This window comes from Nocardia sp. NPDC055002 (assembly GCF_053608825.1).
In genome coordinates this window covers 112,776-225,422 of record NZ_JBSGWE010000005.1, presented here as the reverse complement: position 1 = coordinate 225,422, position 112,647 = coordinate 112,776, and the positions used below count along the sequence as shown (strand labels likewise).

116 protein-coding genes (1 of these 116 cut by a window edge) are annotated in these 112,647 nt (G+C 67.8%); 56 read left to right on the top strand and 60 right to left on the bottom strand.

The window, feature by feature from the left end; genetic code table 11:
• Positions 1–74: 74 nt before the first annotated feature.
• Together ACWF99_RS22250 and ACWF99_RS22245 are read left to right on the top strand one after the other, a co-directional pair.
• A complete protein-coding gene (locus tag ACWF99_RS22250) occupies positions 75–1,217 on the top strand; it encodes an alpha/beta hydrolase family protein (protein WP_452537273.1) in 1,143 nt (380 codons plus the stop codon).
• Positions 1,218–1,294: 77 nt separating this feature from the next.
• Complete coding sequence (locus ACWF99_RS22245) at positions 1,295–1,585, top strand: hypothetical protein (RefSeq protein ID WP_452537272.1); 291 nt, start codon at positions 1,295–1,297, stop codon at positions 1,583–1,585.
• Between the two features lie 40 nt (positions 1,586–1,625).
• Here the strand turns inward: ACWF99_RS22245 and puuE are convergent, their stop codons facing one another.
• The 5 genes from puuE to ACWF99_RS22220 are packed head-to-tail and all read right to left on the bottom strand — an operon-like array spanning position 1,626 to position 8,929.
• Complete coding sequence (gene puuE / locus ACWF99_RS22240) at positions 1,626–2,540, bottom strand: allantoinase PuuE (RefSeq protein ID WP_378655607.1); 915 nt, start codon at positions 2,538–2,540, stop codon at positions 1,626–1,628.
• Positions 2,537–3,514 carry an allantoicase gene (gene alc, locus ACWF99_RS22235; protein WP_452537271.1) on the bottom strand — a complete coding sequence of 326 codons (978 nt, stop codon included), beginning with the start codon at positions 3,512–3,514 and terminating at the stop codon, positions 2,537–2,539. Before alc ends, puuE begins: the two co-directional genes overlap by 4 nt.
• Positions 3,515–3,573: 59 nt before the next feature.
• Positions 3,574–4,797: a DUF6986 family protein gene (locus ACWF99_RS22230; protein ID WP_452537270.1), complete on the bottom strand. Its 1,224-nt coding sequence runs from the start codon at positions 4,795–4,797 to the stop codon at positions 3,574–3,576.
• Entirely contained in the window at positions 4,794–7,985 is a 3,192-nt protein-coding gene (locus tag ACWF99_RS22225) for a molybdopterin-dependent oxidoreductase (RefSeq protein ID WP_452537269.1), read from the bottom strand. Before ACWF99_RS22225 ends, ACWF99_RS22230 begins: the two co-directional genes overlap by 4 nt.
• Positions 7,982–8,929 (bottom strand): NADP-dependent oxidoreductase, encoded by a 948-nt coding sequence (locus tag ACWF99_RS22220; protein WP_452537268.1) that lies wholly within the window; start codon positions 8,927–8,929, stop codon positions 7,982–7,984. Before ACWF99_RS22220 ends, ACWF99_RS22225 begins: the two co-directional genes overlap by 4 nt.
• 101 nt (positions 8,930–9,030) lie before the next feature.
• Between ACWF99_RS22220 and ACWF99_RS22215 the strand changes: the two genes are divergently transcribed.
• Complete coding sequence (locus ACWF99_RS22215; RefSeq protein WP_378633974.1) at positions 9,031–9,429, top strand: winged helix-turn-helix transcriptional regulator; 399 nt, start codon at positions 9,031–9,033, stop codon at positions 9,427–9,429.
• A gap of 2 nt (positions 9,430–9,431) precedes the next feature.
• Here ACWF99_RS22215 and ACWF99_RS22210 read toward each other — a convergent pair whose 3' ends face one another.
• The 5 genes from ACWF99_RS22210 to uraD form a co-directional block, all read right to left on the bottom strand.
• Positions 9,432–10,283: an FAD binding domain-containing protein gene (locus tag ACWF99_RS22210; RefSeq protein ID WP_452537267.1), complete on the bottom strand. Its 852-nt coding sequence runs from the start codon at positions 10,281–10,283 to the stop codon at positions 9,432–9,434.
• A gap of 181 nt (positions 10,284–10,464) precedes the next feature.
• Positions 10,465–11,835 carry an 8-oxoguanine deaminase gene (locus ACWF99_RS22205; protein ID WP_452537266.1) on the bottom strand — a complete coding sequence of 457 codons (1,371 nt, stop codon included), beginning with the start codon at positions 11,833–11,835 and terminating at the stop codon, positions 10,465–10,467.
• Complete coding sequence (gene pucL / locus ACWF99_RS22200; protein ID WP_378633968.1) at positions 11,823–12,728, bottom strand: factor-independent urate hydroxylase; 906 nt, start codon at positions 12,726–12,728, stop codon at positions 11,823–11,825. The genes ACWF99_RS22205 and pucL overlap by 13 nt, the downstream gene beginning before the upstream one ends.
• 1 nt (position 12,729) lies before the next feature.
• On the bottom strand, positions 12,730–13,047 hold the full coding sequence (uraH, locus tag ACWF99_RS22195; RefSeq protein ID WP_378633965.1) for a hydroxyisourate hydrolase: 318 nt from the start codon (positions 13,045–13,047) through the stop codon (positions 12,730–12,732).
• Complete coding sequence (gene uraD, locus ACWF99_RS22190) at positions 13,044–13,535, bottom strand: 2-oxo-4-hydroxy-4-carboxy-5-ureidoimidazoline decarboxylase (protein WP_452537265.1); 492 nt, start codon at positions 13,533–13,535, stop codon at positions 13,044–13,046. The genes uraH and uraD overlap by 4 nt, the downstream gene beginning before the upstream one ends.
• 126 nt (positions 13,536–13,661) lie before the next feature.
• Between uraD and ACWF99_RS22185 the strand changes: the two genes are divergently transcribed.
• Together ACWF99_RS22185 and ACWF99_RS22180 are read left to right on the top strand one after the other, a co-directional pair.
• Positions 13,662–14,258 (top strand): nucleotidyltransferase family protein, encoded by a 597-nt coding sequence (locus ACWF99_RS22185; protein WP_452537264.1) that lies wholly within the window; start codon positions 13,662–13,664, stop codon positions 14,256–14,258.
• 15 nt (positions 14,259–14,273) lie between these two features.
• Entirely contained in the window at positions 14,274–15,293 is a 1,020-nt protein-coding gene (locus ACWF99_RS22180) for an XdhC family protein (protein ID WP_378633956.1), read from the top strand.
• 42 nt (positions 15,294–15,335) lie between these two features.
• On the opposite strand, the gene ACWF99_RS22175 is transcribed toward ACWF99_RS22180, so the two are convergent.
• From ACWF99_RS22175 to ACWF99_RS22160, 4 genes are read right to left on the bottom strand one after another with little or no spacing between them, the layout of a single operon-like run.
• Positions 15,336–16,400, bottom strand: a complete 1,065-nt coding sequence (locus tag ACWF99_RS22175; RefSeq protein ID WP_378633953.1) for an ABC transporter substrate-binding protein — start codon at positions 16,398–16,400, stop codon at positions 15,336–15,338.
• 60 nt (positions 16,401–16,460) lie between these two features.
• Positions 16,461–17,261: an ABC transporter permease gene (locus ACWF99_RS22170; protein ID WP_452537263.1), complete on the bottom strand. Its 801-nt coding sequence runs from the start codon at positions 17,259–17,261 to the stop codon at positions 16,461–16,463.
• A complete protein-coding gene (locus ACWF99_RS22165; protein ID WP_452537262.1) occupies positions 17,258–18,043 on the bottom strand; it encodes an ABC transporter permease in 786 nt (261 codons plus the stop codon). Before ACWF99_RS22165 ends, ACWF99_RS22170 begins: the two co-directional genes overlap by 4 nt.
• Positions 18,040–18,834, bottom strand: coding sequence for an ABC transporter ATP-binding protein (locus ACWF99_RS22160; RefSeq protein ID WP_378633946.1), 795 nt, complete (start codon positions 18,832–18,834; stop codon positions 18,040–18,042). Before ACWF99_RS22160 ends, ACWF99_RS22165 begins: the two co-directional genes overlap by 4 nt.
• Before the next feature lie 245 nt (positions 18,835–19,079).
• On the opposite strand from ACWF99_RS22160, the gene ACWF99_RS22155 reads away from it, so the two are divergent.
• Positions 19,080–20,096 (top strand): alpha/beta hydrolase, encoded by a 1,017-nt coding sequence (locus ACWF99_RS22155; protein ID WP_378633943.1) that lies wholly within the window; start codon positions 19,080–19,082, stop codon positions 20,094–20,096.
• 62 nt (positions 20,097–20,158) lie between these two features.
• Here ACWF99_RS22155 and ACWF99_RS22150 read toward each other — a convergent pair whose 3' ends face one another.
• The 5 genes from ACWF99_RS22150 to ACWF99_RS22130 all read right to left on the bottom strand — a co-directional run bounded on the left by ACWF99_RS22150 (position 20,159) and on the right by ACWF99_RS22130 (position 24,375).
• Positions 20,159–20,785: a TetR/AcrR family transcriptional regulator gene (locus ACWF99_RS22150; protein ID WP_358186529.1), complete on the bottom strand. Its 627-nt coding sequence runs from the start codon at positions 20,783–20,785 to the stop codon at positions 20,159–20,161.
• Between the two features lie 146 nt (positions 20,786–20,931).
• Positions 20,932–21,297, bottom strand: coding sequence for a DUF3349 domain-containing protein (locus ACWF99_RS22145; protein ID WP_378633940.1), 366 nt, complete (start codon positions 21,295–21,297; stop codon positions 20,932–20,934).
• 11 nt (positions 21,298–21,308) lie between these two features.
• Complete coding sequence (locus ACWF99_RS22140; RefSeq protein WP_452537261.1) at positions 21,309–21,590, bottom strand: hypothetical protein; 282 nt, start codon at positions 21,588–21,590, stop codon at positions 21,309–21,311.
• Positions 21,591–21,602: 12 nt separating this feature from the next.
• The gene (locus tag ACWF99_RS22135; RefSeq protein WP_378633936.1) at positions 21,603–22,787 is read right to left on the bottom strand and encodes an inorganic phosphate transporter; all 1,185 of its coding nucleotides are present in this window, start codon (positions 22,785–22,787) and stop codon (positions 21,603–21,605) included.
• A gap of 73 nt (positions 22,788–22,860) precedes the next feature.
• Positions 22,861–24,375 (bottom strand): ATP-dependent DNA ligase, encoded by a 1,515-nt coding sequence (locus tag ACWF99_RS22130; RefSeq protein WP_452537260.1) that lies wholly within the window; start codon positions 24,373–24,375, stop codon positions 22,861–22,863.
• A 94-nt stretch (positions 24,376–24,469) separates the two neighbouring features.
• On the opposite strand from ACWF99_RS22130, the gene ramB reads away from it, so the two are divergent.
• The gene (gene ramB / locus ACWF99_RS22125) at positions 24,470–25,876 is read left to right on the top strand and encodes an acetate metabolism transcriptional regulator RamB (RefSeq protein ID WP_358108625.1); all 1,407 of its coding nucleotides are present in this window, start codon (positions 24,470–24,472) and stop codon (positions 25,874–25,876) included.
• Positions 25,877–25,880: 4 nt separating this feature from the next.
• Here ramB and ACWF99_RS22120 read toward each other — a convergent pair whose 3' ends face one another.
• Positions 25,881–27,710, bottom strand: a complete 1,830-nt coding sequence (locus tag ACWF99_RS22120; protein ID WP_452537259.1) for an acyl-CoA dehydrogenase — start codon at positions 27,708–27,710, stop codon at positions 25,881–25,883.
• 341 nt (positions 27,711–28,051) lie between these two features.
• Here ACWF99_RS22120 and urtA point away from each other — a divergent pair, with 341 nt between their 5' ends.
• From urtA to ACWF99_RS22090, 6 genes are all read left to right on the top strand, one after another.
• Entirely contained in the window at positions 28,052–29,302 is a 1,251-nt protein-coding gene (urtA, locus tag ACWF99_RS22115; RefSeq protein WP_056814694.1) for an urea ABC transporter substrate-binding protein, read from the top strand.
• Between the two features lie 76 nt (positions 29,303–29,378).
• Entirely contained in the window at positions 29,379–30,263 is an 885-nt protein-coding gene (gene urtB / locus ACWF99_RS22110; RefSeq protein ID WP_266293973.1) for an urea ABC transporter permease subunit UrtB, read from the top strand.
• Positions 30,260–31,390 carry an urea ABC transporter permease subunit UrtC gene (gene urtC, locus ACWF99_RS22105; protein ID WP_378633927.1) on the top strand — a complete coding sequence of 377 codons (1,131 nt, stop codon included), beginning with the start codon at positions 30,260–30,262 and terminating at the stop codon, positions 31,388–31,390. The genes urtB and urtC overlap by 4 nt, the downstream gene beginning before the upstream one ends.
• A complete protein-coding gene (gene urtD, locus ACWF99_RS22100) occupies positions 31,387–32,190 on the top strand; it encodes an urea ABC transporter ATP-binding protein UrtD (protein ID WP_378633925.1) in 804 nt (267 codons plus the stop codon). The genes urtC and urtD overlap by 4 nt, the downstream gene beginning before the upstream one ends.
• The gene (gene urtE / locus ACWF99_RS22095; protein ID WP_056814706.1) at positions 32,183–32,875 is read left to right on the top strand and encodes an urea ABC transporter ATP-binding subunit UrtE; all 693 of its coding nucleotides are present in this window, start codon (positions 32,183–32,185) and stop codon (positions 32,873–32,875) included. The genes urtD and urtE overlap by 8 nt, the downstream gene beginning before the upstream one ends.
• A gap of 14 nt (positions 32,876–32,889) precedes the next feature.
• Complete coding sequence (locus ACWF99_RS22090) at positions 32,890–33,639, top strand: GntR family transcriptional regulator (protein WP_378655663.1); 750 nt, start codon at positions 32,890–32,892, stop codon at positions 33,637–33,639.
• On the opposite strand, the gene ACWF99_RS22085 is transcribed toward ACWF99_RS22090, so the two are convergent.
• Positions 33,640–34,521 (bottom strand): NERD domain-containing protein, encoded by an 882-nt coding sequence (locus ACWF99_RS22085; RefSeq protein WP_378655665.1) that lies wholly within the window; start codon positions 34,519–34,521, stop codon positions 33,640–33,642.
• Between the two features lie 202 nt (positions 34,522–34,723).
• Here ACWF99_RS22085 and ACWF99_RS22080 point away from each other — a divergent pair, with 202 nt between their 5' ends.
• Both ACWF99_RS22080 and ACWF99_RS22075 read left to right on the top strand, forming a co-directional pair.
• A complete protein-coding gene (locus tag ACWF99_RS22080) occupies positions 34,724–35,269 on the top strand; it encodes a carboxymuconolactone decarboxylase family protein (protein WP_452537258.1) in 546 nt (181 codons plus the stop codon).
• A gap of 91 nt (positions 35,270–35,360) precedes the next feature.
• Positions 35,361–35,738, top strand: coding sequence for a VOC family protein (locus ACWF99_RS22075; protein WP_452537257.1), 378 nt, complete (start codon positions 35,361–35,363; stop codon positions 35,736–35,738).
• Here ACWF99_RS22075 and ACWF99_RS22070 read toward each other — a convergent pair whose 3' ends face one another.
• Together ACWF99_RS22070 and ACWF99_RS22065 are read right to left on the bottom strand one after the other, a co-directional pair.
• Positions 35,739–36,062 carry a DoxX family protein gene (locus ACWF99_RS22070; protein WP_378634482.1) on the bottom strand — a complete coding sequence of 108 codons (324 nt, stop codon included), beginning with the start codon at positions 36,060–36,062 and terminating at the stop codon, positions 35,739–35,741.
• Positions 36,063–36,231: 169 nt separating this feature from the next.
• Positions 36,232–37,071 carry an NmrA family NAD(P)-binding protein gene (locus ACWF99_RS22065; protein WP_452537256.1) on the bottom strand — a complete coding sequence of 280 codons (840 nt, stop codon included), beginning with the start codon at positions 37,069–37,071 and terminating at the stop codon, positions 36,232–36,234.
• 85 nt (positions 37,072–37,156) lie between these two features.
• On the opposite strand from ACWF99_RS22065, the gene ACWF99_RS22060 reads away from it, so the two are divergent.
• Positions 37,157–37,561 (top strand): winged helix-turn-helix transcriptional regulator, encoded by a 405-nt coding sequence (locus ACWF99_RS22060; RefSeq protein WP_378655669.1) that lies wholly within the window; start codon positions 37,157–37,159, stop codon positions 37,559–37,561.
• Positions 37,562–37,566: 5 nt separating this feature from the next.
• On the opposite strand, the gene ACWF99_RS22055 is transcribed toward ACWF99_RS22060, so the two are convergent.
• From ACWF99_RS22055 to ACWF99_RS22040, 4 genes are all read right to left on the bottom strand, one after another.
• Positions 37,567–38,262: a polysaccharide deacetylase family protein gene (locus ACWF99_RS22055; RefSeq protein ID WP_452537255.1), complete on the bottom strand. Its 696-nt coding sequence runs from the start codon at positions 38,260–38,262 to the stop codon at positions 37,567–37,569.
• Positions 38,263–38,314: 52 nt separating this feature from the next.
• Positions 38,315–38,809 (bottom strand): L,D-transpeptidase, encoded by a 495-nt coding sequence (locus ACWF99_RS22050; RefSeq protein ID WP_378633903.1) that lies wholly within the window; start codon positions 38,807–38,809, stop codon positions 38,315–38,317.
• A 286-nt stretch (positions 38,810–39,095) separates the two neighbouring features.
• Positions 39,096–40,499: a dihydrolipoyl dehydrogenase gene (gene lpdA, locus ACWF99_RS22045; protein WP_378633901.1), complete on the bottom strand. Its 1,404-nt coding sequence runs from the start codon at positions 40,497–40,499 to the stop codon at positions 39,096–39,098.
• A gap of 80 nt (positions 40,500–40,579) precedes the next feature.
• Complete coding sequence (locus tag ACWF99_RS22040; RefSeq protein ID WP_452537254.1) at positions 40,580–41,053, bottom strand: MarR family winged helix-turn-helix transcriptional regulator; 474 nt, start codon at positions 41,051–41,053, stop codon at positions 40,580–40,582.
• An 89-nt stretch (positions 41,054–41,142) separates the two neighbouring features.
• On the opposite strand from ACWF99_RS22040, the gene ACWF99_RS22035 reads away from it, so the two are divergent.
• Both ACWF99_RS22035 and ACWF99_RS22030 read left to right on the top strand, forming a co-directional pair.
• Positions 41,143–41,472: a rhodanese-like domain-containing protein gene (locus ACWF99_RS22035; RefSeq protein ID WP_378633897.1), complete on the top strand. Its 330-nt coding sequence runs from the start codon at positions 41,143–41,145 to the stop codon at positions 41,470–41,472.
• A 52-nt stretch (positions 41,473–41,524) separates the two neighbouring features.
• Entirely contained in the window at positions 41,525–42,556 is a 1,032-nt protein-coding gene (locus ACWF99_RS22030) for an AraC family transcriptional regulator ligand-binding domain-containing protein (RefSeq protein WP_452537253.1), read from the top strand.
• On the opposite strand, the gene ACWF99_RS22025 is transcribed toward ACWF99_RS22030, so the two are convergent.
• Entirely contained in the window at positions 42,553–43,455 is a 903-nt protein-coding gene (locus ACWF99_RS22025; RefSeq protein WP_452537252.1) for a LysR family transcriptional regulator, read from the bottom strand. The two genes, ACWF99_RS22030 and ACWF99_RS22025, sit on opposite strands and share 4 nt — an antisense overlap.
• A gap of 121 nt (positions 43,456–43,576) precedes the next feature.
• Between ACWF99_RS22025 and ACWF99_RS22020 the strand changes: the two genes are divergently transcribed.
• The 3 genes from ACWF99_RS22020 (at position 43,577) to ACWF99_RS22010 (ending at position 47,243) form a co-directional block, all read left to right on the top strand.
• A complete protein-coding gene (locus tag ACWF99_RS22020; RefSeq protein WP_452537251.1) occupies positions 43,577–45,343 on the top strand; it encodes an adenine deaminase C-terminal domain-containing protein in 1,767 nt (588 codons plus the stop codon).
• 31 nt (positions 45,344–45,374) lie between these two features.
• Positions 45,375–46,079 (top strand): YczE/YyaS/YitT family protein, encoded by a 705-nt coding sequence (locus ACWF99_RS22015; protein WP_378633889.1) that lies wholly within the window; start codon positions 45,375–45,377, stop codon positions 46,077–46,079.
• A 135-nt stretch (positions 46,080–46,214) separates the two neighbouring features.
• Entirely contained in the window at positions 46,215–47,243 is a 1,029-nt protein-coding gene (locus ACWF99_RS22010) for an NADP-dependent oxidoreductase (RefSeq protein ID WP_452537250.1), read from the top strand.
• An 81-nt stretch (positions 47,244–47,324) separates the two neighbouring features.
• Here ACWF99_RS22010 and ACWF99_RS22005 read toward each other — a convergent pair whose 3' ends face one another.
• Positions 47,325–48,299: a dipeptidase gene (locus ACWF99_RS22005; protein ID WP_452537249.1), complete on the bottom strand. Its 975-nt coding sequence runs from the start codon at positions 48,297–48,299 to the stop codon at positions 47,325–47,327.
• Positions 48,300–48,438: 139 nt separating this feature from the next.
• Between ACWF99_RS22005 and ACWF99_RS22000 the strand changes: the two genes are divergently transcribed.
• Positions 48,439–48,969 carry an AMIN-like domain-containing (lipo)protein gene (locus ACWF99_RS22000; RefSeq protein ID WP_452537248.1) on the top strand — a complete coding sequence of 177 codons (531 nt, stop codon included), beginning with the start codon at positions 48,439–48,441 and terminating at the stop codon, positions 48,967–48,969.
• A 74-nt stretch (positions 48,970–49,043) separates the two neighbouring features.
• Positions 49,044–51,104 carry a prolyl oligopeptidase family serine peptidase gene (locus ACWF99_RS21995; protein WP_452537247.1) on the top strand — a complete coding sequence of 687 codons (2,061 nt, stop codon included), beginning with the start codon at positions 49,044–49,046 and terminating at the stop codon, positions 51,102–51,104.
• Between the two features lie 2 nt (positions 51,105–51,106).
• On the opposite strand, the gene ACWF99_RS21990 is transcribed toward ACWF99_RS21995, so the two are convergent.
• Both ACWF99_RS21990 and ACWF99_RS21985 read right to left on the bottom strand, forming a co-directional pair.
• Complete coding sequence (locus tag ACWF99_RS21990; RefSeq protein ID WP_378655704.1) at positions 51,107–51,976, bottom strand: alpha/beta hydrolase family protein; 870 nt, start codon at positions 51,974–51,976, stop codon at positions 51,107–51,109.
• Positions 51,976–52,608: a TetR/AcrR family transcriptional regulator gene (locus ACWF99_RS21985; protein WP_378633875.1), complete on the bottom strand. Its 633-nt coding sequence runs from the start codon at positions 52,606–52,608 to the stop codon at positions 51,976–51,978. Before ACWF99_RS21985 ends, ACWF99_RS21990 begins: the two co-directional genes overlap by 1 nt.
• 426 nt (positions 52,609–53,034) lie before the next feature.
• On the opposite strand from ACWF99_RS21985, the gene ACWF99_RS21980 reads away from it, so the two are divergent.
• Positions 53,035–53,187, top strand: coding sequence for a hypothetical protein (locus ACWF99_RS21980; protein ID WP_452537246.1), 153 nt, complete (start codon positions 53,035–53,037; stop codon positions 53,185–53,187).
• A gap of 609 nt (positions 53,188–53,796) precedes the next feature.
• Positions 53,797–54,249 (top strand): SRPBCC family protein, encoded by a 453-nt coding sequence (locus ACWF99_RS21975; protein WP_378655707.1) that lies wholly within the window; start codon positions 53,797–53,799, stop codon positions 54,247–54,249.
• 49 nt (positions 54,250–54,298) lie between these two features.
• Here the strand turns inward: ACWF99_RS21975 and ACWF99_RS21970 are convergent, their stop codons facing one another.
• The gene (locus ACWF99_RS21970) at positions 54,299–54,748 is read right to left on the bottom strand and encodes a MarR family winged helix-turn-helix transcriptional regulator (protein ID WP_378633870.1); all 450 of its coding nucleotides are present in this window, start codon (positions 54,746–54,748) and stop codon (positions 54,299–54,301) included.
• Between the two features lie 114 nt (positions 54,749–54,862).
• Here ACWF99_RS21970 and ACWF99_RS21965 point away from each other — a divergent pair, with 114 nt between their 5' ends.
• Positions 54,863–55,810 carry an SMP-30/gluconolactonase/LRE family protein gene (locus tag ACWF99_RS21965; RefSeq protein ID WP_452537245.1) on the top strand — a complete coding sequence of 316 codons (948 nt, stop codon included), beginning with the start codon at positions 54,863–54,865 and terminating at the stop codon, positions 55,808–55,810.
• On the opposite strand, the gene ACWF99_RS21960 is transcribed toward ACWF99_RS21965, so the two are convergent.
• Positions 55,797–56,573, bottom strand: a complete 777-nt coding sequence (locus ACWF99_RS21960) for an alpha/beta fold hydrolase (protein WP_378633865.1) — start codon at positions 56,571–56,573, stop codon at positions 55,797–55,799. The genes ACWF99_RS21965 and ACWF99_RS21960 overlap by 14 nt on opposite strands.
• Positions 56,574–56,615: 42 nt before the next feature.
• Between ACWF99_RS21960 and ACWF99_RS21955 the strand changes: the two genes are divergently transcribed.
• Complete coding sequence (locus ACWF99_RS21955) at positions 56,616–57,302, top strand: ZIP family metal transporter (RefSeq protein WP_378633862.1); 687 nt, start codon at positions 56,616–56,618, stop codon at positions 57,300–57,302.
• A 106-nt stretch (positions 57,303–57,408) separates the two neighbouring features.
• On the top strand, positions 57,409–58,209 hold the full coding sequence (locus ACWF99_RS21950; RefSeq protein ID WP_378633860.1) for a DUF6585 family protein: 801 nt from the start codon (positions 57,409–57,411) through the stop codon (positions 58,207–58,209).
• A gap of 357 nt (positions 58,210–58,566) precedes the next feature.
• Here ACWF99_RS21950 and ACWF99_RS21945 read toward each other — a convergent pair whose 3' ends face one another.
• From ACWF99_RS21945 to ACWF99_RS21930, 4 genes are all read right to left on the bottom strand, one after another.
• Entirely contained in the window at positions 58,567–58,908 is a 342-nt protein-coding gene (locus ACWF99_RS21945) for a type II toxin-antitoxin system PemK/MazF family toxin (RefSeq protein ID WP_378633857.1), read from the bottom strand.
• Positions 58,902–59,252, bottom strand: coding sequence for a hypothetical protein (locus tag ACWF99_RS21940; RefSeq protein WP_378633855.1), 351 nt, complete (start codon positions 59,250–59,252; stop codon positions 58,902–58,904). Before ACWF99_RS21940 ends, ACWF99_RS21945 begins: the two co-directional genes overlap by 7 nt.
• A gap of 138 nt (positions 59,253–59,390) precedes the next feature.
• Entirely contained in the window at positions 59,391–61,019 is a 1,629-nt protein-coding gene (gene groL / locus ACWF99_RS21935) for a chaperonin GroEL (protein ID WP_056816261.1), read from the bottom strand.
• Positions 61,020–61,259: 240 nt separating this feature from the next.
• Positions 61,260–61,991, bottom strand: a complete 732-nt coding sequence (locus tag ACWF99_RS21930) for a Clp protease N-terminal domain-containing protein (RefSeq protein WP_452537244.1) — start codon at positions 61,989–61,991, stop codon at positions 61,260–61,262.
• A 72-nt stretch (positions 61,992–62,063) separates the two neighbouring features.
• On the opposite strand from ACWF99_RS21930, the gene ACWF99_RS21925 reads away from it, so the two are divergent.
• Positions 62,064–63,323, top strand: a complete 1,260-nt coding sequence (locus ACWF99_RS21925) for a hypothetical protein (RefSeq protein ID WP_452537243.1) — start codon at positions 62,064–62,066, stop codon at positions 63,321–63,323.
• Here ACWF99_RS21925 and ACWF99_RS21920 read toward each other — a convergent pair.
• From ACWF99_RS21920 to ACWF99_RS21900, 5 genes are all read right to left on the bottom strand, one after another.
• Positions 63,304–64,386, bottom strand: coding sequence for an NAD(P)/FAD-dependent oxidoreductase (locus tag ACWF99_RS21920; protein WP_378633846.1), 1,083 nt, complete (start codon positions 64,384–64,386; stop codon positions 63,304–63,306). The genes ACWF99_RS21925 and ACWF99_RS21920 overlap by 20 nt on opposite strands.
• Before the next feature lie 84 nt (positions 64,387–64,470).
• Positions 64,471–65,388 carry an RNA polymerase sigma-70 factor gene (locus ACWF99_RS21915; protein WP_452537242.1) on the bottom strand — a complete coding sequence of 306 codons (918 nt, stop codon included), beginning with the start codon at positions 65,386–65,388 and terminating at the stop codon, positions 64,471–64,473.
• A 35-nt stretch (positions 65,389–65,423) separates the two neighbouring features.
• Positions 65,424–66,305, bottom strand: coding sequence for a CDP-alcohol phosphatidyltransferase family protein (locus ACWF99_RS21910; RefSeq protein WP_378633841.1), 882 nt, complete (start codon positions 66,303–66,305; stop codon positions 65,424–65,426).
• Positions 66,302–67,015 (bottom strand): phosphatidylserine decarboxylase, encoded by a 714-nt coding sequence (locus ACWF99_RS21905; protein WP_266294043.1) that lies wholly within the window; start codon positions 67,013–67,015, stop codon positions 66,302–66,304. The genes ACWF99_RS21910 and ACWF99_RS21905 overlap by 4 nt, the downstream gene beginning before the upstream one ends.
• A gap of 70 nt (positions 67,016–67,085) precedes the next feature.
• Entirely contained in the window at positions 67,086–67,358 is a 273-nt protein-coding gene (locus ACWF99_RS21900) for a GlsB/YeaQ/YmgE family stress response membrane protein (RefSeq protein WP_101465422.1), read from the bottom strand.
• 233 nt (positions 67,359–67,591) lie between these two features.
• Here ACWF99_RS21900 and ACWF99_RS21895 point away from each other — a divergent pair, with 233 nt between their 5' ends.
• The 5 genes from ACWF99_RS21895 (at position 67,592) to ACWF99_RS21875 (ending at position 72,581) form a co-directional block, all read left to right on the top strand.
• Positions 67,592–68,617 (top strand): beta-ketoacyl-ACP synthase III, encoded by a 1,026-nt coding sequence (locus ACWF99_RS21895; protein ID WP_378633836.1) that lies wholly within the window; start codon positions 67,592–67,594, stop codon positions 68,615–68,617.
• A 188-nt stretch (positions 68,618–68,805) separates the two neighbouring features.
• Positions 68,806–68,997: a hypothetical protein gene (locus ACWF99_RS21890; protein ID WP_378633833.1), complete on the top strand. Its 192-nt coding sequence runs from the start codon at positions 68,806–68,808 to the stop codon at positions 68,995–68,997.
• A gap of 33 nt (positions 68,998–69,030) precedes the next feature.
• A complete protein-coding gene (locus ACWF99_RS21885; protein WP_378633831.1) occupies positions 69,031–70,698 on the top strand; it encodes an FAD-dependent oxidoreductase in 1,668 nt (555 codons plus the stop codon).
• 70 nt (positions 70,699–70,768) lie between these two features.
• Entirely contained in the window at positions 70,769–72,241 is a 1,473-nt protein-coding gene (locus ACWF99_RS21880; protein WP_452537241.1) for an ATP-binding protein, read from the top strand.
• Positions 72,234–72,581 (top strand): UBP-type zinc finger domain-containing protein, encoded by a 348-nt coding sequence (locus ACWF99_RS21875; protein WP_378633825.1) that lies wholly within the window; start codon positions 72,234–72,236, stop codon positions 72,579–72,581. The genes ACWF99_RS21880 and ACWF99_RS21875 overlap by 8 nt, the downstream gene beginning before the upstream one ends.
• 7 nt (positions 72,582–72,588) lie before the next feature.
• Here the strand turns inward: ACWF99_RS21875 and ACWF99_RS21870 are convergent, their stop codons facing one another.
• Entirely contained in the window at positions 72,589–73,053 is a 465-nt protein-coding gene (locus ACWF99_RS21870; protein ID WP_452537240.1) for a hypothetical protein, read from the bottom strand.
• A 76-nt stretch (positions 73,054–73,129) separates the two neighbouring features.
• Here ACWF99_RS21870 and ACWF99_RS21865 point away from each other — a divergent pair, with 76 nt between their 5' ends.
• The 8 genes from ACWF99_RS21865 (at position 73,130) to mnhG (ending at position 82,703) form a co-directional block, all read left to right on the top strand.
• Positions 73,130–75,370 carry an AAA family ATPase gene (locus ACWF99_RS21865; RefSeq protein WP_452537239.1) on the top strand — a complete coding sequence of 747 codons (2,241 nt, stop codon included), beginning with the start codon at positions 73,130–73,132 and terminating at the stop codon, positions 75,368–75,370.
• Positions 75,371–75,442: 72 nt separating this feature from the next.
• Positions 75,443–76,720, top strand: coding sequence for a hypothetical protein (locus ACWF99_RS21860; protein WP_452537238.1), 1,278 nt, complete (start codon positions 75,443–75,445; stop codon positions 76,718–76,720).
• Between the two features lie 114 nt (positions 76,721–76,834).
• Positions 76,835–79,624: a Na+/H+ antiporter subunit A gene (locus tag ACWF99_RS21855; protein ID WP_452537237.1), complete on the top strand. Its 2,790-nt coding sequence runs from the start codon at positions 76,835–76,837 to the stop codon at positions 79,622–79,624.
• Positions 79,621–80,004 (top strand): Na(+)/H(+) antiporter subunit C, encoded by a 384-nt coding sequence (locus ACWF99_RS21850; protein ID WP_378633812.1) that lies wholly within the window; start codon positions 79,621–79,623, stop codon positions 80,002–80,004. The genes ACWF99_RS21855 and ACWF99_RS21850 overlap by 4 nt, the downstream gene beginning before the upstream one ends.
• Positions 80,001–81,596: a Na+/H+ antiporter subunit D gene (locus ACWF99_RS21845; RefSeq protein WP_378633810.1), complete on the top strand. Its 1,596-nt coding sequence runs from the start codon at positions 80,001–80,003 to the stop codon at positions 81,594–81,596. The genes ACWF99_RS21850 and ACWF99_RS21845 overlap by 4 nt, the downstream gene beginning before the upstream one ends.
• Positions 81,597–81,604: 8 nt before the next feature.
• The gene (locus tag ACWF99_RS21840; RefSeq protein WP_378633808.1) at positions 81,605–82,147 is read left to right on the top strand and encodes a Na+/H+ antiporter subunit E; all 543 of its coding nucleotides are present in this window, start codon (positions 81,605–81,607) and stop codon (positions 82,145–82,147) included.
• Positions 82,144–82,404: a monovalent cation/H+ antiporter complex subunit F gene (locus ACWF99_RS21835; protein ID WP_101465412.1), complete on the top strand. Its 261-nt coding sequence runs from the start codon at positions 82,144–82,146 to the stop codon at positions 82,402–82,404. The genes ACWF99_RS21840 and ACWF99_RS21835 overlap by 4 nt, the downstream gene beginning before the upstream one ends.
• Positions 82,401–82,703 carry a monovalent cation/H(+) antiporter subunit G gene (mnhG, locus tag ACWF99_RS21830; protein ID WP_378633804.1) on the top strand — a complete coding sequence of 101 codons (303 nt, stop codon included), beginning with the start codon at positions 82,401–82,403 and terminating at the stop codon, positions 82,701–82,703. The genes ACWF99_RS21835 and mnhG overlap by 4 nt, the downstream gene beginning before the upstream one ends.
• On the opposite strand, the gene ACWF99_RS21825 is transcribed toward mnhG, so the two are convergent.
• From ACWF99_RS21825 to ACWF99_RS21805, 5 genes are all read right to left on the bottom strand, one after another.
• Complete coding sequence (locus tag ACWF99_RS21825; RefSeq protein ID WP_452537236.1) at positions 82,700–84,052, bottom strand: DUF5933 domain-containing protein; 1,353 nt, start codon at positions 84,050–84,052, stop codon at positions 82,700–82,702. The genes mnhG and ACWF99_RS21825 overlap by 4 nt on opposite strands.
• 50 nt (positions 84,053–84,102) lie before the next feature.
• Positions 84,103–85,245, bottom strand: coding sequence for a glutamate--cysteine ligase (locus tag ACWF99_RS21820; protein WP_378633799.1), 1,143 nt, complete (start codon positions 85,243–85,245; stop codon positions 84,103–84,105).
• A 12-nt stretch (positions 85,246–85,257) separates the two neighbouring features.
• Positions 85,258–85,953 carry a superoxide dismutase[Cu-Zn] gene (gene sodC / locus ACWF99_RS21815; protein WP_378633796.1) on the bottom strand — a complete coding sequence of 232 codons (696 nt, stop codon included), beginning with the start codon at positions 85,951–85,953 and terminating at the stop codon, positions 85,258–85,260.
• Between the two features lie 89 nt (positions 85,954–86,042).
• Positions 86,043–86,603, bottom strand: a complete 561-nt coding sequence (locus ACWF99_RS21810) for a LytR C-terminal domain-containing protein (protein ID WP_378633793.1) — start codon at positions 86,601–86,603, stop codon at positions 86,043–86,045.
• A gap of 42 nt (positions 86,604–86,645) precedes the next feature.
• Positions 86,646–86,972, bottom strand: coding sequence for a DUF3263 domain-containing protein (locus ACWF99_RS21805; RefSeq protein ID WP_378633791.1), 327 nt, complete (start codon positions 86,970–86,972; stop codon positions 86,646–86,648).
• A 172-nt stretch (positions 86,973–87,144) separates the two neighbouring features.
• On the opposite strand from ACWF99_RS21805, the gene ACWF99_RS21800 reads away from it, so the two are divergent.
• From ACWF99_RS21800 to ACWF99_RS21760, 9 genes are all read left to right on the top strand, one after another.
• Entirely contained in the window at positions 87,145–87,735 is a 591-nt protein-coding gene (locus tag ACWF99_RS21800) for a peptide deformylase (RefSeq protein WP_378633788.1), read from the top strand.
• A complete protein-coding gene (locus ACWF99_RS21795) occupies positions 87,725–88,684 on the top strand; it encodes an N-acetylglutamate synthase, CG3035 family (protein ID WP_378633786.1) in 960 nt (319 codons plus the stop codon). Before ACWF99_RS21800 ends, ACWF99_RS21795 begins: the two co-directional genes overlap by 11 nt.
• 22 nt (positions 88,685–88,706) lie before the next feature.
• On the top strand, positions 88,707–89,543 hold the full coding sequence (locus ACWF99_RS21790; RefSeq protein ID WP_378633783.1) for an exodeoxyribonuclease III: 837 nt from the start codon (positions 88,707–88,709) through the stop codon (positions 89,541–89,543).
• A 122-nt stretch (positions 89,544–89,665) separates the two neighbouring features.
• Positions 89,666–90,868, top strand: coding sequence for a homogentisate 1,2-dioxygenase (locus tag ACWF99_RS21785; RefSeq protein WP_378633780.1), 1,203 nt, complete (start codon positions 89,666–89,668; stop codon positions 90,866–90,868).
• A gap of 46 nt (positions 90,869–90,914) precedes the next feature.
• On the top strand, positions 90,915–92,090 hold the full coding sequence (fahA, locus tag ACWF99_RS21780; RefSeq protein WP_378634480.1) for a fumarylacetoacetase: 1,176 nt from the start codon (positions 90,915–90,917) through the stop codon (positions 92,088–92,090).
• A gap of 149 nt (positions 92,091–92,239) precedes the next feature.
• Complete coding sequence (locus ACWF99_RS21775) at positions 92,240–94,498, top strand: MMPL family transporter (protein WP_452537235.1); 2,259 nt, start codon at positions 92,240–92,242, stop codon at positions 94,496–94,498.
• Positions 94,499–94,691: 193 nt separating this feature from the next.
• Entirely contained in the window at positions 94,692–96,335 is a 1,644-nt protein-coding gene (thiC, locus tag ACWF99_RS21770) for a phosphomethylpyrimidine synthase ThiC (RefSeq protein WP_452537234.1), read from the top strand.
• Between the two features lie 159 nt (positions 96,336–96,494).
• Positions 96,495–96,689, top strand: a complete 195-nt coding sequence (locus ACWF99_RS21765) for a hypothetical protein (protein WP_378633773.1) — start codon at positions 96,495–96,497, stop codon at positions 96,687–96,689.
• 32 nt (positions 96,690–96,721) lie between these two features.
• Positions 96,722–97,516, top strand: coding sequence for a thioesterase family protein (locus ACWF99_RS21760; protein WP_452537233.1), 795 nt, complete (start codon positions 96,722–96,724; stop codon positions 97,514–97,516).
• Here ACWF99_RS21760 and ACWF99_RS21755 read toward each other — a convergent pair whose 3' ends face one another.
• The 5 genes from ACWF99_RS21755 to ACWF99_RS21735 form a co-directional block, all read right to left on the bottom strand.
• The gene (locus ACWF99_RS21755) at positions 97,517–98,023 is read right to left on the bottom strand and encodes an SRPBCC family protein (protein ID WP_378996134.1); all 507 of its coding nucleotides are present in this window, start codon (positions 98,021–98,023) and stop codon (positions 97,517–97,519) included.
• A gap of 16 nt (positions 98,024–98,039) precedes the next feature.
• Positions 98,040–98,369 carry an ArsR/SmtB family transcription factor gene (locus ACWF99_RS21750; RefSeq protein ID WP_378633765.1) on the bottom strand — a complete coding sequence of 110 codons (330 nt, stop codon included), beginning with the start codon at positions 98,367–98,369 and terminating at the stop codon, positions 98,040–98,042.
• On the bottom strand, positions 98,359–98,790 hold the full coding sequence (locus tag ACWF99_RS21745) for an SRPBCC domain-containing protein (RefSeq protein WP_378633763.1): 432 nt from the start codon (positions 98,788–98,790) through the stop codon (positions 98,359–98,361). The genes ACWF99_RS21750 and ACWF99_RS21745 overlap by 11 nt, the downstream gene beginning before the upstream one ends.
• 78 nt (positions 98,791–98,868) lie before the next feature.
• Positions 98,869–100,389: an MFS transporter gene (locus tag ACWF99_RS21740; RefSeq protein ID WP_452537232.1), complete on the bottom strand. Its 1,521-nt coding sequence runs from the start codon at positions 100,387–100,389 to the stop codon at positions 98,869–98,871.
• A gap of 147 nt (positions 100,390–100,536) precedes the next feature.
• Positions 100,537–101,097 carry a TetR/AcrR family transcriptional regulator gene (locus ACWF99_RS21735; RefSeq protein WP_378655773.1) on the bottom strand — a complete coding sequence of 187 codons (561 nt, stop codon included), beginning with the start codon at positions 101,095–101,097 and terminating at the stop codon, positions 100,537–100,539.
• 39 nt (positions 101,098–101,136) lie between these two features.
• On the opposite strand from ACWF99_RS21735, the gene ACWF99_RS21730 reads away from it, so the two are divergent.
• Entirely contained in the window at positions 101,137–102,381 is a 1,245-nt protein-coding gene (locus tag ACWF99_RS21730) for a KasA/KasB family beta-ketoacyl-ACP synthase (RefSeq protein ID WP_378633755.1), read from the top strand.
• Positions 102,382–102,398: 17 nt separating this feature from the next.
• On the opposite strand, the gene ACWF99_RS21725 is transcribed toward ACWF99_RS21730, so the two are convergent.
• The 5 genes from ACWF99_RS21725 to ACWF99_RS21705 all read right to left on the bottom strand — a co-directional run bounded on the left by ACWF99_RS21725 (position 102,399) and on the right by ACWF99_RS21705 (position 106,285).
• Positions 102,399–103,394 (bottom strand): aliphatic sulfonate ABC transporter substrate-binding protein, encoded by a 996-nt coding sequence (locus ACWF99_RS21725; RefSeq protein ID WP_452537231.1) that lies wholly within the window; start codon positions 103,392–103,394, stop codon positions 102,399–102,401.
• Between the two features lie 32 nt (positions 103,395–103,426).
• The gene (locus ACWF99_RS21720) at positions 103,427–104,182 is read right to left on the bottom strand and encodes an ABC transporter ATP-binding protein (protein ID WP_378633749.1); all 756 of its coding nucleotides are present in this window, start codon (positions 104,180–104,182) and stop codon (positions 103,427–103,429) included.
• A gap of 91 nt (positions 104,183–104,273) precedes the next feature.
• Positions 104,274–105,080 (bottom strand): ABC transporter permease, encoded by an 807-nt coding sequence (locus tag ACWF99_RS21715; RefSeq protein ID WP_452537230.1) that lies wholly within the window; start codon positions 105,078–105,080, stop codon positions 104,274–104,276.
• A gap of 45 nt (positions 105,081–105,125) precedes the next feature.
• Positions 105,126–105,548, bottom strand: a complete 423-nt coding sequence (locus ACWF99_RS21710; protein ID WP_378633744.1) for a VOC family protein — start codon at positions 105,546–105,548, stop codon at positions 105,126–105,128.
• An 89-nt stretch (positions 105,549–105,637) separates the two neighbouring features.
• A complete protein-coding gene (locus ACWF99_RS21705) occupies positions 105,638–106,285 on the bottom strand; it encodes a TetR/AcrR family transcriptional regulator (protein WP_378633741.1) in 648 nt (215 codons plus the stop codon).
• 89 nt (positions 106,286–106,374) lie between these two features.
• Here ACWF99_RS21705 and ACWF99_RS21700 point away from each other — a divergent pair, with 89 nt between their 5' ends.
• Positions 106,375–107,511, top strand: coding sequence for an epoxide hydrolase family protein (locus ACWF99_RS21700; RefSeq protein WP_452537229.1), 1,137 nt, complete (start codon positions 106,375–106,377; stop codon positions 107,509–107,511).
• Between the two features lie 103 nt (positions 107,512–107,614).
• Here the strand turns inward: ACWF99_RS21700 and ACWF99_RS21695 are convergent, their stop codons facing one another.
• Positions 107,615–108,745, bottom strand: a complete 1,131-nt coding sequence (locus ACWF99_RS21695; RefSeq protein WP_452537360.1) for a GTP-binding protein — start codon at positions 108,743–108,745, stop codon at positions 107,615–107,617.
• A gap of 89 nt (positions 108,746–108,834) precedes the next feature.
• Between ACWF99_RS21695 and thiD the strand changes: the two genes are divergently transcribed.
• Positions 108,835–109,683 carry a bifunctional hydroxymethylpyrimidine kinase/phosphomethylpyrimidine kinase gene (thiD, locus tag ACWF99_RS21690; RefSeq protein ID WP_378633736.1) on the top strand — a complete coding sequence of 283 codons (849 nt, stop codon included), beginning with the start codon at positions 108,835–108,837 and terminating at the stop codon, positions 109,681–109,683.
• 112 nt (positions 109,684–109,795) lie between these two features.
• Here thiD and ACWF99_RS21685 read toward each other — a convergent pair whose 3' ends face one another.
• Positions 109,796–110,521, bottom strand: a complete 726-nt coding sequence (locus ACWF99_RS21685) for a TetR/AcrR family transcriptional regulator (protein WP_378633734.1) — start codon at positions 110,519–110,521, stop codon at positions 109,796–109,798.
• A gap of 150 nt (positions 110,522–110,671) precedes the next feature.
• Between ACWF99_RS21685 and ACWF99_RS21680 the strand changes: the two genes are divergently transcribed.
• Together ACWF99_RS21680 and ACWF99_RS21675 are read left to right on the top strand one after the other, a co-directional pair.
• Positions 110,672–111,298: a class I SAM-dependent methyltransferase gene (locus ACWF99_RS21680; protein WP_378655787.1), complete on the top strand. Its 627-nt coding sequence runs from the start codon at positions 110,672–110,674 to the stop codon at positions 111,296–111,298.
• A gap of 69 nt (positions 111,299–111,367) precedes the next feature.
• Positions 111,368–112,647: the 5' portion of a glycosyltransferase gene (locus tag ACWF99_RS21675; RefSeq protein ID WP_452537228.1), read on the top strand. Its footprint extends 16 nt past the window's final position; only the first 1,280 of its 1,296 coding nucleotides appear in the window; its start codon is at positions 111,368–111,370; the stop codon falls past the right edge of the window.

Genomic DNA, 112,647 nt, shown 5'->3' with positions numbered 1-112,647 from the left:
CGGTCACGACGCGGGTATCGATCCGCATCGCCCCGGAAGTGGACACTCATCCACCGAGGCGAAAGAGTGGGCCCATGAGGATTCCGAGGATCACGGCGGCAACGCTGACCGTGTTGGCGGCGGCGCTGAGCCTGGCGCCGGTGGCGAGCGCGCAACCGACCGAGGCGGCAGGCACCGTCGTCGGCGTCGAGTCACTGTCCCCCGCGGCCACCCTGCCCGGATCGGCCCGCGCCGAACGCCTGCTCTACCGCTCGACCACCGCGGGCGACCAGCCGACCACCACCAGCGCGGCCGTGTACTTCCCCGCGGGCGAAGCGCCGCAGGGCGGCTGGCCGGTGATCGCGTGGGCACACGGCACCGTCGGACTCGGCGACGACTGCGCCTACAGCGTGGCCGGGCCCGCCGCGGTCGAGCGGGACTGGGCCTACCTCGGCACCTGGTTGCAGCAGGGCTACGCGATCGTGGCCGCCGACTACGCGGGCCTCGGCGGACCCGGCGAACATCCCTATCTGAACGGCATCGCCGAAGCGCACAACGTGGTCGACGGTGTCAAGGCCGCGACCGAGCAGTACGCGTCGTTGTCGAACAAGTGGGCCGTGGTCGGCCAGTCCCAGGGCGGCGGCGCCGCGGTGTTCACCGCTCGCTACGCCACCGAATTCGGCGGCCCCGACCTGGACTACCGCGGCGCGGTGGGCACCGGCGTGCCCGCTTACATCGAGGACGTCATCGGGCTCATCGGCCCCGGCGTGCCCCCGATCGCCCTCAGCTCGCACCTCACCGCGTACGTCCTGTACATCCTCAGCGGCCTGCGCACCACCTACCCCGACCTGAACATCGACGGCCTGCTCACCGACACCGGCCGTTCCTGGCTCGCCCGCGCCCAAACCGGCTGCATCGGCCCACTGGGCGACGAGCTGGCCGCCGCGAAGCCCTCGGTCGGCAGCATGTTCGCCCGCCCACTGTCGTCGATCCCCGACGTCCACGGCCTGCTCGCGCGCTATATGGGCCTGCCCGAATCCGGCTTCGACCGCCCGCTCTTCCTGGGCCAGGGCCTGCGGGACACCGACGTGGTCACCCCCGAAACCCTCCGCTACGCCGCGGTCCTCCAGGCCAACGGCCAGCCCGTCACCTTCCACACCTATCCCACCGACCACGACGGCACCGTCAACGCCTCCCTGGTCGATTCCCTCCCCTTCGTCAGCGCGTTGTTCGCCTGACCCCGAGCACGACAACGGCCCCGCGCTACGCCGAGTAGCTTGGGGCCGTTGCGGTTTCGATACGTAGAGTCGCCGGAGTGAGAATTACTCGATCCGCCGCCCTGGCCGCTTTCGTGCTGCTGCTCGCACCGGCTTTCGCGCATGCCGACCCGCCGCCGCCGATCTTCACCCCGGAAGAGCAGTGTGACACCACGCGCACCCTGGTCGACAACGTCCGCGCCGCGAAACCGGATGCGACACCGGAGGAGATCGCGGACACGTTCGTCGACTACATGGACTCCATGGGCGCCTACAACCGCGTTCCGCAGGCCAAGGAATCCGATCGCCAGATCACGCTGAGCAATATCGAACGCTGCGGTTTGGCCTAGGCGCCGACGTCGACCCCCGTGCGGGGGTCGACGTTTCGCGTCAGTTGCCCAGGAGTCGGACGGCCGCCGGATGCACTTTGCGCCAGTGTTCGGCGATGTCGATGCGGCGGGTTATCCACACCCGGTCGTGGGATTGGACGTGGTCGAGGAAGCGTTCCAGGGCGGCGGTGCGGGCGGGACGGCCCGCGATCCGGCAGTGCAGGCCCACGGAAAGCATTTTCGGGGTGTCCTCGGCCCCTTCGCGGTAGAGGACGTCGAAGGCGTCGCGCAGGTGGGCGTAGAACTCCTCGCCGTTGGCGAAGCCCGCCGCGGAGGCGAAGCGCATGTCGTTGGTGTCGAGGGTGTAGGGAACCACCAGGTGGTTCTGGCCGCGCACCTCGGTCCAGTAGGGCAGATCGTCGGCGTAGGAGTCGGAGTCGTAGACGAAACCGCCGTGTTCGACGACCAATTCGCGGGTGTTCGGAGAGTCGCGGCCGGTGTACCAGCCGAGTGGAGCGGAGCCGGTGAGCTCGGTGAGGATGCGGATCGCCTCGGCCATATCGGCACGTTCGATATCGCGATCGATCAGCTGGTAGGACTTCCATTGCAAGCCGTGGCAGGCGATTTCGTGGCCCAGTTCGGAAAAGGCCGCCACCGCTTCGGGATTGCGCTGCATGGCTCGCGCCACCGCGAAGACGGTGAGCGGCAGGTCACGCCGTTCGAAGGCGCGCAGCACCCGCCACAACCCGGCGCGCGAACCGTATTCGTAGAGCGATTCCATGCTCATGTGCCGGTTCGGGAAGGCATCGGCGGGCGTCATCTCGGACAGGAAGGTCTCCGAATGCGGCGAACCGTCGAGGACGTTGTTCTCGCCGCCCTCTTCATAATTCAGCACGAACTGCACGGCGATCTGCGCGTCGTCGGGCCATTGCGGGTCGGGCGGATTCGGCCCGTACCCGACGAAATCACGACTCATGCGGAGAGCTCCCCGTAGAGGCGCAGCCGCGCGAGCCCGCCGTCGGGATAGATGTCGAGGCGCACCTCCACGACGGAGGCGGCCGCGGGCTGTAGCACGAACCGGTGGCGGGTATCGGGCAGCAGGTCGGTGCGCGGCAGGAGTTCGACTTCGGTCCCGTCACTGGTGAATCCGGTGAGCGATGCCGCGCCGGGGCTGTTGCCGAGGAAGCAGGAGGTGTCGATCTCGGCCAGCCGGATCGCCCCTGGTCCGGCGAGTTGGATTCGTACCCAGTCGTTTCCGTCGTCGCGGCGGCGCGCCGTCTCCCAACCGTCGCCCATTTCCCTGGCCAGGCCGGGGTAGAGCAGCTGGTTGGGCGAGCTGTAGAACCGATTGGAGCAGTCGAGCACGAGGGCGCCGTTCTCCAGCGCGGCGAGATCGAGTGGGCCGAGGCCGAGCAGCGCGGGATCGGGGCGGCCTTCGCCGTGCACGCGCAGGCGGGCGACGCCGCCGTCCGGATGCATGGTGAGTTTCACATGGGTCCAGCGGTTCTCGTCGTCGATGGCGAACGGATTGCGGCTGTCACCACCGACCTTCACGCGGTCGAGCAGGGTCACCCAGTCGGTGCGGGCGGCGATTTCCTCGGCAGGCGGGTAGCCCTCGATCGCCAGCGCCGACAGCGATACCTCGGGCGGGAAGTTGCCCTTGAACCAGGCCGTGTCGACCACGACGCCACGGATCACGCCGGGCACGCCGAGGCGCACGACGGCCGAATCGTCGCCGGGCTTGCCGCGGTGCCTGCGGGTCTCCCAGCCGTCGTAGACCTGGCCCTTGTGGCCGAATGTCGCCGGCTGGTACTCCGACGGACCCGGGCTGACCAGGTTCTCCTTCTCCGCGAAGAATTCGTCGTTCGCCCAGATCACGGAACCGCCGAGGGTGCGGACGGCCAGATCAGGGAGCAGGGTGAAATCGTCGCTGCCGGTGAATCGGCTCACGGGTGCCTCCTGGGGTCGGGTGCCATATTACTGGTATACCGCTATTCGTGGCGGTTTCGTCACGTCGCGCGCACCCGTCGAGCGGCGAGATCGAGCAGAACCTCGCCGGTCAGGCCCGGCGCGTCGGCGAGCAGTTCGGCCTCGGTGAACGCACCGGCACGCAGGCCGCGCAGCACCGTGCTCGCCAGGGCTTCGGCGGTCGCGGGCTCGTCCATGACACCCCCGCCACGCCGGTCCAGGTAGGCGATCAGGCGCGGCACCGCCACCTCGCACGCGGCGCGGAAGAAGTCGTAGGTGGCGAGCCAACGGGTGACCAGGTGACCGGGGTGCATGTCCCAGCCCTGGTAGTAGCCGCGGCGCAGGGCCCGATCGACCAGGCGGTGGTGGTTGGCCAAGGCGGCTTCGGGATCGGCGTCGGGGACGATCTGGGTGGAGCCGTCGCAGATCCACACCCCCGTCTGCGCGGCGGCGACCTGCATCACCGATTTGGCGTAGTCGGCGGCGGGATGGTCGAGGGCCTGATCGGTGGCCGCGATGCCGCAGGCGGCGGTGTAGTCGTAGGTACCGAAATGCAGTGCGCTACAGCGTCCGTCGGCCAGGTGGATCATCTTGACGATGGGCGCGGTGCCATCGGGCGCGATGATCGCCTGCGGGCTCTCGATCTGGAGCTCGAAACGCAGCGACCGTTCGGGCAGGCCGTGGCCGCGCTCGAGTCCGGTGCACAGGTCGACGATCGCCGACACCTGTTCCGCGGCGCGGATCTTGGGCACCGTGAACACGAATCCGGGCAGTGCGCCACCCGCCCCGTCGAGGACGAGTTCGAGAGTGCGCAATGCGCGCCGGCGTTCGTTCGCGGCCAGACCTTTCGTCCGAACACCGAACGAGCCCGGCGCGCCGGGCTTGTCGGCCCACGCCGCCAGCGCCTCGCCCGCCGCCTTCGCCGCCGCGTCCTCTTCGTCATCGGCCCGGAACCCGTAACCGTCTTCGAAGTCGATGCGCATGTCCTGCACCGGCCGGTCCGTGAGTTGACGGCGCACGGCCGGGAGCGAACCGGTGACATCGAGACCGACGAGGAAGTCGGCGTGGCGATGCAGCAGCTCCAAGGCGGTGGCGCCCCACTCGGCCGGCGTCTGCGCGGTGGCGCGGTCGGCCGGCACGTAGGCGGTGTGCACGGGCTGGACCCGGTCACCGGCTCCTGGGTAGCGCACGCGCAGTTCGGCGTCGACGGAGTCGAGCACCGAGTCGATGCGGGCTCGAATATGTTCGGGCAGGCGAGTATTCACCCGGCGGTTCCTTCCTTGACGGCCCGCCACACACGATCGGCGGTCATCGGTAGTCGGTAAGGGCGGACACCGACGGCGTCGCGGATCGCGTTCGCCAGGGCGGGGGCCACCGGGTTGTAGGGGGACTCACTCATCGATTTGGCACCCAGCGGGCCCAGTTCGTCACTGGTTTCGGCGAAATACACCTCGGTGCGGGGCAGATCGGCGAACTGCGGAATGTGATAGTGGCGCAGCGTCCGGGTGGTCACCACGCCGGCCTCGGATCGCATGTCCTCGTAGAGCGCGGTCCCGATCGCCTGGGCGACGCCGCCTTCCACCTGTCCACGCAGCTGCACGGGGTTCACCACCGTGCCCGCGTCGGCGACCTGGACCGACTGCAATATCCGTACCGCACCGGTCGAGGGCCGGACCGCCACCCGGAACGCGTGGACATTGAAGCTCACCGAGCGCGGGGTGCCCGCGTGGGTGCCGTGGGCGACGAGCTCGCCGTCGGCGAGCAGTCGCGCCGCGGTGATCAGTTCGTCGCCGCAGCGCACGCCGCCCGCTTCGAGCAGACAGTCGCGTTCGGGGTGACCGCTCACCTTCGCCGCCCTGGCCAGCAGCATCGCGTGCAGTTCGAGCGCCGCCGCGTAGGAGGCTTTGCCCGCGACCATGGTGCCGGTGGAGCCGAACGCGCCGGTGTCGTGGCCGACCACGTCGGTGTCGGACTGGCGGATCACGATTCGCTCGGCGGCGGTGGCCAGTGCCGTCGCCGCGAGCTGGGCATGAACGGTTGTGGTGCCGTTGCCGAATTCCGCGGTGCCGACACCGATTTCGTAGCGGCCGTCGGGCAGCAGGGTCGCCGTGGCATCGGCATGATGTCCGCGCGGGGGCACGGTCGCGATCATCGCCACCGCCATGCCCTCCCCCACCTGCCAATCCGGTCCGGGCGCGGCGACACCGTTGCCGCGAAGGAGCGCCCGCTGGGCGGTGTCGAGGCACTGGTCGAGGCCGTAACTGCCGAAAGTCAGGTCGGACTCGTCGATTTCGGCGGCGGTGAACCGGTCGCCCGGGATCACCACATTGCGGCGGCGGAATTCGAAGGGGTCGACGCCGAGCGCGCGGGCCAGTTCGTCGATCGCCGATTCGACGCCGAAGATCACCTGGCCGAGTCCGTAGCCCCGGAACGCGCCGGAGGGAACGTTGTTGGTGTACACCGCTTGTGCGTCGACCCGCTTGTTCGGGCAGCGGTAGACGGCTACCGATTCGCCGACGGAATGGAACATCACGCCCGCGCTGTGGTTGCCGTAGGCGCCCGCGTCGGCGAGGACGTCCACCGAGAGCGCGGTCAGGATGCCCGCCGCGTCAGCGGCCGCGGTGACCGCGACCCGCATCGGATGACGGCACGTGGCCGAGGTGAATTCGTCGGTGCGGGTGAACTCGTACTGCACGGGATGCCCGGTGCGGAGCACGGCCAGGGAGATCAGGTCCTCGGCCAGCATTTCCTGCTTCGCCCCGAAGCCGCCACCGACGCGAGTCGCGAACACCCGCACACGGTCTCGATCCAGCCCGAACAGGTGGCACAGTTCGTCGCGTACCAGGAACGGCACCTGGGTGCTCGAGCGAACGACGAGCCTGCCCGCGTCGTCGAGCCAGCCGATCCCACCATGGGTCTCCAGGTGCACGTGCTGCACGCGCGGCGAATTCCACACGCCGCTGACCACTTTCGCGGCCTGCGCGATACCGGCCTCGACATCACCGACACCACCGTGGATCTCGGCGATCAGATTGCGTCGCGCATCGGCGATCCGTGCCGAGTCCGGCTTGTCGGCATGCAGTAACGGCGCGCCATCGGCCATCGCTGCCTCGGGCTCGAATACCGCGGGCAGCACCTCGTATTCCACGTGCAGCGCTCGCACGCCCGCACGTGCGGCGTCCAGGGTCTCCCCCACCACCGCGGCTACCCGCTGCCCCGCGAAACGGACCGTGCTGTCGAGCACGAAGGTGTCGTCCGGATCGTCCTCGCGCAGCTCGTGACGAGCCGTGGAGAACGCGGTCCGCGGTCCATCCACATGTGTCAACACCGTGTGCACACCCGGCACCGCCCGCGCCGCGGCCACGTCGATGGAGACGATCCGCGCATGCGCGTGCGGACTGGCCAGCACAGCCAGATGCCACGGAGCCACCGGCGGCATCTGCTCCCCAGTCCCCGGCACCACGTCCATCGTGAACGCCTCCCCACCCTGGACGATCCGCGCTCCCGCCGGCGCGCCCACCCCGTCCCCGATCTGCCCCGGCCGATACTTTCGCCGCATCACCCCACCGACCCGCGCCGCCACGACCGATACGGCAGACGCCCCGACGTCCGGCCCCTGCGCCGCCGATACCGTGGTGACCTCGTCGGCCGACCGGCCGCCTGTCACGTAGGACTCGACACCGGGTCCCTCCGCGACGACCGACCCCGTCAGGTCGTCACCGGGGCGCGCGCCCTCTGATCTGGCCGCCCTCGCCGTGTCATCGAACGGTCGCTGCTTCGCGCGTTCGGTCGGGCCCTCGGTCATCGACTCGCCATCGGCCGATTCATCCGCATTCGGGTCCGTGTCAGCGCCCGTGGTGGTTGTTGTCGAGAGGTCGTCGATAATCAGCCTGCCACCGCTTGCCGCGTCTGCGTCGATCACGTTCTCCGCATCGCCACGCGACTGCCCCGCACGGGGCGCCTCGGAAGTTGTGCACAGTGATGCACAGGGTGTGGCCAGCGCATCGGCGATGGCTCGGTAACCCGTGCAGCGGCACAGGTTTCCCTTCAGCAGTTCGGCGTGTTCCGCGTCGGTGGTTGCCTGCACAGCCGAGTTGTCCACAGCTGTGCCGGGACGAGCGGCGGCCAGACCCGATGCCGTGACCACCATTCCGGCGGTGCAGAAACCACATTGGAACCCGGCGTGCTCGACGAAGCTGCGCTGCACCGGGTTCGATCCGTCCGCGTCGCCGAGTCCGGCGGCGGTCGTCACCGCGCGGTCGGCGGCGCGGTGTGCCGGGATCAGGCAGGAGTGGACGGGCTCGCCGTCGAGCAACACCGAGCAGGCGCCGCAGTCGCCGGAGTCACAGCCCTTCTTGACCGCGAGCTCGCCGTGTTCGCGGAGCAGCGTGCGCAGGCACTGGCCGGGCCGCGCGGTCACTTCGACCGCGCGGCCGTCGATATCGAGCCTCATGAACCACCTCCGTGTTCCGTGGTCAGCACGATGCGGCCGCGCAGGCCGCCTCGGGCCAGTCGGGTGTGCGCATCGGCGGCTTGCTCGAGCGGCAGGGTGGCGGCCACGCGCAGGGCGAGGTCGTAGGCGGCGAGCGTGGCGAGGGCCGCGCCGTCGGCACTGATCCAGGCGTGGTGGACGCGAATGCCGCGCAACGGAGTCGGGTCGGCGCCACCGACGACGGTGACGAACGACCCCCGGTTGCGCACTGCGGCAAGCGCTCTGGCGCTCAGGCCCGCCGTGTCCAGGACGGCATCCACACCACCGGGCACCAGCGCACGGACCGCCTCGGCCAGGTCTGGCGTCTCACGCGGCACTACCCACTCCGCACCGAGCCCGCGCACGAAGCCGGCGTCCTCGGGGCCGACCTGCGCGATCACCCTGAGCCCACGCCACCGCGCGGCGATCTCGACCGCGAAACCGCCGACCGCGCCTGCCGCGCCGGTCACCAGCACACTGTCGCCTTCGTCGAGATCGAGCAGATCGAGCGCCTGAAAGGCGGTGAGCCCGTTCAGCGGGAGCGTCGCGGCCTCCGCCGCCGAGCGGCCGACGGGAGCCGCTGCCACCGCCGACGCGTCGAGCACGAGGTAGTCCGCGTAGCTGCCCAGCGACCGGTCGAGCAGATCACGAAGCCCGATCACGGGCTGCCCCACCGCGAAACCGGGCACCCCGGCGCCGACCTCGTCGATCTCGCCCGCCACGTCCCAGCCGATCCCGGTCACCGGTCGCGGCGCCATCAGACCGGCGTCGACCAGCGCACCCGCCCTGGTCACCGCGTCGACCGGGTTCACCGCGGCCGCCGACACCCGGATCCGCACCTGACCTGGCCCCGGCGCGGGCACCGGCACCTCGACGAGTTCGAGTGCTTCCGGTCCGCCGAAGGTATGGACGACAACTGCGCGCATGATGATCTCTCTCTTCCGTAGGTACTGACCGAACCTAGGGAGAGCTACTCTCTATCGGGAAGTACGCACTGCGAAGTGCGTACCGCACGCGAGGGAGAGCGATGAGTACGCGGACCGCCGCCGAGCGCCGCGCCGAGGCGGGCGCGGCCTACAACGCCTACGTGGCCGAATGCCCGGCGCGCCAGCTGCTGGACCGGATCGGCGACAAGTGGGTGAGTCTGGCGATCAACGCGCTGGCCGACGGTTCGCTGCGCTACAGCGAACTGAACCAGCGGCTGGCGGGGGTGAGCCAGAAGATGCTCACCCAGACCCTGCGCAATCTCGAACGCGACGGCCTGGTCACCCGCACCGTGCTGCCCGAGGTGCCGGTCCGCGTCGAGTACCGGCTGACTCCGCTCGGCGAGGACCTGCTGCCGGTGATGCGCACCATCAAGGGCTGGGCCGAGCAGCACATGGATCGGGTGCTCGCCGCCCGCGCCGCCTACGACGCCACGCGCTGAACTCACGACGCCTCCCGGAGTTCGGCGGCCACCTCTGCGGCGAGCAACCCGGTCACGTGCTCACGCCAGTCCGGCGCACCGTGTGGATCGTCGAACCACACGTCGGGATCGATGTCGGCCAGCGCGTCGTTCAGCTCGGATGGCGAAGGGACGGAATCGAAGTCGAGAACGATCGGGCGAACGGTCGCCGCGGTGACGGTGATCGCGCACCGGCCGTCGGCCGCACGCCTGCCCATCACCACCGACCCGGAACGCCCGAGCGGAGCCAAGGCCACCTTGCGAAAGCTGGTGCGCGCCAGCAGGCTCGCGGTGGGAACGACGAACGAGCGCACGACCGCACCCGCTCCCAGCAGGTTCTCCCCCGGCCCGGTGACGAAGTCGCGCAGAGGGATTCGTCGCTCGCCACCGCCGCGCGGCCAGATCACCACGGTCGCGTCCAACGCGACGAGCGCGCCGAGCACCGCGCCGGCGGGCAGTGACAGACATACGTTCCCGCCGACCGTCGCTGTGCGCCAGATCTTGTGCGAGGCCAGCAGCGCCCGGCAGGACTGCGCGAACAGCGCCGTGCCCGGCCACTCCGGTCGCATGATCGAGGTGCCGAGTTCCCGGCCGGGACGGGCACCGGCGAACTCCGCCAGTGTGCAGGTCGCGGCGATCTCCAGCCCCGGTGCGGTTTCGGTCAGCGGCGCCCAGCCGAGGGTGGTGATGTCGACGAGCGTGTCGAGGTGATCGTGCGGTTCGGAGAACAGGAAAGTACCGCCCGCCAGTACCGCGCTGCCCGCTCCGATCTGCGCCAGATCGGCGCGTTCGCGGGCGAGAACAATCTCGGAAACAGTGTCCAGATCCACGTTCACCTCGCTAACCTCACCGGCCACAGTAGGGGCCGGGAGTTGCCACGATGTTGCACGAAACCCGCGCCAGATTGCGCCGCGGTTAACCCGGTGTACGCCATCCAGTGTGCGCCGATCCGGGCAAAACCGCAGATCAGCACGCCGACGCGCGCGCGGCATCAACGCACGCCCCGGCCGGGCCGCATCACGCACCGGCGAGCAGCGTCGCCTGAGCCCGGGCCACGTCGGCCCCGACCGCCGCCTCGTCCACCGTCAGTACGACATCGTCGCGGACAACCTCGCGCCCGTTCACCAGCAACGCGGCCAGCGGCGGCGCCGAGCCGAGGATCAGCGCGACGACCGGGTCCTCGATACCGGCGTGCGCGGGCATATCCAGCCGCCACAGCGCCAGATCCGCCAGCTTGCCCGGCTCGATGGACCCGATCTCGTCCGCCCGCCCGAGTACCCGCGCACCGCCCATGGTCGCCAGCTCCAGCGCCGTGCGCACTGTCATCGCCCGCGGACCGCCGACCGCCCGCGCGTACAGCAACGCGTTGCGCGGTTCCTCGATCATCGAACTGGACTCGTTGCTGGCCGCACCGTCGACCCCGAGGCCGACGGGCACACCGGCCGCCACCAGGTCGGCGGTCCGTGCGATCCCCGCACCCAACCGGCCGTTGGAGGTCGGGCAGTGCGCGATCCCGGTCCCGGTGCGAGCCATCGCCGCGATCGCCGGATCGTCGAGGTGCACGGCGTGGGCGTACCACACGTCGTCGCCGAGCCAGCCCAGCCGCTCCATGTACTCGGCGGGTGTGCACCCGAACTTCTCCTGGCAGAAGTCCTGCTCGTCGAGGGTTTCGGCGAGGTGCGTGTGCAGCCGGACGCCCGCGGAACGGGCCAGCGCCGCGGACTCGCGCATGAGATCGGCGGTCACCGAGAACGGCGAGCAGGGGGCCAGCGCTATCCGCACCATCGCGTCGAAGGACGGGTCGTGCCAGTCCTCGATGGCCGCCGCACTCGCGGCGAGGATGTCGTCGATCGACTCCACCACGGTGTCGGGCGGCAGCCCGCCCTTGCTCTGGCCGAGGTCCATCGACCCGCGCGCCGGGTGGAAGCGCAGCCCCACCTCGCCCGCCGCGCCGATCTCGGCGGCGAGCAGGTCACCGCCGCCGCGCGGGAACACGTAGTGGTGATCCGACGACGTCGTGCACCCGCTGCGCGCCAGTGAGACCAGCGCGCCGGTGGCCGCCGTCCGCACCGACTTCTCATCGATCCGCGCCCACACCGGATACAGCGTGGTCAGCCACTCGAACAGCGTGTTGTCGGCGGCCAGCCCACGGGTGATCCATTGGTACAGGTGGTGGTGGGTGTTGACCAGACCGGGCGTGAGCACGCAGCCACGCCCGTCGATCCGCGCGACCTCCGGGCCGAACTCGGGCGGCGCACCCGCGCCCACAGCGTCGATCTTGTTGCCGCGCACGGTGACCCACCCGTCGCGATACTCGGTTCCCGCCGCGTCGACGGTCACCACCGCACAGCCGTGGATCAGCAGATCGGGCGCGCTCACGGCTGCCACGCGATCCCCGCATCGGGCGCGTCCGCACGCGCCAGGGTGGCGTGGATCGAGCCGTACGGCCGGTCGGCCGCCCAGAAGACCTCACCCTTGTTCTCGATCTCGAACCGCGCGAGGTCGTAGTCGAAGTGGTGCTTGTTCGGCGCCGACAACCGGATCTCGGCCAGCACCGGAAAGCGTTCCAGCGCGGCCGTTCCCATCGCGTACAGCGTCTGCTGCAACGCCTTGGAGTACGTGGTGGCGAAGAGCTCGAGCAGCGTGGCGCGGATCCCGGCGTACACCTCGTCCCAGTCGAATCCGCTGGTCTCGGCGAACCGCCACTGGACCACCAGCGAACTGGCGAGCACGCGATCGTGGGTCGGCGCGAGTGTCGTGTACTCGTCGGTGAGGAAGTCGGCGAACTCCGATCCGGTCGACTTGAGCAGCACCAGGTCCTTGATCCCGCCGATCACCCACCGCTGCTGCTCGGCGCCCTTGCCCGCCACGGTCACCGCGGCCGTCCGCACCTCGGGGCCCTGGCGCACCCAGGTGTGATCGTGTTCGGCACCGTCGACCGAAACCCGCTGCCAGCCATAGGAGTCCACGTCGATACGCGCGCTCGACACCGGATCGACCGAGTCGGCGAAATGCTTCCCCAGCGCGATCGCGTAGTCCTCGATGGTGTCGAGACCGGGCTTCTTCGAATACACGAAGGCCATGTGCTTCTGGGTGTCGGTGGGCAGGACGTGACGCTGGTCACCATCGGTGTACGCCGCCTCGAAATCACCGCGCAGGGTGGTCGAGACGTTCACGTCGCGAATCTCGTGGCGCGCGTTCTCTTTGTAGAAACGCACAACCCGATTCTCGGCCTTGCCATATCGATTGTCGGTCAACACGATCGGACCGGACAGTGCCATCTCAGCTCCCTCGGTAGGTGGAAAAGGCGAACGGCGACAGCAGCAGCGGCACATGCAGATGCGGCTGCTCACCCACCGTGAACGCGACGCAGACTTCCGGATAGAAGGTCTCGGTGCCCTGCGCCGCGAAGTAGCTGCCGGTATCGAAGAACAGCCGGTAGTCACCCGGATTGAGTCCGGCCGCCAGCTCCTTCACCCGGCCGTCGGCGTCGGTGAGCGCCTCGGTGAGCCGCTGCTCCCCGCGCATCAGCAACACCGCGACACCCGCGGCGGGGACCCCGCGCACGGCGTCGAGCACGTGGGTACTCACGCTCGTCATGCCGTCACCAGCCCCGCCAGGCGCAGCCGGTTGATCTTCGTCAGTTCTGTTCGCATGACCTGCCTTTCAGTAGACGGATCGTTGTCCAACCGCGCGCGCAAGATCGCCAGCAACTCCTCGCCGCTGCGACCTGCCGCGCAGACCAGGTAGATATGGCCGAACTTCGCCTCGTAGGCGCGATTGCCCTCGGCCAGGGCCACGCGCACGTCCTCACCCGCCACCCCGGACTGCTCGCGCGCGGAGGCCGCCGAGGTCGGGCGATCGCCGATCCGCGGGTGACCGGCCAGTGCCTCGTCGATCTCGGCGTCGTCGAGTGCGGCCGTTCCCGCCTCGGCCGCCGCCAACAGCGCTTCGGTGGTGGCATAGGGACGCGCGGCCACGATCGCCCGCGCCCAGCGTGGCGCCGAGCAACAGGCAAGCAGTGCTTCTTCGGCAGTCTTCGCAGGTAGATCGTTGAAACCCGCGAGGCTCAGCCCTTCGCTCGTCATCGATCCAGCATCGCGCGATCCCCGGCCCGCCGCCACCGATGTGCAGTCCATCACGTCGGCGTGTCGTCGTCGGTGCGCTCCCCTGCTGTAATCGACCGGCAACATTGCGTCATTACCTTCGCTCACATGCCTCCACTCGACCGTTCCGCGCACGCCTCGTGCACGGGCATCGTCCTCGCGGCGGGTGCGGGCACGCGATACGGCAAACCCAAGGCACTCGCCGAGAACGGCGCCTGGTTGCGTTCGGCGATCACCGCCCTGCGCGACGGCGGCTGCGATCCGGTGGTCGTCCTGCTCGGCGCGACCGGACCCGATCCGGCCGCCCTCGGACTGCCCGACGGCACCCGATGCCGGTGGGTCGCCGACTGGGCGACCGGACTCTCCGCGACGGTGCGCGAGGGCCTGCGCGCCGCCACCGAAACGGACACCCGTTACGTGGCGTTTCTGCCCGTCGATATCCCCGATATCGGGGGCGATGTGGTCGCCAGAGTGCTCGCCGCGGCACGCGCGAGCAAGAGCGGACTTGCCCGTGCTGTGTTTCACAACACACCTGGACACCCCGTTGTGATCGAGAACAAGCACTGGGAAGCCATTTCCGAAGTAGCCGCAGGCGATATCGGGGCCGGTTCCTATTTGGGCGGTCGACAGGATATGGTGTGCGTCACGTGCGACGACTTGGCGACAGGGACCGATCGCGATTTCCCGGAAGTCGGCGCACGGTGATCGGAGTTGTGAGATATGCGCGATATCGTCGATGATCTTCTGCGAGTGTGGCATTCGGGCCGTACGGGCGGCCTTGCCACCGTGGTCCGTACCATCGGCACCAATTCCCTGCCCATCGGCTCTTCGATGCTCGTCACCCCCAACGGTGGCGTCTTCGGATCGATCGCCTCCGGACGGCTGGAAGAGACCGTCTACGAAGCGGCATTGGAAGCGGGTCGCACCGGCATCCGGCAACTGCGTCGCTACAGCATGCTCACCGGTCTGGAATCGAGCGCCGACGACGGAACACTCGTCGACATCTTCGTAGAACCGTTCTCCTGCCGCGATTTTCCCGAATTCCCCACTATCGCCGCCGATATCCAAGCCCATCGCCGGGTCACCGTGTTCACCGTGGTGTGGAATCAGGATCCCGATGTCATCGGCCAGCATCTGGTCACCGATCGCAAGCACGCGACCGAACTCGTCGCGCTGCCCGAGTCGGATCTGTTCGTCGCCTCGTACTGCCCGCCGCCGCGCCTGATCATCTTCGGCGCCAACGCCTATGCCGCCACCCTCGTCGCGCAGGCGCGGATGATCGGCTACCGGGTGACGATCTGTGACTCGCGTCCCGAGTTCGCCGATCCGGCCTCGTTCCCCGGCGCCGAAGTAGTCGTCGACTGGCCGCACCGCTACCTCAACACCCTCTCGGCCGCGGGCGAGGTCGACAACAGCACCGCCATCGTCGTGCTGGCCAACGAGCCGCGCTTCGAGATCCCGCTGCTCACCGTCGCGTTACGACTACCCGAGCTCGGCTACCTAGCCGCCCTCGGCACCCCTGCCGACCAGGCACGTCGCCTCGACGACCTGCGCGCGGGCGGCTTCGACGAGCCGACCCTGGCCCGCGTGCACGTACCCGCGGGCCTGGAAACGGGCCCGCGCACTCCCGCCGAGACCGCCGTCTTCATCACCGCCGACTTCCTCGCCTCCCGCGCGGGCCTTCGCCTCGCGGCTCAGCGCGACTACGGGTCGACAGCCGCTGTGGGTATGGCCATTTGATGTACCGGTCGGCGCCACGGCTTCGCGGCGCCGACCGGGTTCTTATTTCAGGCCCGGGTTCTCGGCGTACACCTCGCGCAGCACGGACAGATCGAAGAGCTGGCCGGCCTTGATGTCGATCTTGGCGGTACGCAGCGCGGCGATGTTCTGCTCGATCAGCGCGTCCGACATCGTCAGCAGGCCGTCGGTCTTGGTCGACGCCGAGACGACCAGGTCGTTTTGCGCGGTGGCCTCCGCGGTCTGCTCGGCCAGGTCGAGTTTCAGGTCCTTGCCGTAGACCTCGACGGCCAGGCGCGCGGACTCGGCGGGGTTGGCGACAGCGTCCTTCCAGCCCTTGATCTGGGCGGTCAGGAAGGCCTTGAGCTTGTCGCGCTCGTTGTCGATGGTGTGCTGGCTCACCGTCAGTGTCTCCGCGACCAGCGGCAGCCCGAAGTCGGCGAACAGGAAGTGGTCGTTGGCGAAGCCCTTGGCGGCCAGGGTGATCGGCTCGTTGGTCACATAACTCACCCAGCCGTCGACCTCGCCGTTGGCCAGCGGGGTCGGATCGAACTGCGCGGGCACGACGGTGACATCGCCGGGACTGATGCCATTGGCCGCCAGCAGGGCGCTGAAGATGAGCTGATTGGTGTCCTGCACACCGATCTTGCGGCCCTTCATCTCCGCGGGAGATGTGATCGGTTTGCCCGCCGAGCTCACGATCGCGAACGGGTTCTTCTGATAGGTCGCGCCGACGATCTTGGCGGGTAGTCCTTCCAGTACGGCGGGTGCGGTCGTCTGTGGCGCGGAAAGGCCGAGCCAGATCTTGCCGGTATCGAGACCGGCTTCCACCGACGTCGACGCCGCGCCACCCGCGACGAGATCTACCGCACCGAATCCCGCATCCTTGAAATAGCCCTTCGAATCGGCGAAATACTCACCCGCGAATTCGATGTTCTTGATCCAGGACAACTGGACAGCGACCTTGCCGAATTTCGAGCCGTCGTCGGTCGAGCCGTTCGAGGAAGTGGCCGAACTACCGCCGCAGGCGGCGAGCAGCCCGGCGCCGCCGAGCGCCGCGCCGGTCAATGCGGAAAAGCGGAGAAAGGAACGACGGTCGATACTGTTCATACGCAGAATGTAGGTTCGGTGCGTTTCGTTCTCTTTGCGGCCACGTTCCGCCGCTATTCCTTACTTTCCCGCGCTCGGGCCGAAGCGGGCGAGCACCACGTTCTCGATCACGCCGACGATCGCGTACAGCAGCACCGATACCACCGTGACCACCACGATCGACGCCCACAGCCGGTTGTACTGGAACATCGGGATGGCCCGTACCAGGCTCGCGCCCAATCCTGTTCCACTGCCGAGCCATTCACCCAGCAGGGCGCCGATCAACGCGCCGGGCACCGAGACCCTGGCCGCGGCGAACACCGACGGCAGCGCCGCGGGCACCGCGACCATCCGTAGTCGGGTCCACCGCGTGCCGCCGTAGGCCGTCACCAATTCCATTGCCTGCCGGGGCGCTTCGCGCAGGCCCGTCATGATCATCACCAGGGCGGGGAAGAACACGACGATCGCCGTCAGCACCGTCACCCCCGCCGTGCCTCGGCCGAAGATCAGCACCACGATCGGACTCAGGGCGACCAGCGGCACCGACCGCAACAGCATCGCGACCGGCATGAACGTCTGCCGCACAGCCGAATACAGCACGAACAGCGCGGCGACGCCGATCGCGCCGAGCATCCCGACGACGAACCCCGATGCCGCGTCACCGAGGGTGATCGCGAGGTCGTCGAAGATCGCCTGCCGGGCCGCAGGCGCACCCGCCGAAGTGATTAGGTAGGCCCAGACATCCGACGGCGTCTTGCCCACTCGCGGCCCGATCTGGGGGAACAGGCGAAGAAACAGCGTCCAGATGACGAGCAACAGAATCAGCGACGTCGCCAGCGGCAGCAGGAAGCGGCCGATCCGGCGCGCGACGGTGGTGGTCATCGCCCCTCCTCCACCGTTGTCCACGGCGTGATCAGGCGGGCCGCGCCCGCCACCAGCAGGTACCCGAGCCCGGCCAGCGCGGCCGCGGCGATCGCCATGCCCCAGGTGCGTGGCACGTTGTAGGCGGTCTGGGCCGCCGTGAGCGCGACCCCGATGCCGCTGTCGACGCCACCCAGATACTCACCGATGATCGCGCCGAGCACCGCCGACGGCGCGGCGATCTTCAAGGCGGCGAACGTATTCGGCAGCGCGGCGATGGCTCGCACCCGATACAGCTGTTGCCAGCGGCCACCGCCGTAGGCGCGCACCAGATCCAGGCTCGCCGGATCGGCCGAACGCAATCCGCTCACCGCGCCGACCATGGTGGTGAAGAAGCAGTACATCGCGGCCAGGAACACGGTGGGCGTGCGTCCGCCGAACACCACCAGGATGATCGGGCCCAGCGCCACCAGCGGCGTGCAGTAGCTCAGGATGGCCAGCTGGGTCGCGAGGGGTTCGATCCGCGGCACCAGCATGATCAGCGCCGCGATCCCGATCGCCAGCACGTTCCCCCAGAGGAAGCCCTGCAACGCCCCGATCGCAGTGACCTGGAAGTTGGGTCCGTAGAGGCCCCACCCGTCCGACCACATGGTCGAAAGGACCCGCCACGGTGAGGGAATCGTCCCGCCCGCGGTTCCGGCGGCGGCCAGCGCCCACCACAGGGCGATCAGCACCACCACGCCCAGCGCCCCGGCCACCCGGCCCATGTCGGCCGGGATCCGCCGGGCTGTCGCCACGCTCATGCCACCCCACCCCGCCCGAACAGCAGCTCGGACAGGTAGTCACAGAGCTTGTGGAATTCGGGCGTGCGCATCATCTCGGGTGTGCGTGGACGCGGCAGGTCGATCTCGACCAGCTCCAGCACCCGGCCCGGTCGCGGACTCATCACCGCCACCACGTCGGACAGGAACACCGCCTCGCCGATGCCGTGGGTGACCATCAGTGTGGTCGCGGGCTTCTCGGTCCAGATGCGCAGCAGTTCCAGGTTCAATCGCTGCCGGGTCATGTCGTCGAGCGCGCCGAACGGTTCGTCGAGCAGCAGCACCGACGGCTGCACGACCAGCGCTCGCGCGATCGAAACCCGCTGGCGCATACCGCCGGACAGCTGCGCGGGCTTGGCCTTCTCGAACCCCTCCAGCCCGACCAGCGCGATCAGTTCGGCGATCCGGTCCGGTTCGGCGGGCAGCCCGGCCACCTGCAACGGCAGCCGGATGTTCGATTCCACACTGCGCCACGGCAGCAACGCCGAATCCTGGAACGCGATACCGAGCTCGGCTCCACCGCGCAATTGTTCCGGGGACATGCCGTTGATCCGCGCGGTGCCCGCGCTCGGTTCGTCCAGGCCGGCCAGAATCCGCAACACCGTCGATTTGCCGCAGCCCGAAGGCCCGAGCAATGACAGGAATGCGCCGTGAGAAGTCCGCAAATCGACCGAGTCCAGCGCGTTGACAGTGTTGCGGCCCACTGTGAAGGTCTTGCTCAACCCACTGATCTCGATCCCGGTGGTCGCGCTACCGGGGATTTCCTTACCCATGCTCGTCACCATAAGAGCGCCTGGTTGCGGCGGCATTTCCGAATCACAGCTCAGATTGCGCCCCCGTAAACCGTGCTCGAGGTCACCATAAAAGTGAACCGGTAACGATTCGGTCCTGTGAGAGGACATAGAGTGTCGGAGGATCTGACAGCCCTGCAGGCGTCGAGCGCATATGCTCTCGGCGACCGGGGGAAGCACTGCGATGACGTGCCCGACAGGGCCCGTGGACTGGAACCGACTGTTCGATGAAGCTCTCTGCACTACGTACCGTGGCCGCGCTGCGCACCACCGCCGTGGCTCTGACCGCCGCATTGTCGGTGGCCGTTGTCGCCGGTGGCGCCGCGACCGCCGAGCCCGAGAAGCCCTCAGCCGTGTCGTCCATCGTCAAAGACGGACGCGTGTGGCATCTGAAGGTGTACTCGGCGGCGATGAAGAAGGACATCACGATCGACGTGCAGCGTCCCGTCGACGAGTCCAAGCCGGCCCCCAACTTCTACATGCTCAACGGCCTCGACGGCGGCGAGGGCACCGCCAGCTGGGCTGCGCAGACCCAGGCGCTCAGCTTCCTGGCCGACAAGCAGGTCAATGTGATCCAGCCGATCGGCGGCCGCGGCAGCTACTACACCGACTGGAAAGCCGAAGACCCGAAGCTGGGCCTGAACAAGTGGAGCACCTTCTTCACCCAGGAGCTGCCCCCGCTGATCGACGCCGCACTCGGCTCGACCGGTCTGAACTCGCTGGCCGGCCTGTCCACCTCCGGCACCTCGGTGCTGCAGCTGGCCGAGGCCAACCCGGGTCTGTTCAAGTCCGTCGCCGCCTACAGTGGCTGCGCGCAGATCGCCGACCCGATGGGCAAGCAGGCCGTCAAGTTCTCCGTGGAGACCTGGGCCGGTGGCAAGACCGCGAACATGTACGGCCCGGACAACGATCCCGCGTGGGTCGAGAACGACCCGGTCATCAACGCGGAGAAGCTGCGCGGCACCAACCTCTACATCTCCAGCGGTAGCGGCATGCCGACCAACGCCGATGTGGCCTACTACCTCAACGGTTCGCCCGGCCCGATGGGCGTGATCAACCTCGGTCTCGGTATCGGCATCGAAGCGGCGACCAACGCTTGCAGCCAGAACCTGAAGACCAAGCTGGACTCGCTGGGTATCCCGGCGACCTACCAGTTCACCCCGATGGGCACCCACTACTGGCCGTACTGGGAGCAGGCGCTGCACGAGTCGTGGCCGCTGCTCGCTCAGGGCATGGGTATCTGATTTCCCACTGAAAGCGGGAGGCATCCGGATTCGGATGCCTCCCGCTTTTGCGTTGTCGCCGGCTACGTGGTGGGCGCGACCGCGGTGCGCACCGTGAGCCCGGAGCGGATGAAATAGGCGATCTCCTCGCAGATCTCGTCGACCGAGATCGCGTCGCCGGGAACGGTGGCGTGCACCATCTCCTGGGCGAGGGAATTCACGGCGCCGATTACCGCGAGGCCGAACAGGTGCAGGCTGCGCGATTCCGCTTCGCCACGTTCGGCGGCGCGCTGCGCTTCCCGGGTGAGCAGTGCCGAAATCGACCGCCGCTGCGCGCGCCGCCATTCCTCCACCACCGGACTCACCCCGACGACCTCGACATAGAACACCCGCGCCGCCCGGCGATCACGGCAGGTCACCGCCAGGAACGCACGGAAACTCTCCACCACGCGCACCACCAGCGGCTGTTCGCTGGTGTGTTCCAATGCCTCGTCGAGGCGGCGTAGCGCGGCCGCGTTCAACCGGTCGACGAGTGCGATCAGTAATGCCTCGCGGCTACCGATGTCTTCGTAGAAACTGCGGGTCGACACATTCGCGGTCGAACACAGCCGCTCGATCGAGGTCGACGAATATCCCTGGGTACCGAATAGTTCCAGCGCCGCGTCGGTCAACCTGTTGCGGCGTAGCGCGACTCGCTGCTGGCGCGACAATCCACCGTAACTACGACCACTATCGGTTACATCCGCACGCCGAACCACGGATGCATGCTAGCGCGCGATCGCCGGACAGCCGGGCGATTCGTCATTGTCGCCGCGAGCGAATTCCGCTGGCGTATCGGAATTGTCGAAGTGGATGATCAATTCTGTTCGGTAGTGGGTTCGCCGTCGTCGAGTGGTTCGGCCAACGGCCAGCCACCGGCGGCCAGATGCGAAGCCACCCGCGAGACGTCGTCGGGCGCGGGCTGCTGCTTCGCGAAATCGGCGATGGCGGCCGCGATTTCGGCCTCGCTGATCGATTCCCGATTCGGATTCGCCTCCACCAGTTTCTCCCCGATCACCGTCACCTCGTAGTCGGTGAGGTGGCGGTGCAGCACCGCGAACAAGGCGACATAGTCGGACTGGGGAATGCCCTGTGGATAGCCCGCGCGCAGCCACCCGAGCACCCGCGAGAGCAGGTTGCCACGGACCGGCGGGGTCGCGGGGGTGGGGTTCGGATCGGTCATGGCTTCCTCACTCATGATTGGCCGAACAGGTGGATGCCGAACTGGTGGGCGATGAACGCCTTGGCGGTGAACAGGATTCCGGTGATCACCACGACGACGATGAGGACCAGACAGGCCACCGCACCCGCCAGCGCCGGATAGTTGCGCCGGACTCGGCCCTCGGCGTCGACGGTCTCGGCATTGCCCCACCACCGCACCGCGAAGGCGAAGACCGCGGGTACACCCGCGCCGAAGATCAGCGCGGCGAGCACCACTTCCCACAGTGAACTCAGATTGGTGATCACGGTGTGCATGATCGCTCCCCTCTACCCGGCATGGTTCTGGTCGATCGGCGCCTGTGCCGAGGTGGGTGGCCGGCCATCGGGCCAGTCGTTCACATTGTGAGTGCCGACCGGGTCACGGCGCGACCGGAGATAGATTCCGAGCGCCCCGGCGATCAGGAGGCCGAACACCACGAGCACACCGGGGAGTCCACCGATGACATTGGCGATCGCCCAGCAGATCGCGCCGACGATGCCCGCCATCGGCAGAGTCAGCATCCAGGCCACGGCCATCCGGCCCATCACCCGCCAGCGCACCTCGGCGCCCTTGCCGATGCCGGTACCGAGGATCGCGCCGGTCGCGGTCTGCGTGGTCGACAGCGGCAGGCCGAAGTGCGCCGAGGTGAGAATGATCGCCGCCGAGGTCGACTCGGCGGCCAGGCCCTGCGGTGACTCGATCTCGACCAGGCCCTTGCCGAGGGTCCTGATGATCCGCCAGCCGCCGAGATAGGTGCCGAGGGCGATCGCGACGGCACAGGCGGCCATCACCCACAGCGGCATGTGGTCGTCCTTGTCCAGCGAGCCGTAGGCGACCAGCGCGAGGAAGATGACACCCATCGTCTTCTGCGCGTCGTTGGTGCCGTGCGCCAGCGAGACCAGGGAGGCCGAGCCGATCTGGCCCCAGCGGAAACCCTCTTCGGACTTCTCCTGGTCGACGCCACGGGTGATCCGGTACACCACGAACGTGCCGATGGCCGCCACCATCGCCGCGATCACGGGCGCGAGCAGCGCGGGCAGCACGATCTTGATCAGCACGCCGTCCGACCCCGATGCCCAGATCACGCCGTTCCAGCCGAGTGCGGCGATCGTCGAGCCGATCAGGCCGCCGAACAGGGCGTGCGAGGAACTCGACGGCAGGCCGAGCAGCCAGGTCAGCAGGTTCCACAGGATGCCGCCGACGAGGCCCGCGAAGACGATTACCAGCAGGTCCTGCCCGCCCACATCGTCCAATTTCACGATCCCCTTGGCCACCGTCGCCGCGACCGCCACCGACAGAAACGCCCCGATCAGGTTCAGCACGCCCGAGAGCGCGACCGCCGTCTTCGGCTTCAGCGCACCGGTGGCGATCGAGGTCGCCATGGCGTTGGCCGTGTCGTGGAATCCGTTGGTGAAGTCGAACGCGAGAGCTGTGACGATGACGATCAACAGGACCATTAGTTCGGCGCTCACCGGAACAGTGTGTCGTATGCTGCCGCCGGATTGCCAAACTGTTGCGGGTAAGTCGCACGACCAGCGGCGGAGCTCAGCCGGCGGCCACGCCGAGCGCGCGCACCGCCTCGATGGTGTCGGCCTCTCCCGGTTCCTTGTCCGGCCGGTACCGCACCACCCGGGCGAAGCGCAGCGCGACGCCGCCCGGATATCGGGTACTGGTCTGGACGCCGTCGAGCGCGATCTCGACGACGAGTTCGGAGCGCAGGTACACGGCCTGACCGTCGCGGTGGGTTTCGTGGCGCGGGAATTCCTCGGTCTGCCAGCGCAGCAGTTCGTCGGTGAGGCCCTTGAACGTCTTGCCGACCATCACCGGCTCACCGGTCTCGGGATCGCGGGCCGCCAGATGCAGGTTGGACAGGAACCCGGTGCGGCGGCCATAACCCCATTCGGCGCCGATCACCAGTAGGTCGAGGGTGTGCGCGGGCTTGATCTTCTGCCAGGCCTTGCCGCGGCGGCCCGCGGCGTACGGGGCATCGAGCGCCTTGACCATCACACCCTCGTTGCCGACCGCGAGCGCGTCGTCATAGCAGTCGGCGGCAGCCTCCGGAGTGGGTGCGATCAGCGCGGGGATGCTGTGTTCGCCCGCGACCTGTTCCAAAGCGGTGCGGCGGACACGCAGCGGTTCGTCGATGAGGTCGGTGCCGTCGAGATGCAGGCAGTCGAAGAAGTACGGGTGTAACCGGCGTGGATCGCCGAGGGTGGCGAACCTGCTCATCGTCTCCTGGAACGGGCGTGGGCGGCCCGCGTCGGTCAGGGCGAGGGTTTCGCCGTCCAGGACCACGGTGGCGCAGTCGAGGGACTTGACCAGATCGACGAGTTCGGGGACGCCCTCGGTGATGTCGCGCAGGGTTCTGGTGAAGACCCAGACCTGGTCGCCGTCGCGGTGCACCTGGATGCGGGCGCCGTCGAGCTTGTGTTCGACACTGATGTCGGAACCCAGCTCGGCGAGGGCCTCGTCCAGCGAACCGCCGGGTGAGGCGAGCATCGGCGCAACCGGACGTCCTACTTCGAGACCGAACGCGGCCAGGGCCTGCTCGCCCCCGGCGAGCGCGGCGATCGCGGTGACGGGGAGCCGGCCCGAGAGCATATGGGCCCGGCGCACCACGTCGACGGGGATGCCGGTGGACTGTGCGAGCGCCTCGACCACGATCGCGGTGAGCGCGCCCTGCCGGAGTTCGCCGGTGAGCAGGCGGACCAGGAAGGACTGTTCCTCCTCGGTCGCGGCGGTGAAGAGTGCGGTCAGCAATTCGCGGCGCCGATTGGTCGAGCCCTTGCCGTTCAGGCCGGTGAGCTGGGAGAAGATGTCGTCCACCGCGCCGACGGTGAGGCTCGCGTCGCCGCTGGGCGGTGTGTCGAGCCCGGCCACCGTGCGCCACCCGGCCCCGATCCGGCCCTGCACCAGCTCGCCGGACAACCACGCCACCACGGTCCCGATCTCGGACGGGTCCGCGGCACCGAAGAGCTCGGCCAGCGCGGCGGTTTTCGCCTTGCGCGACCTGGTCGCCCGCACGGCCGCGGAGGCCGTGACGACATCGCTGAACAGCACCCCACGACAGTATCGCGAGGGTGTGACACAGAGCTCGAGCCCGGTTGTTAAGAATCCATTGGCAAGCCTGCGAAACCGCCCCTAAACTGGACATATGGCCAAGACCTATGTCGGAGCGCGGCTGCGCCAGCTGCGGACCGAGCGTGGGCTGAGCCAGGTCGCGCTCGCGCAGAAACTGGAGATCTCGGCCAGCTATCTGAACCAGATCGAACACGACGTGCGACCGCTCACCGTGCCGGTGCTGACGCGCATCAACGAGGTCTTCGGCGTCGACCCCACCTTCTTCTCCGCCCAGGACGACACCCGGCTCATCGCCGAGCTGTCCGAAGTGGTGATGGACGCCGAGCTCGGCATCGAGGCCGACACCCAGCAGATCGCCGACATGGTCTCCGCCCATCCGTCGATGGCGCGCGCCCTGGTGGCCATGCACAACCGCTACCGCAACACCAGCGCGCAGCTGGCCGCCGCCACCGAGGACCGGTTCGCCGACGGTTCCGGCAGCGCCGCGATCAGCAAGCCGCACGAGGAAGTGCGCGACTACTTCTATCAGCGCCAGAACTACATCCACGAATTGGATACCGCCGCAGAGGATCTCACCGCGCGCATCCGGTTCCACGGTGGCGAGGTGAGCACCGAGATCGTGCGCCTGCTGCGTGCGCACGGCGTGCGGATCAGCGAGCGCATCGACCTCGGCGAGGGCGTGCTGCACCATTTCGATCCCGAGACCAAACAGCTCGAGATCTCCCCACACCTGTCCGGTGGGCAGCGCACTTTCAAACTCGCCGCCGAACTCGCCTACCTGGAATGCGGCCCGCTCCTCGAAAAACTGGTCGACGAGGGCAATTTCGCCTCCGACGCCTCGCACAAACTCGCGATGCTCGGCCTGGCGAACTACTTCGCGGCCGCGATGGTCTTGCCCTACACGCACTTTCACGAAGTAGCCGAGAGTTTCCGCTACGACATCGAACGCCTGTCGGCGCATTTCTCGCAGAGTTTCGAAACCATCTGCCACCGCCTGTCGACCCTGCAACGGCCGACCCTGCGCGGCGTCCCGTTCTCCTTCGTACGCGTCGACCGCGCGGGCAATATGTCGAAGCGCCAGTCCGCCACGGGTTTCCACTTCTCGGCCAGCGGTGGTACCTGCCCGCTCTGGAACGTCTACGAGACCTTCGCCTACCCCGGCAAGATCATGACCCAGATCGCCCAGATGCCCGACGGCCGCAAATACCTCTGGATCGCGCGCACCGTGGAACGTCGCGCCACCCGCTACGGCCAACCCGGCAAGACCTTCGCGATCGGCCTCGGCTGCGAGCTGCGCCACGCGGGCCGCGTCGTCTACGCCGACGGCATCGACCTGGGCGAAGCCAACGCCACCCCCATCGGCGCGGGCTGCCGAGTGTGCGTGCGCTCCAACTGCCCCCAGCGCGCCTTCCCGCCGCTGGGCAAGGCCCTCGACATCAGCGAACACCGCAGCTCGGTCTCGCCGTACCTCATCAAATAGCCGCTCAGAAGGCTTCTTCCGGGACGGCCATGATGTCGTTGTCGATGGCGGCGAGGATGTTCTTGGTAGCGGTGAGTTCGGGGAGGACGTTCTTGGCGAAGAAGCTCGCCGCGGCGACTTTGCCCTGGTAGTAGGGGCGGTCCCGCGGTGCGGCGTCGGAGGCCAGGGCGGCGGCGGCGATGTCGGCCTGGACCAGCAGGCGCCAGGCGATGAGGAGATCGCCGACCGCCACCAGGAAGCGAACCGAGCCGAGGCCGACCTTGTAGAGCTCGGTGGGCTCGGTCCGGCCCGCCATGGCGTAGCCGGTGAGGGTGGCGGCCATCGCGCCGACATCGGCTTGGGCGGTGCGCAGCAGGGCGCGCTCGGTGGCGAAACGGCCGGTGTCATTGTCCAGGTAGACGCCGATCTGAGCGTTCACGTGGGCGAGGGCGACGCCACCATCGCGAATGATCTTGCGGAAGAAGAAGTCCTGGGCCTGGATCGCCGTGGTGCCCTCGTAGAGCGAGTCGATCTTGGCGTCACGGATGTACTGCTCGATCGGATAGTCCTGCAGATAGCCGGAGCCGCCGAAGGTCTGCAGCGACTCGGCGAGCAGCTGGTAGGCGCGCTCGGATCCCACGCCCTTGACGATCGGCAGCAGCAGATCGTTCACGCGGTGCGCGGTCTCCGGATCGGCACCGGACACCAGCTGCGCCACATCCGCGTTCTGGTGCGCGGCGGTATACAGATACACCGCTCGCAACCCCTCCGCGTAGGCCTTCTGCATGGCCAGCGACCGGCGCACATCAGGGTGATGGGTGATGGTGACGCGCGGCGCCGCCTTGTCGGCGACCTGCGTCAGATCCGCGCCCTGCACCCGCGTCTTGGCGTACTCGAGCGCGTTCAGGTACCCGGTCGACAACGTCCCGGACGACTTCACGCCTACCGTCATCCGCGCGTTCTCGATCACCTTGAACATCTGCGCGATGCCGTTGTGCACGTCGCCGACCAGCCAGCCCTTGGCGGGCACCTCGGTGCCGCCGAAGGTCACTTCGCAGGTCGGCGAGGACTTGATCCCCATCTTGTGCTCGACCCCGGTCACGTACACACCGTTGCGGTCGCCCGGTTCCAGCGTCTCGGGATCGAAGAGGAACTTCGGCACGTAGAACAGCGAAAGCCCCTTGGTGCCGGGGCCGGCGCCCTCCGGCCGGGCGAGCACCAGGTGGAAGATGTTCTCGGCCGTATCGCCCACGTCACCGCCGGAAATGAACCGTTTCACCCCGTCGATGTGCCATGACCCGTCGGGCTGCGGCACAGCCCTGGTGCGACCGGCGCCGACATCGGATCCGGCATCCGGTTCGGTGAGCACCATGGTCGCCTGCCACCCGCGATCGAACCCGCCCCGTGCCCAGCGCTTCTGTTCGTCGTTGCCGATCTCGTAGAGCACCGAGCCCATCATCGGGCCCATGTTGAAGAAGCTGGCCGCCGGATTGGCACAGATGATGAGCTCGTTGATCGCCCACATCAGCGCGTTCGGGGCGGCGGTGCCGTCCATACCCGCCGGCATGGCGAGGCGGTACCAGCCCGCTTCGTGCACCAGGTCCACCGTCTTACGCAGCGGATCGGGCACGGTGATGTCGTGGGTATCGGGGTGGAACACCACCGGGTGCCGGTCGGCCTCGGCGAACGAGTCCGCGATCGGCCCCTCGGCCAGGTGTTTCACCTCGTCGAGGAGCTGGCGCACCGTATCGGAGTCCAGGTCGCCGTAGGCGCCGGTGTCCAGAACCTTGTCCAGGTTCAGGACCTCGAACAGATTGAACTCGATGTCACGCACGTTCGCCTTGTAGTGCCCCATTGGGCCCTCCTCGACTGACCGCACACGGCCGATTGCCGTGTGACTCGGCGGCTCGACGTTGTACAAATCGAAGCGTGCCGCACCTGTGCGGCCCTACGCAACCGTAGGCAAGGCGACCCTTCGGCAGCTGCCGCGGACGAACAATTCACACGGACGAAACAGACGAAACGGGCACGTGACCGAGAGACATTCGGGTGCAACAAGTTCCCTCTACTGTCTCGAATCACGAATACAGCTTCTGTATACAACTCGGTGTACATCCAGTCTCCGGGGCAGACAGCGGCGGTATTCGTTGTGGCGCGTGTGGCGCCGCCGTTACACCTGATGAGGAGAACCGCCCCATGTCTGAATCCCGTTTGGTCAAGGCACTTGTCGTGCCTGCCGCGGTGGCCGTCGCCGGCCTGCTGCTCACCGGCTGTGGTGCGCGCGACGACGCGTCGACCGGCTCGACCGCCGCCTCCTGCGTCGACACCAGCAAGGACACCATCAAGGTGGGCTCGCTACACTCGCTGTCGGGCACGATGGCCATTTCCGAAGTCACCGTGGCCAATTCGACCAAGCTGGCGATCGACCAGATCAACGCGGCGGGCGGCGTGCTCGGCAAGAAGATCGAGATCGTCCTCGAAGACGGCGCCTCCGACCCCAAGACCTTCGCCGAGAAGGCGGAGAAGCTGATCAGCTCCGACTGTGTCGCTTCGGTATTCGGCGGCTGGACCTCGTCGAGCCGCAAGGCCATGAAGCCCAAGTTCGAGAGCCTGAACTCGCTGCTCTACTACCCCGTGCAGTACGAGGGCCTGGAAGATTCCAAGAACATCTTCTACACCGGCGCCACCACCAACCAGCAGATCATCCCCGCGCTGGACTACCTGAAGCAGAAGGGCATCAAGTCCCTCTACCTGGTCGGCTCCGACTACGTCTTCCCGCAGACCGCCAACCGCGAGATCAAGGCCTACGCCGCGGCCAACGGTATCGAGATCAAGGGCGAGGACTACACCCCGCTGGGCTCCACCGACTTCTCCACCATCGTCAACAAGGTGCGGGCCGCCAAGGCGGGCGCGGTGTTCAACACCCTCAACGGTGACTCCAACGTGGCCTTCTTCCGCGAGTACACCAACGCCGGCCTGAAAGCCGCTGAGATGCCGGTGGTTTCGGTGTCGATCGCCGAGGAAGAGGTCGCGGGCATCGGCGCGCAGAACATCGCGGGCCAGCTCACCGCCTGGAACTACTACCAGACCGTCGACTCCCCGGCGAACAAGAAGTTCGTCGCCGACTACAAGGCCGCCTTCGGCGCCGACAAGCCGACTTCGGACCCGATGGAAGCCGCGTACGCCTCGGTCTACCTGTGGAAGAACACCGTCGAGAAGGCCAAGTCGTTCGCGGTGGCCGACATTCAGGCCGCGGCCGACGGCGTGAGCTTCGACGCCCCGGAGGGCACCGTCACCATCGACGGCTCCAACCACCACATCACCAAGACCGCCCGGATCGGCGAGATCCGCCCCGACGGCCTGATCTACACCGTCTGGGATTCCGGCAAGGCCATCACCCCGGACCCGTACCTGAAGTCCTACGAGTGGGCCAAGGGCCTCAAGTAAGTAGCCCGACCGAGGTGGGACGCGCTCTGAGTCAGGGCGCGTCCCACACCGCCCCCTTTCCAAGGAGTCCACTGCAATGGACGTGCTGATCAGTCAGCTCTTCACCGGGCTGAGTCTGGGATCCATTCTTCTGCTCGCCGCGCTCGGCCTGTCACTGACCTTCGGTCAGATGGGCGTCATCAACATGGCGCACGGCGAATTCATCATGGCCGGTTGTTACACGACTTATGTTGTGCAACAAGTCTTCTCATCGGCCGGAGTTTCGCTGGTCGTGTCCTTGCTGATGGGCTTCCTCATCGGCGGCCTGCTCGGCGCCGCCCTGGAAATGGGGCTGATCCGCTACATGTACGACCGGCCGCTGGACACGCTGCTCGTCACCTTCGGTGTCGGACTCGTGCTCCAGCAGGCCGCGCGTGACATCTTCGGCGCACCCGCCAAGAACGTGCTGGTGCCCGAATGGCTCAGTGGCGGCATCACTATCGCGGGCGCGGTCGTGCCGAAGACCCGCATCTTCATCCTGGTGCTGGCGATCGTCGCGGTGACCACCCTGGCCGCCGTGCTCAAGACCACCCCCATGGGTCGACGGATTCGCGCCGTCGTGCAGAACCGCGGACTGGCCGAAACCAGCGGCATCTCCAGCAGATTCACCGATATCAGCACGTTCTTCATCGGTTCCGGACTGGCCGGCGTCGCCGGTGTGGCGCTCACCCTGATCGGTTCGACGAGCCCCACCATCGGCCAGAGCTATCTGATCGACGCGTTCCTGGTGGTCGTGATCGGCGGCCTCGGCCAGATCAAGGGCACGGTGATCGCGGCGTTCGCGCTCGGCCTGCTCAACTCGTTCATCGAATACTCCACCACCGCGTCCATCGCGAAGGTGATCGTGTTCGTGCTGATCGTCATCTTCCTGCAGGTCCGCCCGCAGGGCCTGTTCACCGTGCGGACGAGGAGTCTGGCATGACCGCACTCACCGAACGTCTCCGCGAATACCCGCGGCTCACCCCACTACTCGGCTTCGGAGTGGCGGCGATCCTGCTGTTCGCCGTCGCCCCTGCGGTGCTGAGCGATTTCCGCCTGAACCTGCTGGCCAAGTTCCTCTGCTTCGCCATCGTGGCCGCCGGCATCGGATTGGCCTGGGGCCGTGGCGGAATGCTCACCCTCGGCCAGGGCGTGTTCTTCGGCATCGGCGCCTACATCATGGCCATGCACATGCAGCTCGCCGACGCCGCCCGCCTCGGTAACGATGTCCCGGAGTTCATGGAGATCTCCGGCATCAGCGAACTCCCCGGTTTCTGGCAGCCGTTCAGTTCCGCGCCGGTCGCCATCCTCGGCATCCTGGTGCTGCCCGCGCTGGTCGCCGCCGTGCTCGGGTACGGCGTGTTCAAGCGCCGGGTGCGCGGCGCCTACTTCGCCATCCTCAGCCAGGCACTGGCCGCGGCGCTGGCGATCCTGCTCACCGGTCAGCAGGCCATCGGCGGCTTCACCGGGCTGTCGGACTTCCGCTCCTTCTTCGGATTCCGGCTCTCGGACCCGGCCAACCGGCAGATGCTGTTCTTCATCGCCGCGGGCACGCTGCTCGTGGTGGTGGCCCTGATCCGCCAGCTCAACCGCAGCCGCTACGGCGAACTGCTCGTCGCGGTGCGGGACGCGGAGGAGCGGGTGCGCTTCCTCGGCTACGACCCCGCCAACATCAAGATCGTCGCGTACGTCGTGGCGGCATTCCTCGCCGGGATCGCGGGTGCGTTGTTCACCCCGATCGTCGGCATCATCTCCCCCGCCGACATCGGCGTGATCCCGTCGATCGCTTTCCTCATCGGTGTCGCCATCGGTGGCCGCACCACCCTGCTCGGACCGATCCTCGGTGCGATCGGCGTCGCCTGGGCGCAGACCTCGCTGTCGGAGTCGTTCCCGTCGGGCTGGACCTACATGCAGGGCATCCTGTTCATCGTGGTCGTCGGCTTCATCCCCGCCGGGCTGGCCGGGCTGTGGCCGATGTTCAAGGGCTGGCTCGACAGCCGTAAGAAGCTGCCACCCGCACCGGAAGAACCCGCCGCCGTCGTCACCGAGGAGAAGGTGCAAGCGCGATGACACTCGAACCCAAAGCCGGCGGCAATGCGGGCATGGACAGCGACTACCTCGAAATTCGTGGTCTCTCCGTCAGTTTCGACGGTTTCAAGGCCGTCACCGATGTCGATCTCACGGTGCTGCAGGGCGACCTGCGGTTCCTGATCGGCCCGAACGGCGCGGGCAAGACCACGCTGATCGATGCCATCACCGGCCTCGTCCCGGCGACCGGTTCGGCGCAGAAGTCGGGCACCGAACTCCTCGGCAAGAAAGTGCACCAGATCGCGCGCCTCGGCATCGGGCGCACCTTCCAGACGGCCAGTGTGTTCGAGCAGCTCACCGTGTTGCAGAACCTGGATATCGCGGCGGGCGCCGGGCGTTCGGCACTGTCGCTGCTGCGTATGCGCAAGTCCGTGCTGCCGAGTATCGAAGAGGCTTTGGAGACAACGGGTCTCACCGCACTGCGGGACAAGCCCGCCGGGGTGCTCGCGCACGGGCAGAAGCAGTGGCTCGAGATCGGCATGCTGCTGGTGCAGAACGCGTCGGTGCTGCTACTCGACGAGCCCGTCGCGGGCATGAGCGCCGAGGAGCGCGAGGAGACCGGAAACCTGTTGCGCCGCATCGGCAGTGATCGCGTGGTGATCGTCGTCGAGCACGACATGGACTTCATGCGGTCCTTCGCCACCTCGGTCACCGTGCTCGCGGGCGGCAAGGTCCTCAGCGAGGGCAGCGTCGAACAGGTGCAGGCCGATCCCAAGGTGCAAGAGGTCTATCTCGGCACCGCGACCCTGGTCGCGACAGACAAGGAGTCGGCCGATGCTTGAGCTACACGACATCCGTTCCGGATACGGGCGCACCGAGGTCATCCACGGTGTCAGCATGACCGTGCCCGACGACAGCGTCGTCGCGATCATGGGCCACAACGGTGCGGGCAAGACCACGCTGCTGCGCGCGGCGGTGGGGCTGCTGCCCACCAAGTCGGGCACCATCACCTTCGACGGCGAGAAGATCACCAAACTCTCTCCCTCGCAACGGGTCAAGCGCGGAATCGGTTATGTGCCGCAGGGCCAGCAGAGCTTCGGACAGCTCACCACCGCCGAGAACCTGCAGGTGGTCGCGGACGGACGCAAGCGCGGCAAGGCGCTGATCGACGAATCCCTCGATCTGTTCCCCGCGCTGAAGGACCTGCTCACCCGCAAGGCGGGCCTGCTCTCGGGCGGGCAACGTCAGCAGCTGGCCATCGCCAGGGCGCTGATCACTGAGCCGAAACTGCTCATCCTCGACGAACCCACCGAGGGCATCCAGCCGTCGGTGGTCGCCGAAATCGAGCGCACCATCATCGAATTGACGCAGCGCGGCGGTTTGAGCGTGCTGCTGGTGGAGCAGCACATCGGCTTCGCACTGCAGGCCGCGCAGCAGTACTACGTGCTGCACTCGGGGCATCTCGGCTCGACCGGGGCAGGCGGGGCAGGCGCGGAATCCGCGGTCCGCGCGGCGATGGCGATCTGATCGCAGCGGCGCAGATGGCCGGGAGGGGATCGGGCGAGGACGCGCGTCCCGCCGGCGGCCGGCGGCGGGTGCCGCTGGCCGCCCGCGTCTACGACGAACTCCGCCACGACCTCGCCACCGGGGAACTGGCGCCGACCGAACGGCTGCGCGCCGAACGGCTGGCCCAGCGCTACGGCGTCTCGCGCACCCCGGTGCGCGAGGCGCTGGCCCGGCTCCAGGCCGACGGGCTCGTGCAGCGACATCCCGACGGTCTCTACCTGTACCGGCCACGCCTGAACGAACTCGACGAGCTCTACGAACTACGAATCGTGCTGGAATCGCGGGGTTTTCAGCGCATCGCCGCGGGTGGTTCCGTTCAGGTGCACATACCGGCCGAGCACGACCTACCCACCGTGCGCGCCGAGCTGGCTCGCTGGCTCGAATACCGCGACACCCCACCGGAACCCGGGCCCGACCTGGTCGCCGCCGACGAGCGGTTCCACACCGAACTGCTCAGGGCGGCGGGCAATTCCGCCCTCGCCGAGGCACTGGCCGCCGTCTACCTGCGGGTTCGCCCGGTACGCACGATGGATGTGCCGACCGCCGAGCGGGTGGCGGCCATGACAGCCGATCACATCACCATCGCCGAGCAGGTGCTCGCCGGGGACGACGAACAGGCCCTGCACACGCTCACCGCCCACATCGACTCCTCCCGCGCGCACGTCCGGGTGCGCGCCGAGCAGGCGATCGCCTTCACCAAACTCGGTCGCGCCGTGCGGGATTGATCAGCACTCCGGCTGGAACGGCCAGCACTCGGTCTTGCGCGGAGTCGCCGACGTGGGCGCACGGGTGGTCGAGGTCTGCGAGGTGTCCGACATCGGACGCGGATGCGGCGAATCCTGGATCAGCGCCACGCCGACGACCACGAAGACGACGAAGATGCCGAGCACCGCGGCGGCGAACAGTCCGATGCCGACGAGCTTTCCCCGGCGCGACGGATCAGGCGGCGGGGCGGGCTCGCTGAATTTACGCACCTGCGGCGCCACCGGAGTCGGCGCGCGTCGATGGGTGTCGAAGCCCTCCTCGACCAGCTCGGCGCGCGACGGCGCTTCGACCACACCGAGCGCCGTGCAGGTGGTGAGCACGCGCTCGACCGTCCATTCGCGCGGCCCCGCCGAGAACCCTTCCAGGTATACCCGCAGCTCATGCGCATCGACGCTGTTCGCGACCAGCACGTCCAGACCCGGCCGCAGCGCGGTGCGCGCCGGCCGCACCACCACGCCCCGATACGGCACGAGCACCACCGCGCCGGAGACATGTCTGCTGTCCTGCAACGCCCGCTCCAGCGCGACCCGCACCGCGTGCACCCCGTGTTCGACCCGGTCGGTGAGACCGTTCGACGCGTCGGCTTCTAAATCCAGCGGACTGTCGCTGATCATCCAGGTGCCGTCGGCGGCGGCGGTGAGCAGCCCGCTCTGCCGTCGCCGGAAACCCTTCACCTCGAGCACCGTGATCCCGCGCGGCGTCACGATCACCGCGCCGAGCCGCCGGTCACCCACCCGGCAGTCGACCAGCGCGAGCCCCGTACTCGGATAGGCGCGCAGGCAGTCCACGAGCTCACGCTCGGCGCCGGTGAGCTCGGCACCCGGTCTGATCCGAACCAGCATGTGCGATGTTCCCCTACCAGTGCTGCGACCTCACACCGCCGCTGCGCGCTGCGGTACCCACCGATCATGACGCGCAACTGTTCCGAAAACCACTGGAAACCAAAGAAAACCGGCACGAATACAGGAGTGGCCCCTGGAGCGGATACCGGCGAGTACGCTCCGATCCTGGCCGACGATGTTCGAGAAGACAGGTGGACCAGAGATGGAATCAGCGCCCCTACCACGCGTTTCGCCGGGCCGGTTCGGTGAACTCGGGCCGATCAACTGGGTTGTCTGGCAAGTACTTTCCCGTGCGTCGGGCACCGAGGACGCGCATCTGTTCAGCACCCTCGGTCGCACCGGCGGGCTCTTTCGCGGCTGGCTGCATTTCTCCGGCAAGCTCATGCCGGGTGGCAGGTTGCCGCGCGCCGAGGCCGAGCTGGTGATCCTGCGCGTCGCTCAGCTGCGCGAATGCGACTACGAGGCCGACCATCATCGTCGATTGGGCCGCAAGGCGGGGCTGTCGGCAGTCGAGATCGAGCGGGTTGCCGCAGGTCCCGGGGCCGAGGGCTGGACTCCTCGGCAGCGGTCATTGCTGAATGTCACCGATCAGCTGGTGAGCACCCGCAACGTGGACGACGCGGCGTGGAACGCGCTGGCCGAGCACTACGACGAGCGGACGCTGATCGAGATCGTGCTGCTGATCAACCAGTACGAGGGTCTGGCGTCGATCATCACGACCCTGCGGATCGAGCGCGACACGTTCTGACTGTGTGACCCATGTCATATAGCGAGCCACCGTAGAGTCTCCCACAGTAAAGGCGTACAACGTACGGAGTTCACTGCCACCGAGGAGACCCATGCAGATCAGCGCTTCCGCCCTCTCGCTCAATGTCGCCGACCCCCAGGCCTCGGCCCAGTTCCTGATCGACCACCTCGGCTTCACCGAGAAGATGGCCGCCGACGGGTTCGTCAATGTGACGCGGGCCGACACGGGCATGGACGTGATCTACCTGCGCACCGGCCTCGGCTCGTTCAAGCCGGCCCGCATCGCGGGCAGCGCGGGCGAGGGGCTGCTCGTCGTGTTCGTCGTCGACGACATCGACCGCGAATACGACCGCTTGCGGGCCGAGGGCGTCCCGATCGAGACGCCCATCGAAACCGAGGAGTGGGGCGAGCGGTACTTCCAGATGACCGACCCCAACGGGATCGTCATCCAGCTCGTGCAATGGGTGTGATCAGCGGCGGGCGACGCGCAGCGCGGCCACGATCATCGGGATCTGCAACGGCAGCCGCGCCAGCACACCTGCCTTGAAAGCCTTGGGCGCCTTCGGATTACCGACCACATCCACCGTCATCTGGATATTGGCCGGGAAGACACCGACGAACAGCGCCGCGGCCAGCCAGCCACCCAGCCGACGGGTGCGCGGCACCGCCAGCGCGGTCGCCACGCCCAGCTCGGCAACCCCGGACCCGTACGTATAGGTCCGCGGGTTGCCGGGCAGCTGCGGCGGCACGATCTTGTCGAACGGCTTCGGCGCGAGGAAGTGCAGGATGCCCATGAAGAACAACAGCCCACTCAACCAGGAGTGCGCCGTTGCGCCTCTCCGGGTATTCGAGCCAGACCGCGGCGCGGGGCTAGGTGACGTTGGCGGGCGGAGGTCGCTCATCTGGCCAGGTTAGCCCGTGCCCGGTGAGTTACCCATGTGCTGCCGTCAGCGACGGCGGCGACTACTGCGCGAAGACCGTGGCGGCGGAGGTGGCCGGGCGGCCGAGGAGCTTGGCCAGATCGCCGGTGGTTACCTCCAGCAGGCCCTCGCCGATGCCGGCATCGGCGTCGGCGAGGACGGCGGCGTACTGCTCCTCGAGACCCGCCGCGCGCAGGGCTGCCGCGTAATCGTCTTTGGCGAGGTCGGCGTAACGGACCGGGGAGCCCTTCGCCTCGGCGGCCGCGGCCGCGAGGTCGGCGCCGGTCAGCGCTTGGTCACCGCCCAGTTCGTAAATGCGGCCCTCATGCCCCTCGCCGGTCAGCACGCGCGCGGCTGCCTCCGCGTAGTCGGCGCGTGCGGCGCCGGAGACACGACCCTGGGCCATCGCGCCGTGGAGGACGCCGGACTGGGCCGCGTTCGCGACGGCGCCGGCGTAGTTCTCCCAGTACCAGCTGTTGCGCAGCAGCACCGTCGGCACGGCGGCGCTCGCCAGCACCTCTTCGGTGCCGCGATGCTCGGCGGCCAGCAGCATCGGATTGCTGTCGGCGCGCGGAATGCTGGTGTAGGCCAGCAGTTCGACCCCGGCGCGCTCGGCGGCGCGAAGCACGTTGGTGTGCTGGGCTACTCGCTTGCCGAACTCGTTGCCCGAGATCAGCAGCACCCGGTCCACACCGGCCAGGGCGGCGTCGAGGGCCGCCGGATCGTCGTAGGACGCCTGCCGCACCTGCGCGCCGCGCGCGGCGAGGTCGGCCACCTTGGCCGGATCGCGCACGATCGCGACCGGTCGCTCCCCTGCGGCGAGCAGAGCCTCCACGACCAACCGGCCGAGCTTTCCGCCTGCTGCTGTCACTGCCACGGTCATTTCTGCCTCCATCGGTGCAAGTACTAACTATTAGTAAGCACTATGCCTTCAGTGGGCACTTGCGTCAAGTAGGTACGATGGATCCATGCCCGAGACGACCCCCGCGGATCACGACCCCACGCTGGAAGCCGACGTCTTCGCGCGCAATTGCCATTCCCGCCCCGTCCTGCAGAACATCACCGGACGGTGGGGTGTGCTCGCCCTGGTCGCGCTGCTCGACGGGCCGGTCCGGTTCAGCGCCCTGCGCCGCCGGGTCGACGGCGTGAGCGAGCGCATGCTCTCGCAAACCCTGCAGGCGCTGGAACGCGACGGCATGGTCCATCGCGAGGTGCTCGAAGCGATCCCACCCCGCGTCGAATACACCCTCACCGAACTGGGCACGACGGTCGCGAACCAGCTGAAGTCGCTGATCGTCGTCGTGGAATCCAATATGGACACCGTCCGCGCGGCGCAGGACACCTACCACCGCGCAGGTGGCATCGACCAATGATCGGCTCAGCGCGCGAGTAGCTCCGAGACAGTGACGAATCGGTAGCCCTGCGCGCGCAATCCGTGCACGATCTCCGGCACCGCGGCAAGAGATTCGGGCCCGTACATGACGTGCAGCAGGATGATCGATCCCGGTCGGGTCTCGGCGAGGGTGTCGCCCACGATGGCCTCCCGTGACGCGCCCCCCGCGGAATCGGGCTCCACATCCCAGGTCACCGAGGTGCGATCGTGGTCGGCGAGGTAGTGCGGCAGCGTCCACAGTTTCTTGCCGTACGGCGGGCGGAAACTGATCGGCCCCGGATAGCCGGCGCGACGGATCTCGGCGTCGGTCCGCTCGATCTCCTCGCGCACGGTGTCGCCGGAAACCAGCACCATGCGCCGGTGCGAATAGGAGTGATTCCCGATCTCGTGGCCCGCGCCCACGATCGCCGCACCGTAGTCGGGATGCGCGGCCAGGTCCTCGCCGACCAGGTAGAAGGTCGCGGGAACCTGTAATTCCCCCAGCGTCCGCAACACGTCCGGCGTCCGCGCGGTGGGTCCGTCGTCGAAGGTCAACGCGACGACCTTCTCGTCGGTCTCGACCCGATCGACCAGCCGACCCGCCACCTGATAGGTCCGCGAATTCGTCAACACATACAGACCGGCCAGCACCGCCGAAACCACGACGATGCCGACAACCCCGCCCACCAACCACCGACGCATGGACAGACGGTAACTCACCGGGCCGGATCAGCCCGGTGAGTTGTCCGGGTACCTACGCGATGACCTGGGTGATGTCGCCTGGGTTCAGGTAGTCGAAGAATCGGTGGGCGCCGTCTTCGGTCATGCGCACACAACCGTGTGATTTCGAATCGACCGGACCCACGTGGAATGCCATGTCGCCGTTGAAGAACGTGGCCCAGCGCATCGGCGCATTGTGCATCGTGCTCCAGTGGAATTCCCGCTTGAAGGAAATCTTGGTCACCGCGGGCGGCGTTTCGAAGCCGGCCATGCCGTGCGAGATCGGCGTGGGTCCGAAGATCACCCGGCCGTTGTCGACCAGCCACGCCTCGTTCGTCGACAACCGCATGCAGGCCCTGGCCTCGACGACCGGGCACGGCGATGCGGTGGGAACGATGGCGGGAACACCGGGAACGTCCGGCCCACCGGGGAAAAGAGGTTCAGCGACGGCCGGCGTCACCGTACCGAGTCCGGCTACAGCGACCGCGGCTATTGCCGCCATCCGTGCTGTCCAACCGAAAATGCTCATCGAGTTTCGACCCTCTCTGTCCGCCTCTCCGCGCCTTGTGCCGGTCGTTAGGTACGACGACAGCGCGGTGCCGGGCTGGCGGTCACGATGGAGTCAGCTTGTGGGCGTGCCCGGCGAGTTACCCATGTACTCACAAGATCAGGTGTTGCGACTAACAAGCGAACGAAAGAGCTACAGAGATCATCGGTTACGGGCTTCGATTCACCAAATCAACGCCCGGAAAAATACCGAATAGAAACCAAAGGCCGGGCACGCGATCGCGCACCCGGCCTTTTCGACTGATAGGTCAGAAGTTGATCATGTGCCCCGCGAGGCCGTGGATCGCTTCCTGCACCGCTTCGCTCAGCGTCGGATGGGTGTGCACATTGCGGGCCACCTCGTTGACGGTGAGGTCCCATTTCTGGGCGAGGGTGAGTTCCGGCAGCAGCTCGGACACGTCGGGGCCGATCAGGTGGCCGCCGAGGAGCTCGCCGTGCGTGCCGTCGGCGATCAGCTTCACGAAGCCGGTCGGGTCGCCGAGGCCGTGTGCCTTGCCGTTGGCCTGGAACGGGAAGTTCGCGACCTTCACGTCGTAACCCTCGTCGCGGGCCTGCTGCTCGGTGAGACCGAAGCTGGCGACCTGCGGCTGGCAGAAGGTGGCGCGCGGCATCATCCGGTAGTCGCCCAGGGTCATCGTCTCGGCGCCGCCGATGGTCTCGGCCGCGACCACGCCCTGCGCCTCCGCCACGTGGGCGAGCTGCAGCTTGGCGGTGACGTCACCGATCGCGTAGATGTGCCCCACGTTGGTGCGCATGTAGTCGTCGATCTCGATGGCGCCACGGTCGGTGAGCGCGACGCCGGTGGTCTCCAGGCCGTAGCCCTCAACCCGCGGCGCGAAGCCGACGGCCTGCAGCACCTTGTCGACCGTGACGGTCTCGATCGCGCCGGACTTGTTGTCCTTGATCTGGACGGTGACCTTGGAGCCGTCGTCGTCGATCGACTGCACGGCCGCACCGGTGCTGATGGTGATGCCGAGCTTCTTGTACTGCTTGGTGATCTCTTTGGAGACGTCGGCGTCCTCGTTGGGCAGCGCGCGGTCGAGGAACTCCACGATCCGCACGTCGACGCCGTAGTTCTTGAGGACGTAGGCGAACTCCATGCCGATCGCGCCGGCGCCGACGATCAGAATCGAGCCGGGTAGGTCACGGGTGAGGATCTGCTCCTCGTAGGTGACCACGTTCTCGGAGAGCTGGGTGCCCGGCAGCAGCTTGGTGGTGGTGCCGGTGGCGATGATGACGTTGTCGAACGTGAGCGTCTCGGCGCCGCCCTTGGTGAGGGCCACGTCGATCGAGTTCGGGCCGGTGAAGGTACCGAGGCCGTCGAACTCGTCGATCTTGTTCTTCTTCATCAGGAAGTGCACGCCCTTGACCCGGCCGTCGGCCACCTTGCGGCTGCGGTCGAAGGCGGCACCGAAGTCGAAGCTGACCTCACCGGAGATGCCGAAGGTCTTGGCTTCCTTCTGGAAGATATGGGCCAGCTCGGCGTTGCGCAGCAGTGCCTTGGACGGGATGCAGCCCACGTTCAGGCACACGCCACCCCAGTATTTCTGCTCGACAATCGCTGTTCGCAGGCCGAGTTGAGCGGCACGGATCGCGGCGACATATCCGCCGGGACCAGCGCCGAGAACGACGACATCGTAGTGGGAAGTCACGTCACCGAGCCTAACTCTGTTTCGAGGAGTTCACCCACCCGTCCCCCACATAGGTGAGATGTGCCCCGACCGGCCGCCGGTCACCGTCGACGCGGACGCGGCGAGGCCAGATCGGTAGCGCCGAGCACTTTGCGCAAGGTGGCGGCGACGGCCTCGAGTTCGGCGGGGTCAGCATGGGCGCCGAGCCGGCGTTCGATGCCGTCGAGGTAGTGCGGCGCGGCCGCACGGAACCGCTGCCTGCCGAGCTCGGTGACGGCGACGATCGCGGATCGGCCGTCGTCGGGATTGTGTTCGCGGCGCAGGAGGCCGTTCGACTCCAGCTCCGCGACAAGGCGGCTCACCCTGGTGCGGCTGAGGACGACCTTCTCGCCGAGGTCGCTCATCCGCATCGGTCCGGCGGCGTCCAGTTCGAGCAGGACGTCGTACCAGGTCAGCGGGAGTCCGGCGGCTTTGCGCAGTCCGGCGTCGAGCTCGGGAACGAGGGCGGCGTGCACCTGCAGCAGTGCGGCCCACGCGGCTACTGCGGGACGACGGGACGACTGTTCGTTCGGCACCACCCCACCATAGCCACTTGCGTGCGTGCGCACACAACTAGTAGCGTGTGCACGCACACAAATTCTTTCGAACGACATGAGGTGAACCCATGACCGCACTCATCACCCGCGACGAACTGGTCGCGGAAATCGCGGCGAACAGCGTGATCGTGCTCGACGCCCTCGGCCCCGAGTACTACGCGAAAGCCCACCTGCCCGGTGCGCTCAACCTGACCGGGGACGAGGTCGCCGACCGCGCCGCCGACCTGCTCCCCGACCGTGACGCCGCCATCGTGACCTACTGCTCGAACGCGGCGTGCGGCAACAGCGAGGCCGTCGCGATGAAGCTGGAAGCACTGGGCTACACCAACATTCGCAAGTACCGCGAGGGCATCCAGGACTGGTCCGACGCGGGCCTGACCATCGAAACCTCGGCCTGAGCACAACCTCGGCCCGCCACCGCTCACCACCGCGCCCAGTACTGTCGGTCCGGTGAGCGGTGGCGCGTCGGCGGAGGGAATCGGTAGCCGGCTCGATGGCACCGCGTCCACCCACCTCGTCCGTCTGCTCGTTCGGGCGGCCAGGGAGGCGGAGGTGGCCGAGGACCAGCTGGCCCGCGTGACCGGCATCGACGAGGCGACTCTGCGCGGCGAGCTCAATCGGATCCCGATGGGTTCGCTGCTGCGACTGTGGGAATTGATCGCGCAGGCCCGGCCCGGCGCCGGATCAGGGGCCGCGATCGCCGCCGCCGCACCACTGGGCTCACTGAACACCTGGGACTATCTGGTGACAACCGGTGCGACACTCGCCGATTCGCTGCGCGCGGCGCAGCCGTACCACCGCCTGGTCACCGCGGCCACCGAAGGTTTCGACCTGTCCGGCGACGGGGATCTCACCATCGGCTACCGGACTTCGGCCAGCGATCCGGCGGTGGCCTCGGTGGTCAACGAGTACGTGCTCGCCTACTACTTGCGCCGCGCGCGCGAAGCGACCGGCCGACCGCTCGTGCCGACCCGGGTGAGCTTCGGTCACGCCGCCCCGGCCGAACACTCCGGGCTGGTGGCCGTATTCGGCACCGCCGATATCGCCTTCGACGCCGAATCGGACGCGATCACCTTCCACGCCGACGACGCCAACGCACCGCTCACCCGCGCGGATCCGATGCTGGCCGACTTGATGCGCAGCCACGCCGACCTGGTCCTGACCTCCGCCCGACCGATCTCCGATCCGCTCGACGCCTTTCGTATCGCCCTCGGCGCGGCACTGGACGCGGGCGACCCAGCCCTGCCCCGGGTCGCGAAAAGCCTTGCCATGAGCCAGCGCACCCTGCAACGCCACCTCGCCGAACACGGCACGTCCTGGCGCGACGAACTCGACCTGCTCCGTCACGAACGGGCGAAAACCCTGCTGGACCAGGGACACAGCACCGCCACCGTCGCCGCCCGCCTCGCGTTCACCGACGACCGAGCACTGCGCAAGGCCTTCCAGCGCTGGACCGGCACTTCGCCCACCGCGACCCGCTAGTCGCGCTCACCGGGCCGCAGCGCTCCCACGATCTCGTCGGCGAGCAGCAGACCGGCCAGGCCGTGACCGTGTTTCTCCCGCCGCACGAGGGAGATGACGTTGTCGCTGAAGGCGTCGCGGACCGGCCGGAAGACCAGACGGCCGTCGCGCATTTCCTCGGCGATGTCGAATTCGCTGAGGAAGGCGATGGCCTCGCCGGACGTCGCGAGCCGTTTCATGGTCTCGATCGAGTTGGTGTGAAACGCGGGCTGGATATCGAGATCGGCTTTCGCGAAAGCCTCGGCGACGATGCCGTGGATCACCATCGAGCGATCGGCGAAGATCAGCGGAAAGGGCGTGCACTGCGCGAGCGGGACCGTGTCCATGGCCGCCAGCGGATGATGCGGGGAGACAACGACTCCGAGGCGGGTGTTGATCCGCCAATAGGTCTCCAGCCGCGTGGACGACGGAATATTGAAACCGAGACCGAGGTCGGCCTCGCTGTTCTCGACCGCCTGCACGATATCGAGGGTCGACATGGTGCGGATCGATATCCTGACCTGCGGATGACGGGTACGAAACGTCGCCGCGGCGGTGGCGACGACGCTGCTGGCCAGGCCGGTCATCGTGGCGATCACGACCTCACCGCTGCCGAGGGCACGCAGGTCGCGGATATCGGCCACCGTTTCCCGGTATTGCCGCAGCGTCTGCCGGATGTGCGCGAGCAGCGCCTCACCCGCCGGGGTCAGGCGCATGCCGCGGGGCAGGCGCTCGAACAGCGGCTGGTCGAGTTCGGCCTCGAACAGCAGGATCTGGCGGTTGATCGCCGAGGGCGCCACGTGCAGGCGGGCACCGGCCGCGCGGATGGACCCGAGACGGGCCACCTCGTCGATGTACTGCAGCAATCGCGAATGGAGCACCGCGCACCTCCTCCTCGGAACTGTACGAAAATTTAGTACACCTCGTGCGAAAACGCATGCTTGTGGGCAACGGTGTCTGTCGCGTCCAATCAATACAGGCAAGCGACAGTGAATTTTCGAAGTGAGGACCACCATGGCCCAGCAGAATTCGACGACCGACGACATCACCGAGGTCGCCACCCACGATGACCACGTACGGATGATCTTCGGCATCTTGGAAGGGGAGCGAGAAGCCGACCTGCTGCTGCGCAATCTGCATATCGTCGATGTGCACACCGAATCCGTTTACCCCGGTTCGCTTCTGGTCCACGGTGAGCGCATCATCGCGCTGAATCCCGACGAATCGATCGTGCGATACCGCGAATCCTTCGACGGCGAGGGTCTTTACGCGATTCCGGGCCTGATCGACGCGCATCTGCACTTCGAATCCCAGCTCGCGCATCCGGCGGCATTCGGCGAGGCGATCGTGCCGAGCGGAACGACCACCGTTTTCGGGGAAACGCTCGATTTCGCCAGTGCCGCGGGCGAAGACGCGATCGACGCCGCCCGCGCGCTGTTCGCCGACCACGAGAAGCTGCCGTACCGGCTCTATGCCTTCGCACCGGGAAAGAAGACCTCACCCGAGATCACCGAGGCGATGCTGGCGATGGATCCGGTGATCGGCCTCGGCGAACTGGCCCACCTGTCCTATATGACCGGCAACGCCGACGATTTCCGCAAGTCCGCGCTCGGACGCGCGAACGCGGGAGTCGTGAACTGCCACTGGGGCGTCACCTCGCTGTCGGACATGCTGCTGAATTACATGCCCGCCATCGGCGTCGACAACAACCACGACGTCTGGAACGAAGACGATATCGAGAAGAGCCTCCGCTACGGGCTCAATACCCAGATCAAATTCGGCGTCGGCAGTCCCGAGGTGATTCGAACGATGCTGCGCGCCATCGTGAAACGCCGTTGGCCCGCCGAGAACTTCCAGCTGTGCGCCGACAACATCTCGGTGGATCGGGTGCTGCGGCAAGGCCATATCGACTGGGTCATCTCGCTGGCCGTCGAGATGGGCATGCCGCCGATCCAGGCGATCAAGATGGGCACGCTGTACACCGCGCGCTCCTTCCACAAGGACCGCGACCTGGGTTCGCTGAGCCCGGGACGATTCGCCGACATCGTGCTGACCGACAGCCTCTCCAAGATCAACCCCCGCTATGTGTTCAAGGGCGGCAAGCTCGTCGCCGAGGACCGTCGCCTGCTCGAGCCGGTCGGCATCGACTACTCGGTCCTGGCCAAGCAGCCCCGGCCCGGCCTCGCCGACCTGCGCGCCGAGCAGCTCGAGCTCACCCCGATCGAGGTCTCCGAGGACGGCACCCGGGCGAAAGTACTGCTTTTCGACGTGTACGGGCGCGGGCATCTCAAGTTCGCGCAGGAGGTCTGGGTCCCGGTGCGCGACGGCGTCGTCGTCCCCGAGCTCGAAGGCGTTCGCCTCAACCGGATCTCGGTCGTGCAGCGCTACGCCGACGGGCCGCGCCACATAGTCAACGCGCTGTTCAAAGGCGTTTCGCTCGATCGCGGCGCGGTCTCGACCTTTTGGCCGGCTCCGGCGGCCTACTTCGTGGCCGTCGGCAGCGACAGTACCGAGATGCGCGAGAACCTCCGGCACTTGGACGGTCTGGTCGGCGGCTGCGTCGTGACCGAGGACGCGCAGGTGAAAGCGGTTCTGCCGCTGGACTTCTACGGAGTGATGGCCGATATGGACCTCGCCGAACTCGTCGAGGCGACCCGCTCGATCGACGACGCACTGGCGAAGCTCGGCAACCACAACGAAGGTGAGCCGGTCGTCAACAAGCTACTCACACTGTTCATCTCGCTCGACCGCTTCGGCTTCATGAAATAGCCTCGGCTACCAGAGCAAGGGATCCACCGCTATGCAACACGACAACGACGCGGCAGTCATCGACAACGGAAACAAGGTCCGCCGCTGGATCACCTACGTCGCCGGAATCTATATCCTCACTCTCGGCCTCAGCCTCGCCATCAGGGCCGGGATCGGCATCTCCCCGCAGAGCAGCCTCACCCGCACGATGACGCTGGTGTTCACGCCGCTGAGCCAGGGCAACTACAACCTCATCCTCGAGGTCATCATGCTCGGCCTGACCTTCCTGGTCAGACCGAAGGCTTTCAAGGCCGGCTACCTGCTCTCGATGATTCCGGCGCTGGTCCTTGCGGTGCTGCTCGATGTGAACCTGTGGCTCACCGAGTGGATCCAGCTCGAGCCGTACGCGGCCAACGTCGTTCTGCTGGTCTTCGCCGACGCGATGCTGGCCTTGGGCCTGTTCATGATGATCCGGGCGAACCTGATCCTGATGCCGATCGATCTGTTCGTGAACACGATCCAGCAGAAGACCGGCCGGAAGTGGGGCAACATCAAGACGGTGTTCGACTGCACGCTGCTGGCGCTGTCGGCGGGCATCGGCCTGCTGTTCCTCGGCGCACCGCATTTCATTCGCGAGGGCACGATCGTCAACGCGATCCTCGTCGGGCAATACGTGAAGGGGTACTTCTTCCTCTACGAGAAGTTCGTGGCGCGCAAGCGCTCGGCCGCGCTGGTGCCGACGCCCGTCGCCGACTAGGAGTAACCCCACCGCCCGGTCTGTCGTGAACGGACCGGGCGGTGGCGTGCGCGGACCTGGGAAGGTGCACCCGGCCGCCATAACGTAGTCATCACCGGCGAGAAACACCGGCTGACCTCGAAAGAAGGCTCGATCATGTCGAACACGGCCACCCGCGCACTGCCCACCTTCACCCGCGAGATCCACCTCGCCGCCCGCCCGAACGGCGCACCGGTCGCCGGAGACTTCGCTCTCGTCGAACGGGAACTGCCGGAGCTGGGCGAAGGCCAGATCCTGGTCCGCAACACCTGGATGTCGGTCGACCCGTACATGCGCGGCCGGATGGACGACAAGGCTTCCTACATCCCGCCGTTCGAACTCGGTGCGGCCCTCGACGGTTCCGCCGTCGGCGAGGTGATCGCCTCCCGCTCGGCCGATATCGCGGTCGGCGCGACGGTCTCGCACTTCGCGGGCTGGCGCGAACACGCCGTCGTCGACGCCGCGACCGCCACCCCGATCGACCCGGAACTCGCCGCGCCGCAGCACTTCCTGAGCGTGCTCGGCACCACGGGCCTGACCGCCTACGCCGCACTCACCGATGTCGCTCGGGTCGAGCCGGGCGACACGGTGTTCATCTCCGCCGCAGCGGGAGCGGTGGGCAGCGTGGCGGGCCGGATCGCCAAGGCGCTCGGCGCGAAGCGGGTGATCGGCTCGGCAGGCGGTCCCGTCAAGACCCGGAAGTTGCTCGAGGAGTTCGGTTTCGACGCGGCGATCGACTACCGCGCCGACGATCTCGGCGGTCAGCTCACCGCCGCCGCACCCGACGGCGTCGACGTCTACCTCGACAGCGTCGGCGGCGAACACCTGAAGGTCGCCATCGAGGCGCTCAACCAGCACGGCCGGGTCGCCCTGGTCGGCGCGATCAGCGGCTACAACGGCGCCACCGCCCAGCAGACCCCTGACCTCTACCTCGCGGCGACGAAGGAGATCACTCTGCGCGGCATGCTGGTGACCAGCTACTTCCCGATCTTCGGCGAGTACATCGCCAAGGCCGCGGGCTGGCTCGCCGACGGCACCCTGACCACCACCGAAACCGTCTACGAGGGCCTCGACCAGGCCCCCGCCGCGTTCCTCGGCGTCCTCACCGGCGCCAACACCGGCAAGATGCTCGTCCGCCTCGCCTGAGCGGCACCCGGAACGCCCCGCCGCGCACCGAACCCCGGTCCGGCGGGGTGAACCCCGTCGATCAACCCGCTTCGGCACAGGTCATGCCCGCCAGACGTGGCTCGCGGCGCGGGCGAAGTTGCCGCCGAAGATCGCCGCGCGCTCGGCGGGCGTGAACCCACGGTCCGCGAGGAGCTCGGCCAGACCCGGCACATCGGATTCACCGAGCAGGTCCTCGGGCGGTGTCCACTGGAGTGGGCCCCATTTCGTGTAGGACTCGGAGAACGCACCGGGATTGTCGCGGATCTCGTCGTTGAACTCCTGACCGTCGAACGAATAGTCCGACCCGATCCCGATGTGGTCGATGCCGACCAGATCGACCCCGTACCTGATATGGTCGGCGATCGCCGTGACCCGCTCGGCGCGAGCGGCGGGCTCGTTGCGGCCGAGGAAGATACCGACGCCGTTCACGCCGATCACCCCGCCCGTGGCGGCACACGCGCGGGCCTGTTCGTCGGTGATGTTGCGCGGATGCTCCCACAGCGCGGCGAAATTGGAGTGGCTGTAGATCATCGGGACCGAGGTGTGCGTGGCGATGTCGAGCCCGGTGCGGCGCGAGCAGTGCGAGCCGTCGGCGAACATCCCGACCTCGTTGAGCTTGCGCACCAAGTCTTTTCCGTACCCGGTGAGCCCGGTGTCCTCGGTGTCGAGGCAACCGCAACCCGCCGCGTTCGCATGGTTGTAGGTGGGCAGCAGCGAACGCACGCCGAGGTCGTAGAACAGCTCCACATTGTCGAGATCGCCGTCGAGCGGCCCGGAATCCTCCAGATCGAAGGCCAGCGAGATCACCTCCGGCGCAGCGATATCGCCGACCCGATCCACCAGCCGGAAGCGCGGATCCGCCCCCGCGTCGTCCCGGAACCGGTGCAGCAGAGCCCGCGAATCGTCCTTGGTCTGCGCCGAATACCCGACGTTCACCGACAGATACGACCCCAACGGATACCGAGCCAGTTCGGCGATCCGCGCCGTGTGCCGCAACGGCAGACAGCAGTGCTGCTCCCACAGGAACACATCCACCTCCGGTTGACTCGTGACCTGCGATCCTACGTTTCGCGGCGCATTCGACACCGGACCGACGCTAACGCGATGTCTGATCCGTTCGATAAATCGGTACTGCTCCGCTAGCCCGAAGGCCCCAGATCAAAGGCGGTGCGACATGCGTCGCTTCCTCGTCCTCCTCGCCACACTCGCCGCCTGCGTCGGTCTCTCGACGCTGCCCGCGGCCGCCACTGCGTCCTACTGCGGCCTCGACTGGGGTTCACAGGGCAAGACGTCTTCGAACTACTCCACCGCCACCGTCGCCGATGTTCGCGCGGGCCGCCACGAGTGCTTCGACCGACTCGTCATCGACCTGTCCGGGCCCGTCGCCGGTTACCTCGTCGGGTACGTCGGCACCGTCACCCAGGACGGCTCCGGCGCGACCGTCCCCCTCCGGGGCGGCGGGTTCCTCCAGATCGCGGTCCTCGCCCCCGCCTACGACAACGCGGGCAACAGCACCTACAACCCGTCGAACCGCACCGACCTCCTCCCGACGAGCGGCTATCCGACCTTCTGCCAAGTCGCGTTCGCCGGCTCCTTCGAAGGCCGGACCACCTTCGGCCTCGGCGTTCGCGCCCGCCTCCCCTTCCGCGTGAGCACCCTGGACAACCCCGCCCGCGTCGTCATCGATGTCGCCCACTACTGGTGACCGCACGCGCCTGACATCGGCGCGGGTCGCAGCGCGCCCGACATGCGAATCCTCACATCGGCAACAATGTGGGGATGAGCGGCGTTGAAGAGAACGTGACCGATCCCTATCTCTGGCTCGAGGACGTGACCGACGAGGGCGCGCTGGACTGGGCGCGCGCCCGCAACGACGTGGTGGGGCGGCGGTTCGCGGCAACCGACCGATTCGCCGAGATGGAGCGTCGCGTCCTGGCGATGCTCGACGACGACACCAAGATCGCCTATCCCGGCAGACGGGGGCCGTGGCTGTACAACTTCTGGCGTGATGCCGAGCACCAGCGCGGGTTGTGGCGGCGGACCACGTTCGAGTCCTACGCCACCGACGCCCCCGAGTGGGATGTGCTGATCGACGTCGACGCGCTGGCCGAGGCCGACGGGGAGAACTGGGTATGGGCGGGCGCCGCGGTGCTGCGGCCGTCACAGGAGCGCGCCATCATCCACCTGTCCCGTGGCGGTGCCGACGCGACCGTCGAGCGCGAATTCGACCTGACCACCAGGCAATTCATCGCGCCCGAGGACGGCGGGTTCTTCGTGGCGGAGGCGAAGTCGCGGATCGGCTGGATCGATGCCGACACCGTCTACATCGGCACCGATTTCGGGCCGGGATCCCTCACCGATTCCGGATACCCGCGCATCGCCAAGCGCTGGCGGCGTGGCACCGAATTGTCCGCTGCCGAAACGGTGTTCGAGGGCAAGTCGAGCGATGTCTCGATCGGCGCCGGATACGACCGTCACCCCGGCTACGAGCGGCACTACCTGCACCGGTCGACGGACTTCTTCAACAGCGAGGTGTCACTGCTCGACGGCGGGGAGTGGCGGCTGATCGAGACCCCCACCGACGCGGACGTGGACTGGTACCGCGACTGGCTGCTGGTGCGCTTGAAGACCGAGTGGACACCGGGCGACACCACCTTCGCTCCCGGCAGCCTGCTGGTCACCGATCTGAACGAATTCCTCTCGGGGGAACGGGAATTCGAGGTCCTCTTCGCCCCGGATCCGCACACCTCACTGGAATCGTGGGGCTGGACCGAGAACCACCTGATCCTCACCACCCTGCACGATGTGCAGACCGGATTCCGCGTGCTCACCCCCGGCCCGGACGGCTGGGCGAGCAGCGAGCTCGCCGACTCCCCCGCCATGTCGTCCACCTCGGTGGCCAACCTCGACCCGCTCGAGGGCGGCGACGAGTTCATGCTCACCACAACCGGTTTCACCACGCCGACCACGTTGCTCAGCAGCGCGATCGGCGATACCGCGGTAACACTGAAGCAGGCCCCCGGCTATTTCGACGCCACCGGCATCGACACCGAACAGTTCTTCGCGACCTCCGACGACGGAACCGCGGTGCCCTACTTCGTGATCCGCCATCGCGACCGGCGCGGCACACCGGGCCCGACGATCATGAACGGGTACGGCGGCTTCGAAATCTCCAAGACTCCGGCCTATCTCGGCTCGGCGGGCATGAACTGGCTCGAACGCGGCGGCACCTACGTGATGACCAACATCCGTGGCGGTGGCGAGTACGGCCCCGAATGGCATACGGCCGCACTGAAGGAGCACCGCCACCGCGCCTACGAGGACTTCGCCGCGGTGGCCCGCGACCTGGTCACCCGCGGGGTCACCACCCCCGATCGGCTCGGCGCGATCGGCGGCAGCAACGGCGGCCTGCTGATGGGCGTGATGCTCACCCGCTACCCGGAACTGTTCGGCGCCATCGTCTGCCAGGTGCCGCTGCTGGACATGAAGCGCTATCACCTGCTGCTGGCAGGCGCGTCGTGGGTGGCCGAATACGGCGACCCCGACAAGCCGGAGGAGTGGGCCTACATCAGCGAGTACTCGCCGTATCAGAACACCGACACCGGCAAGCAGTACCCACCGATCCTGCTCGCCACCTCCACCCGCGACGACCGGGTCCATCCCGGGCACGCGCGAAAGATGGCCGCGCTCCTGGAGTCTCAGAATCGCACCGTCTGGTACTACGAGAACATCGAGGGTGGTCACGGCGGCGCCGCCGACAACAAGCAGTCGGCGTACCTGTCCGCGCTGGTCTACGAGTTCTTCATCCAGATGCTGATCGAGGGGCGCCGCTCGGCCTGAGGTCAGCGGTCGCGCAACCACTTCTCCACCGCGTCGACGGTGGAGTCCGGATTGGTGATCCAGCCGTTGTGCCCGAGGGCCTCCGGCTGGAACCACCGGGTGATCTGCGCGCCGGGCAGCTTGCCCAGCAGGTGATCCGCGGAGGTCTGCGGGGCCATGTCGTCACCGGCGACGGTGATCGACAGCACCGGGAACTTCAGCCGCGACATCCGCTCGTCGTAGTCGATATCGGCGCCGACGGGCACGAAGCGCCCGGTACGCGCCAGCCTGGCCCAGTCCGACATGAGAACTTTGGACTGCCTGCCGTAGGCGCGCTTGCCGAGCAGGTCCCCCGGCCAGAACCCGGCCAGGTTCGATGCCACCGCCACCGCCGCGGTGCCCACCAGCACGCCCGGACCGAACACCCCGCGATACCCACGGAAATACGGTGTGCCGGACGCGATCAGGATCAGGCCACCGAGCCTGCCGCGCACCCGCGCCGCGTACATCGCCGCGAGTTGCCCGCCCATGCTGTGGCCGAGCAGGTACGGCGTGCTGGCGGGGAACCGGTTGCGCACCGCGGCCAGCATCGCCGGGAAGTCCACCGAGACCAATTCGTGGTAGCCGTAGGTGCTCTCGCCATCGGGACGGTGGGTGCTCTCGCCCTGACCGCGCAATTCACCGATGGCGACATCGAATCCGCACGCGGCCAGCCGGTGTCCGAAGTACTCGTAGAACTCGCCCGGCACAGCCAGACCGGGGACGATGACCACGACCGCGCGTGGAGCATCCGGGGTGACCGGATGCCGGTGCGCGCCGGTGGCCGGAATGAGACGCACCGGCAAGGTGCTGCCGTCGGGTACCTGGATCGGGACGATCTCGACCCGCGCCATCAAGCCCCGACCGCGCCCAGGATCACCCGGCTCAGCACCTTGATCACCTCGTCGAGCGGCGGGCGTGGGTCGCTGCCGCTCCAGCCGTCGACCACGTAGTTCACCGCGCCGATGACGGCGAGCACTCGCAGTTCGTAGTCGCCGGGCGGGATTTCGCCGTGCATGGCCGCGTCCTCGGCGGCGCTGGCCAGCAGCGAACCCCACACGCGGCGCAGTTCCAGACGGAACTTCTCGACTTTGGGGCCTGCTCCGACCACCTCGACCAACGCGACCCGCGCCTTGCGGGGATCGCTGCCGATCGACTCGACGTAGGCCCGGACGGCCGCATCGATCTGCTCGAGGACGGTCGCCTCGGACTTGTCCTCGAGCGCGGTAGCCACCGCCTCGCGCGAATGCCGGTCGATCTGCTCGTACAGCTCCAGCAGCAGAGATTCGCGACCGGTGAACTCCTCGTAGAACTGTCGAGACGATAGTCCCGCGTCCTTACAGATCGCACCGACCGAACTGTTGGCATACCCGTCGCGCGCGAAGACCGTCAGGCCTGACTCCAGAAAACGCGCACGCCGCTGGCGTTGCCGGTCCTCTACGGGTTGCCCGGCATACATTCGTCCCGTATTCGCATCCTGTGACATTGTCGCTGACAATACCGAAGGGCCTGATCCCCTCGTCATGGATCAGGCCCTTCGGCTGCCCAATCGGCCAACCGCGCGTTAGCCGAAAGATGGCTACAGACGGCTCAGTTGCCCGAGCCCTGCACCGAACCGGTGCTCAGCGAGCTGGTGAGCAGGCCGAGCAGCAGGGTCAGGATGTTGCCGTCGCTGCTGTCATCAGTGATGTTGTAAAGCATGTGTCACTCCAAGTCGATGTTTTGTGACTTCGTTGTCACTGGCCATTTGCCGTCTCGGACGATACCCAGTGACAATGTGAAGCGGGAGTGTTTTAAAGGAATTTTCTAGAATTTTTTGTCGTGGGACACAAGACCAAGGAACTCGGGGCGCACGCGGGCCCGACATGAGCCGATTCACTCACGACAACGAAGCCGTCGACAGGACGAGATCGTGAATATCGGCATCGCCGACACATCATCGATGCGCTGGGGCAACCGCGATGTGAAACGTGAGTGTACCGAAGCGTGGTACCCGCATCCGCCGAACCGGGAAGTAACCGTCGCGGTGAGCCCGGCCCGACGGATCCGAGAGCAGTCGATGTGACTGCCGGACAGTCGAATACGGCGTACTGGGATCAGCGCACGATGCGACAAACCGTTGCCGGCGAGCGCTGGGCACGGTACTTCTGTTCCCATGACCACTCCGCTGAGCGGCGGGCTCGAGCCCGTCGGCGACTACTGAGACGACGGACCGGGGGTGAGCGCCGACAGGCAGCACAGCCGCGACAATCTGTGCCGTAGGGATTCTCGTCGCCGGACCGCTCTCCGTGGCGCTGCCGATACTCGGCGACCCGACCGAGGCACAGGACACCGGCCGCGGCGCGGCGACCCGGACAATCCATGCTTTCGGGCTCGCCTACCGCGTCGGCCCTCCGGTCACCGGCCCGCCGTGGAACCGAGGGAGCCCGGTGATCGCCGGGAGTCCGACGGCCTGGTCCACCCCTGCGGTGATCGCGGAGCGGAATTCGAGCTCGGGTCCGGCCGTGCGGGGTTCGCCTCCGTGTTGCGCACCCCGCGGCTGGTTCTGCGCTACCTCAGCCGCCGCGCCCGGGTTGCGGCCGGCCTGCCGAAATCCGCCTACAGGCGGAGGCCGGTCCCCCCGGGGGTGCCTATGCTGAGCGTGACAGCCCGTCACGCATACCCGGAGGCACCGTTGCCGAACACTCTCGAAGCCAGCATCGACATCGCCGCACCGCCGGAGAAGGTCTGGTCGGTACTCGCCGATCTGCGCCGCATGTCCGAGCTCAGTCCGACAACCCTGAAGATGGTCGCGCTCGGTGGCGTTCGCGACGGCGCCTTCACCGTCAACGTCAACAAGGTGGGCTGGAAGGTCTACCCGACCACCTCGCGGATCGTGCGCTTCGAGCCGAACAAGGCACTGGCGTTCCGGATGAACGAGAACCGCACGGTCTGGGCCTACGAGCTCGAGCCGACCGCCACCGGCACCCGCGTCGTCGAGACGCGCACCGTCGATGCCAAGGGCCTGCCGGGCTGGCTCCGGGGAACGATCAAGGTCGCCATGGGCGGCGAGGAGAAGTTCGAGGCCGACCTGGTCTCGGGAATGCACGAGACGCTGAGCAAGGTGAAGGTCGCCGCCGAGCGCTGACCCGATCTACGCCTGAGCCCGCCGGAACTTTCCGGCGGGCTCTTTTTCGTCACGGCAGGTTGTCGCGGATCTCGTCGAGTGCCTGCGCGCTGCGCGTGAGCAGTTCCTGCACCGCCGCCAGTTCCGCCGCGGTGAATCGATCGGCCAATGTGCGCTCCACCGCGATCGCGCGGGTGTCGGCATCGGCCATCACCGACCGTCCCGCCTCGGTCAGGCGGGTCTCCAGCACGTTCTTGTGCCACTCGTGCGGGGTCCGGTCCACCAGGCCGCGCTCCTGGAGGTTGGTCAGGACGGTGTTCATCGTCGGCGGGGTAACGCCGGCCAGCCGGGCCAGGGCGGCGGCCGAGATGCCGGGGTTCTCCGCGAGGTGCAACAGCGCGCTGTACTGCGCGACGGTCAGCCCGGCCGGTTTCAGCGCGGCAGTCTTGGTCGCGATCAGGGCTTGCTCGGCGCGCTTGATATACGAGCCGAGCCTCTCGGCGGCGGGCATGGACGTCATGGGTGCATGATATCCGCCCATCACTTCATAACTCCCTTGATGATCATAACGACTCCAATTTACATTACTGCCTATTGCTTGATGTTCAGCATTACATCACCGAGAGGCTTCATCATGTTGCGAACCATCGCCGTCGCCACCGCGTGCCTGGCCCTGACCGCGTGCGGGACCTCCCCTGCCACACCCACGCTGAGCACGGCCTACGAACTGCCGGGCAACGCCGTATATCCCGAGGGCATCGGCTTGGACGCGCGCAACGGTGACACCTATGTCGGGTCGTTCGCGGACGGAACCGTCTACCGGGCGACGGGCGACGCCGCGCGCGCGGAGGTTTTCCTGCCCGCGGGTGCCGACGGCAGGAAGACGGCGAACGGCGTGAAGGTCGATCGGAGCGGTCGGCTGTGGGTGATCGATTCCGGTGTGGGCGTGAGTGTGTACGACACCGGGTCACGCGCCCTGCTCGCGAAGTTCGGAGTACCCGGTGACGCACCACGTTTCGTCAACGATCTGGATTTCGGGGCGGATGGGTCCGCCTACCTGACCGACAGCGTGCGCAATGTCGTCTACCGAGCGGTCGTCGGCTCCGGCCGTGACGAATTGACCGTGGCCTACGACCTGACCGCCACACTCGGACCGCGAGAGCCGAAGGTGTTCGAGCTCAACGGAATTGTCGCCGACCCGGCCGGGACGTATCTGATCGTCGTCGCCATGTCAGCGGCCGAGCTGTACCGCATCGACCTCACCGGCGGCCCGGAATCCATCCGCAAGGTAGCGCTGACCGGTGGCGACGCGCGCCACGGCGACGGCTTGGACCTGCGCGGGGACACCCTGTGGATAGTTCACAACCTCGACAACACCATCAGCCGCTGGACCCTCGCCGACAACGGCGCCACCGCTACCCGCACCGGCGAATTCCACGATCCCGCGCTGAATGTTCCTACCACGATGGTGCATTCGGGCGAGAAGGCGCTGATCGTCTCCTCACAGTTCGACAAGGGCGGACCGCTGGGGGCGCAGGGCACACCGGGGACGTTCGTCGTCTCCGCCGTCAGTGGGATCTGATGAATTCGCCCAGCACGGAGACGAACTCGTCCGGTTGCTCGACCTGGGGCGAATGGCCTGCGTGCTCGACGAGGTGGGTGTCGGCGCCCGCCGCGGCGAAGCGGGCGAGGGTCTCGGTGCTGTCGTAGAGGTTGTCGTGACGACCGTGGACGGCGAGGACGGGCTGGTCGAGGGCTTGCGCGCGAATGTCGAGCGGGGCGGCCGCGAAGTCGGCGGCACGGCCGCCCACCGCGTAGGCGAGGCCGCCGGGAAGAGCGGTGCGGAAGTCGCGGACCAGCGCTTCGGCCAGACCGGGCGCCGAGTCGTAGCGGAATCGGGGCGCGAAGACCGAACGGTTCGCCAGGCGGATCACCGGTCCGGGTGTCCACCGTTGCGCCAAGCGCACCGACCACGGACGGACCACCCATCTCGCGGCGGTCGGGATGCTCGCGGCCCGGTAGTCCGGGGCCTGGCCGACGACCACCACACGAGCCACCCGGTGCGACGCGGCGGCGAGTTCCAGCGCGATCTCGGCGCCGAACGAGTGACCCACCACCGTCACGTCGGTGAGGTCGAGGTCGTTCATGAGTGCGATGAGCGGAGCCGTGCGGGCCGCGGCGCTGAAGTCGCCGTCGGCGCCCACATCGTGCATGTCCACGCGGATCACCCGGAAGGTCGCGACCATCCGCTCGGCGACCGCGGCGAACCAGTCGACCGAGCCGGGGATGCCGTGCAGGAACACGATCACCGGTGCCGTGGGTTCGCCTTCGTCCACAACCAACACGTCAACCACCCTAGTCGCCGCACGGCCGAATAGGCTCTGGGCATGTCTACCGCCCTGCTGTACGGCCTCGGTACTGCGGTCCCGCTGCTGATCGGGGTGGCGGTGGGGCTGCGGTGGTCACTGCCGAAAGCCGTGCTCGCCGCGATGATGGCGTTCGGCGCGGGCACGATGATCGCGGCGATATCGGAGGAGCTCTTCGCGCCCGCCTTCCACCGCGACGGTGCGCTGCTAGCCGGCACCGCGCTGTTCGCCGGTGCGGGGGTGTACGTGGTCGCCAACCATCTCATCGAGAACAAACTGGGGCCCGCCGCGATCGGCTGGGCGTTGCTGCTCGGGACGGTGCTCGACGGCGTGCCGGAGAACCTCGCACTGGGTGTATCCCTCAGTGGCGGAGGAGGATTGGTGTTGGTGGTCGCGATCGCGGCGGGCAATGTGCCCGAAGCGGTCAGCGGGGCGGTCCTCATGCGCGAGCAGCACGGGTTCGAGGCGGGCCGGACCTTCGCGCTCTGGGCGGTGACGGCCTCGGTGCTCGTCGCGGTGACCGTGCTGGGAAACGCTTACGCCGACTCGGTTTCGACGACCGCGATCAGCGCGGTCCAAGCGTTCGCGGGCGGCGCCACGATCGCGGTGCTGGCCGACTCGCTCGTCCCCGAGGCCTATCGCGAAGGCGGCTGGTGGGTCGGAATGGCAACCGCGGCAGGATTCTTCGTCGCTTTCGCCATCGGCTGAGCCATTCCGCCCGGTCGCGGCCAGAATTTCATCTCCGTACCGGTGGCAATATTCCGCCGGTTCGCATACGCTTCGCCGCGGATGAAAACGCCTCTTGGAGGGACGAGTGATCACTCCGAACAGGCCGGAGGACGTAGCCGATGCTCGGCACGCGGTGCCGTTGACCCAACTGATACACCTGATGGCGGAGTATCAGCATCTCGGCGCGCACCGTGACACCTTTCTCGCCACCCCCGCCGACGACACCTTCGTGCGCGGCTGCGGCATCGTCGCGGGCTGTATCGCCACCATCGGCATCATCGTCGCGGCCGTCGGCGGCTGGCAGGGCGGCGTGGCACTGCTCGTGATCGCCGGCGCGCCCGTCCTGCTCGCACTGCACCGCGGGGTGGTCAACCGGCAGAACCGCGCCGCCCGTATCGACCTGTTCGACCAGGGCGTCACCGTCTACCGCTCGGGTCAGCGCGTGGCCGGATTCCGGTGGGACAGTACCGAAGTGCGTCAGCACGCGATTCCCTTCCACGACACCACCCCCGTCACCTACCTGCTGGAACTGTCGGGCCCCGGCGGTGTCGAAGCGACCATCGACGAAGAGGGTTTCGCCCGCGCCCGCGAATGGGCCCGCGCCATCCAATCCGCCGTCACCGCAACCCAGCTCCCCGCCGCGGTGGCCGCCATCGACAACGGCGAAACCGTCCCCTTCGGCGACCTCTCCCTCTCCCTCGACGCCCTCACCTTCCGCGGCGACGCCCTGTCCTGGGAAGACATCCAGCTCATCGACGCCCGCAGCGGCCACATCCGCATCAAACTCTCCGGCGTCTGGATGTCCCTCGCCCCCGTCAGCACCATCCCCAACTTCTACATCTTCAACGAACTGGCCGAACGCCTGCGATTGACTCCGGTCGTCTGAAGCCCATATGCGCTGGCCTGTCCGTCACCTACCATTCCCACATGCCTCGTAGCGCTGCCGCATCAGGCGATAGCTTCCCGTACCGAAGCCAGACAGTCTGCTACATCGAAGTCCACAATGACGGGACAGTGGCCCAGGGCGTAGATCCCGATGCGTGGCGTCGAGCCAAAGCCGGTCATTCGCGGTTTGGCCGGGCGAGTGGCGAAGCGACCTGTTCGAAGTTGACATAGTGAGCGTGCGCTACTTCCGGAGGCTGGGGAAGTAGCCGCGGAGTAGATCCTGAATCCGCTGTCTACTCGATGAGAACTCGGCGCAAGAGCCTTACTTGACGCACGCCTGTAATGGAAAGTAGAGCACTCAGGGTTGCAGCCCGAGAATCAGGCGGATCGAAACCTCTACTCTCCGCAGCTCCCCCGGCGCGAGCACGCCGAGTTTGCGCCGCAGCCTCGGCTTCGCGACGGTGTGCAGGTCTGCGCAATTGACGTACGACTCTTTATATTTGGTCAATCCAGAGTCCGGGCCCACCGGAACATGGGTCGCGTCAGGACCGGATGTGCCAGTGATGACGGCGACGGTCACCGCAGACAGTGGTGCCGCGATCCGGTTGATGGTCAGTACGACCACCGGATGGGGGCCGATCGGCGATGCCAATGCACACGACCAGACCTCACCCCTTAGCGCACTACCGGCGATCACCACTGCATCTCGTCGGCAGCGGCGAGCTCGGATTCATTCGGCTCGATGACGCCGTCCGGCAGCGGAGCCTGTCCGTCCCCATAGAACGTGCGGATCTCCTCGGCTGCACTGACCTCTGTGGCTTCCCGTACCAAGAGCCGCAGCCCTTCCCGCAGCGCATCAGATGTCGACTCGAGATGCAGAGTCCGCATGACCTCCTCCAAGGCCTGCACTTCATCACCTCGAAGCCTGACCTGCGCCAGGCGACCGGCAGAGGGTGCCGCGTCACGGCTGGTCTTCTTCCTGGCGACCTTCCGTTTACGAGTTGCCGCGACGTTTCCATCGCCAGCCTGTCGTACAAATGTCATACACCCAGTGTGGGCCGCCTTGGTGCGCTGGTCAAGCTCGCTTGCGAATCGGAGCAGCCGCCCCGGAACACGCCGAAGGCCGGTCCACCGTGGTGGACCGGCCTTCGTGACTTGCGTTGGAACCAGCTGATCAGGAGATCAGAAGTCCATGCCGCCCATGCCGCCGGTGGGGTCGCCACCTGCGGGGGCGGACTTCTCCGGCTTGTCGGCGACTACTGCCTCGGTGGTGAGGAAGAGCGCGGCGATGGAGGCCGCGTTCTGCAGGGCCGAGCGGGTGACCTTGACCGGGTCGGCAACGCCGGCGGCCAGCAGGTTCTCGTAGACACCGGTGTCGGCGTTCAGGCCTTCGCCCTCGGGGAGGTTGGAGACCTTCTCGGCCACGACGCCGGGCTCGAGGCCCGCGTTGAAGGCGATCTGCTTGAGCGGAGCCGACAGCGCGACGCGCACGATGTTGACACCGGTCGCCTCGTCAGCGGTCAGGCCGCTGAAGCCGTCGAGCGCGGGGGCGGCCTGCAGCAGCGCGACGCCACCACCGGCAACGATGCCCTCTTCGACGGCGGCCTTGGCGTTGCGCACGGCATCTTCGATGCGGTGCTTGCGCTCCTTGAGCTCGACCTCGGTGGCGGCACCGGCCTTGATCACCGCGACGCCGCCGGCCAGCTTGGCCAGACGTTCCTGCAGCTTCTCACGGTCGTAGTCCGAATCCGAGGACTCGATCTCGGCGCGGATCTGCGCCACGCGGCCCTTGATGGCCTCCGCGTCGCCGGCACCCTCGACGATGGTGGTCTCGTCCTTGGTGATGACGACCTTGCGCGCGGTGCCGAGCAGCTCGATGCCGGCGGTCTCCAGGGAGAGGCCGACCTCTTCGCTGATGACCTCGCCACCGGTGAGGATGGCGATATCGGCCAGCTGGGCCTTGCGACGGTCACCGAAGCCCGGCGCCTTGACGGCGACAGACTTGAAGGTGCCACGGATCTTGTTCACGACCAAGGTCGACAGGGCTTCGCCCTCGACGTCCTCGGCGATGATCAGCAGCGGCTTGCCGGCCTGGATGACCTTCTCCAGCAGCGGCAGCAGGTCCTTGACCGTCGAGATCTTGGACGAGACGAGCAGGATGTACGGATCCTCGAGGACCGCTTCCTGACGCTCGGGGTCGGTCACGAAGTAACCGGAGATGTAGCCCTTGTCGAAGCGCATGCCCTCGGTGAGCTCCAGCTGGAGCCCGAAGGTGTTGCTCTCCTCGACGGTGATGACACCTTCCTTGCCGACCTTGTCCATCGCCTCGGCGATGAGCTGGCCGATGGCCGGGTCGCCCGCGGAGATACCAGCGGTAGCAGCGATCTGCTCCTTGGTGTCGATCTCCTTGGCGGTGTCGAGCAGCTTGGCGGTGACGGCCTCGACGGCCTTCTCGATGCCACGCTTCAGGCCGAGCGGGTTCGCGCCGGCCGCGACGTTGCGCAGACCTTCACGCACGAGCGCCTGGGCGAGCACGGTGGCGGTGGTCGTACCGTCGCCCGCGACGTCGTCCGTCTTCTTGGCGACTTCCTTGACCAGCTCGGCGCCGATCTTCTCGTACGGGTCCTCGAGGTCGATCTCCTTGGCGATGGACACACCATCGTTGGTGATCGTGGGGGCGCCCCACTTCTTCTCGAGTACGACGTTGCGACCCTTCGGGCCCAGCGTCACCTTGACAGCGTCGGCGAGGGCGTTCAGACCCCGCTCGAGACCGCGACGGGCCTCTTCGTCGTACGCAATTGTCTTGGCCATTGCGTTGAGATCCTCCACATGTCTATGGCTGACACACGAGACGACCACAGGTTGGATCGCCCCAAAGTACGCTGGCCAGGAGGTGCCCGCGACGGACGACCGAGGGTGTCGATGGAACCCGATCTCACCGTCCCGACCTGGCACTCAACAGTCACGAGTGCCAAGCCATTTTTAGCACTCAGGTGGTGAGAGTGCAAGGTCGCGCCCAGCGCGGTGGACACACCGGGCGCGCCCGCGTCCTCAGGTCTCGTCCTGCACCGAAGCCAGGAACTGATTCAGCAGCTCGACGAGCTCGGCTTCTACGACGGCCTTGTCAAGGCCCAGACCGCTGAGTACGCCCGCACCGTTCTCCTGTTCCAGCAGAGCCAGCAGGATGTGCTCGGTGCCGACGTAGTTGTGACCGAGCCGCAGCGCCTCGCGAAAGGTGAGCTCGAGGACCTTCTTCGTGTCGCCGTCGAACGGGATGAGCGCGGGCACGTCACCGTCGGCGGCGGGCAGCGAGGCGGTCGCGGCATCGCGCACGGCGTCCAGCGAGACCCCCCTGGCGATGATCTCCTTGGCGGCCAGACCTTCCGACTGGCCGATCAGGCCGAGGATCAGATGCCCGAGCGCGATCTGGCCGCTCCCCGAGGCGCGGGCCGCCTCCTGCGAGCCGACGACCACCTGCCGGGCCCGGTCGGTGAACTTGGCGAAGCCTGCCTGCGGGTCCATGGCGGCTGTGTCGCTCGGCCCCTTGGGCACGAATCGTTTCTGCACAGCCTGCTTGCTGACGCCCATGCTGGCGCCGATGTCGGTCCAGGAGGCGCCGGAACGGCGGGCCTGGTCGACGAAGTGGCCGATCAGGTGGTCGGCGGTCTCGCCGAGGTGATTGGCGGCGACCACCGCGTCGGAGAGTTGGTCGAGGACGTTGTCGGGGCGGGCCTTCTTGATGCCGTCGATGAGGTCGTCGAGGCGAAAGTTCGGAGTGCTCATGCGTCAACCATAGGTTGACGATGCTGGGTCGTCAACGATTGGTTGACGGCAAATTCCTGGCAGAGTGTCGCCATGGGGAGAATTCGGCGCTGGGCGCCGCGCGTGGTGGGGATCATCGTGACGGCGGCGTGCCTGATCGGGGCCGGGCGACTGCTGTGGCCACAGCCGGGGCTGGACGAGGAACCCGGATCGACCGCACGCCAGTTGGCCTTCGTACGTGATGCGCTCGACGGCGGCTCGGATACCGCTGCGCAGCAACTGTTTCCGGAGGGATACGTCTTCTCGAACGTGCTCTACGGTCTCGCCTGGGTACAGGCCGCGCACACCGATCCGGGACTGCGCGAGGACGCGCTACGCGAAGCACGATGGGCGCTGGCCAGAACGGAATCCGACGAGGGCCGTGCGGTTTTCAGTCCCGGGTTGCAGCCCGCGTACGGAGTGTTCTGGGCCGGGTGGACCAACTGGTTGCGAGGCGCGATCCTGTCGCTCGATCACTCCGATACTGCTGCGGTGCAGCAGTTCTCCACACACAGCGCCGAGATCGCACAGGCGTTCTCCGCGGCCGGCACACCGTTTCTCCAGGCTTATCGAGGTCAGGCGTGGCCGGTCGATTCGACCGTCGCGGTGGCTTCACTTCGCCTGCACGACACGCTGTTCGGGGCGCAATACACCGGGGTGATCGATCGCTGGCTCGAGCAGGCCGAGACCCGCCTCGACCCCGCCACCGGGCTACTGCCGCATCAGGTTTCACCGACCGACGGATCGATGCAGACCGGCGCCCGGGCGACCTCACAGACGGTGATGCATCGGTTCCTGCCGGAGATCGACCCGACTTTCGCGCGAAGCCAGTACGCGCGCTATCGCGACCGATTCGTCGCGCACCCCGGCGGTTTCGGTCCCGCCGTTCGCGAATACCCGAAGGGCGTCGACGGCAGCGGTGATGTCGACTCGGGACCGCTGGTAGCCGGGATCAGCCTGTCCGCCACCGTCGTCGCCGTCGGAGCGGCCAGGATGAACGGTGACGGCGCGCTGGCCGCCGCGATCGGATCGGAAGGCGAGCTGATCGGGTTGCCGGTCGATCTTCCCTGGTCCAAACGCTATGCGTTCGGGCTGCTGCCGATCGGGGACGCGTTCGTGGTGTGGTCGTCGACAGCGCGACCGCTCACGGCCGCACCGGCGATGGCCGAATACGACCTGCGCTGGTGGTGGCGGCTGCCATGGCTGGCCCTGCTCGGCCTGATCGCTCTCGCGCCATGGGCATGGACGTCGGCCCGCCTCCTGCGAGGGCGGGCCGAGCGCCATGCGATCGGACTTACCGCAACCCCACGGTGAAGGCGGTTCCGCGCACGATCAGTTCCTTCATCACCACACCGATGCGACCGGTGAACACCGTGTTCGTGGGGGTGTCGTCGGCCTTGACCAGTTGCAGCACCGCGTCACGGCGGCCGAGGCTGATGCACTGCGCCACGTAGCGGCCCTCCATCGGCTCCGGTTCGCGACCCCGCGCCCGCGCTGTGATCGCCCCGACCACGTACTGCCCGGCGGGAATCGCTGTCGCGCAGGCCATCCGCAGTGGGCGCCCGTCCACCCCCGTCATCAGCGCGGCGTCGCCGACGGCGTAGATGTCGGGGTGCGACACCGAGCGCAGCGTGTTGTCGGTGCGGATGCGACCGTCGGCCGCGACCTCGAGACCCGCGCGCCGAGCGAGATCGGGAACGGTGAACCCGGTGGTCCACACGGTGGTGGCGGCGGGCACCAGGGTGCCGTCGGCGAGCCGGACGGCATCGGGCAGCACCTCGACCACCTTGACGCCGGAACGGATTTCGACGCCGAGACGGGTGAGCGCGGCACGGATCGCCTCGTGCGCGCGCGGCGAGAGCCACGCACCCGGATCCTCGGTACCGAGCAGGCTGATCCGCGAATCCGGCTGCGACTCAGCGAGTTCGGTGGCCAGTTCGATGCCGGTCGGGCCCGAGCCGACGATGACGATCTGGCCCGACAGTTCCGTCAGGTCCTCGGCGGTGGCGACGAACTTCGCGTGCTCGGCCGCCCCGGGCACGGCGTCGCGGTCGGCCTGGCTACCGAGCGCGTAGACGAGGGTGTCGTAGTGCAACGTCCACTCGCCGTCCAGGGCGACGATCTTGCGATCCGGGTCCAGGTCGGTGACCCGCGCCTGAAGGAATTCGATGCCCTTGCGTCCCAGCGACTTCCGCAGGTCGAGCCGCTTGACCGGCTGACCGGCGGCGGCCTGGTGCAGACGCACCCGCTGCACGAATTCGGCGCGGCCGTCCACGACGGTGATCTGGGTGTCGCGAGTCTTCTTCGCGAGGGCGCGGGCCGCGGTGAGTCCCGCGTACCCGGCGCCGAGGACGACGATCCGATGCTGACCGGTCATGGTGTGGCTCCTTCTCTCGAAATGCCTACACACACCAGACCGATCAGCCCCCGAGTTCCTGACAGGTTCTCGAAGTGATCTGGATCACACGGTTACGGCGCCCAGTTTGATCGGGTTCACGACCGTGCGGACCGCCGCGATCGAGCCCGCTTCGTCGAAGTCGAATACGAGTACACCGGCCGGAATCTCGTCCTGGATCAGGATCAGGCCCACGTCGCCGTTGATCTCGGTGAATTCGAACCGCGACGTGGGGCTGAGGAAACGCCGCAGGTTGGACAGGTAGCGCGCGACCACATCGCCACCGACCACCGGGATCTTGGCCGCGACCACCCGGCCGCCGCCATCGGCGACCGACACGACGTCGTCGGCGAGCAGTTCGCGCAGACCGTCCACATCGCCGGTAGAGGCCGCTTGCAAGAACTTCTCGATCATCGTGCGCGCGTGCTCGGCCGACACCACGAAGCGCTGTTTACCGGTGCGCACCCGCTGACCGGCCCGATGGAATATCTGCTGGGTGTTGGCCACGGTGAGATCGAGCATCTCCGCGATCTCGGCATGGGAGTAGCCGAACGCCTCGCGCAGCACGAACACGGCGCGTTCGATCGGGCTGAGCCGTTCCATCGCGGTGAGCACCGCCAGCGAGACCGATTCGCGTTCCTCGACGGTCCCCAGCGGGCCGAGCGCGCCGCCGCCGGTCGGTACCGGCTCCGGCAGCCACTGCCCGACATAGGTCTCGCGCCGGGCCCGAGCCGAAACGAGCTGGGTGCGACACAGATTCACGGTGACGGTCGTCAACCACGCTTCGATATTGGCGATCTCGGCGCGGTCGGCCAGCGCCCACCGCAGATAGACCTCCTGCACGACGTCCTCGGCCTCACTCGCCGCACCGAACATGCGATATGCCAGCGAGAACAGCCGCGGCCGATGCTCCATGAACTCGGTGATATCGGCGGCCGGCGCCGCGGAGTCCTCGGGCGGAAGAGGTGGTGTTGATGGCTCCATGTCGAAACGTCCAGTCGCGAGGGTCGTATGCCTGGTCAGTCGTCGTTGCGCGGGCGACGCAGGCGCAGGCGCGCCGATCCACGGATCGCCGGTCGGCGGATCGCGGGCATCCGTCGCTGCGCCCGCCGTTGTGCCCGCCGCTCAGCCGGCTTGTGCTGCCAGGTCTCCGGACGGGCGGCCACCCAGCGGGCCGACCGCCAGGCGAACGGAATGTGCGCGAGGTAGAGCGCGACCAAGATCAGCAGCAGCACGATCGGGTACGTGACCAGCAGCGCGGCGGCCAGCGCGGTGAGCACCAGCAGCCCGGCCGCGGCCTGCGGAGCGACCGACACCGACTTCATCGCCAGGGTGGGGATGGTGCTCACGCACAGCAGCGCGGCGAAGACCGTCCAGGCGGCGACGAAGGCGAACCCGTCCCACCAGCCGTCGCCGAACTGCACCTTCAGGGCGATCGGCACCAGCGCGATCAGCGCTCCGGCGGGCGCGGGGACACCGACGAAGTACTCACGCGCCCAATTGGGCCGGGAATCGTCGTCGAGCAGGGTGTTGAAGCGGGCAAGGCGCAAGACCAGGCTCACCGCGAACAGCAGCGCGACGATCCAGCCCGCACTGTTGCCGTCGAGCAGGGTCACGTAGATGACCAGCGCGGGCGCGACGCCGAACGAGATCGCGTCCGAGAGCGAATCGAGTTCGGCGCCCATCTTGCTGGTGGCGTCGAGCATGCGCGCGAGCCGCCCGTCGAGCGTGTCGAGCACGGCGGCGGCACCGACCATCGCCAGCGCGATCCCGAGTTCACCGTCGAGCCCGAACTTCACTGCCGACAGGCCGGCGCACAGCGCGAGAATGGTGACGACGCTCGGCAGCAATCGCACCGAGCGGGGCCGTTTGCGCGGTGCTGTGCGAGCCTGTTCGATCATCCCAGCACAGCCAGGACTGTTTCGGCCCCGATCGTGCGCTGCCCGGGGGCCACCAGCAGTTCGGTGCCGACCGGGAAGTACGTGTCGACGCGAGACCCGAACCGGATCAGGCCGTAGGTGTCACCGATGGTGAGCAGGTCACCGACGCGCGCATCGCAGACGATGCGCCGAGCCAGCAGTCCGGCGATCTGCACCACGACGACCTGCTTACCGTCGGCAGTGTCGATGACCATGCTGTTGCGCTCGTTGGCGTCGGAGGCCTCCGGCAGATCGGCCGAGAGGAACTTGCCCGGCTGATGCAGGACCTCGCGCACGGTGCCGGACACCGGAACGCGCTGCACGTGCACATCGAGCACCGACAGGAAGATGCTCACGCGCGGCAACGGCTGATCGCCGAGTCCGAGCTCGACGGGCGGCACCGCGGTGTCGACCAGCGCCACTTCACCGTCGGCGGGCGCGACCACGATGCCCGCCCGGTTCGGCGGCACGCGATGCGGGTGCCGGAAGAAGGCGGCGCAGGCGGCGGCCGAGGCCAGACCGGCCCGGCGCACCCATTTGTTGCGTCCGCCGATCACCGCCACCGCCAACGGCACCGCTACGAACGGCAGTCCGGCGGGATGTAGTGGGGGTACAGCGGCCCGCACCAAGTCGACGACATGTCCGACGCCGGTGGTATCGGGCGTGCCGGGCGGGGTGGGGCGGCGTGCCACGGGCTCCCTCTTTCGTGTGATGACTACAAGCGATCACACCTTACGGGAAGCCCGGGGCAAGCACCTGTGGTCAGTGGACCGATTTACGCCCGGTGAACAGCTTCACCAGGTACAGCAAAACGCAGGCGCCCACCAGACAGGTGATGAAGCTGAAGATCCAGCCCGCGCCTTCGACATCGACGCCGAACAGACTCAGCACGAAGCCGCCGAGCAGCCCGCCGATGATTCCGACGACGATATTGAGCAGGATGCCCTGCTGTGCGTCGGTCTTCATGAACTTGCTCGCGATCCAACCGGCCAGACCGCCGATGATGATCCAACTGATGATGCCGAGTCCGAGCATGCTGTCCTCGATCCCTCGAAGGGTCGGCGAGCAATCGCCTTGTCACCAAGATACCCCCGGCTGCGCTGTGACAATCGACACTCTGATCATGAGGCGCTAATATGAGGAAGCCTCATGTCTGAGCGTTCACATGGTGTCCACGTACGGGTCACGGGCGATGAGGGACAGATTTCGATGCTTCGGGTACACCCAGCGGTGCTGCCGCAGGTTGACAGGTACATAGGAGACGCACAATGGCTCGAATCGCCCAGACGACGGGTACTGAGCACACCGCGATCCTCGGATTGGGCGTCTACCGCCCGGCTCGGGTGGTCACCAACGACGAGGTAGCGGGGCCGATCGACTCCAGCGACGAGTGGATCCGCACCCGGTCGGGAATCAACACCAGACGCTTCGCCTCGGATGAGGAAACCATCCAGTCCATGAGCGTCGCCGCCGCGCGCGACGCGATCGCCGCCGCCGGGGTGCAGGTCGACCAGATCGACTGCGTCATCGTGGCGACGTCGACGCATCTGGTGCTCACCCCGGCAATCGGCCCGCGCATCGCCACCGAGCTCGGCATGACCGGCTCGGCCGCCTTCGACATCTCGGCGGGCTGCGCCGGGTTCTGTCACGCGCTGGGCATGGCATCCGACTTCGTCCGCACGGGGACCTCGAAACACGTGCTGGTGATCGGCGTCGAAAAACTCAGCGTGACCATCGACTTCACCGACCGCGCGACGGCCTTCCTGTTCGCCGACGGCGCGGGCGCGGTCATCGTCGGCCCGTCCGCCGAACAGGGCATCGGCCCGACCGTCTGGGGATCGGACGGCACTCAGCACCATGCCATCGGCCAGACCAAGGACTGGGTGGAGTTCTTCGACGAGATCGAGGAGAAGGGCACCGACGCGGTGCGCCCCTACCTCACGATGGAGGGCACCGCGGTGTTCCGCTGGGCCGCGCACTCGCTGGAGAAGGTGTGCCGCGACGCGATCGACCGCGCGGGCCTGACCACCGGCGACCTCGACGCGATGATCCCGCACCAGGCCAACGGCCGGATCATCGAGATCATGGCCAGGGTGCTCGAGCTACCGGAGCACTGCGCGCTTGCCAACGACATCGAGGATTCCGGCAACACCTCGGCAGCATCGGTCCCCCTCGCGATGGAGGCGCTCTTGCGCAAGGGCGAGTCGAAGCCTGGCGACACCGCGCTGCTGATCGCCTTCGGCGCCGGGCTGTCCTATGCGGCACAGGTTGTCACCATGCCCGCCTGGAAATAGCTGATCAGCAAATCTCACAAAACCGGGGTGGCCTGCGCCGCAGCAGGCCACCGACCGGTTGGCTCGCCGTGTCCACCTTGTCCCGCTTGCACCAACTCGGACATGCTGGCAAACTTTTCGCTACGACGTTTGCTGATCGACGAAGCTCAGCCTCCAGCGTTCCCGTCGTCAACCCGAGGTGATCGGCCGTGAAACTGCGCTCACTCCTGCCACGCAGGCACATCAACGAGGTCCCGCTCCTGCCGAGCATCGGACCGGACGACGCCTTCGCGCTCCCCAGCGCGTTCGTGCCCCGCGGCACCCGTCTCAAACGCGAGGAACGCCTCGAACGCCTCCTCACTCCTACCGAACTCGACCTGGTCCTCCACCACCAGCTCTGACCGCTACCTCGCAGCAGGGGGATACTCGATCGGGTGAGCACTCCCTCGGTAACCAAACCGGCCATTCTGAGCGTTGACGACGATCCCGGCGTATCGCGCGCCGTGGTGCGGGACCTGCGCCGCCGCTACGGCGCCGATTACCGGATTCTGCGGGCCGAATCGGGACCGCAGGCACTCGAGGCGCTGCGGGAGATGAAACTGCGCGGGCAGCCCGTGGCGGTGCTGATCGCCGATTACCGGATGCCCGGCATGGACGGGATCGAATTCCTCGAGCAGGCGATGGATCTGCACCCGTACGCACGCCGGGTGCTGCTCACCGCCTACGCCGACACCGATGCCGCGATCGACGCGATCAATGTCATCGATCTCGACCATTATCTGCTCAAGCCGTGGGACCCGCCGGAGGAGAAGCTGTACCCGGTGATCGACGGGTTGCTCGAGGTGTGGCGCAGCGCCGAGCAGCGGCCCGTGTACGAGACCAAGGTCGTCGGCGATCGCTGGTCGCCGCGGTCGTCGCAGGTGCGAGAGTTCTTGGCGCGCAATCAGTTGCCGTATCGGTGGTACCCGGTCGACGAGCCGGAGGGCACCCGGTTGCTGGAGGCGGCAGGCGCCGATCCGGCGGCCTGTCCGGTGGTGATCACGGCCGCGGGCACCGCGCTGATCCAGCCGACCGACAGCGAGCTCGCCGAAAACGTCGGGCTCACCGTCGAACCCAGCGGGGACTTCTACGATCTGATCGTGGTCGGCGGCGGACCCGCCGGACTCGGCGCGGCGGTCTACGGTGCGTCGGAGGGCTTGCGCACGGTGCTGGTCGAGCGCACGGCCACCGGCGGACAGGCGGGGCAGAGCTCGCGGATCGAGAACTATCTCGGATTTCCCGACGGGGTCTCGGGGTCACAGCTGGCGGATCGGGCGCGGCGGCAGGCGGCGAAATTCGGCGCGGAGATCATCACCACTCGCGATGTGGTCGCGCTCGAGATCAACGGGTCGGCGCGCACCGTGCGATTCGCCGATGGCGGAAAGCTGTGCGCGCATACGGTTCTGATCGCTACGGGCGTGGACTATCGACGTCATCCGGCACCGGGTGTGGACGAATTCACCGGGCGCGGTGTGTATTACGGTTCGGCGATGACCGAGGCGGCCGAGTGTGCCGAGCAGGAGGTCTACATCGTCGGCGGGGCCAATTCCGCCGGACAGGCGGCGGTGTTCCTGTCCCGCAACGCCCGTCGCGTGCACCTGGTCGTCCGGGGCGACTCGCTGGACAAGTCGATGTCGCACTATCTCGTCCGGCAGATCGCGGCCATCCCCAACATCGTCGTACACACCGAGACCGAGGTGGTCGGCGTCGACGGCGACACACACCTGGAACGCATCGTTCTGCGCGACAACAGCACCGGCACCGAAGACAAGGTCGACGCGCAACGGCTGTTCCTGTTCATCGGCGCCGCGCCGCAGACCGGCTGGCTCGACGGCGTCGTCACCCGTGACGCCGCCGGATACGTGCTGGCCGGGCCAGACCTGATGGTCGACGGCGCGCGACCACCCGGCTGGGAACTGCCGCGCCCACCGCAACACCTCGAGACCAGCGTCCCCGGCGTGTTCGTGGCGGGCGATGTGCACGCCGAATCCGCCAAGCGGGTCGCCTCGGCGGTCGGCGAGGGCGCGATGGCGGTCATGCTCGTCCACCGGTACCTGGCATGAGAGGTCAGCGGCCGGAGGCGGTAGCGGAGCGTAACCACGCAGGCCGCCCGATCATGCCCATCGAGACAGCATGAGTGAGGACCTTATGATCTGCGATCCGGAAGAACTGCGCACTCTGTTCCTGTTCGAGAAGCTCGACGACTCCCAGCTCGCCGAACTGTGCGCTATCGGGCGCATCGAGTACGTCGAACCGGGCCCGGTGTTCCGCGAGGGCGAACCCGCCACCTGCTTCTACGTGCTGATCGACGGCGAGGTCCGGCTGACCAAGCTGTCCGGCGGTGTGGAGATCGAGATCAACCGCACCGACCATCGCGGGGTGTACGCGGGCGCCTGGATGGCCTACCTGGGTGATCGGACGAACCAGGACTACAACGGCTCGATGTACGTGCTGCGCCGCTCCCGGTTCCTGGTCATGGACGCGGCCGATTTCTCCCGGATCATGCACGAGTGGTTCCCGATGGCCGTGCACCTGCTCGAGGGCGCGTTCTTTGGCGGGCAGAAGTCGAACCAGCGGATCGCCGAACGCGAACGGCTGCTCGCCCTGGGATCGCTGTCGGCCGGGCTCACCCACGAACTCAACAATCCCGCCGCCGCCGCGGTGCGCGCCACCTCCGGCCTGCGCGAACGCGTCGCCGGGATGCGGCACAAGCTGAAGATGATGGCCGAGGGCAAGTTCCCGGCCGACGCGCTGGTCAAGCTCGTCGAGATGCAGGAGCAGGCCGCCGATCAGGTCGCGAAGGCGCCCGATCTCAGCCCCCTGGAAGCGGCCGATCGGGAGGACGCGCTGGCCGACTGGTTCGAAGAGCGCGGCATCGCCGACGGCTGGAATCTGGCGCCGACCTTCGTGCAGGCGGGCCTGGACACCGACTGGCTGGAGGGCGTGCACGCGACCCTGGAAGCCTGCCAGGCGCCGGTGTTCGAAGGGGCCGTGCGCTGGCTGAACTACACCATCGAGACCGAGTTGCTGATGAACGAGATCTTCGACTCGACCACCCGCATCTCCACTCTCGTCGGGGCGGCCAAACAGTACTCGCAGATGGATCGCGCGCCCTATCAGGTCGTCGACCTGCACGAACTGCTCGATTCCACCCTGGTGATGCTCAACCGCAAACTCGGTGACGGCATCCGCGTGGTGAAGGACTACGACCGCGCGCTGCCGCCAATCCCCTGCTTCGCCGCCGAACTCAACCAGGTGTGGACCAACCTGATCGACAACGCGGTATACGCGATGGGCGGCGAGGGCACCCTGACGATCCGCACCTTCAAGGAGAACGACTGCGCCGCCATCGAGATCGGGGACACCGGGCCTGGCATTCCCCCCGAGGCGCGGGGCCGGATCTTCGAGCCGTTCTTCACCACCAAACCGGTCGGCGACGGTACCGGTCTCGGCCTCGACATCTCGTTCCGGATCGTGGCGAACAAGCACAACGGTGACATCCGGGTGGAATCGGAACCCGGCAACACGCGGTTCATCGTCCGCCTGCCGCTGCACCCGGCGGCGGAGGATGTCAGCACACCTACTACAGGAGGTCAGGATGGCTGAAGCGGGGATCGATCCGAGCGTGCCGCCCAGTGGCGCCGGTTGCGTCGAATGCGACGCGAGCGGCGGCTGGTGGGTACATCTGCGCCGCTGTGCCGAATGCGGGCACGTCGGCTGCTGCGACAGCTCTCCCAGCAAGCACGCGACGAAGCATTTCGAGGCCACCGCGCACCCGTTCATGCAGAGCTACGAGCCGGGCGAGGACTGGTTCTACAACTTCGCCAGCGGCGAGATGTACAGCGATGGTCCCGAGCTCGCCGCGCCGACCAGTCATCCCACTGATCAATCCGTCCCCGGACCGGCCGCGCGGGTGCCCGCGAACTGGCAATCGCTGCTGGGCTGAGCCAGGACTAGGGCTTCATCCCGGCGGCGTCGGCTACCGGCTTGTCGGCATTGGCCGGCACGAGGCAGACCAGCTTCACGGTGCTGAGCGCCACGTTGGGGCTACCCTCGAACGGCCCGCCGGGGTGTGCCGCGAGGACCTGATCGATCGCCTTCTTCTCGCCGTCGGAATCGAGCGAGGTGAACTGCGCGCAGGTGATGTCGGCGCCCGCCGCGGCCGGCGTCGGCGCCACGCTCGACGTGGGCGCCTTGGTGGTGGTGGCGGGCGCGCTGGAGCTCGGCGTGCCCTTGCGCAGCCCGCTCGCATCAGCGGAGTCGTCGGACCCGCACCCGACCAAGGTCAGGGTCAGAGCCCCGGCGGCCAGAACGGCGAGGGAGATTCGGTTCATCTGCTGCTTTCCCCGGTAGATCGCGGCGCCGGCACCTCCGGCGCGTCCGGTGCAGCGTACCGACTGGCGGCGATAGTTCGTCATGTCCGCCAGAATGGCCCGCTGACCTTGCGGTCGGCCTATCGATTCCTGATCGCGCCGCGAAGGGCAGAATGGGGCGGTGGCTGAACTTTCGCTCACCGCCCGGCTCAATCCCTCCGCAGCCGACGCTCGTCGCGGGGTGGTGCGCCTGCACCCCGAGACGCTCACCGCGCTCGGCCTGCGCGAATGGGACGGCATCGCGCTGATCGGCGCGCGCAGGACCGCGGCGGTGGTGGCGAAGGCGCCCGCGGACAGTCCGCCGGGGGTGGCGCTGCTCGATGACGTGACGCTGTCGAATGTGGGATTGCGGGAGAACGCGGCGGTGACTGTCGCCCCGGTGACGGTCTTCGGCGCCAGGCAGATCTCGCTGAGCGGCTCGGCGCACGCTGTGGCCAGCATCCCGGCGGCCACCCTGCGGCAGGCGCTGCTCGGCAAGGTGGTGACCGTCGGTGACACGGTATCGCTGCTGCCGCGCGATCTCGGACCCGATATCAGTTCCGTGGCGGCCACCCAGGCGCTCTCGCGTGCCTTCGGGATCGCCTGGACCACCGAACTGCTCACCGTGACGGCGATCGAGCCCATGCCGGGACCGGTGAGCGTGCAACCGAATTCGGCCGTCGGCTGGGGTGCGGGTGCGGCAGCGATCCAGCACACGGTGGAACGTGACGGCGATGTGCGGCCTTCGAGCAAGGCGGGCCAACAATGGTTTTCGGAGCCGGATCAGCCGGGATCCGCCGCGGTGAAGGTGAGTTCGGGCAGCACGCCGGTGCAGATCGAGGATCTGGCGGGTGTGCAGAGCCAGGCGGCCAAGCTGGCCGAATGGCTGAGCCTGGCGCTCGATGAGCCGGAGTTGCTGAAGACGCTCGGCGCACCGGCGCACCTCGGTGTCCTCATCACCGGGCCCGCCGGGGTCGGCAAGGCCACCTTCGCCAAAGCTGTTGTCGCACCGCGTCGTATCGTCGAGCTCGACGGGCCGAGCGTCGGCGCGACCGAGAGCGGCACCCGGCTGCGTGAGGTCGCCGAGGCGGTGGCCGATGTCGCCACCGGGCAGGGCGGCGTGCTGCTGATCACCGATATCGACGCGCTGCTGCCCGCCGAGGCCGAGCCCGTCGCCACCCTCGTTCTCGACCAGCTGCGGGCCGCGGTGCGCGCACCGTGCGTCGCCCTGCTGGCCACCACCGCCCATCCGACACAGGTGGATTCGCGGCTGCGCGCTCCGGATCTGTGCGATCGCGAACTGGCATTGCCGCTGCCCACCGCGGCGATCCGGCGGGCGCTGCTGGAACAGCTGCTGCGCAAGGTGCCGGCGGGAAAACTGGACCTCGATGTGATCGCCTCGCGCACACCTGGTTTCGTGGTGGCCGACCTGACCGCGCTGTGCCGGGAAGCGGCCGTGCGCGCGGCGGGCCGGGCCAGCCGCGAGCACACCGACCCCGAACTCGTCCAAGACGATCTGATCGGCGCGCTCGACGTGATCCGGCCGCTGTCCCGTTCCGGCACAGAGGAATTGGCGATAGGCTCGCTCGACCTCGACGACGTCGGCGACATGATAGAAACCAAACAGGCACTCACCGAAACAGTGCTGTGGCCGCTGCGCCACCCCGACTCCTTCGCCCGCCTCGGCATCGAACCGCCGCGCGGGGTCCTGCTCTACGGGCCACCCGGCTGCGGCAAGACCTTCCTGGTGCGGGCGCTGGCCGGGACCGGCCAGCTCAGCGTGCACGCGGTGAAAGGCGCTGAGCTGATGGACAAGTGGGTCGGCTCCTCCGAACGCGCGGTGCGCGAGTTGTTCCAGCGGGCCCGCGACTCCGCACCCTCGCTGATCTTCCTCGACGAGGTCGACGCGCTCGCCCCCCGACGCGGCCAGAGCAGCGACTCCGGGGTGTCGGACCGGGTGGTCGCCGCGCTGCTCACCGAACTCGACGGCGTCGAACCCCTGCGTGATGTGGTGGTGGTCGGCGCGACCAACCGCCCCGAACTGATCGATCCCGCGCTGCTGCGGCCGGGCCGGCTCGACCGGCTCGTCTTCGTACCGCCACCGGACGGCCCGGCCCGGCTCGAGATCCTGCGCACGGCGGGGCGCTCGGTACCGCTGGCCCGGGATGTCGACCTGGCCGCGCTGGCAGAGGATCTCGACGGCTACTCGGCTGCCGACTGCGCCGCCCTGCTGCGCGAGGCCGCGCTCTCGGCCCTGCGCCGCGATATGGCCGCCGCCGACGTCACGGCCGAGGACGTGGCCACAGCCCGCGCGAGCGTGCGGCCATCCCTGGACCCCGAGCAGGTCGAATCGCTGCGTCGCTATGCCGAGAGCAGGGCTTGAGGCCGAAATCGCCACCCTGATCCGGCCGCGACATCCCCGGTGGAGGTGTGTGTCGCCGGTAACGTCGGCACGGTGCCCAAGATCGGTGATGGTCTGGACGTGGTCACGGCGTTCGCCGGCGCCGCGGCCGCGGGGATGTCGCTGTTCCTGCCGTTCAGCTTCGGCGACGATTCGTCGATCGATTCGCCGTACCGCGTCACCAGTCTGATCAACAGCGTTCCCCGCGCGGCCGCACTCGGTCTCATCGTCGCTGTCGTCGTCGCCGTGCTGGCCAGGCCGATCACCCGGCCGGGGCTGATCTGGCTCACCGCGACGGGCGGGGCGGCGGCGCTGGCGATCAACTACTTCATCGGCGAGGCGATGACCTCCGCCGACGTACTCACCACCCAGAACTACATCGACTCGCTGTGCGGCGGTGTGCTGTTCGGGGCGCTGTGCATCTGCGCGTGGCGGATGCGCTGGTCCGCGGTCGGTTTCGGGCTCGGGGTCCTGGTCGTGTTCGTCTACGGCGAAGTCGTGGCGGTGTTCACCTCGAACGCCGCGGCGACGGCGGACAAGGCCGTGCACACCCCGTTCTGGCTGGTCGGCTCCGCGGTCGTGCTGCTGGCGGTGAACACCGCGCGCCATCGGCACGGCATCATGCTGCCCGCGGTGCCGCGGATGGCGGCGGATCTGCCGATCGCCCCGATCATCGCCACCACGGTGCTGTCGCTGTCGCTGCTGATCGCCACCGAGTGGCTGGGCCGCGAGTTCGACGCCCGCCGCGGGACCTCCTGGCAGGTCGCGCTCGCCGTGATCGTCACGATCGTGGCGGCGTTCGTGGCCGCCGCGCTGCTGCCCGGCCGCGACGGCACCGGTGTGCTGATCGCCGTGAGCGTCGCCGCCGCGGCCGATTCACTCAGTGACGCACCCCGCCTCGGCTGGCATCTCGTCCTCGTCCTTGTGGTCGGTGCGGTCGCCATCCTGGCGGGCCTGCGGTGGGCGACACCGTGGGGCGTGCTGCTCGGCGCCGCCGTGATCTGCGGTTTCGCCATTGTGGCCGAACGTCTTCCGTGGGCGTTCGTGTGGACGGCCGGGGTGGTGCTGCTGACCTGTGTCACCGGTTTCGCCATCGGCTCGATCCGGGTCAGCTACCTGCCGAGCGCGATGCTGGGGCTCGGCGCGCTGTACCTGCCGTCGATCCTGTGGTCGATTCCCACCGGGCAGCGGCACTGGCCGACGGGCAGCACCGCCGTCGCCGATCGAGTGCCGGGGCAGGTGGCATTGGCCATCACCGTCGGCGCCGCGGCCGGACTCGCGGTGCTCTATCAGATCCGGCCACCCGCGCAGCCACGGGCGGCGCAACCATAGCCGGACCGCTCGCGACATGGCCGACGCGACAACCTCGGTGCCGCCGAACATCCCGTCCGCGCCCGTAGGATCGGGACGCGCTACTCGACCGCTACCTACCCGACGGAGGGGGAGTTGCTAGCCGTACTGCTCGTTCACGCACTGGCCGCCCTCCTGGCCCCGCTGTGTGTACGAGTGCTCGGCCGCAACGCTTTCTACCTGCTCGCCCTGGTACCGCTGGGCAGCCTGGGGTGGGTGATCGCGTACTGGGGAACCACTGTGCGCACCCATGTGCAATGGGCGCCGCAGATCTCGATGGACATCGATCTGCGTTTCGATGCCCTGTCCGCGGTGATGTGCACGCTGGTGCTCGGCGTCGGCGCGCTGATCCTGGCGTACTGCGGGCGGTACTTCGAGCGTGACGAGGCCAGGCTCGGGGTGTTCGCGGCCGAGCTCACCGGGTTCGCCGGCGCCATGTTCGGGCTCGTCACCAGCGATAACATGCTGCTGCTGTACGTGTTCTGGGAAATCACGACGGTGCTGTCGTTCCTGCTCGTCGGCCACTACGCCGAACGCGCGGTCAGTCGAAGGGCCGCGATCCAGGCGCTGCTGGTGACCGGCGCGGGCGGGCTGGCGATGCTGGTCGGCATCGTGGTCCTCGGGTTGCGCTACGACAGTTTCCTGCTCTCGGACCTGCTCGCGGCGAGCTCGGTCCCGGACGGAAGCGCGGTGTCGGTCGCGATCGGCTTGGTGCTGATCGGGGCGATCAGTAAATCGGCGATCGTGCCGCTGCACTTCTGGTTGCCCGGCGCGATGGCGGCGCCGACACCGGTGAGCGCGTATCTGCACGCCGCCGCGATGGTGAAAGCCGGTATCTACCTGGTGGCCCGGCTGGCGCCCGCGCTCGCGCAGACCCCGCCATGGCATCTGATGCTGCTGCCGCTCGGCATCGCCACCATGCTGCTGGCCGGGTGGCGGGCGATCCAGGTACACGATCTCAAGCTGGTGCTGGCGTTCGGCACCGTCAGCCAGCTGGGTCTGATGATCACGATGATGGGCATCGGCACGCCCGACGCGGCGCTGGCCGGGCTCGCTCTCCTGGTGGCGCACGGGCTGTTCAAGGCGTGCCTGTTCATGGTGGTCGGCATCATCGATCACGGCGCGGGGACCAGGGATCTGCGCAGACTGTCCGGGCTCGGCCGGCGTGCGCCGGTGCTGTGCGCGATCGCGGTACTCGCCACGCTCAGCATGGCCGGGCTGCCGCCGCTGCTCGGTTTCGTCGGCAAGGAGTCGGCGCTCGGCGCGCTGTGGTCGGCCGGGATACTGAGTCCGCCGGTGCGGTTCGCGCTGCTGGCCGGGGTCACCGTCGGGTCGGCGTTCACCGTGGCCTACAGCATCCGATTCGTCTGGGGCGCTTTCGGAGTCACCGCGAATCCCGAGCGCGCGGTCACCTGGCACGCACCCGGCCCGCTGCTGCTCGGTCCGCCCGCGGTGCTCGCGGTGGCCGGGCTGGCCGGGGGTCTCGACACCCAGGCGGTCGATCGATGGTTGAGCCCGTACGCCGAGTCGCTGCCGGGCGTACTCGACACCCATCTCGCCCTCTGGCACAGCTTCACCGGACCGCTCGCGCTGACGGTGGTCATCGTCGCGGCCGGTATCGCCCTGTTCCTGATCCGCGGCCGGATCGGCGAACCCGCGCACCCGCGTCTCGGCAACGCCGATCGCAACTACGACGCGGCCCTGCGCGCGATGGACCGACTGTCGTTGCGCATCACCGGAACTGTGCAGTCGGGTTCGCTGCCCGCCAGCCAGGCCACCATCCTCGGCACACTCATCGTGTTGCCGACGGTGATGCTCGCGATCGGCACGCGGACCGGAGTGCAACTGCGACTGTGGGATTCACCGTTGCAGGCGGCGATCGGAGCGATCATGATCGCGATGGCGCTGGCCGCCACCGTCTTGCGCAACAGGTTGGCCAGCGTGCTCGTGGTCGGGGTGACGGGCTACGGCTGCGGCGTGATCTTCGCGCTGCACGGCGCCCCCGATCTCGCACTGACCCAATTCCTGGTCGAGACACTGACTCTGGTCGTCTTCGTGCTCGTGCTGCGCGCGTTCCCGGCGGAGATCGCCGAAAGCCAGGGCACGGCGTTCAAGTTCCGCCGGGCACTGCTGGCCATCGGCGTCGGCATCACCGTCCCCGTACTCGCCGCGTTCGCCATCGCCGCCAGGCACGGCAACCCGATCTGGCATGCCATCCCCGATGCGGCCTATCGGATCGGCGGGGGCAAGAACGCGGTCAACGTCCTGCTGGTCGACATCCGCGCCTGGGACACCCTCGGTGAGATCTCGGTGCTCGTGGTCGCCGCGACCGGCGTCGCGTCGCTGGTCTTCCGCAGCCGCCGCTTCGGCAGCGCACCCCGCGCCGCCGATTCCCCGAACTACGACCCCGACGCGGTGAGCTGGCTGCCCGCCGCCCGCCTCCTCGATCGCCGCGATCGCTCGATGGTCCTGCAGATCACCACCCGCCTGGTCTTCCCCACCATCATGGTGCTGTCGGTGTACTTCTTCTTCTCCGGCCACAACGCGCCCGGCGGCGGCTTCGCGGGTGGCCTGGTCGCCGGATTGGCGCTGACCCTGCGCTATCTGGCGGGTGGCCGATACGAACTGGGCGAAGCGCTCCCGGTCGACGCCGGGCACCTGCTCGGCGCCGGCCTCACCCTCGCGGCGGGCACCGCGACCGCGTCGCTCCTGCTGGGCGCACCGCCCCTGTCCTCGGCGATCATCGAGGTGACGCTGCCGCTGCTCGGCCACCTCAAACTGGTCACCGCCATGTTCTTCGACCTCGGCGTCTACCTGGTGATCGTCGGGCTGGTGCTGGACGTCCTGCGCAGCCTCGGCGCCCGCCTGGACAAGGAAATCCCATGAGTGCCGACCTCGTTCTCCTGATCACCATCGGCGTGCTCACCGCGTGCGGTGTCTACCTGCTGCTCGAGCGGGTGGTGTCGAAGATGCTGCTGGGGATGATCCTGCTCGGCAACGCGGTGAACCTGCTGATCCTCACGATGGGCGGCCAGGACGGGAAGCCACCGATCCTCGGCAGCGCCGACACCTCCCCCGACGGCATGGCCGATCCCCTCGCGCAGGCGATGGTGCTCACCGCGATCGTGATCACCATGGGCCTGGCGGCTTTCGTGCTCGCGCTGGCCTATCGCTCCTACATGCTGACCACCACCGAAGACGTGACCAACGACCCCGAGGACGCCCAGGTCGCCGCCCGCCGCGAACGGGAGGATCCCGAACAGTGACCCTGTCCCCGGAACTGCTGCCCGCCATCGCCGCACTGCCCGTGCTGGTTCCGCTGCTCGCCGCCGCGGCGACCCTGGTGTTCGGCCGCCGCCCACGGCTCCAGGCGATGATCACGCTCACGGCGCTGTCGGTGGTGCTGCTGATCAGCGCCCTGCTGCTGTATCTCGCCGACCGCGACGGCACCACCGCGGTGCAGGTGGGCGGCTGGCCGACCCCGATCGGGATCACGCTGGTGGTCGACCGGCTCAGTGCCGCCATGCTGCTGGTCTCGGCCTTCGTCCTGCTCGTGGTGTCGATCTACGGTGCGGGACAGAACATCTCCGACGGTGGCGAACACCAGCCGACCTCGATCTACCGGCCGACCTATCTGATCCTGACCGCGGGCGTGTCGACCGCGTTCCTGGCGGGTGACCTGTTCAACCTGTTCGTCGGCTTCGAGGTCCTGCTCGTCGCCTCGTTCGTGCTGCTCACCGTGGGCGCCACCGAGGAACGGATCCGCACCGGCATCGCCTATGTGATGGTGTCGATGGTGTCGTCGCTGATCTTCCTGATCGGCATCGGCCTCACCTACGCGGCGACGGGCACGCTGAATCTCGCGCAACTGGCCGTGCGCCTGGAAGCGACGCCCAGTGGCGTGCGCACCGCCTGCTACGCGGTACTGCTGGTCGCGTTCGGGATCAAGGCGGCGGTGTTCCCGCTGTCGAGCTGGCTGCCCGACTCCTACCCCACCGCGCCCGCGCCGGTCACCGCGGTGTTCGCCGGTCTGCTCACCAAAGTCGGTGTGTACGCGATCATCCGCACGCACACGCTCTGGTTCCCCGACGGCGCGTTCGACGACATCCTGCTGGTGTGCGGACTGGCGACGATGATCGTCGGCGTCCTCGGCGCCATCGCGCAGACCGATATCCGGCGACTGCTCTCGTTCACACTGGTCAGCCATATCGGGTACATGGTGTTCGGTATCGGCCTCGCCACCACCGCGGGCCTCACCGGCGCGGTGTTCTACGTGGCCCACCACATCCTGGTGCAGACCGCGCTGTTCCTCGCCGTCGGACTGATCGAACGCCAAGCCGGCTCGGTGTCGTTGCGCCGGATCGGCGGACTGGCGACAGCCAGTCCACTGCTGGGCGTGCTGTTTCTTGTCCCGGCCCTGAATCTCGGTGGTATCCCGCCCTTCTCGGGATTCATCGGCAAGGTCGCACTCCTGGAAGCCGGTGCCGCCGAGGGCAGCGTCCTGGCGTGGGTGCTGGTCGCGGGTTCGGTGATCACCAGCCTGCTCACGCTGTACGCGGTGGCGCGGGTCTGGAGCAAGGCGTTCTGGCGACCACGCGAAGAGGCGCCGGAAGGTCATCTCACCGCGGCGAATCTACCGACACTGGTGGAGGATTCGACCGATGTGTACTACGAGGACCGCACCGATCCCGGCCGGATGCCGGTGCTGATGGTGCTGGCCACCATCGGGCTCGTCTCCGCGGGACTCGCGCTCACGGTGTTCGCCGGACCGGTCCTCGGCATCGCCGAGCGCGCCGCCGACGACCTGAACGACCCGTCGGTCTACATCGACTCGGTCCTCGGCCCGGTGCTGCGATGAGCCGGCTCGTGAACCGCGACAATATCCTTCGCGTCGCCGTGCTGATCTGGCTCACCGCTGTCTGGGTCGCGCTCTGGGGCGATCTGAGCCTGGCCAACGTCCTCGCCGGGGCCGTCGTCGCACTGATCGTGGTCTTCGCGCTGCCACTCCCGTTGGTCCCGGTGGCCGGGCGCTTCCATCCGCTGTCGTTTCTCGAATTGATCGCTGTCGGTACCTATTACGCGCTCGAATCGAGCTTGCAGGTGGCCTGGTTCGCGATTCGGCCCAGCGGCCCGCCGGTCTCGGGCGTGCTGCGCGTGCATCTGGCCATCCAGTCCGATCTGGTGCTGGTGATGTGCACCGACCTGCTCAACCTGATCCCCGGCACCATGGTCCTCGAACTCGACCGCGCGCGCTGCGTGGTCTATGTCCACGTGCTCGATGTGGGCAGCGACGAGGCGGTGGTGAAGTTCTACCGCACCACCCGGCGCCTGGAACACCTGATGATCAATGCCTTCGAACGACCGAGCGAACGCCGCCGCGTCGAAACACCACCGGAGGTGCAACCATGACTGTCGTCGCCGTCATCGCCGCCGTCCTGCTCACGGCCGCCGCGGTGATCACCAGCTACCGAGTCCTCGCGGGTCCGAGCACCCTCGATCGCGTCGTCGGCATCGATTCACTGATGGCCATCGCCGCGTCCGGGCTGGCGGTGTGGGCCGCCTACAGCGACGACACCACGGTGATCCCGGCGATCGTGGCGCTCGCGCTGGTCGGTTTCCTCGGCTCGGCCGCGGTCACCCGATTCCGGGTCAGGGACGACCGATGAGCGTATGGGAATGGGTGTCGGCGGTGCTGATCCTCACCGGCTGCGCACTCGCGTTCACGGCGTCGATCGGCATCGTCCGTTTCCCCGACACCCTCACGCGCATGCACGCGGCCACCAAACCACAGGTGGTCGGCCTCATGCTGGTTCTCGTCGGCACCGGCATCGACATCCGCGACGACGTCAATGTCTGGATGCTCGTGCTCACCGGCCTGTTCACGATCATCACCGCGCCGGTCGTCGCCCATCTCATCGGCCGCACCGCCTACCGCGAACAGCGCCACCGCGACGGGTTGTTCTAGGTGGCGGGCGTCGCGATTCGCTCGAGGGCCGGTGCGGGCGCGGTGGCGAACCAGGTGTTGTGGAAGGCGATCGCGACCGCGGCCAACAGCCCGATGACGATCGCGCCCGCGGCCACCGGATACTCCGCCATCGGCACCGCCAGGTACCGGTAGGACAGCAGCAGCCCCGCGAACACCGCCACACCGAAGCCGACCAGCCGGATCCGGAAGCCGCCCCAACCCCGCTCGGGCGCACGCAGCGCCGACTCTACGGTCAGGCACAGCACCGCGCCCGCCACGAGGTCGACGCCGTAGTGATACCCGAAACCCAGTGTCGCGGTGACCGTGGCGGCCAGCCAGAACGCCCCGCCCCAGCGCATCCAGACCGGGGCTCGCGACCCGTCGACATCGCGGCGGGTGTGGATGAACAGCGACAGCGCCCACGCGGTGTGCATCGAGGGCATGCAGTTGCGCGGAGTGAACTCGTCGAAGGTGAGCGCGGCCGGGTTCGCATCGAGCGGCGGCATCGCGGCGGGCCAGAAATTGCCCACCTGGAAACCGTGCCCGTCGGCACCGAACGCGAACATCGGCCCGACCACCGGGAACAGCACGTAGAACAGCGGCCCGACCAGACCGAGCACCAGGAAGGTGCGCACCAGGTAGTGGGTCGGCCACTGCCCGGTCGTGACCACTGCGCGCAACTGCCATACCGCTACCGCGATCGCGGCCACCGGCAATTCGATGTAGACCCAGTGCAGCACCGCGTACACCTCGGGCCCGAGCACATCCAGCACGCGCCCGACGACCCACGACGGATCACCGAGCGCGTGATCGGCGAGCAGCACGTATTCGTCGAGCACCGTGGGCCGCACCGCCGAAGTCAGGTGCAGCCACACATCGCCGACCTTGGTGGCCAGCACCAGCAGCGCACCGAGCGCGACCGCCTTCAACGCGTCGCGACGTTCACGACCCCGCCATCGCACTGCCGCGACGACAGCCAGCGCGGCCAGCACGATCGTCGGCCCGTTGCCGACGGTGAACGGCTTGCCGTCGATGAGTCGCAGCGCGACCCACACCGCGTCGATCCCGATCGCGGCGGCCAGCGCGAACACCCGGCGGCGCGTGGAGATCCCGACGAGCGCGAGCACCAGTCCCGCCCACGGCACCGACATCGACTTGGGCGTACCGACGAAGTCGCGAGCCAGGCTGGCCAGCGGTCCGTCGAAGCCGCTGAGCGACGCGACGATCTGCAATCCGACCAGCAGCGCGAGCACTGCGGCCACCCCGGCGACGGCGAGTGTGCGTGGTTCACGCAGACGCGAACCGAGGGTGGCACCCCCCGCAACGTCGCGCGGATGTTCGACAAGCATCCGACCATCGTAAACGGCGGGTGAACGCGATCTCCCCGCGCAGCTGAACGCTACTGATCCAGCTCGCGCACCAGCGCGTCGACGACCGCGACCATATCGCCCTGTGTCTGCGCGGCGACCCGGCGTTGCCGCTGGTAGGAGGCACCGTGACGGGGAATGTCAGCCACCGCTGCCAGTTCGTCGGCGCAGCCGAGACGCTTCGCGGTCGGCTCGAGCCGGGTGAGCAGATCCATCAGATCGTCGGTGACCAAACGCTCATTGCTGGCGTCGTCGACGATCACGATCGCGTCGAGCCCGTAGCGCGCGGCGCGCCATTTGTTCTCCTGCACATGCCATGGCGGCAGCGTCGGCAGTTGCTCGCCGTTCTCGAGGCGCTGATCCAGGTCGACGATCAGGCAGTGGATCAGCGCGGCCACCGAGGCCAGTTCGGCGCGGCTGGACAGCCCGTCGCACACGCGCACCTCGATGGTGCCCCACTTGGGCGCGGGCCGGATATCCCAGTGCATCCCACCGAGCTGTTCGAACACACCGGTTTTCATCTGGTCGTGCACGAAACCTTCGAACTGGCGCCAGTTCTCGAACTGGAACGGCAGCCCGGCGGTCGGCAACTGCTGGAACATCAGCGCCCGGTTGCTGGCGTAACCGGTGTCGTCGCCGGACCACATCGGCGACGACGCCGACAGCGCGAGCAGATGCGGATACGACAGCAGCAGCGAGTTCAGGATCGGAAAGACCTTGTCCCGGTGCGACACTCCCACATGCACGTGGACGCCCCAGATGAGCATCTGACGGCCCCACCACTGGGTGCGTTCGATCAGTTCGTCGTAATGCGGTGAGCGCGTGAGCTGCTGGGCCGACCACGCCGCGAACGGGTGGGTGCCCGCGCAGAACAGGTCGACACCGAGCGGATCGGCCGCGCGCCGCACCGCGTTCATGGTGCCGTGCAGGTCTTCGACCGCGCCGCCGACCGTGTCGTGCACGCCGGTCACCAATTCGACCGTGTTGCGCAGCAGTTCCTTGGTGACCTGCTGGGTGCCGTCGTGGGCGCGCAGGTCACCGACCGCGTCGAAGACCGCCGAGGCGGTGTTGGACAGATCACGCGTCACCTTGTCGACGAGCGCGATCTCCCATTCGATGCCGATGGTCGGCCGGGGCGAACCGCGAAACGAAACCGACTCGAATGCCCCGGCCATGGGAGTGTCTCGCTAACCGACGACGCCGCACGCCACCCGGGCGCCCGCATCACCGGTGGTCAGCGTGGTTTCGTCCGGTCCGGTGCCACCCTCGCGGGTGTAGCGCGGCGGGATGTTGCCGAAGTTGTCGGCGCCGCCGTGGATGATCAGCGCCTTGCCCTTGACGTTGTCGAGGGTGACCGAGTCGGTCCGGGTGACCAGCTTCGCGGAGCCGTCGGCGCCGACCTGCAGCGAGGTGAGGTCACCGCTGGCCGGGTGCGCGGTGGCACCGCCGACCTGCAGATGCCCACCGGCCGAGGCGAAGTCGCCCTCACAGGTGCCGTTCTGGTGGAAGTGCAGGCCGTGGAAGCCGGGCGTCAGACCGCGCGCCTCGACGGTGACGACCAGGTGGCCACCCTCTTGGACGATGGTCGCGGTGCCGACCTCGGCGCCCGCACCGTTCTTGAGCGAGGTCTTCAGGCCGCCCGCCACGCCACCGTGGTCGTCGCCGTGGCCGGGAGCCGCGGTCTCCGACGGTGCGGCGTGACCGCCACCGTGGCCGCCGCTTTCGCCCGCGGGTGCCGCCGAGCTGGTCCACACCGGCGGCGTGGTGCCCTTGACGTCACTCGACTCCTGGCTGTTGGTGCAGGCTGCGAGCCCGAACGCGGCGACCGCGAGCACCGGGGTCACAATGCGCCAGGACGGGCGACGAGTTGTCGACGTGGCCATCAGGGGACTCCTTATCGGACTGGGGCTATACCGCTCAAGATGATGCCACAGCGGCGACACGGCCTACGGCACCGCGTGCCGCGCCTGGTTCAGCGACCGGTCAGTACGACGACGACACCCGGCGAGGTGTCCCCCGACTTGGGCGCGACCGTCCCGCCGACCTGCTCGGCGATCTCGGTGGCCGCGGCCTTGTCGCGCGCGCCGCCGCCGTAGTACACGGTGGTGGTGGTCAGGTTCTCGCCGCTGTAGTTGCCGGTGCTCACGTTGGTCCAGCCCGCGGTGGTGAGTTCGCTCGCGGTGCGCGCGGCCAGGCCGGCGACCAGGCTGTTGTTCAGCACCCGCACCGACACCGTCTGATCCGTGGCGCCCGTCGCGGGTGCCGTGGTGGTGGTCGTCGGCGCGACGGAAGTCGTCGTGGTGGTGGTCGGGGCAGCGGCCGCGCTGGTGGTCTTCGGCGCGGGCGTGGTGGCAGGCGCCTGCGCAACCGCGCTGGAGGTGGTGGTCTCGGTCTGCTCGGTATCCGATGCCACGGCATCGGAGTTCGACAGCGACATCGCACCCAGACCGGCGAAGACAATGGCCAGCGCGATCAACACCATCGCCAGCGCGCGCAACGGCGGGCCGCCGGGGGTGGGGTTCGGGTTGCTCACCCGCCCAACCCTAGTCGCAACGAACGGTGTGTGGCCGTCATGTCAGACCTGGAAACCGAGTTTGCGGGCGGCACGCGATTTCTGCCTGCTCGCTCGCAGCCGGCGCAGCCGCTTGACCAGCATCGGGTCGGCGGCCAGCGCCGCGTCGGAGTCGACGACAGCGTTGAGGACCTGGTAGTACCGGGTGGCCGACATGGCGAACAGCTCGCGGATCGCGTCTTCCTTGGCGCCCGCGTATTTCCACCATTTGCGCTCGAAGTCCAGAATGTCGAGCTCACGACGACTCAGACCGGTGCTCTCGTCGGCGGCCGAATCCTGTTCGCCCGCAGAGTGGCCCTCCGCGATGTGCCGAGCTGCTGCGCCGTCCATCTTGCTCCCTCGCCGAGTATCACGAGATGGGTAGATACCGTCGTCATTCAACCACGGGTTCCCCCGATCCTTCGACCCATGTCACGGCGTGTTGACTGAAGGCCAGTAGGGGTGGCGCGGCCCACAGGGGTCCGCCGATCCTCCGCCCGCGCCAGCGGCGATAATGGCGACCATGGCAATTCTCCCGATCGTGATCGTCGGTGACCCCGTTCTCCACAACCCCACCGCGAAGGTGACGGAGACCCCCGCGGAGCTGGCCGAGCTCATCGCGGATATGTACGACACTCTCGAAGAGTCCAAGGGTGTCGGCCTGGCGGCCAATCAGGTCGGCGTCGGCAAGCGCCTGTTCGTCTACGACTGCCCCGACTTCGACGCCACCGGCAATCCCGTCCGCCGCAAGGGCGTGGTGGTGAACCCGGTGCTGGAGACCTCGGCGATCCCCGAGACCATGCCCGACCCCGATGACGACGAGGAAGGCTGCCTGTCGGTGCCCGGTGAGCAGTTCCCGACCGGTCGCGCGGACTGGGCGAAGGTCACCGGGACCGACGAGAACGGCGAGCCGGTGGAGCTCGAGGGCACCGGCTTCTTCGCGCGCATGCTCCAGCACGAGGTCGGCCACCTCGACGGTTTCCTCTACGTCGACGTGCTGATCGGCCGCAATGCCCGCGCCGCCAAGAAGGCGATCAAGCGAAACGGCTGGGGTACACCGGGTTTGAGCTGGATTCCCGGCACCGTCCCCGACCCCTTCGGTCATGACGACTGATATCCCCCTCGGCCGCCGGGTGGTGATGCGGTACCAGCTGCCCGCGGGTTATCCCCAGCCACTCACCGACGTGATCGGCGAACTGGTGTCGCTCACGCCGCCGTCGGTGCGGACCGCCGAGGGCGAGCTGGTCTCGGTGTCCGCCGATCGCGTTGTGGCGTTGAAGGCGCTGGGGCCAAGGCCCATTCGGACCAAGGAGATCCGGTCGCTGGAGACCGCGGCTGCTATGGCCTGGCCGGGCAGCGCGCACCTGTGGATCGACGGCTGGCTGGTTCGCGCGGGCAACGGCTACACCGGGCGCGCGAATTCAGCTGTGCCGCTGGGTGAGTCGGGTGTGCCCGCGGTGTTGTCGATCGACACCATGCACAAGATCGCGGACTGGTACACGAGTCAGGGGTTGCCGCTGCTGCTGCAACTGCCCGACCGGCTCGCTCCCGTCCCGCCGACCTGGAACACCTGGAGCGAGACCGTGGTCCTCGGTCTCGACATCGCGAATTTCGTACTGCCGCAAGGACCGTCGATGGTCCGTATCTCCGACGAACCCGAGGACGGCTGGCTGCGGACGCACCGCTATCGCGGCGAGATCCCGCTCGATCCGACCGTGCGTGAACCAGACCGCGCCGTGCTCACCTCGGTGCTGGACGGCACTCTCGGCTTCGCCTCGCTCGGCCTGCCCGAACCCCTGTCCATCGGCCGCGGCGCGGTGACCACCGCCCCCGACGGCCGGCGCTGGGTCGGGCTCACCTGTGTGGCCGTAGCGACCGCGCACCGCCGCAACGGACTCGGCGCGCTGCTGTGCGCCGAACTGATCCGGTGGGGTGCCGAGCTGGGCGCGAGCCACGCCTACGTCCAGGTGGAGGTGGGCAATTCCGGCGCCCTCGCCCTCTACCGCGAACTCGGCTTCATGGAACATCACGCCTACCGCTACGCCGCCCCCCAGAGTCATTAGTCCCGAAAGGACCATCGCCGTCGTGCGTCTCGCCACCTGGAACGTCAACTCGATCCGCTCCCGCGTCGATCGGGCGATCGCCTTTCTGGACCGCCACGACATCGATGTGCTGGCGTTGCAGGAGACCAAGTGCCGTGACGATCAGTTCCCGTTCGAGCAGTTCGAGGCCGCGGGCTACGAGGTGGCGCACGTGGGGCTCAATCAGTGGAACGGTGTCGCGATCGTGTCGCGGGTCGGGCTCACCGATGTCGAGCTCGCGTTCCCCGATCAGCCCGGCTTCGACAAGAATGCCGGCGATTCGCTGATCGAATCGCCGGTGGTGGAGTCGCGCGCGATCGGTGCGACCTGTGGCGGGGTGCGGGTGTGGAGCCTCTACGTCCCCAACGGGCGCACGCTCGCCGACCCGCACTACACCTACAAACTGGACTGGCTCTCGACCCTGCGCGCGAAGGCGGCAGGCTGGCTGGCCGACGACCCGCAGGCGAAGATCGCGCTGGTCGGCGACTGGAACATCGCCCCCACCGACGACGATGTCTGGGCGCCGGAACTGTTCGTCGGCAAGACCCACACGTCCGCGCCCGAACGTGAGGCGTTCCAGTCCATGCTCGACATCGGCTTCCGCGATGTGATGCGCCCGTTCGCCCCCGGCCCCGGTGTCTACACCTACTGGGACTACACCCAGCTGCGTTTCCCCCGTAAAGAGGGCATGCGCATCGACTTCATCCTCGCCTCCCCCGCCCTCGCCGACCAGATCAAGGACGCTTCGGTGGACCGGGAGGAACGCAAGGGCAAGGGCGCCAGCGACCACGCACCCGTCATCGCCGAATTCTCGACCTCGATTCCGGACACCGAGGCGTAGCAAGTACATGGGTAACTCACCGGGTACGGGCTAAGCTGAAAACCGCCTACCGGCGGCCGCGTCGCCGCCGGTAACGCTCCTCAGTCTGGCCAGAAGACGCGGAGAGGCGGTCAGCGCGCTTTATGTCGTTTTATCGCAGGGCCGGGACGGTGCCGCCGAAGCGGCATACGCAGCATCGGGATGCGCGCGGCAACCTCTACTACGAAGAGCTGATGGGCGAGGAGGGGTTCTCCGGGGACTCCTCGCTGCTGTATCACCGCGCACTGCCGCCCGCGATCGTCGACGCTACGGTCTGGGAGCTGCCCGATCAGACCTTGACACCGAATCATCCACTGCACCACCGGCATCTGCGGCTGCCCCTGCTGTTTCCCGGCGATACGGCGACGACGACCGACCCGGTGACCGGGCGCAGGTTGCTGCTGGCCAATGCCGATGTGCGGATCTCGTACGTGGTCGCCAAGGGCGCGTCCCCGCTGTACCGCAATGCCATCGGCGACGAGCTGGTGTACGTGGAATCCGGTGCGGCCGTGGTGGAGAGCGTGTTCGGGATCGTGCCGGTCCGCCAGGGCGATCAGGTGCTCATGCCGCGCGCGACGACCCACCGCTGGCTGCCGATGGGCGAGGAACCGTTGCGCGCGTACGTGATCGAGGCGTCGAGCCACATCACCCCGCCCAAGCGCTATCTCTCGAAATTCGGTCAGCTACTGGAGAGTTCGCCGTATTGCGAGCGGGATCTGCACGGGCCACTCGAATTGCTGCTCGTCGAGGACACCGATGTGGAGGTGCTGGTGAAGCACCGGGCGGGCACCGAGGTGATCGGCACCAGGATGACCTACGCGACGCATCCGTTCGATGTGGTCGGCTGGGACGGCTGCCTGTATCCGTACACGTTCAATATCGCCGATTTCGAACCGTTGACCGGCCGCGTTCATCAGCCACCGCCGGTGCATCAGGCCTTCGAGGCCACCAATTTCGTTATCTGCAATTTCGTGCCGCGCAAGGTCGACTATCACCCCCTGTCGATTCCGGTGCCGTACTACCACTCGAATGTGGATTCCGACGAGATCATGTTCTATTGCGGCGGGAACTATGAGGCGCGCAAGGGTTCCGGTATCGCCCAGGGTTCGGTGTCGGTGCATCCCGGTGGTTACGCGCACGGCCCACAGCCCGGTGCCTATGAACGCAGTATCGGGGCGGAGTTCTTCGACGAACTGGCGGTGATGGTGGACACGTTCCGCCCGCTGCAACTCGGCGAAGGGGCGCTGGCCTGCGAAGATCCCACTTACGCGTGGACGTGGTCCGGTCGTGGGCCGGGGCAGGCATGAGTGAGCGCGGTGGCGTGAACGGCGGCTTTCGATGACCGGCGCGCAGGTGCTGCGCGTCGAAGTACCGGCCGACTCGCTGTTCGGGCCGGAGAATATGCCCTACGGCGTCTTCGCGCCCCACGACGGCGCTTTCCGGGTCGGTTGCCGGTTGGGCGATATGGTGCTCGATCTGGCTGTGCTGCTCGATGATCCGGTGTTCGCCCGCCCCGAGATGAACGCGTTTCTCGCGCAGGGCTCCGGGCGCTGGCGCGAGGTCCGCGCGAGGTTGCGCGCGCTCGCGGATACGGCGCTGCCGATCGATGCCGTGTACCCCTTGTCCGCTGTGCGGATGGCACTGCCGGTGCGGATCGGCGACTACGTCGATTTCTACGCCAGCATCGACCACGCCACCAACCTCGGCAGGCTGTTCCGTCCGGACAGTGAACCGCTGCTGCCGAATTGGCGGCACCTGCCGGTGGGTTACCACGGCCGGGCGGGCACCGTCGTCGTCTCGGACACCCCGGTCATCAGGCCGCGAGGACAACGCCGGACCGCCGCGGGCACACCGGATTTCGGACCGTCGCAGCGGCTGGACATCGAGGCCGAACTGGGCTTCGTCGTCGGCTCCGGATCCACGCTCGGCGTACCGGTCACCGTCGACGAGTTCACCGAGCATGTGTTCGGCGTCGCCCTGGTCAACGACTGGTCGGCCCGCGATATCCAGGCCTGGGAGTACCAGCCGCTCGGCCCCTTCCTCGGCAAGTCGTTCACCACGTCGCTCTCGGCCTGGATCACCCCGCTGGCCGCGCTGACTCAGGCGCGGGTGCCGCTACCCGCACAGAACCCAGAACCTCTCCCCTACCTGCGCGGCACCGGCGACTTCGGCCTCGACATCGACCTGACCGTCGCCTGGAACGGCGAGGTCGTCGCGCATCCGCCCTACTCACGCATGTACTGGTCACCCGCCCAGATGCTTGCCCACCTCACCGCGAACGGCGCCTCGATCCGGCCCGGCGACCTCTACGCCTCCGGCACCATCTCCGGGCCGGAGCCGTCCCAACGTGGGTCGTTCATCGAATTGTCCTGGGGTGGAACACAACCCATCACAGTGAACGATCAGACCCGCACATTCCTGGCCGACGGCGACGAGGTGACGATCACCGCCACCGCGCCGGGCACCGAGGGCAGGCGAATCGGCCTCGGCGAGGTCGGCGGCCGAATCCTGCGGGCACGCGATATCTGAGACACCACTAGCGGTTGTGGGCAGTCCTCCGCGTCCACCCAGGGGCGGAGATGGTACTCGACCGACCTCCACCCCGAGGCGGTATCGGAGATAATTCGACGCGGGATACGGTGACGGTTCGAACGTTTCCGAGCAGAGGGCACCCGACGATGTTGACGAGAATCGCCCGCACCGCCGTTGCCCGACCACGATGGGTGGTCGCGGTCGCGCTGGTGCTGATGGTGTTGTGCGGCGCGATCGGTGCCACGGTGCACTCGCACATGAAGTCGGGTGGATTTGTCACCGACGATCTCGATTCGGTCCAGGCCAGCCAGTATCTGAGCGACCACTTCCCCGGCAGTGAGCCCAACTACGTCCTGACGATCACCACCGAGGGCGTAGCCGATTCCGCCGCCGCGCGGGCGGCCGCCGACCGCGCGCTGGCGGTCCTCGCCGCGCATCCGGAGATCGTCAGCGGCGTCCAGTCGTACTGGACCGCGCGCCCCGATCTCAAACAGGCGATGCTCAGCAAGGACCGCACCCACGCGCTCATCCTGGCCAGCATCGAGGGCGACGACGCCGAACTGCCCGTCCGGGCGGCCCAGCTGAGCGAAGAACTTCAGGTCGAGAACGGCCCCGTCACGGTCAAGGCCGGTGGGCTCGCCGCCTCCTTCGCCGATATCAACACCCAGATCAGCAAGGACCTGATCATCGCCGAGGCGATCGCGATCCCGATCACCGGCCTGCTGCTGGCGCTGGTGTTCGGCAGCCTCATGGCCGCCGCGCTGCCGGTCGCGATCGGGCTGTTCGCCATCGCGGCGTCGCTGGGCATTCTGCGCGTGCTGACCGCGCTCACCGATGTATCGATCTTCGCGCTGAACATGACCACGGCACTCGGACTGGCGCTGGCGATCGACTACAGCCTGTTCATCGTCAGCCGATATCGCGAAGAGCTGACGGCGGGCTCCACCCCGACGGCGGCGGTGACCCGTGCGATCCAGACCGCCGGTCGTACGGTCGTGTACTCGGCGCTGGTCGTCGCGCTCTCGCTGTCGGCGCTGCTGGTGTTCCCGCAGTACTTCTTCAAGTCGTTCGCCTACGCGGGCATCGCCGTGGTCGCCGCGGCCGCCGCGGCCGCGGTGATCGTGCTGCCCGCCCTGCTCGTTCTGGTGGGTGACCGCATCGATGCGGGCGACCTGCGCGCACCGATGCGCCGGCTGTTCCGGCTGACCCCGAGGACGGAGAAGGAACCGCGTCAGACCTTCTGGTACCACCTGGTCACCGCGGTGATGAAGCGTCCGTTGCCGATCGCGCTGGCCACCACCGCGTTCCTGCTGCTGCTCGGCTCGCCGTTCCTGGGTGTCCAGTTCGGCTACCCCGACGACCGGTCGCTGCCCACCGATGTCGCCAGTCGCGAAGTGGGCGACATCCTGCGTACCGAATTCGATGCCGACCTGGCCTCGAGCGCGACCATCGTGCTACCCGAATTCCGGGGCAGCACCGCCGAACTCGATACCTACGCCCGTGACCTGTCCAAGGTGCCCGACGTCCCGGCCGTGCTCAGCAGCGCGGCGGTGTACCGCAACGGGCTGCGGGTGGCCCCTGGCGTGCCCGAGATGACGGACCCGCAGCACGGCGCCTACCTGTCGGTCGCCACCACGGTCGACCCCTACTCCGACGCGGGTGGCAACCAGCTCGACACCCTGCGCGCCGTTCCCGCACCGTCGAAAGCCCTGATCACCGGCCCGGCCGCGCTGAACCAGGACTCGGTCAACGCGATCACCGGCAAACTGCCGCTGGCGGGCGCGCTGATCGCGCTCACCACGCTGGTGCTGCTGTTCCTGTTCACCGGCAGCGTGGTGCTGCCGGTGAAGGCGCTGATCCTCAACATCCTGTCGCTGGCGGCGACGTTCGGCGCGATGGTGTGGATCTTCCAGGAAGGCCATCTGTCGGGGCTGCTCGGCTTCACCGCGACCGGCACCCTCAACCTGGCCATGCCCATCCTCATGTTCAGCCTGGCGTTCGGCGCGTCCATGGACTACGAGGTCTTCCTGCTGTCGCGGATCCGCGAGGAATGGCTGGCCGGGCCCAAGACCACCGAGGGCAATACCGAGGCGGTCGCGATGGGCGTGGCCCGCACGGGACGCATCTTCACCGCCGCCGCGCTGCTGATGAGCATCGTGTTCCTCGGCGTCGCCAGCTCCGGCGTGTCGATGATGAAACTGTTCGGCCTCGGCTGCGCGCTGGCGGTGATCAGCGACGCGACCGTGATCCGCGGCCTGCTCGCCCCCGCGCTCATGCGAATGATGGGCACCTGGAACTGGTGGGCGCCGAAGCCACTGATGGTGCTGCACAGCAAGTTCGGGCTCGATGAAGCCGAGAACGACGCGCACGACGCGCCGAAACAGCTCGACTCGGCAGCGGTGTAGCGAGCCTCGCGCGCGATCCGTCCGGTCCATCCCCGGGCGGGTCGCGATCCGGGGCGGGTATCGTCGGCGGCGCACTTCACACCAACGGGGGCTCGCACCAGCGGGCTGAGAGGACGGCTAGCCCATATCGGGCGTTCAGGGCCGTCGACCGTATGAACCTGACCGGGTAATGCCGGCGTAGGGAGGAACAATCGTGGGCTCGAACACGTCTTCTGACAGGACGGTCGACACCGTCACCACCGGTCCGATCCAGGGCAGCGTCAAGCACTACCAGGAGGTCGACGGCCTGCGCATCCCGGTTCGCCGGATCAACCTCACCAACGGCGACCACTTCGATGTCTTCGACACCTCGGGGCCGTACACCGACGGCAACGCGGTGATCGACCTCGAAGCCGGGCTGCCGAAACTGCGCGACGAATGGGACTCCCCGACCGTCGACGGCCCGCCGACCCAGCTCGCCTGGGCTCGTCAGGGCATCATCACCCCCGAGATGCGGTTCATCGCCGCCCGCGAGGGGGTCTCGCCCGAACTGGTGCGCGAGGAGGTCGCGCTCGGTCGCGCGGTGATTCCGGCCAACCACAACCACCCGGAGCTGGAGCCGACCATCATCGGCAAGAAGTTCCTGGTCAAGATCAATGCCAATATCGGCAACTCGGCGGTGTCGTCGTCGATCGCCGAAGAGGTGGAGAAGATGGTGTGGGCCGCGCGCTGGGGCGCCGACACCATCATGGACCTGTCCACCGGCAAGAACATCCACGAGACCCGCGAGTGGATTCTGCGTAACTCCCCCGTCCCGATCGGCACCGTGCCGATCTATCAGGCGCTGGAGAAGGTGAACGGTGATCCCACCAAGCTCACCTGGGAGATGTACCGCGACACCGTGATCGAGCAGTGCGAGCAGGGCGTCGACTACATGACCGTGCACGCGGGCGTGCTGTTGCGCTACATCCCGCTCACCGCCAAGCGGGTCACCGGCATCGTCTCGCGCGGTGGCTCCATCATGGCCGCGTGGTGTCTGGCACATCACCAGGAATCGTTCCTGTACACGCACTTCCGTGAACTCTGCGAGATCCTGGCGCGCTACGACGTGACCTTCTCCCTCGGTGACGGCCTGCGTCCCGGCTCCATCGCCGACGCCAACGACGAGGCCCAGTTCGCCGAGCTGCGCACCCTCGGCGAACTCACCAAGATCGCGAAATCCTATGGCGTGCAGGTGATGATCGAAGGCCCCGGCCACGTGCCGATGCACAAGATCGTCGAGAACGTGCGGCTCGAGGAAGAGCTGTGCGAAGAGGCGCCGTTCTACACCCTCGGCCCGCTGGCCACCGATATCGCGCCCGCCTACGACCACATCACCTCGGCCATCGGCGCCGCGATCATCGCCCAGGCCGGCACCGCGATGCTCTGCTACGTCACCCCCAAGGAACATCTGGGCCTGCCCAACCGCGACGACGTCAAGGTCGGCGTGATCACCTACAAGATCGCCGCCCACGCCGCCGACCTCGCCAAGGGTCACCCGCACGCCCAGGACCGGGACAACGAATTGTCCAAGGCCCGTTTCGAATTCCGCTGGCACGACCAGTTCGCGCTCTCGCTGGATCCCGACACCGCCCGCGAGTACCACGACGAGACCATGCCCGCCGAGCCCGCCAAGACCGCCCACTTCTGCTCGATGTGCGGTCCGAAGTTCTGCTCGATGCGCATCTCCGCCGACGTGCGCGAATACGCGGAGAAGCAGGGGCTCACCGATGTGGCCGCCATCGAGGCGGGCATGGCCGAGAAGTCCGCCGAGTTCGCCGACCACGGCAGCAAGGTGTACCTCCCGGTCGTCTCCTGACCCCGCTCCACCCTTCGCCGACGCCCGTCCGATCTCCGCGATCGGGCGGGCGTCGTACGCGCGTGCACCCTGGATTTCGGGGCTTTCGCGCACCGTGGCGATCGGCAACGATTGGCAATCGTGTCGACCTACCGGCACGCCGAGCACTGGAGTGAATCAATGAAGCGCATCGTCGCCGGGGCCCTCGTGGCCGCCGCCCTGTCCCTCGCCGCCCCGCTCGGCACCGCCCAGGCCGCGTCCCTCCCGGTCGCCGACTCCGGTTCGTCGTCCATCGGCTGCACCTCCGACACGAGCCCGTGTGCCCTGCGCCCGCTGTTCGACCTGTTCACCGCCCTCTTGACGGGCAGCGCCTAGGCCACGAGGGCGCGCGGGGTAACGTCGGCCGGGTGGCCGATGCCTTCTACCGCCAAGACCCCGCGGACCCGAACCGGTACCTCTCGACCGAGCTGACCCGGGGCCCGTGGTCGCCGGACGCCCAGCACGCCGGACCGCCCTCCGCTCTGCTCGGGCATGTGATCGAGCGCTGCGAACCCCGGCCGGGATTCCAGGTCGGACGAGTCGCCGTCGAGATTCTCGGGCCGGTGCCGCTGGCTCCGCTCACCGCGCAGGCGAAGGTGGTGCGGTCGGGGCGCAGTGTCGAACTGATCGAGGCGACTTTGTCGTCGGAGCGCGGACCGGTGATGCAGGCCAACGCGTGGCGGCTCAAGCTCGCCGAGCCCGCCCTCGATCTGCCCGCCCAGTTCCTGCCGACCGGCGCCAGGGCGCTGCCCGCGGAAACCGAGCCGGAGCAGTTTCCCTCCGATCAGGAGATCGGTTTCCACACCGGCATCGAATACCGATTCACCGCAGGCTCTTTCGCCGCACCAGGGCCGGCGATCTGCTGGATCCGGTTGAAGTATCCGATCGTCGCGGGGACCACCCCGAGCCCGCTGGAGCGCGCACTGGCCGCCGCCGATTCGGGAAACGGGGTCAGCGCGGTCCTCGACTGGTCGAAGTACCTGTTCATCAACACCGACCTCACCGTGACCCTGCATCGTCAGCCGGTCGGTGAGTGGGTGTGCCTGGACGCGGTGACCCATCCTCAGCCGCACGGCATCGGCCTCGCCGAATCCGCGCTGTTCGACGAGACCGGGCCGATCGGGCGCAGCACCCAGACGCTGCTCATCGCGCCCCGGGGCTGATCAGGGGCGCGGCTTCACCAAGTCGGCGTTGCCGTGCTTGAGCAGTTCCGACTCGCCGGTGCTCGTGCGCCGGAACGGGTCGCCTTCACCGGTGGTGAGCAGACCGCGCAGGCTGGTGGTGATGTAGGCGCCCCAGGCGTTGGAGCACACCTCGTAGCATTCCCCGGCCGGCACCAAACCCACATGGGTGAAACGGATTTCGGTGCCGTCGGCGTTCTCGGTGATGTCGAAGACGACGTCGGTGTCCTCCCATTCGGTGGTGTCGGCGATGAAGGACAGGTGCGAGTCGGTGACGTGCCAGACCAGGCGCTCGCCCGGAATCGACGTGGTGGTCGTCATGGTGCAGCGGTGCAGGCCGGGGACCTCGAAGAGGTAGCTGTCACCGACCGTGCCGGTGCTGCCCTCGATGGTCTCCGACCACCAGGCCCACACGTTGTTGATGGCCGCGAAGGCCTCGTCGGGAGTCTTGTCGACGGTGATGGTGGCGGTGAAGTCGTTGTCGCTCATTGCGTTTCCTTCCGGCTCAGCCGTCGAGATGCCGGCGGAGCGCGTCGAGTGGGCCGTCCCAGTCACGCGACAGGGCGGCCAGAAATTGTTGTGCCACGTGCATCGGGGCGGAATCGAGGCGGTAGCGCACGCGCCGCCGCTCCCCCGGTTCCGCGATCACCAGGCCCGCATCCGCGAGCAGGGCAAGGTGTTTGGCGATCGCCTGCCGGGTGATGGGCAGCCGATCGGCGAGGTCGGTCGCGGTGGCCGGACCGTGCGCGGCGAGTGCGGCGAGTACCGACCGCCTGCTCGGATCGGCCAGCGCGACGAAGACCCGTTCGGCGGTGGCCTCCAGCTCAGGCCGCATCGAGGTACTCGACGAGCTCGCCCAGCTCGCTCTTCCAGCCGCCGACATTGCCCTCGAACGCCTCCTTGTGCGCCTCGTCGGGCAGCTGGGCGAAGCCGGTCTCGGTGACTGTCAGCCGGGTGCCGTCGCCGACGGGCTCGAGGCTGAATTCGACGTAGGTGCGGCGCGGGTCGTCGTCGGGCAGTCCGTTGATCGGCCAGGTGTAGCCGAACACCGAGGGCTCCTCGACCCGCTCCACCCGCATGTCGGCGGCGAACCCTTCCTTCCAGGTCATTCGCATGTCCCCGCCCGGCCGCAGGTCGATCTCGGCGGTATTGCCGAACCAGCTCCCCAGCCCTTCCGCGGTGGTGATGGCCGCCCATACCTTGGCCGGCGGATGCGCGAGCTCGACAGTCCGGACGATCTGATCAGGGAATCCCATGATGCCTCCTCATATATTGCAACCGACTGGTTGCAACTCAGAGTATTGCAACCCTTAGGTTGCGTCAAGGGTGTGTCCTCAGTGGTCGCCGGCGACGCGGAAGCCTTTCGGGACCAGCCAGACCGTGCCGACAGCCACCACCGCGACGACGGCAGCCGAGATGTAGGACGTGGTGGTGAGGGCGACGTCGAAGGCATGACCGGCGGCATGGGCGAGTTCGTCGCGGGCGGGTTCGGGTAGGTCGGTGGCCACCTCGGCCGCACCGCCGATCGAACCGCTCGCCTGGTCCAGTTTGTCGGCGGGGACGGAAAGGCCCGTCATGTGCTGACTGAAGATCCTGGCGTGCAGGCTGCCGAGCAGGGCGACGCCGAAACCGACGCCGACCTCGTAGTTGGTCTCCTCCACCGCACCCGCCTGGCCCGCCCGGTCCGCGGGCACGGCGCCGACCAGCACCGCGGCCGCCGCGGTCACGGCCATACCGTCGCCGAGACCGAACGACACCAGCACCAGCGCGACCACCGGATAGGTGGTGGGTTCCGGACTCACCGCCAACAGCAGGAAGCCGAGGGCGACAGCGCCGAGGCCGAAACCGAGCACCGCGCGGACACCGAACTTCTCCATCAGAAACGGCGTGAGCAGGGAGGCGGTGAGCAGCGTGAGCGCGGCGGGCAACATCCGGATGCCCGCCTGCGACGGGCTGTAGCCGTGGACGTATTGCAGCCACAGCGAGATCAGGAACATGGCCGCGCCGATCGCCATCATGGCCAGCAGCGTCGCGACCGCCGCCGCGGTGAACGCGCCGTTGCGGAACAGCCGCACATCCAGCAGCGGGTCGGTGGCGGTGAGCTGACGTCGGGTGAACCAGGCCAGCGCGGCGATGCCGATCAGCAGAATCGCCCAGTCCACCTCGCTCGCTTCGCCTTTCGCGAGATGTTTGACACCCCACGCCAGACAGACGATGCCGGCCACCGACAGCGCGGCGGCGAACCAGTCCAGGCTCCCCGCCTGCGGCGCACGATATTCCGGCAACACCCACAGCCCCACCACCACCGTCACGACCACCACCGGCACGTTGAGCCAGAACGCCGACGACCACCCGAAGTGCTCGACGAGGAACCCACCGACGATGGGCCCCACCGTGGCGCCGACGCCGGCGACCGCCGCCCAGATCCCGATGGCCATGGTGCGTTCGCGCACGTCGGTGAAGATGTTGCGGATCAGCGACAGCGTCGACGGCATCACCATCGCACCGCCGACCCCGAGCAACACCCGGCCGCCGATCAACTGCGCCGCGCTCCCGGCGGTGGCCGCGACCACCGACGCGATGCCGAACAGCACGAACCCGCTGATGAACAACAACTTTCGCCCCACCCGATCACCGAGCGCGCCGGTGGTGATCAGCAACCCGCCGAGCACGAGCCCGTAGATGTCGATGATCCACAGCTGTTCCAGCGGCCCGACCTGCAAATCCTCGATCAGCGACGGCAGCGCCACGTTGAGAATCGTGGCATCCATCGCCACCAGCAACAGGCTGGCGCACAGCACCCCGAGCATCACCCAGCGCACCGACCCGTAGGACTCGTCCCGCGCTTCGCTCACCCTGGCCACCTCACCGGCCGCTCGGCCCTCGACGTCCGTTGACGACAAGCTACCCACAACAGTGGCGCCCGCCCGGCAACGCTCGCGGCAGGTCCGGCCGCGATCCGAGCACGCGAAGGCCGACGCGGGCCGATCACCGACGGGTGCTCAGCCGGGCAGGACCGCCTCGATGAGGGCGCGCGCGGCGCGGCCCGTGCGTTCCCGGTCGCCCGTGATCACACGGTCCTGGATGATGCCGCGCAATCCGGAGACCAGCAGCGTGGACACCACCTCGGGATCCTCGGCCAGCCCGGCCCGCCGGAGCGCGGCGGCGAGTTCGGTGACAAAGGTGGCGATCGCGGCGTTGGCGTAGTCCTGGTACGGCGAGCCGGGGGCACACGCGGCACCGAGCACCTGCAGCAGCACCCGCACGCTGTCGGCTTCGGCGCCCTCGGAATTCACGTCGAAGAAGCCGATCAGCCGCTCGGGTAGCTGCGCGGGCTCCACGATGTCGGCGAAGAGCGCGGCGAGGTCGGGTCGCTGGGTCGCCAATGCCTGGACCAGCAGTTCTTCCTTGGTTCCGAAGTAGTAGATCAGCATGCGCGAGCTGGTTCCGAGCGCCGCGGCCAGCGGTCGCAGCGAGAGCTCGGCCAAGCCGTGCGACGCGATGTAGGTGACGACGCCGGCCAGCATCTCGGCGCGCTTGCGGTGGTCGAGGGGACGGGCCATGGGTTGACTGTAGCGAGTGCTACAGGTATTCATGTCAGCGTGACTGTACCGATCGCTTCAGAAACTCGAGACGGCGTGGTGGTGACCGCGTACGCGGCGACCACCGCACTGGCCGACACCATGGACGAGACCTGGTCGCGTCTGCTGCGCGGCGAGAGCGGAATCCGGGCGCTACCCACCCAGTTCCTCGCCGAGCACGATCTGCCGGTGCGGATCGGCGGACCACTGGTCACCTCGCCCGACGCCGAGCTGACGCGGATCGAGCAGCGCAGGCATTCCTATGTCGAACGCATGGCTCTGGTCCTCGGCAGGCAGGTCTGGCAGGCTGCGGGCGCGCCGGACGTCGACCGTGAGCGGCTCGCCGTGGCCATCGGTACCGGCCTCGGCGGCGGTGACGCACTGATCGATGCCGTCGACGCGATGCGGGCGGGCGGCTACCGCAAGGTCTCACCGCTGGCCGTGCCGATGGTGATGCCCAATGGACCCGCCGCGACCGTCGGTCTCGAAATCGGCGCGCAGGGTGGGGTTTTCGCGCCGGTATCGGCCTGCTCGTCGGGGTCGGAGGCGATCGCGCACGCGTGGCGGCTGATCAGCACCGGCGAGGCCGATGTGGTGGTCACCGGTGGCGTCGAAGGGCATATCGACCCGGTCCCCATCGCGGGCTTCGCGATGATGCGGGCGATGAGTACCCGCAACGACGAGCCCGAACGCGCCTCCCGGCCGTTCGACCGCGACCGCGACGGCTTCGTCTTCGGCGAGGCGGGCGCGCTGCTCGTGCTCGAATCCGAGCGGCACGCGAAGGCGCGTGGTGCGCGCATCCACGCCAGGGTGCTCGGTGCGGGCATCACCTCCGACGCCTTCCACATCGTGGCCTCCGACCCGGCGGGTACCGGTGCGGCGCGGGCGATGCGCAAGGCGATTCACACTGCGGGGCTGCGGGTTCGCGACGTCGATCACGTGAACGCGCACGCGACGTCGACATCGATCGGCGATGCTTCCGAAGCGGCGGCGATCACCGCGGTCGCTCCCGATGCCTCGGTGTACGCGCCGAAGTCAGCGCTCGGTCATTCGATCGGCGCGGTGGGCGCTCTCGAAGCGGTCCTCACGATCCTGAGCCTGCGTGAGCAGATCGTGCCGCCCACACTGAATTTCGACAACGCGGACCCGGCGATCGATCTCGATATCGTCGCCGGGGCCGCACGGCCGCACAGGATCGACTACGCCCTCAGCAACTCGTTCGGCTTCGGCGGCCACAATGTCGCACTCGCGTTCGGAAAAGCGTAGCGGCAGCTCAGCGAGACTTACGCCTTGTCGAAGCGGGTATCGACGTAGGACTTGAAGTCGACCTTGCCGGGGATGGCCTTGGCCTTGGTGAAGGCGTCAGCGATTTCCTGTTCGGAGGCGATGACCTGGTCGGTGAGTTTGATCGGCTCCTTGATCGAACGGGTCCAGGTGGTGCGGGAGGCGTCGACGCTGATCTGGGTCAGTTCGGCGTATTTGGTCGACCAGGTGTCGAGGTTGTCCGAGGACCACTTGGTGGCGGCGGCGTAGCGCTGGAAGAAGTCGGCGAGAGCGGCGGACTTGCCCGCGTCGGCGACGGTCTTGTTGCCCGCCACCCAGAAGTTGTAGCCGTTGGCGGCCTGGTCGGCGGTGGCGATCGACTTGGCGCCGATCTCCTTTTCGGCGATGGCGGTGTAGGGGTCCCAGGTGGCCCAGGCGTCGACGTCGCCGCGGGTGAGCGCGGTATAGCCGTCGCCGGGAGCGAGGTAGACCGGCTCGACATCGCTCAGCGACAGGCCGGCCTTCTGCAGTTGCAGAAGCAGGTTCGCGTTGGCCGAACTGCCCTTGTAGACGGCGACCTTCTTGCCTTTGAGGGCCGCGACCGAACCGATCGTGGAGTCCTTGCCGACCAGGATCGCGTCACCCTTGCCGGTGGCCGAGAGCGCCCCGACGATCTTGATGTCGGCGTCGGCGGCCGCGCCGAAGATCACCGGGGTATTGCCGGTTTGGGCGATGTCGATACCGCCCGCACTCGCCGCCTCGACCAGCGGCAGACCGGCGGTGAAGGTGGAGAATTCGATCTTGTAGGGCAGGTTCTCCAGCTGTCCCGATGCCTTCAGCAGCACCTCGATCGAAATCGCCTTCTGGTCCCCGACTTTCAGTGTGACGGTGCTCAGGTCGACCGGGCCAGAGGGGGCGGCCTCGGTCGCCGTGTCGTCGCCGCAGGCGCTCAGTGCGAGCGTTGCGACGACGGCGAGGGCAAGGCCCGCCAGACGGGACATCGGAGTGCGTTTCACAGGAACAACTTTCGTGCGATGGTGCGGAGGATTCAGTGCACGCCGAGCAGTGCGAGCAGCTGCGTCGCGTACTCGGCGACTTCCGGCGCGGCGGCGGTGCGGGGGCGCGGCAGCTCGATGGGCACGTCGGCGGCGATGCGGCCGTCGTCGAGAACGAGAACGCGGTCGGCCAGGGTGATCGCCTCCAGCACATCGTGGGTCACCAGCAGGACGCCGAATTCGCGCTGCGCGTGCAGGCCGAGGAGCAGCTCGTGCATCGTCAGCCGGGTCAGGGCGTCGAGAGCGCCGAAGGGCTCGTCGAGCAGCAACAGCGTCGGCTCGGCCACCAATGCCCTTGCCAGCGCGGCACGTTGGGCCTCACCACCGGACAGGGTGAGCGGCCACGCGTCGGCGCGACCGGCGAGGCCGACCTCGGCGAGCAGGTCACGGGCGGCTTGCTCGTCGGCACGTCGGTTGCGCGGCTTCGGCCTGCCGAGGGCCACATTGCGCACCACCGGCTGCCACGGGATCAGTCGGGGTTCCTGGAAGACGATCGTCGGCCTGCCTTCGACGGAAACCCCACCGCGAGTGGCGGTATCGAGGCCGCCGAGGATCCGCAACAGCGTGGACTTGCCCGATCCACTGCGCCCGACCAGTGCGACGATCTCGCCCGCGCCGATCTCGAGATCGATCCCGTCGAGCACGGTTCGCTCACCGAATCGCTTGCCGAGAGCGGTGATTCGCGCGGCGGGAACGCGAGCCGATCGCGACGAGATCGGGGTGACGGTCGTGGCGGCGGCAGCGGTCATGGGGTGAACCTCGCGATCGAACGGCGGCGGGTAGCGGGCCTGCCTGCTCTCGGGACGGGGTGGGTCCTCGAGCCGGCGGAAGAAGCGGACATCAGCGGTGCACCGCCGGGCGCCAGCGCAGTGCGCGGCGTTCGAGCAGCCGTACGATCGAGTCGGTGAGCAGGCCGAGCAGGCTGTAGACCACCAGGCCGAACACCACGATGTCGGTACGCAGGAATTCGCGGGCATTGTTGACGACGAAACCGAGTCCGGCACTGGCATTGATCTGTTCGGCCACGATGAGCGAGAGCCAGGCGATGCCGAGACTCTGCCGCGCGCCGACCAGGATCTGCGGCAGGGCACCGGGCAGCACGAGCAGGCGCAGTCGCTCGGCGAGTCCGAGGTGCAGGGCGCTGCCGAGCTCGAGCAGTTTCGGGTCGAGCTGGCGGATGCCCGAGAAGGTGTTGAGGTACAGCGGGAAGAACACGCCGAGGGCGATCAGGTAGACCTTGGGTTCCTCGCCGATGCCGAACCAGATGATGAACAGCGGGATCAGGCCGAACAGCGGGATGGTGCGGATCATCTGCAGCGGCGGGTCGACCGCGTACTCACCGATCTTGCTCAGGCCGGCGAGCACGCCGAGCACCAGCGCGAGAACCGCGCCGAGCGCGAAGCCGTACAGCGCGCGCTGGCCGGAGACCAGCAGGGCCTCGGTGAGCTGCCCGGATCGGTAGATTTCCAGACCCGCGTCCAGCACCGCGGACGGCGCGGGCAGCTTCTTGGCCGGGATCGAGCCGCTGGCACTGGCGAGCTGCCAGATGACCAACACCGCGATCGGCGAGAGCGCACGCAGGAACCCCGGGCGACGGTACAGCGGGATCCGTCGCTCGCCGGTTTCGGTGGGCGTCTCCAACAGCATGCGAGCATGGTGCCCGCCCGAAGCGGTATACCGACAGGGTTCGAATCAGCTCGAGGAATTGTCGGCTCGGCTGGAGATCTGCTGCACCGCCCAGCCGTTCCCGTCGGGATCGCTGAAGAAGACGAAGCCGACATTGTCGAGCGGATGCGGGACGGGCCGCGGATTCTTGCCGAGCTCCTGCACCTCACTGACCTCGACTCCCCGCGCCACCAGCTCCGCGTGCGCCTGCCCGATATCGGGAACCACGAGTTGCAGGCCCTTCAGCGAGCCCGGCGGCATCTCCGGCACGGCCCCTTTGCCGATGACGATCGAGCAGCCCGAGCCGGGCGGGGTGAGTTGCACGATGCGCACGTCGTCGGAGATCACCGTGTCGTGGTCGACGGCGAAGCCGAGCTGACGCGCGTAGAAATCCTTGGCCCGGTCGATATCGGAAACCGGGACGATCACAACTTCCAGAGTCCAGTTCACTACGCGCCTCCGCGTTGCAGTCCGGGGTGATGCGCCAAGTGTGCCAGTTCCGCGCTCCGGAGCGGCGCGTATCGCCTCCCTCGCCGCGGTCAGGGCTTGCGTTCCCATCGCCAGGCGAATTCGCCGGTCGCCGGGGGTGGGCCCGGCAACTCGCCCTCGGTGGTGAGCCCGTCCACGATCAGCGCGAGGACGCGGTGGCGCAGTTCGGCGGTGCGCACCGGGTCGGGCATCGTGATGGCCGAGCAGGCCTCGAAGATCAGGCCGAGGTCGAGGGCATCGACATCGGGCCGAAGGCGACCGCTGGCGTGCGCGCGGCGGACCAGCTCCTCGCCGGCCTCGCCCGAGTGCACGACGTCGGGCAGCATCGACTCGTCGGGTGTGAAGGTGCCCGCCAGACGCACGGTGAGCGAGTGCACGTCGGCCTCGACGACCCGTTCCAGGAATCCGACGAACCCGCGCCAGCCGTCCGAATCCTCCAACGCCGCATCGGCTTCCGCGTTGAATCGCCGTAGCCCCTCGTGGCAGAGGGTGCGCAGCAGTACCTCCTTGCTCGGATAGCGCCGGTAGAGCGCGCTGATTCCGACGCCCGCCCGTTCGGCGACGGCGGCGATCGGCGCGTTCGGATCGTCGAGGAACACCGCGCGGGCGGCGTCGAGGATCAGTCCGTCGTTGCGCGCGGCCTGCGCCTTGCGACCGGGCAAGCGGGGCTGATCTGCGGTTTCGGTCTGCTTCGCCATGAATACCAGCCTACCACTTGAAACGGAATGTTCCGTTCTGCTATGTTTGAAACAGAACGAAACATTCCGTTTCAATAGGAGGAGTCGACATGACCGCCATCACCCCGTTCCGGATCGACGTTCCGCAGGCCCGCCTCGGCGATCTCGCCGACCGGCTGCGCGGCGCCCTGTACCCCGACGAACTGCCCGGCGTCGGCGATTCCTACGGCGTCCCGGCCGGTCGCGTCCGCGCCCTGGCCGAGTACTGGCTCGAAGAGTTCGATTGGCGCGCACTGGAATCAGAGCTCAACGCCTACCCGCAGTTCACCACCGAGATCGACGGTGAGGACATCCACTTCCTGCACATCCGCTCCACACGCGCCGATGCGACGCCGGTGATCCTCACCCATGGCTGGCCCGGTTCGATCCTCGAATACGTCGACGTGATCGCGCCACTCACCGAGCCGGAATCGGCCGACACGCCCGCCTTCCACCTCGTGATCCCCTCGCTGCCCGGTTTCGGTTTCTCCGGTCCCACCCGCAGCACCGGCTGGAACCGCTACCGCACCGCCCGCGCCTGGGCCGAGCTGATGGCGCGCCTGGGCTACCAGCGCTACGGCGCCATCGGCAACGACGGCGGCTCGATGGTCTCCCCGGAGATCGGCCGGATCGCGCCCGACAATGTGATCGGTGTGCACGTCACCCAGCTGTTCTCGTTCCCGTCCGGCGACCCGGCCGAGTTCGAGGGTCTCTCCGAGGCGGATATGGCCGCGCTGCAACATCTCCAGTGGTTCCACGAGAACAAGATGGCCTTCAACACCCTGCACAGCCAGCAGCCGCAGACCCTGGCCTACGCGCTCGCCGATTCCCCGGTGGGCCTGCTCGGCTGGAACGCGCAGCTGTTCGGTGAGTCGCTCGACGCGCAGTTCGCGATCGCGAATGTGGCGCTGTACTGGCTCACCGGGACAGCGGGTTCGTCGCTGCGCTTCTACTACGAGGACGCACACGCCACCGAGCAGCCGACCGAGCCGACCACGGTCCCGACCGGGCTGGCCATGTTCGCCGGCGATTTCCAGTCGATCCGCCGGTTCGCCGAGCGCGACCACAGCAAGATCGTCAGCTGGAATTCCTACGACACCAGCACGGGTGTGGGCGGCGCGAACGACGCGGCCGGGCACTATGCCGCGCACGAGGCGCCCGCGGTGCTGGTCGGCGACATCCGCGAGTTCTTCGCCGGGCTCGCCTGATTCGTCCAGGTGCCGCGGCCCACGCTCCCCTCATCGGTGCGTGGGTCGCGACCCATTCGAATCATGCACCAGCGCAGTGTGATACGCGCACCAAAGATGCCAATCAGTGATGCTCGTGCAGGTCGGCCCAGGCCGGGAACGGATCGGCGTAGCCGGTCCACGCGCTCGGGCCCGCCGCGAACTCCGCGTCGGTGAGCAGCGCGGCGTCGAGTTCGCGCCGCACGGCGGGGGCGTCGAGGCGCACCCCGATGAACACCAGCTCCTGCCCGGCGGGCACTTCCAGTTCCGACCACCACGCGCCGGGTTCGAAGGTCAGGTTCGGGCCCGCCTGCGACCAGATCGCCGCCAGCTCGGGACGGCTCGCGATCCAGCAGAATCCCTTGCTGCGCAACATCCCCCGCAATCGCTCCAGCGCGGCGGCGAGGCGTTTCGGATGGAAGGGCCGGTCGGCGAGGAAGGTGAAGCTGCTGATCCCGTATTCCTCGGTCTCGGGAGCGTGTCCCCCCGCCAATTCCTCTGCCCAGCCTTCGGATTCGGCCGCGACCACCGGGTTGTAGCGCCCGGTGGCGAGCACTTCGTCCAGGTTCACGACGCCCTTCTCGGTTCGCAGCACGTGTGCTCGCGGGTTGAGCCTTCGTACGGTCGCCTCCACCGTGGCTGCGGCGTTCGCGCTGACCAGGTCGGTCTTGTTGATCAACAGCACGTCGGCGAACTCCACCTGATCGACCAGCAGATCCGCGATCGAGCGGGCATCACCCTCGCCGGCTTCGAGGTCGCGTTCGGTGAGCGCCTGTCCGCGGACGAGTTCGGCCAGGAAGGTCGAGGCGTCGACGACGGTGACCATGGTGTCGAGGCGGGCGATATCGCCGAGGCGGAACCCGTCGTCGAACTCCCAGTCGAAGGTGGCGGCCACCGGCATGGGTTCGGAGATGCCGGTGGACTCGATCACCAGCTGGTCGAAGCGGCCCTCGCGCGCCAGACGCGCGACCGCCTCGATCAGGTCCTCGCGCAGGGTGCAGCAGATGCAGCCGTTGGTGAGTTCGACCAGCTTCTCCTCGGTGCGGTCGAGGTGTCCCTGGCCCGCGACCAGCGCCGCGTCGATGTTGACCTCGCTCATGTCGTTGACGATCACCGCGACCCGGCGGCCGTCGCGGTTGGCGAGGATGTGATTGAGCAGCGTGGTCTTGCCTGCGCCGAGGAAGCCGGACAGGACGGTGACGGGCAGGGGTGTCAGGGTGTTGGTCACGAGTTAATGATAATGGTTTTCATTTGCAGTGCCCAGGTGGGGTCTCGCGACGGCGAGTGCGGTCGTAGGGTTGGGGCGTGAAGATGTTGCCGCTGACCCCCGATGGCCAGACCCCCGTTCGCGCGCTCACCATCGCGGGCACCGACTCCGGTGGCGGCGCGGGCATCCAGGCCGATTCGCGCACCATGGCGCTGTGCGGCGTGCACGCGTGCGTGGCGGTGGCCGCCGTGACCGTGCAGAACACGGTGGGCGTCAGCGGTTTTCACGAGATTCCGCCGCAGGTCGTGGCCGATCAGGTACGGGCGGTCGTGCGCGATATCGGCATCGGCGCAGCCAAGACCGGCATGCTCGCCTCCACCGCGATCATCGAGGCCGTCGCCGGGGTGTGCCGCGAGCTCGGAATCGGGCGCGAGGGCACCATCCCGCTGGTGGTCGATCCCGTCGCGGCTTCCATGCACGGTGATCCGCTGCTGCACGCCGAAGCCCTGGAGGCAGTGCGCAATACGCTGATTCCGCTGGCGACCGTCGTTACCCCCAACCTCGACGAGGTGCGTCTGATCACCGGCATCGAGGTGGTCGACGACGCAACCGCGCGCAAGGCCGCCGAGGCATTGCACGCACTGGGCGCGCAGTGGGCGATCGTGAAGGGCGGGCACCTGCGCGCCTCGGAATTCAGCACCGACCTGCTCTACGACGGCGACACCTTCCGCGAGTTCAGCGCACCGCGCATCGCCACCGGCAACGATCACGGCGGCGGCGACACCCTGGCCGCGGCGATCGCCAGCGCGCTCGCCAACGGCTACCCGGTTCCCGACGCGGTGGAGTTCGCCAAGGAGTGGACCTACCGATGCCTCGCCGCCTCCTACGATCTCGGCGCAGGTCACGGCCCCGTCTCACCACTCTGGAGACTCCACGTCGAGGCCTAGCGTGGCGTCCCGAACTTGTCGGTGCCCAGGTTCATACTGAATCCATCGCACCCCCGTCGACCCCAATGACGTGATCGGCGAGAACAACGGAGTTCGTGCCGGGCGCGAGATCTCAGTCGAGACCGAAAGCCGAGCGCAGCGGTTCCGACGGGTCGATCTTGACCCCGTTGAAGCGAGCGTGCGCCTGCGCCAGCGCCGAGATGCTCTCGGCCAGATAGTCGACGAAGCGCTCGACCGGCATCGCCGATACTTCGCGCTGGTTCGCGCCGAGCCACCAGTCCGTGGCCGAGGCGACCGCGCCGAAAATCGAATAGTTCACCAATTCGATCCCGGTCACGTCGATCGATTCCGTCGGCAGCAGGCCCGCGAAGAATTCCGCCGCCCGCCTCGCCGATTGGCGGGCCGCGACCAGCGCGCGTTCGGTTTCCTTGGCCTGCTGGCTGAAATGGCTGTGCAGCATGAACCGGAAGACATTCGGATGCGCCGACACGACCGCCACATATTCGGTGGCCGCGGTATGGACGAGTTCGCTGATCGAATCGTCGGTGAGATTCACGCTGGTGAGCACGCGCTCCCAGAGCATGTCGCGCACCCGGTCGACGATCGCGTTGTAGAGGTCGGTCTTGTCCTCGAAGTGGCGATACAACTTCGGCTTGGCCGCACCGGCTTCCTTGGCGATATCGCCCATGCTCACATCGGGCCCGACTTGATCGAGCGCCCGGAACGCCGCGTCGACGAATTCGATACGCACCTGCACGCGATGCTCACGCCAGCGTTCGGTCCGCGCGTCGACACGACGCCGCGGCGCCTCGTCCGTCTTGGGGTAACCGCGCGTCACGGTAGTAATACTAGGGCGGGCCGTACCGAGGGTTACGCACCCCACCGAGAGCGGGAACACATTTGCCGAAACAGCAAGATTTCTGGCTCCCTGCGGAGCTGCCGATGCACTATCGAATGATCCTTTCACCCTGACTGACCAGGAGCATCGATGACCGAGACCGTGGCGAACGCCGAAGAGTTCTGGGAAGACTTCTACCGCGAGCGTGCGCAGATCTGGACCGGTAACCCGAACCCCCTCCTGGTGCGCGAGGTCTCCGAGCTGACCCCCGGGACCGCCCTCGACCTGGGCTGCGGCGAGGGCGCCGACGCGATCTGGCTGGCGGAGGGCGGCTGGCAGGTCACCGCCGCCGACATCTCCGCGACCGCGATGGAGCGTGGCGCGCGGCGGGCCGCCGAAGTAGGCGTGACGATCGTGTGGGAGCGCCACGACCTCCAGGCGAGCTTCCCGGCAGGCACCTTCGACCTGGTGTCGGCGCAGTTCCTGCACTCCCCGGTGGAACTGCCGGACGAGCGGGCCGGGATTCTGCGCAACGCGGCGGCCGCCGTCGCGCCCGGTGGCGTGCTGGTGATCGGCGCGCACGCGGCCGCGCCGAGCTGGGCCTCCAGCGAGATGCACGCTCATGTGTTCCCGACCATCGAGCAGGTGCTCGAGCAGCTCGAGCTCGGGCCAGAGTGGCAGGTCGAGACCGCTGAGCTGGTCCACACCCCCTCGACCAGCCCCGACGGTGTGGCCGGCGAGCGCGCCGACAGCGTGCTGCGCCTGCGCCGCGGCTGACCACGATCCCCAGCAACCTCCCAGCCTGGTCCCAGCTCGGTGGCAGCGCGGCCATCGAGCCTGGGTGTCATGACTCAGACCGAGGCCGAGCAGAAGGCCATGCAGAGCAGCCGCACGCCGGTGCTCGACGTAGTGATACCCGTCTACAACGAAGAGGTCGATCTCGGCCTGTGCGTGCGGAGGTTGCACGCCTATCTGCGCGCCGGATTCCCGTTCACGGCCCGCATCACCATCGCCGACAACGCCAGCACCGACGCCACCCTCGCGGTGGCGGAGTTGCTGGCCGCGGAACTCGACGGCGTCGAGGTGCTGCACCTGGACGCCAAAGGGCGCGGGCGGGCCCTACGGGCCGCGTGGGAAGCCTCGGACGCGGCGGTGGTCGCGTACATGGATGTCGACCTGTCGACCGACCTGGACGCGCTGCTGCCGCTGATCGCGCCGCTGGTGTCCGGGCATTCCGATCTCGCGATCGGCACCAGGCTCGACGCGTCGGCTCGGGTGGTGCGCGGACCCAAGCGTGAGATCATCTCCCGCTGCTACAACCTGCTACTGAAAACCACTCTGCGGGCGGGTTTTTCGGATGCGCAGTGCGGCTTCAAAGCCGTGCGCACCGAGGTCGCCCGGGAACTGCTGCCACTGGTCCGGGACGGCGAGTGGTTCTTCGATACCGAGTTGCTGGTGCTGGCCGAGCGGGCGGGTCTGCGGATTCACGAGGTGCCCGTCGACTGGATCGACGATCCCGACAGCCGGGTCGACATCGTCGATACCGCACGCAAGGACCTGCGCGGAATCTGGCGCTTGACCAGGGCGCTGACCACCGGCGCCCTCCCGCTGGACGAGCTGCGGGCCGCTGTCGGGCGGGAACCGCTGGTCGCCGGGGTACCCCTCGGCATGGTCGGGCAGCTGGTGCGGTTCGCGATCGTCGGGGTGAGCTCGACCCTCGCCTACATCGTGCTGTATCTGCTGTTGCAGCCGCTGCTCGGCAGTCAGGGCGCCAATCTGATATCGCTGCTGGTCACCGCGGTGGGCAATACGGCCGCCAACCGGGCATTCACCTTCGGTGTGCGCGGACGCGGCAACGCGATGTCGCACCAGTTCCAGGGCTTGGCCATCTTCGCGTTCGGGCTGGCGATCACCAGCGGTTCCCTGTTCGCCCTGCATCGCTGGGCTCCCGACGCACCCGTGGCGGTGGAACTCACTGTCCTGGTCACCGCCAATCTCGTGGCGACACTCGCTCGTTTCGTCGGCCTGCGCTGGGTGTTCCGGCACGCGGGCGCCGACCGGGCGAGCGTCTCGCCGGTGTTCGTAGCCACCGACAGCGCGGATTCGGCGGCGCGTGCGCACACGGT

What these genes read in the sequence shown, in the direction of transcription:
- ACWF99_RS22250 (WP_452537273.1), top strand. Translation starts at nt 75, where the DNA reads ATGAGGATTCCGAGGATCACGGCGGCAACGCTGACCGTGTTGGCGGCG.
- puuE (WP_378655607.1), bottom strand. Translation starts at nt 2,540, where the DNA reads ATGAGTCGTGATTTCGTCGGGTACGGGCCGAATCCGCCCGACCCGCAA.
- ACWF99_RS22225 (WP_452537269.1), bottom strand. Translation starts at nt 7,985, where the DNA reads ATGAGGCTCGATATCGACGGCCGCGCGGTCGAAGTGACCGCGCGGCCC.
- ACWF99_RS22220 (WP_452537268.1), bottom strand. Translation starts at nt 8,929, where the DNA reads ATGCGCGCAGTTGTCGTCCATACCTTCGGCGGACCGGAAGCACTCGAA.
- ACWF99_RS22215 (WP_378633974.1), top strand. Translation starts at nt 9,031, where the DNA reads ATGAGTACGCGGACCGCCGCCGAGCGCCGCGCCGAGGCGGGCGCGGCC.
- pucL (WP_378633968.1), bottom strand. Translation starts at nt 12,728, where the DNA reads ATGGCACTGTCCGGTCCGATCGTGTTGACCGACAATCGATATGGCAAG.
- uraH (WP_378633965.1), bottom strand. Translation starts at nt 13,047, where the DNA reads ATGACGAGCGTGAGTACCCACGTGCTCGACGCCGTGCGCGGGGTCCCC.
- uraD (WP_452537265.1), bottom strand. Translation starts at nt 13,535, where the DNA reads ATGACGAGCGAAGGGCTGAGCCTCGCGGGTTTCAACGATCTACCTGCG.
- ACWF99_RS22185 (WP_452537264.1), top strand. Translation starts at nt 13,662, where the DNA reads ATGCCTCCACTCGACCGTTCCGCGCACGCCTCGTGCACGGGCATCGTC.
- ACWF99_RS22180 (WP_378633956.1), top strand. Translation starts at nt 14,274, where the DNA reads ATGCGCGATATCGTCGATGATCTTCTGCGAGTGTGGCATTCGGGCCGT.
- ACWF99_RS22175 (WP_378633953.1), bottom strand. Translation starts at nt 16,400, where the DNA reads ATGAACAGTATCGACCGTCGTTCCTTTCTCCGCTTTTCCGCATTGACC.
- ACWF99_RS22170 (WP_452537263.1), bottom strand. Translation starts at nt 17,261, where the DNA reads ATGACCACCACCGTCGCGCGCCGGATCGGCCGCTTCCTGCTGCCGCTG.
- ACWF99_RS22165 (WP_452537262.1), bottom strand. Translation starts at nt 18,043, where the DNA reads ATGAGCGTGGCGACAGCCCGGCGGATCCCGGCCGACATGGGCCGGGTG.
- ACWF99_RS22160 (WP_378633946.1), bottom strand. Translation starts at nt 18,834, where the DNA reads ATGGGTAAGGAAATCCCCGGTAGCGCGACCACCGGGATCGAGATCAGT.
- ACWF99_RS22155 (WP_378633943.1), top strand. Translation starts at nt 19,080, where the DNA reads ATGAAGCTCTCTGCACTACGTACCGTGGCCGCGCTGCGCACCACCGCC.
- ACWF99_RS22145 (WP_378633940.1), bottom strand. Translation starts at nt 21,297, where the DNA reads ATGACCGATCCGAACCCCACCCCCGCGACCCCGCCGGTCCGTGGCAAC.
- ACWF99_RS22140 (WP_452537261.1), bottom strand. Translation starts at nt 21,590, where the DNA reads ATGCACACCGTGATCACCAATCTGAGTTCACTGTGGGAAGTGGTGCTC.
- ramB (WP_358108625.1), top strand. Translation starts at nt 24,470, where the DNA reads ATGGCCAAGACCTATGTCGGAGCGCGGCTGCGCCAGCTGCGGACCGAG.
- ACWF99_RS22120 (WP_452537259.1), bottom strand. Translation starts at nt 27,710, where the DNA reads ATGGGGCACTACAAGGCGAACGTGCGTGACATCGAGTTCAATCTGTTC.
- urtA (WP_056814694.1), top strand. Translation starts at nt 28,052, where the DNA reads ATGTCTGAATCCCGTTTGGTCAAGGCACTTGTCGTGCCTGCCGCGGTG.
- urtB (WP_266293973.1), top strand. Translation starts at nt 29,379, where the DNA reads ATGGACGTGCTGATCAGTCAGCTCTTCACCGGGCTGAGTCTGGGATCC.
- urtC (WP_378633927.1), top strand. Translation starts at nt 30,260, where the DNA reads ATGACCGCACTCACCGAACGTCTCCGCGAATACCCGCGGCTCACCCCA.
- urtD (WP_378633925.1), top strand. Translation starts at nt 31,387, where the DNA reads ATGACACTCGAACCCAAAGCCGGCGGCAATGCGGGCATGGACAGCGAC.
- urtE (WP_056814706.1), top strand. Translation starts at nt 32,183, where the DNA reads ATGCTTGAGCTACACGACATCCGTTCCGGATACGGGCGCACCGAGGTC.
- ACWF99_RS22090 (WP_378655663.1), top strand. Translation starts at nt 32,890, where the DNA reads ATGGCCGGGAGGGGATCGGGCGAGGACGCGCGTCCCGCCGGCGGCCGG.
- ACWF99_RS22085 (WP_378655665.1), bottom strand. Translation starts at nt 34,521, where the DNA reads ATGCTGGTTCGGATCAGACCGGGTGCCGAGCTCACCGGCGCCGAGCGT.
- ACWF99_RS22080 (WP_452537258.1), top strand. Translation starts at nt 34,724, where the DNA reads ATGGAATCAGCGCCCCTACCACGCGTTTCGCCGGGCCGGTTCGGTGAA.
- ACWF99_RS22075 (WP_452537257.1), top strand. Translation starts at nt 35,361, where the DNA reads ATGCAGATCAGCGCTTCCGCCCTCTCGCTCAATGTCGCCGACCCCCAG.
- ACWF99_RS22070 (WP_378634482.1), bottom strand. Translation starts at nt 36,062, where the DNA reads ATGGGCATCCTGCACTTCCTCGCGCCGAAGCCGTTCGACAAGATCGTG.
- ACWF99_RS22065 (WP_452537256.1), bottom strand. Translation starts at nt 37,071, where the DNA reads ATGACCGTGGCAGTGACAGCAGCAGGCGGAAAGCTCGGCCGGTTGGTC.
- ACWF99_RS22060 (WP_378655669.1), top strand. Translation starts at nt 37,157, where the DNA reads ATGCCCGAGACGACCCCCGCGGATCACGACCCCACGCTGGAAGCCGAC.
- ACWF99_RS22055 (WP_452537255.1), bottom strand. Translation starts at nt 38,262, where the DNA reads ATGCGTCGGTGGTTGGTGGGCGGGGTTGTCGGCATCGTCGTGGTTTCG.
- ACWF99_RS22050 (WP_378633903.1), bottom strand. Translation starts at nt 38,809, where the DNA reads ATGAGCATTTTCGGTTGGACAGCACGGATGGCGGCAATAGCCGCGGTC.
- ACWF99_RS22035 (WP_378633897.1), top strand. Translation starts at nt 41,143, where the DNA reads ATGACCGCACTCATCACCCGCGACGAACTGGTCGCGGAAATCGCGGCG.
- ACWF99_RS22015 (WP_378633889.1), top strand. Translation starts at nt 45,375, where the DNA reads ATGCAACACGACAACGACGCGGCAGTCATCGACAACGGAAACAAGGTC.
- ACWF99_RS22010 (WP_452537250.1), top strand. Translation starts at nt 46,215, where the DNA reads ATGTCGAACACGGCCACCCGCGCACTGCCCACCTTCACCCGCGAGATC.
- ACWF99_RS22000 (WP_452537248.1), top strand. Translation starts at nt 48,439, where the DNA reads ATGCGTCGCTTCCTCGTCCTCCTCGCCACACTCGCCGCCTGCGTCGGT.
- ACWF99_RS21995 (WP_452537247.1), top strand. Translation starts at nt 49,044, where the DNA reads ATGAGCGGCGTTGAAGAGAACGTGACCGATCCCTATCTCTGGCTCGAG.
- ACWF99_RS21990 (WP_378655704.1), bottom strand. Translation starts at nt 51,976, where the DNA reads ATGGCGCGGGTCGAGATCGTCCCGATCCAGGTACCCGACGGCAGCACC.
- ACWF99_RS21985 (WP_378633875.1), bottom strand. Translation starts at nt 52,608, where the DNA reads ATGTCACAGGATGCGAATACGGGACGAATGTATGCCGGGCAACCCGTA.
- ACWF99_RS21970 (WP_378633870.1), bottom strand. Translation starts at nt 54,748, where the DNA reads ATGACGTCCATGCCCGCCGCCGAGAGGCTCGGCTCGTATATCAAGCGC.
- ACWF99_RS21965 (WP_452537245.1), top strand. Translation starts at nt 54,863, where the DNA reads ATGTTGCGAACCATCGCCGTCGCCACCGCGTGCCTGGCCCTGACCGCG.
- ACWF99_RS21955 (WP_378633862.1), top strand. Translation starts at nt 56,616, where the DNA reads ATGTCTACCGCCCTGCTGTACGGCCTCGGTACTGCGGTCCCGCTGCTG.
- ACWF99_RS21940 (WP_378633855.1), bottom strand. Translation starts at nt 59,252, where the DNA reads ATGACATTTGTACGACAGGCTGGCGATGGAAACGTCGCGGCAACTCGT.
- groL (WP_056816261.1), bottom strand. Translation starts at nt 61,019, where the DNA reads ATGGCCAAGACAATTGCGTACGACGAAGAGGCCCGTCGCGGTCTCGAG.
- ACWF99_RS21930 (WP_452537244.1), bottom strand. Translation starts at nt 61,991, where the DNA reads ATGAGCACTCCGAACTTTCGCCTCGACGACCTCATCGACGGCATCAAG.
- ACWF99_RS21925 (WP_452537243.1), top strand. Translation starts at nt 62,064, where the DNA reads ATGGGGAGAATTCGGCGCTGGGCGCCGCGCGTGGTGGGGATCATCGTG.
- ACWF99_RS21920 (WP_378633846.1), bottom strand. Translation starts at nt 64,386, where the DNA reads ATGACCGGTCAGCATCGGATCGTCGTCCTCGGCGCCGGGTACGCGGGA.
- ACWF99_RS21915 (WP_452537242.1), bottom strand. Translation starts at nt 65,388, where the DNA reads ATGGAGCCATCAACACCACCTCTTCCGCCCGAGGACTCCGCGGCGCCG.
- ACWF99_RS21910 (WP_378633841.1), bottom strand. Translation starts at nt 66,305, where the DNA reads ATGATCGAACAGGCTCGCACAGCACCGCGCAAACGGCCCCGCTCGGTG.
- ACWF99_RS21900 (WP_101465422.1), bottom strand. Translation starts at nt 67,358, where the DNA reads ATGCTCGGACTCGGCATCATCAGTTGGATCATCATCGGCGGTCTGGCC.
- ACWF99_RS21895 (WP_378633836.1), top strand. Translation starts at nt 67,592, where the DNA reads ATGGCTCGAATCGCCCAGACGACGGGTACTGAGCACACCGCGATCCTC.
- ACWF99_RS21880 (WP_452537241.1), top strand. Translation starts at nt 70,769, where the DNA reads ATGAGTGAGGACCTTATGATCTGCGATCCGGAAGAACTGCGCACTCTG.
- ACWF99_RS21875 (WP_378633825.1), top strand. Translation starts at nt 72,234, where the DNA reads ATGGCTGAAGCGGGGATCGATCCGAGCGTGCCGCCCAGTGGCGCCGGT.
- ACWF99_RS21870 (WP_452537240.1), bottom strand. Translation starts at nt 73,053, where the DNA reads ATGACGAACTATCGCCGCCAGTCGGTACGCTGCACCGGACGCGCCGGA.
- ACWF99_RS21850 (WP_378633812.1), top strand. Translation starts at nt 79,621, where the DNA reads ATGAGTGCCGACCTCGTTCTCCTGATCACCATCGGCGTGCTCACCGCG.
- ACWF99_RS21835 (WP_101465412.1), top strand. Translation starts at nt 82,144, where the DNA reads ATGACTGTCGTCGCCGTCATCGCCGCCGTCCTGCTCACGGCCGCCGCG.
- mnhG (WP_378633804.1), top strand. Translation starts at nt 82,401, where the DNA reads ATGAGCGTATGGGAATGGGTGTCGGCGGTGCTGATCCTCACCGGCTGC.
- ACWF99_RS21825 (WP_452537236.1), bottom strand. Translation starts at nt 84,052, where the DNA reads ATGCTTGTCGAACATCCGCGCGACGTTGCGGGGGGTGCCACCCTCGGT.
- ACWF99_RS21820 (WP_378633799.1), bottom strand. Translation starts at nt 85,245, where the DNA reads ATGGCCGGGGCATTCGAGTCGGTTTCGTTTCGCGGTTCGCCCCGGCCG.
- sodC (WP_378633796.1), bottom strand. Translation starts at nt 85,953, where the DNA reads ATGGCCACGTCGACAACTCGTCGCCCGTCCTGGCGCATTGTGACCCCG.
- ACWF99_RS21805 (WP_378633791.1), bottom strand. Translation starts at nt 86,972, where the DNA reads ATGGACGGCGCAGCAGCTCGGCACATCGCGGAGGGCCACTCTGCGGGC.
- ACWF99_RS21800 (WP_378633788.1), top strand. Translation starts at nt 87,145, where the DNA reads ATGGCAATTCTCCCGATCGTGATCGTCGGTGACCCCGTTCTCCACAAC.
- ACWF99_RS21795 (WP_378633786.1), top strand. Translation starts at nt 87,725, where the DNA reads ATGACGACTGATATCCCCCTCGGCCGCCGGGTGGTGATGCGGTACCAG.
- ACWF99_RS21785 (WP_378633780.1), top strand. Translation starts at nt 89,666, where the DNA reads ATGTCGTTTTATCGCAGGGCCGGGACGGTGCCGCCGAAGCGGCATACG.
- ACWF99_RS21775 (WP_452537235.1), top strand. Translation starts at nt 92,240, where the DNA reads ATGTTGACGAGAATCGCCCGCACCGCCGTTGCCCGACCACGATGGGTG.
- ACWF99_RS21765 (WP_378633773.1), top strand. Translation starts at nt 96,495, where the DNA reads ATGAAGCGCATCGTCGCCGGGGCCCTCGTGGCCGCCGCCCTGTCCCTC.
- ACWF99_RS21755 (WP_378996134.1), bottom strand. Translation starts at nt 98,023, where the DNA reads ATGAGCGACAACGACTTCACCGCCACCATCACCGTCGACAAGACTCCC.
- ACWF99_RS21750 (WP_378633765.1), bottom strand. Translation starts at nt 98,369, where the DNA reads ATGCGGCCTGAGCTGGAGGCCACCGCCGAACGGGTCTTCGTCGCGCTG.
- ACWF99_RS21745 (WP_378633763.1), bottom strand. Translation starts at nt 98,790, where the DNA reads ATGGGATTCCCTGATCAGATCGTCCGGACTGTCGAGCTCGCGCATCCG.
- ACWF99_RS21735 (WP_378655773.1), bottom strand. Translation starts at nt 101,097, where the DNA reads ATGGCCCGTCCCCTCGACCACCGCAAGCGCGCCGAGATGCTGGCCGGC.
- ACWF99_RS21720 (WP_378633749.1), bottom strand. Translation starts at nt 104,182, where the DNA reads ATGACCGCTGCCGCCGCCACGACCGTCACCCCGATCTCGTCGCGATCG.
- ACWF99_RS21715 (WP_452537230.1), bottom strand. Translation starts at nt 105,080, where the DNA reads ATGCTGTTGGAGACGCCCACCGAAACCGGCGAGCGACGGATCCCGCTG.
- ACWF99_RS21705 (WP_378633741.1), bottom strand. Translation starts at nt 106,285, where the DNA reads ATGGCGAAGCAGACCGAAACCGCAGATCAGCCCCGCTTGCCCGGTCGC.
- ACWF99_RS21700 (WP_452537229.1), top strand. Translation starts at nt 106,375, where the DNA reads ATGACCGCCATCACCCCGTTCCGGATCGACGTTCCGCAGGCCCGCCTC.
- ACWF99_RS21680 (WP_378655787.1), top strand. Translation starts at nt 110,672, where the DNA reads ATGACCGAGACCGTGGCGAACGCCGAAGAGTTCTGGGAAGACTTCTAC.